Source organism: Kibdelosporangium persicum, assembly GCF_013280595.1.
Lineage (GTDB): Bacteria > Actinomycetota > Actinomycetes > Mycobacteriales > Pseudonocardiaceae > Kibdelosporangium > Kibdelosporangium persicum.
Genome location: NZ_JAAATY010000035.1, coordinates 1 through 103,202, shown reverse-complemented (window position 1 = coordinate 103,202; position 103,202 = coordinate 1). Strand labels below are relative to the sequence as shown.

Here is a 103,202-nt window from a genome sequence, read left to right as displayed (position 1 = left end):
ACGTGGCTTCGCTGGAGTTCACCCCACTCCGGGTGGTCCAAACGGGCCCACGCCAAGAACCCGGCACCGACTATCTGCACCTGCGCCGGTTCGAGGTCTACGACATCGCAGTGGCTCCAACCGGGGCCGCGGCCCAGTTCAAGCAGCGCCTGCTGGAGCTGGCCGAGGATCCGACGACTCACTTGATCGTCGGGGTGGGCGCGACGGACATCGAGTACGGCCGCTGCACGGCCGGACTGATCGGCGGTCAAGCCGCGTTTCTCATTGGCACCAAACGGCGCCACCCACCGATCCCGGCGGTGCGATAACGCATGCCGCGCCCGGCAGACTCCACACCCTGCCCGTCATCGCTCCGATCCCCGCGCTCGGCAACACCAGATCGTCGCGACTACCCACAATGGTGCACCCCGTACACGCGGCCATCGACGTGAGCGGACGTCGCCGCAGTGCGCGCTTGACGTTGCCTATGCCGGGACTGTCAAAGGTTGAAATTACAGTCCCGGGTCGCCCGACCGCGAGTGCCGCGCGTCGTCGGTGAGGACGGGCGCGCGGCACTGCGTCATCGTCGGCCTGGTGCCGTCACACGCGGATCCACTTCTGGTTGTCCTGGCCGTTGCAGGTCCACAGGATCAACCGCGTGCCGTTGGCGGTGGCCGCTCCGTCGGCGTCCAGGCACAGCCCGGCATGCACGTTGCGGATCGACCCGTCCGAACCCATCGTCCACTTCTGGTTGTCCTGACCGTTGCACGACCAGATCACCACGCTGGTGCCGTTGGTCGTGCCGCTGTTGTAGGCGTCCAGGCACCTGTCGCCGAACACCCGGAACTCGCCGCTCGGGGTGGTCGTCCACTGCTGGTTGGCGCCTGTGCCGCAATCCCACAGCAACACGGTCGTGCCCAGCGCGGTGGAGGCCTTTTCGACGTCCACGCACCGGTTGGACCCCACGCCGCGCAGCCGTGACGTGACGTCGCCGGACGAACCGCCGGACGAGAACTGCCACCAGTTCACGTTGAACAGGTAGCCGCTCCCACCGGTGTAGCGCAGGAACACGTCCTGGTTGCCGGAGGCGCCGCTGACGGGGCAGGTCACCGTTCGCCACGTCTGCCAGCCGCCGGTGCTGGGGACGGTGCACCGGCCCACGACCGTGCCGGTGACGCCGCCCAGGCGCACCTCGATCGTGCCGCCGGTGGTGGCGGAGGCGACGCGGGCGGTGAATGACGAGGCACCCGTGCCGAAGGCGACGTTGCGGACCTTGGTGTAGTCGCCGTTCTGGAGGGAGCCGATGTTCATGCCACCCTCGGAGGCGGGTTCGGTTTCGATGCCCGAGCCCCAGGCGATGGTCTCGGCCTCCTGGCGGACGTAGGGGTTGAGCGAGTCCGCCGGCGGAGGGCCGGCGCTGGTCATGGTCAACCTGGGAATGGTGCCGTCACCGTTGTAGGTGAACTTTTCGATCGCCACCGACCGGGTGTATCCGCCACCTCCGGGCAGGGCGCCGTTGTGGTAGAAGAAGTAGGTACCGCCCTTGAAGTCCACGATGCCCGGGTGGTTGGTGAAGCTGGAGCCCTGGGTCGGCATGACGGTGCCGCGATAGGTCCACGGCCCGGTGGGACTCGGGGCGGTGGAGTAGGCGATGAACTCCGAGCAGCATTGCGCCGCGAAGATCATGTAGTACAGGCCGTTGCGCTTGTAGACCCAGGGCGCTTCCTCGTACAGCGTCGGCCTGGTCGGGTGGCCGGTGCGGGTCCCGAAACCCGCGGTGGTGAGCGGGATCTTGGTGGGGCTGCCCGAGAAGGAGATCATGTCGGCGTTGAGCCGCACGTACCACAGGTTCGGGTTGCCCCAGTACAGGTAGGCCTGGCCGTCGTCGTCTATGAAGGCATGCGGGTCGATCTCGCCGTTCTCCACCAGCGGTCGCCCGATGGCGTCGCGGAACGGGCCGGTGGGGCTGTCCGAGACGCCCACGCCGATGGCCATCCCGCCACCGCGGCGGCGGACCGGGACGTACCAGTAGAACTTGCCGTTGCGGGCGATCGTGTGCCCCGCCCAGGCGTTGGCGTCCGCCCACGCGAAGGTGCCGAGGTTCATCGGCACGCCGTGGTCGGTCCAGTTCACCATGTCGGCGGAGGAGAACACTCGCCACTCGCGCATGGTGAACGTGGTCGAGCCGTCCTCGTCACGTCCGGTGTAGACGTACACTCGTCCGTTGTGGAGCATCGGTGCCGGGTCGGCGGTGTAGATGTGCTGGACGATGGGGTTGTCGGCCTTGGCTGTGGCCGGGAGCAGCGCCAGGGCGGAGATGATGCCCACGACCCAGGCGAGCAGGCGCCTTCGACGTTGCACGGTTGTCTCCTTCGATAGCGGGTTTCGGTGCCGCTCGGGCGTCGCGAGGCGCCGGCGTGGCACCGGTGATGTCGCGCAGGCCGTGGAGTCGACCTTCGGCTCGTCACCGCGTCACACGCGGTTCCACTTCTGCGTCACGTGCGAGCCCACCGCTGGTTGGCCTGCCCGTTGCAGGTCCACAGCCGCGCGGACGCGCCATTGGCGGTCGAACCGCCGGCGCCTTCCAGGCACAACCCCGACCGCCGTGACACCTGTCGGCTCGTCACCGCCACATCGGCCAGGTGTGAACGCTGACCAATGTTCACGCTCACATAATGACGGTCGAATCGACTCGAAACCAATGAGCCATCTGGAGTAAGTTTCGGCAGGACTCGTTGGCAGCAACGATCTTTCCCCCGCTAACACCGAGGTAGGGTCAAGTGAGCGTTCACATGATCGCGGCGAGCGACTGCTGGCGTCGCCGCCCTGGATCGCCACCTACAGCCGGCCCGGCGTCGCGGACCCCCAAGGGTTGTTCACGACCTCCGGCTCGCGCTCGACGCGGTGGACGCCGGGCACCGTGGTGAACAGTCCTCCCGCCGACACCCCCGTCGTGGTCGATCTTCCCGGCAGGAGAGGCCGCAGCACTGGCGAACACCTCATCGCCGCGCTGCACTGCCTCTACCGCCACGAAAGTCCCCAAACCACGACGCCTGCCCTCCGCCCGACGAGCCGTGGCCGACAACCGGCTCGCCGAGATCAACCACATCGCGGCGACCACCGGTAACGACCCGACGCTGGACACACTGATCGAACGCCCGGCCGAACAATGCCGCGGTCGGGCCGGGTCCGGGCTCGGCCACGTCCGAACCGAGCGACGTGCAGATGCCGCATCAGATGCGGAAACACCGGTGCGGCGCCGGCCTGACCGGGTCCGACCAACGTCACCAACGGCCAGCCGTTCCCGTCGGCCCGCCATGGGAACGATCGGTCGCGTGAGCAAGCGGCTCGCTTCGCAGATCCGGGTAGATCGACCATGTTCGGGACGGGTCCCCTGACGAACCGGAAGAGTGACGGCCCACCACCACGCGGGAGTTGAGGAGGTCGGATGGACCACGAAAGTCTGGCCGTTGTCTGCCGCGGGCCCTTCCCGGGTCCGTCGTCACACTCTCTCCTTGTCCGAACTAGACAGTCCACAACGGCCGGACTGAATGGCCGCTGTCGGACAGGCACGTCGAGAGGAAAGGTGTATCGGTGAAACGAATTCTGTCCGCCGCGCTGTGCGTGTGCGCGGCGATCAGCTCGGTGGCCCTCCTCGGCCCACCGGCAACGGCGGCGACACTACCCATCACTACGGCGACAGCCAGCTCCGACGACGGCAACGGGCCGGCCAACGCGATCGACGGCAACCTGTCCACCCGGTGGTCCGCAGCCGGCGACGGAGTCTGGATCCGCTTCGATCTCGGCTCGGTCACCACCGTCGATTCGGTATCACTGGCCTGGTACGACGGCGACAGCCGACGGGCGACGTTCGATGTCCAACTGTCCCAGGACGGCACGGCGTGGTCGACCGTGCTGTCTCGGGCAACCAGCAGCGGCACCACGCTCAGCCTCGAGAGGTACGACTTCGCCGACGGGCCGGCGCGGTATGTGCGGATCGTGGGGCACGGCAACTCGTCCCCCGACTCGGCCAAGTGGACGAGTATCACCGAGGTGACCGTGTCCGGATCGCCCAGTGTTCCGCCTCCACCCACGCAGACTCTCGGTGTCGGCGGTGTGGCGACTCCGGCCGGCGCCGTTCTGGTTCCGAGTCAGAACTCCAGGTACAAGATCACCTCCGGTGGCACGGCGGCCGCGCCCAAGGTCTACGACTGCCAGGGCAACACCATCCGCGGCGGCGTACTGATCGACGCCGACAACGTGGTGATACAGAACTGCCGGGTGAACGCCGAGCAGCAGTACGGCATCTACTCGGACAACAACACCAACGTCACCATCCAGAACAACGACATCAAGGGCGTCAAGGGCCCCGGGGACCTGAACGCCATCACGTTCTTCGGCAACGGTCACAAGATCCTCTACAACACGGCCATCAACTTCGTGACCGGCGACCCTGGCGACAGCCACACGGACTTCATCCAGACGTGGGTGTCCAACTCGCACCCCATCGCCAGTGACGACGTGCAGATCCGCTTCAACAAGGCCGTCGGACCGGCGAACCCGGACCGCGACAACAGCATCCCCAGCATCCACCAGTTCCTGATGGCCGAAGACTACGGCCGCGGCGGGAACTCAGGCGGCAACACCGACGGTATGCGGAACTGGATCGTCGCGGACAACGAGGTCGGCGACAGTTGGAACCAGGCCATCAAAGTGGACGGGCCGGACAACGTGTCGATCACCCGCAACAAGTTCGTGGGCTCCTCGACCAGGGTCATGGCGGTCACCTCGGCCTCGACCGGCGTGAAGTTCTACAGCGACAACCAGATCAGCCCGGACTACGGGTCGGTCGGCACGACGGTCACCGCGGGCCCGGGGCCTGCCTGACAGATCACGGCCAGGGTCGCGAGCCCTCGTCGGGAAGGCTGGTGAAGATCTTGGTGCGGGGCTGCCCGGGTGAAGGCCGGGCAGCCCCGCTCTGCGCCGCCGACAGCAAGGTTTCGTGTTTGGCCCACCGGCCGAAGAACACGTACCCGGTGTGACGCGGGTTGTCCAAAACGTACTCCCCTGCCGACCATCCGCCGGAGTTCCGGTCGACGGTGTCCAAAACGGACCCGGATTCCGGGTTTGCCTGCCGCTGTGAGTACGTTACCCGCGGCTCGGCTCTCCCCCGCCAGTTCCGCCAACCGGGTCAGGGTTTGGTTGAGTCGCCGGTCGTTTGTCGCAACATCCTCCGGCTGCCGCAGAAACTCCACTGTGGATATCGAATAGTTCGTCCACGGGGAAGTCGGTCGCCCCGCAGGGTGATGCCGCAGTCGCGGCATCACCTGGAATCCCGGCAACCGGCGCCGGGGATCGCCCCGACCGCCACGCCACACCAGCGGTGAACATCTTTTCCTGACCGCTTTCCCCCATGTCCACGTCGGCACGCAAAGAGTGGGCATGTGCGGGAACAACCGCCGTACCTGTACGGATGAACGGCGAGTCGCGCAAGGTGCCGGGGCGTTCGGATTTGTTCGAAGTCGTCCCGAACAATCTTCGTCTTGTGCCTGCTAGATCGTTGATGTTGTAATTCTTCAAGATTCACTGGGTGAATCGATAAACGCGACCCGAGGAGGTGAAACCATGATCACGACTTCGCTCGTCGACAGGCTGGCCGGCAACAACCTCCAGCAGCACATGTTCGCATCCCAGTCCACTGTGGCGCAGGAATGCGGAAAACTGGGTGCCACGTGTCTCTTCACGTTCGCATGCTGCGACGGCCTGTACTGCCGCCTTTACCACGAATGGGCACCGGACGGTCACTGCCGTGTCGGCTGACATTCCCGCGTGAACAGAACACTCATGTCGCCCGCTTCGAAGGACGCCGCGGTGACGTGATGAACGCGACCCGAGGAGGTGAAAGAATGATCGCGACTTCGCTCGTCGACAGGCTGGCCGGCAACAACCTCCAGCAGCACATGTTCGCATCCCAGTCCACTGTGGCGCAGGAATGCCAGAGGGAAGGCAGGGCGTGTCTCTTCACATACACGTGCTGCGACGGCCTGTACTGCCGCCTTTACCACGAATGGGAACCGGACGGCCACTGCCGGGTCGGCTGAGATATTCCTGTCTCGGTCGCCGCCGATAGCCCTTGACGGGCTGGCGGCACAGCCCACTTGATTTCGAAGCCGGGCCGGGCCGCTCAGTGAGCGGCGCGGCCCGGCCCCATCGATTCGAACACTGACGCTGCCCGATTCGAATTCGGATATGCGCGCAGGGGCGGGGGTTTCGGTAATGAGTAGGACGGCGGCCAAGGAAGCGCGTGAGTTCCTTGAGTCGGTACGGGATGGCGTGGGGGCGTACAAAATCGAATCGTGGCCACAGGTGTCACCGGGTCCCCGGGCGCGGCGGGTCGACGACGTTGTGACCTCGTTGCGAATAGAGCAGCGCAACAGCGTCGGGTTTCTGGATCCTGTCGAGGACGCGCTGTACGTGACGGCAGGGCTGCGCAGGATGGGTTTCCCGGCTTCGTTCCACATAGGCCGGGAGGTGGTGCCGGCGATGCCACCGGCAGGCTTCTACGCGTGGGTGGAGTGTGACGGCGAAGTCGTGAGTACGTCCCTTCCTGTCAAGGAGACCTATCTAGAGGTGTATCGGGCATGAACCGGGTGGAGATAACCAAGCGGCGAGTGCGGTCGAGTGGTCCGGGGGCGATGGTTCCCGGGCTTCGGATCACCAGCTCGAAACATTCGTTCGCCTTGGCGCTGGAGCTGCCCTCGACGCTGCCGGTGTACTACCGGATCGATCCTTCGGGGTTGTCGTGGGGCGAGGATCTGGCCGCTTTCGCCGATGGCGCAGCGGTTCCCGGTCCGCAGGCATGGGATTTGCTCGCTCAGGTGCACGGCACCATACCGGCGCCGGATGACGCGCTGGGTGTGCCTGGGGTTCAACGACTGACGCTCGGCACAGTGGTCCGGGTGGACGCCGCCGGGGTCCGGGTGGAGCGGCAGGCACCACCATCGGCCGGCGCCGGGAGGGAGCTGATCGGCGCGGTCGGCGCGGCGCTACCGGATCGAGAGTTCGGGATCGCCTACAGCGGCGGGCTTTCCTCGGCGTTCCTGGCAGTGGCGGCGTACCAGGCGGGTAAGCGGCCGGTACTGGTGCACGCGGATCTGGGCCCGGCCTTCGCACACTTGCCGGTGCCCGAGATACCCGGCCTGGAGCTGCGACGGGTGCCGATGGATGTCTCGGAGTTGCTGGACCATCACCTGATCGCCACCGACGTACCACGGCCCCCGACGCCGGATGTGGAGGTGCGCCGTCGCCTCGTGGCGGAGTTGTCCGTGGCGGTGAAGCTGCCGCTGGTAACCGGAGCACTGCTGGAAGACCTGGTCTCGATCCGGTTGCCCGAAGCCGAGATCAGTGACGAGCAGCTCCTCGGATGCGAGCCGTTCCACGTGGCCGGGACCCTGCCCACAGTGGCCGAGGCGCGCAAGGTCCTGGAGGAACAGACCGTGTACGCGCCCACGGCCGGCGCGCAGGAGCCCGGTGCCCGACAGCCACCGGCGCTGGCGAAAGTGAGCTTCGTACCTGGTTTGACCGAAGCGGGCCAGGAGGAATACAACACCGCACGACAGTTGCGCCTCCCGTTGTGGGAAGACCACCTTGAGTTCCTCCCGCGAGTGCTGGGCAAGGCCGACGCCGCCTTGGCCGAGCGCGGGGGAGCCGGCGCGGCGCTGCCGGCCCTCGATCCGCAGGTGCTCGCCGCGGTGGCCGCGTTCTCAGCCAACGACATCGGCCGGATCGAGCGGGGCGTGTTCCGGAACAACCTGCCGCTGTGGCAAGCGATCGAGGCGCACGGCGTCACCGGTGTCCGGCGGGCGGCGCCCGGTTACTGGCTGCGGCTTGCTGCCGCGGAACACCTGCTTGCACAGCGGGACAAACTGGCGGCGTATGTCGCTGATTCCCCCTTGGCAGAGGCAGGCCTGATCGACGCCGAGCAGGTCGCCGCGGCACTGCGCGACCCTCGGCAGATGAGCGAGCACGCCCTGGCCCTGCTGCGGTTGGTGTGGATCGACCACTGGATGCGAGGTCAAGCATGAGTAGGTGCGAACTGGCGCCCCAGGTGACCCTGACCCGGTTGCCGTACGGCGGCGCGGTCCTGGTGAACGGCGTGAACCTGGCGATCGCCGAATGCGACGAGCCGCAGACAGCGGCGATCGACGACTTGCTGGCCGGTGGCGCACCGGAAGGTCAGGTGGCCCAGGATCTGATCGCGGCCGGTTGGGTGGAGGTGCGCGATGCTGGCTGATGTGCTGGTGGCGATTCTCGCCGGGCCTCTCGTCGTCTCCGGTGTGGCGAAGTTGGCCGCGCCGGCCGGGAAACTGTCCTGGCCGATCCGCAGCGGGCTGCTGGCGGCGCCTCACGGTCCGCGGCTGATCGCCGTAGCCGAGTTGGTCGGCGCGGTGCTACTCGTCGTGGTGCCGGGTCGTTTTGCCGCGGTGGGCGGCCTGGTGGCGTATCTGGCGCTGACCGGCGTGGCCCAAGCACTGCGCGGCCAGAAGTGCGCCTGCTTCGGGCTGGCGCGGCTGGCCTCGGTAAGTCGCACCCACGTCCTGGTGAACGCCGCCGGCGCGCTGGTGGCAGTCATCGCTCTGCTGATGGGCCCCGGCGCCCAGATGGCGTTGCGCGCCGGGTTCGCGGTAGCGGCAACCGCCCTGATCACGGGTGTCGTCCTGGCGTTGGACCGCCGTGCCCGCGCGATCGAAGCAGCGAAGGAAGCACGGATCGTGGAACGCGCCGATGCGGTGTACACCGTGCAGCTCTACACCTCTGAATCCTGCCCGTCGTGCCGCGCCTTGAAGAAGCTTGTGGCGGGGATGGAACCGGCCCGCCGCGACGCGGTCGCCGAAACCGTGTTAGGACGCGACGACGCAGCACCCGGAGCGATGGCAGAGATGGGTGTGCCCTGCGCGCAGGGCCTTGACGCGGCGGGCAAACCCGTCGGCGAGCCGGTCTCCGGAATCGGATCGGTCAAGGCTTTGATCAACTCGATCGTGGTCACCGCACATGCTTGACAGCTGGCGGGACAGCTCGTCGAACGGCGCGTGGGCGCGGCTGACCGCCCCGGCCAGATGCTCGATCTCGCAGGCGAATCCCGCCGTCACGTACTGGCGCGAACTGCGGGTGGACCCGGATCTGGCCGGGCTCGCGGTAGACCGGGCATGGCTGACTTCCATCGAGATCCACCCGCACCGGACGTCGCCGGGCTGGGCTGTCCCCCTGACCGGCGTGCTGCCCGCGCGTCTGGCCTGGCACCCCGAACGGCCCCTCGTCGCAGGGTTGGTGATCAGGGACCGGCGTGCGCACCCGTGGGTGGCCGACTACGCCGCCCAGACCGTCACGGTGTTCGACCGGATCCGGGCCGCGACCTCCCACGCATGGCCACCCTGTACCTGGGTGGACGATTGCCTCGTCCTGCTCGTTCCGTCGCCGTCGGCGGCGAGAATCCCGTTGGTCCACGGCAATCCGGTGGTCCTGGAGGCAACCGGCCCGACCTACGTGAGTTTCCTGCCTGCCCTGCCCGAACTCGCCGGACTCATCGCTGCCCGGCCTACGGCGCTCGATCCGGTTACGGGCCGGGCGATCGAACTCACCGACCCGCTGGTGGTACGGCGTCTCGCTGCCATGGACGGCGAACTCTACCTGGAGTACGCCGAGGATGACCCAGCCTCCGAGGACGGGCTGTCCTGGTCCGGCCTGGCCGTATCGGTCGACGGCTCCGGCTCGCCTCGTCCAGTCGCGGAGGCTCCGCCCGAGCCGGCGGGACTGGCTGGGGCGCCCCCGGTTCCCGAACCCACCCACCCGACGGCGATCAGCATCGACACCGGGTACCACCAGGCCACGCTCACGCACCACCCCGGAGAACCGGCAACCGTGTTGTGGCTGCGCAACGCCCGGCCTGGTGACCGGGAAACGGTGCCCCCCTTGCTGGACACCGGGCACGCGGTCGCGAATCTGGACTTGCCTCTGCACTGGCCGACCGACGCCACAGTGGAATCTCTGCACCCGCAGATCATCGACACGGTGCGCGCCGCAATGACCACTGTGGACGGCCCGATGCTGGTGGGTGGGCACAGCTTCGGCGCCACCCTCGCCCTGTACGCCCTCGCCCACGTCCCTGAGCTGCGTGGAGCGATCGTGCACAGCGGCTGCTACAACCGCACCCTCACCCCGACCGGCTGGCAACACGAGAAACGCCACCTGTGGCAAGCCCCGGACATCTACCGGGCCTTCAGTGCCCTGGACTTCGCGCACAAGCTGGATCGGCCGGTGCTGTTGGCCCACGGCACCCACGACACCAATCCCGCCACCACGCCTGAACAATCCGTCGAACTCTACAAGGCCATCGTCGTCAACGGAGGCACCGCCCGCCTGCTCCTCCTCCCTGGCGCGGGCCACATCTTCTACTACGCCGAACATCTCGCATTCCTCAGCAACGAGCACCGCAACTGGATCGACCGATGGACCCAGTGAAGCCCAGGCTGACCGTCCGCGACATGTGCATGGCGGCCGTACACGCCGTACGCGCCTCCTGGACGGCCGACCGGCGCGGTGTCCTCACTGTGGTGGGGCTTCAACTGACCACCGCGGTCGGCCTGGCCGGTGCGCTGCTGTTGTTGCGGGGCATGGTGAACGACGTGATGACCTCCGTCGACGGGAGCGGCACCGGAGTCGACCTGGGGCGGCTGATCCCCGGCGTGATCGTGCTGGTCGCCCTCGGTGCGGCGGGTGGCATCCTGCAGATGCTCAGTGGGGTGCGCCAGCAGATCCTCACTGATCGGGTGGACCGGCACGTCATCTCACTGGTGCTGGGTACCGCCGCCCACACCGGGCTGCTGGAATTCGAGGACCCGGATTTCCACGACCGGTTACAGCGCGCGGTACACGCCTCGCGGCGCAACCCGGCCATGGTGGTCATGATGCTGGTCGAGATGCTGCAGGCGGCGTTGACCGTGCTGGCCATAGCGGGCGTGTTCATCACCATCGCCTGGTGGCTGCTCCCGTTGGCGACCCTCAGCGCGTTACCGCTGTTCAAGGCCGCCAAGGACCGACGCAACGCCGTGTACGCCATGCACCACTCCCTGGCTGAGAACCACCGTCGTCGCCAGTACCTGGAGCAGCTGCTCACCTGCCGGGACGAGGCCAAGGAGATCCGGGCCCTGAATCTGGGCGCCACCCTCCATGCTCGCTGGGACACCGAATACGCCCAGGAGCTGACCGGCATGACCCGTCTGATCCGCACTCATGCCGGACGGGAGATCCGCGCCAAACTCCTGTCCAGCGCCCTGATTCTCGGTGTCATCGCGTCGGTGTGGACGTTGGTGAACACCGGCATGGTGTCTCTCGCCGCCGCCTCCACAGGCCTGGCCGGACTCTGGTTGCTGTCGAGCCGCATAGGATCAGCCAGTCAAATGCTCAACAGCGTGGGCCAGACCCTCTACTTCTTCAAGGACCTGCACAACTTCGCTGCCGCAGGCGCCGAACCACCTCCCGCGCTCACCGAACCTGCGAGTCCTTTCAGGACGCTACGGGCGCGCGGCGTGACCTTCACGTACCCCGGCGCCGCCCGCCCCACGCTCCACGGCGTCGACATCTCGCTGCACCAAGGCGAGATCATCGCCCTCGTCGGAGCCAACGGCTCCGGGAAGACCACCCTCGCGAAGATTCTCGCCGGCTTGTACGCGCCCACTGGCGGGACGCTGGTCCGCGATGGCGACCCCGCCACCGACCTGTACCAACTGCGCCACGGCTGTGCCGTTGTGTTCCAGGACTTCGTCCGCTACAAGCTCACCGCCCACGACAACATCGCTTTCGGCCGCATCGACGACCAACCTGACGACAGCCGCATCGGACACGCCGCCGAAGCCGCTGGCGTATCCGCCCTTCTGGAAAGCCTCCCCAACGGCTACCACACCGTCCTCGGTCGCGAATTCACCGATGGAACCGACCTCTCCGGTGGCCAGTGGCAGAAACTGGCCATCGCCCGTGCCTTCTACCGCGACGCCCCGTTCGTCATCCTCGACGAGCCCACCGCCGCGCTGGACCCCCAGGCCGAGGCCGACCTCTTCGCCCGCATCCGTCATCTGTTCGCCGGCCGCACCGTCCTGCTCATCTCTCACCGCTTCTCCAGCGTCCGCAGCGCCGATCGCATCTACGTGCTCGATTCCGGCCGCGTCATCGAGCACGGTACCCACACCGAACTCATGCGTACCCAAGGCCGCTATGCCGAACTCTTCCTCACCCAAGCGGCGGGTTATCTCGACGCCGCACCAGCCTGAGTTCGTTCGTGTCTGTCCATTCCGGTCTCAAAGGAGCTGACCATGTCACATCAGTTCGGCCGACGGCGGCTGCTGCACATGTCCGCGGGTGTAGTCGGCCTCACCGGGCTGACCGCCCTTCCGGCTGCCGCCGACAGCGAACACCAGAAGTTTCCGCATGTTCCCGGAATGCACGGCGACCGTCGCGCCAACGAGATGTGGTACTGGTTCGACGACATGACGCTTTACCACCGGATCCAGGAAGTGACTGACGCCTTCGCCGCCATGCGGGACAAGCTGGGTGAGAACTACGTCAAAGGGGTTTACGACACCTGGCTCGAGATGTGCACGTCGCCCGGCTATCCGCGGAATTTCGCCGCGTTCGTCGCCCCGGTGCGCCGGCCGCTGCGCGTTCTTTCACAAGTCCAGCTGGGCATCCTGGACACCTACTACCGGCCGGGCGACCCGAGGCTCACCGCCGCCTTCAGCGATTTCGGCCAGGGTGTGCTGTACGACCCGCGCCGAGCCGAGTTCCGGGCCGAGGTGCACATGATGGCCGGCGGCGAGAATGCTTACGGGTACCACATCTGGCATGCTTTCCTTCGTGCGATGATGTTCCTCGACATCGACCGCGTGCGGTGGGCTCGGATCAGCCCGCTGATCGGATTCGCCTGGGCCCTCCAGTCGACGGCCAAGCCCAAAGAACGAGAGATCAATCCCCCGCTACCCGGCGGAACCGTGCGCAGGATGGCGAGTTCATGGTTGTCACGCACACCACGACAGCTGGACCAGTCCTTCCTGTCATGGCCCTATCCGGAAGGATCGGCCTGACCTGTGCTGATCACGCACCGGCGGGCGTCACTCAATGCCTGGCCAGGCCCGGCACCCACGGGCGGAGGTGGCCCGCTGCTATCGCGGGCCGCCGCGCTGTCACCTCGGCGAGAAGCACATCTACGGGTTCGCCAGGAGAACTGTCAGCATTTCAGGCGGATGACCTCGGGCGTGGGCGGGACGAGCTTGCGGTGTAGCGCGGCGGCCTCGGCCTCAGTGAGGTGTCCCAGCTCAAGCAGCAGGTTGATCGACTGGTCCCAGTACTGACGGGCGAGCCGGTCATGGCCGAGGGCGTGGTGTGCCTGGCCGAGGCCCCAGTGCTGCTCGGCCTCGTGGTACCGGTCGGCGTACCGGACGAAGATCTTCAACGCTCGTTCGTGCAGTTCGAGCGACTCGCCAGGACGCCCGGAGCGCTGGTACGCCCAGCCGAGGTTGGCCATCGCGAACGCCTCACCGTGTTCGCTGCCGGCCTGCCGGTACAACTCGACACTCTGCTTGTGCCACACGATCGCCGCCTCGAACTCCCGCTTGGCCTGGTGCACCAGACCGAGGGTGTTCACGATCGACGCCTCCCCCAGCCGGTAGTCCGCCTCCTGGCTGGCGGCGAGCCCTTCCTGCAGGCAGGTCAAAGCGTCCTCGTACCGGCCCTGCTGATGATGGGCGATGCCGATGCCGGTCAGGCAGCCCGCCTGGCCGGTCCGATCGCCCAGTTCCCGCCAGATGTCCAGCGCGGCCTTGTTCCGTTCGATCGCCTCCTCCGTCCGGCCGGCCTCGCTGTACACGGTGCCGAGGTCTTCCAGAGCCTGGGCTTCGGCGCGGCGGTCACCGATCCGGGCGGCGGCGCCGGCGGCCAGCAGGTTGAGCTCGATCTGAGTGCTCGACATCCCCAGGTTGGCCAGTGGCCGGTAAAGCACGGCGACCAGCATGGTCACCAGATCCGGCGCCGGGCTGGGCGCGTGCACGGCGTTACGGGCAAGCACAAGCAGGTTCCCGCGCTCCTGGGTCAACCAGCGCACCGCGTCGGCCCGGGTCCCGATCCACACCGTGTCCACCACGGATCGAGCGGGCAGCCGGCGCCGCTCCGTGGGGTGCAGCACCCGGGTGACCTGCTCGGCGGCGGACAGGTAGTGGGTCAGCAAGCGCGCCAACGCCGCATCCCGGTCCGGCTCCGGCAGATCCCTGGCGAACAGCCGCACGAGGTCGTGTATCCGGTACCGCCCCGGGCTGTCCTGAGTCAGCAGGTGGTCATCGAGCAGACCTTCCAGTATTTCCTCGGTTTCCGGCAACGGCATGCCCGCCAGCGCCGCCGCGGCCGGGACGTCCATGTCCTCGGGCAGGTGGGTTCCCAGCAACCGGAACAACCGCCGGGCCTGGGGCGTGAGGGCTTGGTACGACAGGGCGAAGACGCCTGTGACGGCGCGATCGGGACTGCTGGACAACCGCGCGGCGAGGGTGCGCGCCGACCACGCGGGCCTGGTGGCCAGGCGCCGCCCGGCGAGCGCGACAGCGAGCGGCAAGTATCCGCCCAGCTCGGCGATCCGCCGGACGCTGCCGGGATCCGCCTGGGCCTGCGGACCGGCGATCCGCGTCAGCAGGGCGGTCGCCTCGGCCGGGCTGAACGGGCCGAGTTCGATGTGCCGGGCACCGTCCAGCGCCGTGAGCGTGCGCCTGCTGGTGATGATCACCAGGCTGTTCGGGCTGCCCGGCAACAACGGCCGGACCTGTTCTTCGTCGAACGCGTTGTCCAACAGCACGAGCGCCCGCTGGCCGGCCAGCCGATCCCGGTAGAGCGCCGTCCTCGCCTCCATGTGATGCGGCACGCCATCGGCGGGAACCCCCAGCGCGAGCAGGAAACTCTCCAGCACGGCGGCGGGATCCGCCGGTTGCCTGCGCGGATCGAATCCGCACAGGTCCGTCCACAGCTGGACCTCGTCGAAGCACCCCGCACGGACCAGCTGGTGACCGGCCCGGATCGCCAGCCGCGTCTTGCCGACGCCCGCCATGCCCGCGATCGAGGTGAGCACCACCGCCGTACCCGCCGCCTTGCCCGCCTGGGCGACGAGGTACCGCAGCTCCCGTTCCCGGCCGACGAAGTCCTCGATGTCCATCGGCAACTGCCGGCACCCGCCATGCTCGTCGTTCTGCCACTTCGCGGCTTCAGGTTGCCGACCCGCGATTCGCCGCCGAGACTCGATCCACTCGCCCACCGCGGCCTGTTCCTCCCCGCACGCCCGGAGGAACGCGGCGATCAACCGCTCGCTGGGCAACGTGTCCCGGCTCAACATCGTGGCGAGAGTGCTCGACGGCAAGGTCTCGTTGTTCGCCGCGGCACGCCGCTGGATCTCGCGCAGGCTCAGCCCCGACCGGGCCCGGAGCCGGCGCAGCATCGCCACATACCCGGCCGGAGTCCGTGCCTCCTCCGGCTTCGGGCGTGAACCATCATCCCCCATCGAGGCACCCCTCCACCCAGATGTTCCAGCCGGTTACCGTGTCCGACCGATCTCGGACGTATCTGCAGTAATTCTTGTATTCCTGGTTTCCGGCGAGAGTGGATCCCGTATTCGCAGGTGGGGCCGGGTTCCGCGAGACACACCGGGCCGGCGACGGGCCGGTTCTTGCCGACGTCGTTGGCTTCCGTCGCGCAGGGCGAGACCCTGCCGGGCACTTCAGCGCTGGCGCGGTGGCTCACGACGATCCGCCTACCAGGCGGGCGCCACGCCGGTGATCGAGGGCCTGCCCAGTGGCTGGGCCACTGTGCTGGCCCGGGCGCCCACTACCGCGACGCATCGCCGTCCCGGGCCCGGGCGGGTGGGTTTCGGTGCTGCCGCTGGGCGTGCGGTCTTCGCGGGTGGATGCCGCGGCATCCGCCTGCCATCGCGGAACAGCTGTCGTCAGACGTCGAGGAACCGGAACACGGTAGTGCGCAGTTCTTCGCTGGTCAGCGCGCCGCGGTGGTCGCCGGGCACGCGCTGCAGAAGCGCGTGCGGCACGAGTGCCGCCAGCCGGTCGATCCCCTGCGACATCGGATCGTCCTCACCGGCGATGAACAGCGTCGGCACCCGCGGGACCCGGGCAGCCGGGTCGAACGGTTCCCGGGCCAGACCTTCGACGACCCGCAACAGCGAGTCCGCATCCTGATCGCGGACCATGCCGGTGATCGCGGTGGTGAGCGGGTCGGCAGGTGACGGTCCACCGCGGACGGCGGCTCGGGCGGCGGCGAGGTCGACCATGCCGAAGGGTTCCGTCGGGCTCATCCCACCGAGCACCAGCCTGCGCACCGGCACCGCCCGCGTGGCCGCGAGGTCCCACGCCAGACGGGCGCCGAGCGAGTAACCGACCAGGTCGATCCGGCTGGACGGCAGCCCGTCAGCCAGGCGCCGCACCAGGTTGCCGGTGGTGACGTCCGCTGTGGACTCGGCAGCGGGTCCGCCGGCATGCCCCGGCAGGTGGACGACGAACGTCTCCCGGCCCGCCTTGGCGAGCGGTTCGCTCCAGCGGTCGGCCGGCCAGTCGGCGGCGCCGCTGCTCGCGAAGCCGTGCACGAGCACGACGGGCGGTCCGGTGACCTGCGCGGCGGGCTGAGTGTGGGTGACGGGCAGAGCGGCGACGCTTTTCATTCTACAAGCGTAGACACAAACCCGAAGGTGGTCCAGACCCTGGGATCAGTCGGCGATCCGTTCCATCAGCGCGTCGATGTAGGCGCTGTAGCGGTCGATCAGCTTTCCCACGGGGTGCATCAGGCTGGCCACGTTGGCGCCGATGGCGACCGAGATGATCTCGTCCGCGAGCACGCCGACCGCGGGTGCGTCCGGCGACTCGCACTTGTCCCGCGCGGCCGCGATCCGCTGGCAGAGCTCGGCCCGCCAGCTCGTGAGGAGGTCACGGTACTGACGTGCCAGAGCGGGGTTGGCGACCGAGTGCTCCCACAGCACGAGCAGCACGCGCCCGGACTTGATCCGGTGCGGGTCCAGCGGCATGGCGGCCTCGACGAAACCGCGCAGTGCCTCGATCGGGCTGAGGCTCGGGTCCAGGCTGGACATGTGCTGCTCGGTCTCGTGCAGCACGCTCTGGAAGGTCGCCGCGATGATGGCGTCCTTGCTGTCGAAGTAGTGCTTGAGCGCGCCGTTGGCGAAACCGGCGGCGGTGACGATGCTGCGCATGGTGGCCGCCTCGAAACCGCCCTCGATGATCAGCTTCTTCGCGACCTCGACGATCTCCCGACGCCGCTGATCGTGGTCGATGATCTTCGGCATGACTACCGACTCTAGTCGCGCAGGCCGAGCCACGTGGCGCGGCGTTCGGCCTGGCGTTCCGGGTCGGCGACGGGTGAGGCGAGCCGGAGCCGTCGTGTGTACGGGTGTACCGGGTCCTGGGTGACCTGACGAGTGAGGCCGGTCTCCACGATCTCCCCCTGGTACATCACGGACACCCGGTGGCAGACACGACGCACGACACCGAGGTCATGCGAGACGAACAGGTACGACACGCCAGTCTCCCGCTGCAGGTCGACGAACAGGTCCAGGATGGTCGCCTGGGTGGTCAGGTCAAGCGCGCTCACCGGCTCGTCGCACACGACGAGCCTGGGGCGGCGGACCAGCGCCCGAGCGATGGCGATGCGTTGGCGTTGCCCGCCGGAGAACTCGCTCGGATACCGGTGCACGGCGTCAGCAGGCAAGCACACGCGGTCGAGCATGCCCGTGACGACGGCACGCGCCTGCACACGCGACGTTCCAGCCACCACCAACGGCTCGGCGAGCACCTCGCCGACGGTCATCGTGGGATCCAGGGAACCGTACGGGTCCTGGAACACGACCTGGATGTCGCTGGCCAGGCCCCGCCGGGCGCGGCCACGCGCATGCGTGATCTCCTTGCCGTCGAAGGTGATCCGGCCGGATGCCACCGCGGCGAGCCCGAGCACGGCCTTGCCCAGGGTCGACTTGCCCGAGCCGCTCTCCCCCACCAAGCCGACGCATTCGCCCGGTTTGACCGTGATCGATACCCCCTTCAGGGCACGGAACCGGGTCCGGCCGCGCAGCCGGTAGTCGACCACGAGGTTCTCCACCTCGAGCAGCGCGCTCATCGCGCACCCTCCTGAGCAGTACGTCGGTCCAGCCATGTCTCGTCCAGTTCGTCGCGGCCTTCGGCGTCGTCCAGCGAGGCGCTGATGAGTTCGGCGGTGTACGGATCAGCGGGCCTGCGGAAGATCTGTTCGACCGGGCCCGTCTCCACGACCCGGCCGTCCTTCATCACCACGACGCGGTCGCAGATGTCGGCGACGACACCGAAGTTGTGCGTCACGATGACCAGCGCCATGCCGTACTCACGTTGCAGTTCCCGGAGCAGCTCAAGGACTTCCGCCTGCACTGTGACATCCAGCGCGGTCGACGGCTCGTCGGCGACCAGCAGCGACGGCCGCCCGGCGACGGCCCCGGCGATGAGTACGCGCTGCGCCATGCCGCCGGAGATCTGGTGCGGATACGCCGCCAGCACCCGGTCCGGGTCCGTGATCCCCACCCGCACGAGGATGTCCCTGGCCCGTTGCCTGGCCTCGGCCTTCGACAGGCCGTGCACGTGCCTCAGCGGTTCGGCGAGTTGCCGTTCGATCGGGTAACACGGGTCCAGGTTGGTCATCGGCTCCTGCGGCACGTAGCCGATCGACCGGCCGAGCAGGGCGGCGCGCTCTTTCGGTGACCGGCGGCTGACCTCCTCGCCGCCGACCCAGATGCCGTCGGCGACCGCGGTGCCGCCCGGCGGAAGCAGGTCCAGGACCGAGAAGAGGGTCTGCGTCTTGCCCGACCCGGACTCGCCCACGATGCCGAGCACCTCGCCCGGTGCCGCGTCCAGGGACACGCCGCGGACCACCTTCTTCACCCCCGTCGGCGACGCGTATCCGACGCGGAGGTTCTCGATTCGCAGCGCGCAGTCCGCGGCCTGGTGCGCATGCGTGCCGCTTGACGTCCCAGCCTCGAGTGCCTGACGAACCCGGGCCACGCCGCGGCGGGTCGGCAGTTCGACGCGGACGCTGACCAGGTCGGCGAGCGTGGAGCCGATGAACGCGAGGGCAGCGATCGTGACTCCCAGCGCGATCGACGGCCACAGCAGGATCAGCGGGTACGTCAGCATGTTCTGGAAGCCGTCGTTCATCATCTGGCCCCAGCTCGGCGTGGACGCCGACCCGATGCCCAGGAACTGCAGCCCGGCCTGCATGCCGATGGCGATCCCAGCCGTCAAGGCCGTCTGCACGATGATCGGCGCGTACACCGCTCGCAGCATGTGCGTACGCAGAATGCGTGCGTTCGTCACGCCCGCGACTCGCGCGGCGTCGATGTACGGCTCCTTGCGCACGGCCAGCGCACGGGCCCGCGCGATCCGGTAGTAGCCGGGCGCGAGGAACACGCCCAAAGCCACCATCAGGACGGTGAAGTTCTGGCCGGTGCCCGCGGCGACCACCAGCAACACGATCATGCCCGGGACGGACTGCAACGCGTCACTGATCCACGAACAGATCCTGTCCGTGGCGCCACCGAAATAACCCGCACTCACGCCCGCCGGGACGCCGAGGACGAGACCGGCCACGCACGTGATCACCGCGCCGTACAACGTCGTCTGGGCGCCGGCCAGCAGGCGGCTGAGGATGTCGCGACCGGCGGAGTCACCGCCGAGCGGATGCCCGTTGCCGGGAGGAGCATGCGTGATGGCGAAGTCGACGAAGTTCGGGTCGTACGGCGCCAGCCACGAGGCGAGCGCCGCGACGGCCACCACGACCGCGAACACAGCGAGCGCGACAACCCCGAGGGGCCGGCGCAGGTAGCGCCGCCACAGCGGGATTCGTTTGACAGGCGCCAGAGTCGCGGGGAACGGGGCCGCGGTCATCGCTCACGCACCTTCGGATTGACCCACCCGAGCACGAGGTCGAGCAGGAAGTTGACGATGACGACGAACACCACGGTCACCGCGGTCAGGCCGAGCAGCACCGGAATGTCACCGATCTGCGACGCCGACTGGGTCAGGCTGCCGATGCCCGGCAGGTTGAACACGATCTCCACCACGATCGCGCCGCCGAGCAGCCCGACGAACATCAGCGCCAACGTGGTGAGCGCGGCAGGCGAGGCGTTGCGCAGCACATGCATGGTCACGCGTCGACGCGACAGGCCTCTGGCTCGGAGCGTACGGACGAAATCCTGGTTGGTGACCTGGAGGAACCCGTTGCGCAGTTGCTCGGCGACCATGACGATCGCGCCGAGCGCCAGCGATACCGACGGCAGCGTGATCGACCGCAGCCAGTCGCCGACCGAGCGGTCCGGGGAGACGTACCCGATCGCGGGGAACCACTTCAGCTGAATGGCGAACCACGTCACCAGCACCAGGCTGACCCAGAAGCCGGGCAACGCGAACAGCACCACGGACGCGAGCTTGAGCACGCGGTCCAGCGGGCCGCCGGGCCTCAGCCCGCACGCCACCCCCACGGCCAGGCCAAGAACCGCGGAGAGCACGGTCGCGACCATGACCACCGACAACGTCACCGGGACCCGCAAGGCGATCTGGTCGGCGACGGGCTGGAAGTTGCGCCACGAAGTGCCGAAGTCCCCGGTGACGGCGCGCGAGAACCACTGCCGGAACTGGGTGAGCACCGGCTGGTCGTAGCCGATCCTGGCACGGAGCGCGTCCTGCTGGGCGGGCGTCGCGTTGTTGCCCAGCAGTCCCGCGGTCGGGTCGCCGACCGCGAGGTGCGCGAGGAAGAAGGTCCCACTGGTGACGACCACGAGCAGCACGATCCCGGACACCAGGCGCTTGGCGATGAACCTCAGCATGTGCGTCCTCAGCAGACTCAGCCGCGCTGGATGAACCGCAGCGTCGGGAACATCATGCCGGTGACCGGGGTCACCGTGATCCCCTTGACGCTGAAGTAGATGTTGTCGGCCTGGTACCAGACATCCCACCAGGCCAGGTCGACGAGGGTGGCGTTGAGCCGCCTGAGCAGCTGGGTCTGCGCGGGTCCGGGCTCGGCGCGCTCTGCCTGCTCCACCAACGCCTTCACCTCGGGGAAAGCGTCGACCGACGGGTTCGGGTTGTACCACTGGGCCGAGGTGACCTGATCGGTCAGCGTGGCCATGTCGTTGCCGTCCATGGCGATCACCGCGAGGAACATCGGGTACGTCGGTGCGTTCTTCTGGTAGTCCGGCATGGCCATGTCCTGCCATTCCACCTTGATGCCCAGTTCGCCGAACGTCTGGTTCGCGGCGGGCTGCCACGCCTGGAAGATCGGCGACATGGGCATCCGCACGGTGAAACCGCCCGGGTATCCGGCGTCGGCGAGCAGCTGCTTCGCCTTGGCCATGTCGGTCTTGTACTTGCCGTTCATGGACTTGTCGTAGACCGGACTGTCCACAGGCCACAGTTGGTCGGTGACGGTCCCCGCGTCGTTGCCGACCGCCTTGAGGATGCCGGCGGCGTCGAACGCGAGGCTGATCGCCTGCCGGACGCGCTGGTCACCGAGCGCCTTGACCTGTTCGCCGGTCCGGTCGGCGAACTGGACGCCGACCCACGAGGCCGCCTTCTGCGCGATGTTCCAGCCGTTCTCGCGCGCCTTGGCTTTGTTGGCCGCGTTGGCGAACTGCACGTTGAGCTGGCCGGACAGCATGGCGTTGAAACTGGCGGTCTGGTCGGTGATCGGGAACAGCCGCACGGCCGGGAACGGATAGGTCGCGCTGTCCCAGTGGTTCTGCTTCTTGGTGAAGACGTACTGGGACTGCGGCGTGGACGCTGCCTTGTCGTAGGCGTAGGGCCCCGACCCGGCCGGGCCGTTGGCCAGTGCACCGGACTGGATGGCCGTGGGTGAGACCATCCAGCTGCGGCCAAGGCCCATGAAGTACAGCAACGAGTCATCCCGTTTGGACAGACGGATCTCCACCGTGCCCGGGTCTTTCGCCTCGATGCCGGCGACGTTGAGGTACGCCTGCCCGGACCGGACACCGGACTTGAGGTGCCGGAGGTTCGTGACCGCCGCGGCGGCGTCGAACTTCTGGCCGTCGTCGAACGTGACACCGTCCCGCAGCCGCATGGTGAGCGTCAGCCGATCCGCCGACCATTCCCAGGACGTGCTCAGCGCGGGCACCGGTTTGGCGTCCTTGTCCAGCGCGACCAGCGGGTCGTACACGGCGGACAGGTACGGGCCGTCGAAACCGATGTCGGCGTTGGCCGGGTCCCAGGACGTGACGTCCAGGAACACGCCTGCCTTCAGCTCGCCGGTGCCCGCACCCGCACCGGTGTCGCCACTGGAACTGGTGCATCCGGCCAGCACGGTGGCCACTGCCACCGCCGCCACCGCCGCTGTCAGAGTCCTCGTCATCGAGTCCCTCTCTCGGGAAAGCTGCATTGCCGGCGGGAGTCACGCACCGCCGCGGGCTGGTACTGGTGAGACCTGGCTCACTCTCGTGCGGGATAGTCTACGTCTGTCGGCAAAAAAATCAATGGGTCGCTGACCAGCTACAACGTGACCTCAGATCGCATCAGCGACGAGTACTCGCGGACTGCCCGGCAGTGCGAGCACATCACGTGGCCGCCAGCCCGCACTCGCCAGCCACGTACGCACGTCCGACTCCGGATAGACCACGGTGCCGTCGATGACGAAGTACTCCCCCGCGTGCAGCGCGTCGATCCGTCGCTGCCGTTCGTCGTCATCCAGGAAGAAGTCCAGCAAAAGCAGTGTCGCACCCGGACTCGCCGCGGCACGAGCACGCGCCAGGATCGCCTGGTTCCGTTCCGGGGTGAAGCGATGGATCACGTGGTTCACCATCACGATGTCGTGTTCACCACCGGGCTCGGCCGCCTCGGTGGCCGCGGGCTCGATCCGGGCCCGGCCACTGAATCCCGCCGCCGCCACCGCATCGGAGATCCCTTGGGTGGCTGCGGGTGCGAAGACGAACCGTACCGACAGGTCCGGGTTGGCCCGCATCGCGCCGACGGCGAACTCCGGCGACAGTCCGCCGAAGTCCAACATGGACCGGTACGGCGTGAAGTCGAACGCGCGGGCCAGCATCGCGGCGTGCAGCGCGTTGTAGCGCATCACCCCGGCCATGAACGTGGCCAACCGGCCGTCGTCCATCTGCAGGTCGCCAGGCTTGGTCGTGTCCACTGTGGTGTCGAACCGCAGCCAGTGGCCGTAGCTGATTTCGTTGAGGAACGTCAGAAAAGGCGCCAGATCGGTCGCTCCCCCACCACCGAGGTACTCCGCGGCGTCCGCGGCGAGGCTGTAGCGGCCGTCCGCGCGATCGAGCAGGCCCTGCGCGTTCATCGCGTCCGCCAGGACGCGGACCATCTGCCTGCCGACACCTGTGACGTCGGCGATTTCCGCGACCGTGCGTGGACCGTCCGCCAGCGCGCGGAAAAGTCCGATCCGGGACGCGGCGAACAGTTGCTTGGCACCCATGTAGCCGATGGCGATGTCCACGATGCGATCCGGGGTTGAGACGACCATCCCGACTCCTCTCCGATGTTTCTACGACTGTAGACAAAAAGCGGCGTGGTCACCAGGTGCCGTCGGCGGCAACGTCACGGTCGAGCCACAGTTCGCCGGTCAGCTCACGAATCCGTTCCGCACCAACCCGATCAAGCAACGCCACGGCGCCGGCGTTCTCCTCCAGCTGCGCGAGCCGTGACGCGCCCACCAACACATTGGCCGTCGCGGGATTCGCCAGGCAGAACGCGATCCCGAGCTGAGCCGGGGACGCGTCCAGCTCGCGAGCCACCCGTCGCACCCGCGGCCACGCGGCGACGATCCGCTGCCGGATCCCGCCGACATCCGCCCCGATCTTGCGGCCCGGGTGGAGATTGCCCACCAGCAGGCCACCTTCGAACACATCCGACGCCTGCAAGGCCAACTCGCCCGACTCGAACAGGGACGCGTAACAGGCGCCTTCAGCCATGGACCGGCGTGCGAGCCCGTACTTGAGCTGAGCGAACGTGGGCGGCACCAGGTCACGGCGGCGCGCGATGTCGATGGCCGCCCGCACGTCGGCGAACCGCCAGTTGTTGACACCCCACGTGCCGAACCGGCCTTCGGCGATCTGTTCGGCCACGTCCGTGACCACGCGTTCGACGTCAAGGCCGGCGAAGTAGTCACCGACGACGACCATGTCGGCACGGTCGACCCCGACGCGTTCGAGCGAGGTCGCCAATTGCCGGGCGAAACCCGTGCCGGGATAGTCCCAGAGCCACAGTTTGCCGCAGTAGAGCCAGTCTTGCCTGGCCAGACCGGCTTCGCGGACGGCCTTGCCGAAGATCAGATCGGTCCGGGAGTTCTCGGCGTGCGGGCCCATGTCGTAGTGGGCGACGTCGAAGAAGGCACAGCCGAGTTCGGCGGCGCGGGCGATCATGGCCACCGCCTCGTCGAACGCCATGCGATCCCAGGTGTTCCAAGATCCGAACGACAGCACGGGCACCTCACGTGTGCCCAGCCGGCGGTATCGCACTGCTTCCTCCCGCGCCGCCGAGGGTTTATTTTCTACGACCATAGACAATAAGCCCACTCCACGGAAGGGACGCCGATGACACGGACCGTGCTGGTGACCGGAGGAGCCGGCGGGATCGGCCGCGCGATCGCGACCGCCTTCGCCAAGACAGGTGACGACGTCGTCATCGCCGACATCGACGACGTCCAGGACGCGGCAGGCTCGCTCGGCGTGCGCGGCGTGACCATGGACATCACCGACGACACGTCGATCGGCCAGGCGCTCGACCAGGTCGGACCGGTTGACGTGCTGGTCAACAACGCGGGTCTGCTCAGCGTCCACGGCAGACTGCTGGAGCTACCCGCCTCGGACATGCGCCAGATCCTGCACACGAACGTCTACGGCACTTTCCTGATGATCCAACAGGTAGCCCGCAGGATGGTCGGACAAGGCCAGCCTGGCGTCATCGTCAACCTGTCGTCGATCGGCGGGCGGCAGCCGACCCCCGGGATGGGCGGCTACGAGAGCAGCAAGGCGGCCGTGGACGCATTGACGCGCTGGGCGGCGATCGAACTGGCTGAGCACGGAATCCGCGTCAACGCGGTGGCGCCCGGGCCGGTACTCACTCCGACGCTGGCCGCCGGGATGCCCGAGGGGTCCGCGGCCCGGCAGGCGTGGGTGAGCCGGATTCCGTTGCGCCAGCTGGCCTCGGTCGAGGATGTGGCCGCGGCCGTGATGTTCCTGGCAAGTGGGAACGCCGCCCACGTCACCGGCACAAGCCTGCCCGTGGACGGCGGACAACTGCTCACCTGACCAGCGCCTACCGCTCGTACACCACCCGCCCGCCCAGGACCGTGAGGTCGACGTCGACATCGGGCAGTTCGGCCGCGGTGACCGCCAAGGGATCCGCGGCCAGCACACACAGGTCGGCCACCATCCCCTCGGCGAGAGTGCCTTTCCATGTCTCCGCGCCGTCCTGGCGGGCCGGATGCACGGTGTAGCAACGAAGCAACGTCTCCATGCGGTCACGTGGGTTGTCAGCCGGGCCCATCCACTCATCGGCGGCGGCGATCTCGCGCCGCCAGTCCGGCGACAGGACTGGCGCGTCGGACGTCAGGCACAGCGGGATACCGATGTCCAGCACGTCCCGCAACGGCCACGTACTCTCCGCACGCTCCGCGCCCAGAACGGCACTGACCGCGTCGGAGGTCTGGACCGCGATCCCCGCCTGCGTCGACAGGCCGACACCCAGCCGAGCCATTCGCTTGAGCTGCATCGGGTTCACCATGTCGCCATGGATGACGTAGTGGCGCAAATCGACATCCCGCTCGGCACGGGCACGTTCCACCGCGTCGAGCACGAGATCGATCGCGCGGTCCCCCGTCGCGTGCACACCCACCTGAAGCCCGGCATGGTGAGCGGCCAGGATCATGGCGGTCAGGTTCTCTTCGCGTTCGGCGTCATCCTCGCCCGCGACGAGCAGTTCCGCACGCGACCCGTCGGCGTAGCAGTGGTGGGTGTAGGCCGAGCGCATGGGCGGAATGCCGTCGGCGAAGATCTTCACGCCCGCGAAGTTCAGGGTCTTCCGATCCGAGCCGGAACCGTCCACTCTGGTCAATCCCGCTCGCAGGTCCGCGAGAGTGCTCGGGCCGTCCAGTTCGCCGTACAGCCACAGGGCTGTGACACGAGCCCGTAACAGCCCTTCGGCGGCGAGGGCGCGATATTGCCGCACCACCGACATCCCGAAAGCACCGGTCGGGCCCTCGTCCTCACCGGGCCCGAGCCCCGGCTCGGTGTAGCTGGTGATTCCCAGCCGTGCCAGCAGGTCTCCAGCTCCGAGGATGGCGGCCCGGCGTTCCTCGGGCGAGCACAGTGGACGTCGCGGGTCCGGGTGGTCACCGAACAGGGTGTCCGGCCACAACGCGCCGAGCCAGGTGGCGTGCAGGTGGGCGTCGTTGATGCCCGGGATGACGGCTCGACCGGCGAGATCCACGATGTCGGTCCCCGGGCCGATCAGACCACGGATGTCCGCGTCCGCGCCGACGCGCAGGACACGTCCCGACCGGATGGCCAGCGCGGTCGCGGCGCCGGGCCCGGCGAGGGTGTGGACCGGTCCGCCACGCAGGACCAGATCCGCGACTGGTGTCGGCACAGGCGCTCCCAAAACGTTCTGAGGTCTCGACATTTTTGTCGACACACGTAGACTAACCCATCACGGTGACACCCCACTGAAACCCACTACGGCCTGGAAACCAGCGGAAGGAACCTGATGACCGTCCCGACCTCCACCCGCGCGGCGGTGCTGACCGAGCACGGCGAACCGTTGCGCCTGGCCGAACTCCCGCTGCCCGCCGAGATCGAACCCGGCGCCGCGCTGGTGCGCGTCTCGTGCGCCACGCTCTGCGGAACGGACGTGGAGATCTGGTCCGGCACGATGTCCTTCCCGGGCATGTTGCCGATGGTGCTGGGCCACGAGATGGTCGGCGAGGTCGTCGCGACCGGCCCGGACACCCGGGACGCGCTCGGCCGGGACATCCCGGTCGGCGCTCGGATCGGCTGGTCCGAATCGACGTGCGGCGAGTGCTACGGCTGTACGGTCCTCCGGGAACCTGTAGCGTGTTCTCGCCGTGGTTATGGCTTCCTGCAACGCTCTGACGTTCATCCGTTCGCCACCGCCGGTCTGTGCGAGTACGCGTACGTCGTGCCGAAGGCGGCGAAACTGCTGCTCCCCGACGAAGTGCCGGACACATGGGCGGCCATGGCGGGCTGCGCGGCCAAGACCGTGCTTCGGGCGTTCTCACGGGCTGGCGGAGTGACGCCAGGTTCCCGAGTGGTCGTCCAAGGTTCCGGCGCGCTCGGCCTGTTCGCGACCGCGGTCGCACGGATCTCCGGCGCCGGCACGGTGATCACGGTCGGCGCGCCGGCATCACGACTCGCCCTCGCGCCCCAGTTCGGCGCCGACGCCACAGTGGACATCGCAGACTGCGTCCAGCAGGTCCAGCAGCTCACCGACGGCCACGGCGGGGACCTGGTCATGGACTTCGCCGGTGCACCGTCCGTCGGCCATGAGGCCGTGCTGATGGCAGCCCAACGCGGGACCGTCGTGATTGTCGGCAGTACCGGTCCGAACGACGTGCCAGTGCCCCTCGGAACGCTGATGGGCAAGGAACTGACCGTCGTCGGGTCGCTCAACGGCGACATCGCCGACTATCACCAGGCGATCGAGTTCTTCCGCACGTTCGCCGAACGGATGCCGTGGGATTCGCTCTTCGGTGACCCCGTCGGCCTGTCGTCCGCGTCCGGGCGGATCACCGCCATGCACCGTCTTGACGAGGTCAAGGCCGTCATCGATCCCCGTCTCGCCTGATCTGGAGGAAGCCGGTGCCCGCACTGCCCCGCCGCCGCGTCGGAACGTCCGATGTGGAGGTCTCACTGTTGTCACTCGGTTCGTGGCACACGTACGACCGGATGGATTTCGCTGACGCCGTCACCATGATCCGCACAGCGGTCACCGCCGGTGTCAACTTGTTCGACGTCGGTGTGTACGGCATGCCCGGCAAGCCACCTGTGTTCACCGACGTGCTCTGGGGCGCGATCATGCGAGCCTCGGGCATCCCCCGTGACGAGTACCTCGTGTCGGCGAAGCTCTGGATCGAGGGCTTCGACGACGAACGGGGCTTCCGGCCGCAGCTGCGCAACGCCTTCCTGCGAGGCGGATTCGACCATGCCGACCTGGTGATCCTCGGCGACCTGCGGCGTGCCGACGTCGAGCTCGAGGACCTGGTCGACGACCTCAGCGGACTCCGGCGCGCCGGACTGATCCGGGCTTGGGGCGTCAACAACTGGTCCGCCGGGAACATCCGCAGGCTACAGCGGATCGCCGAAGAACGCGGCGTCGACGGTCCGCAGGTCGCTCAGCTGAAGTACAGCGTGGCGCGCCGGTCCATCGCGGACGGTGAGCCGTTCGGCCGCCTGTTCGCCGAAGGATTCACCATGCAGGCCTCGGACGTGCTCGAAGGCGGAATCCTCACCGGACGCACCGATCTGACCCGCGAGGTCGGCCGCGATCCCGGCGGCATACGAGAAGCCATCACCCGGTCCGCCGCCGGTCTCGTCGAGACCGCTGAGAAGCTCGGCACGAGCGCGGCGCGGCTGGCCGTCGCTTTCACCCTGACTCACCCGGCCAACGTCAGCACGCTGTTCGGCGCGACACGGCTGGCGCAGCTCGAGGACAACCTCGCCGCGGTCGAGCTGGTCGAGCAGGTCGGCGCGGACGAGCTGCGCGCGTTGGCCGAGCCGTTCTGGGCCGACCGCGGCGTGGTCGATCCGGAAGGGCCGTGACCTTCGTGAACGAGGAGCCTGTCATGACGTATCGCCCAGTCCCCTTCGACCCGGCCATCGAACCGGAGCTGGCCAGGCTGGTGCCGGAGGACTCCCCTGGGTACACGCCCGAGACACTGCCCGCGATGCGCCAGGCCATGGCCGCGATGGTCCGGCCTGCCGCGCAAGTGGTGGGCGACGCGCCGGTGGATCTCGTCGAGCGGACGGTCCCCGGCCCCGACGGCGCGCCCGATCTGGAGGTCACGATCCTCTCTCCGCGTGATCGGGACGGGTCGGTGCCCGCGCTGTACAACATCCACGGCGGCGGGATGATGGTCGGCCACCGTGACATGGACGTCCCGCGTCTGCTCGCCCTCGTGCTGGAACTGGGCGTGGTCGCGGTCAACGTCGAGTACCGGCTCGCACCCGAGCACCCACACCCCGCGCCGGTGGAGGACTGCTACGCCGGTCTGGTGTGGACAGTGAAGAACGCGGAGGAGCTGGGCATCGATCCGGATCGGGTCGTGGTCATGGGTGGCAGCGCGGGCGGTGGCCTGTCGGCGGGGGTGGCCCTGCTGGCCCGCGACCGGGGTGGGCCACGCCTGGCCGGACAGTTGTTGCTGTGCCCGATGATCGACGACAGGAACACCACGGTTGCGAGCCACCAGTACAGCGGGCTGGGCACGTGGTCACGTGAAGCGAACGTGGCCGGTTGGCGGTCGCTGCTCGGTGACGCGGCCGGAACGGACGAGGTTTCGCCGTACGCCGCGCCTGCCCGGGCCACCGACCTGTCCGAATTGCCGCCCGCGTTCATCGAAGTGGGCAGTGCGGAACCGTTCCGTGACGAGGACACCGAATACGCGCTGCGGATCTGGGCCACCGGCGGCCAAGCCGAACTGCACGTGTGGAGCGGCGCCTTTCACGGATTCGACATCTACGTCCCGGACTGGCCGATCAGCCAGGAGGCGCTGAGGACGCGCACCTCGTGGCTGCGCAGGACCCTGGGGCTGGGCCGATGACCCCGGTGCCCTATGACCCGGAGCTGGAGCCGGGTCTTGCCGCGTTCCTCGATCTGGTGGAGCGGATTCCGTTACGGGCGAACACGATCCTGGCCAACCGTGCGCACTTCGCGACCATCGTCCCGCCGATAGGGCAAATCGTGGGAGGCCGGGCCGTCGAGCTCGACGATCGCACGGTCCCGGGCCCGCCGGGCGCCCCGGATATTCAGCTGACGATCATCCGTCCTCGCGGCGGTGTCACCAACGCGCCGGTGTTGTACGGCATCCACGGCGGCGGAATGGTGCTCGGCAACCGGTTCTTCGGTGTCGACGGGCTGATCGACGACGTGCTGCGGTTCGGCGCGGTCGGTGTGTCGGTCGAATACCGGTTGGCGCCGGAGAATCCCGCGCCCGCCGCTGTCGAGGACTGCTACGCGGGCCTCGTGTGGGTCGTGGAGCACGCCGGCGAACTGGGCGCCGATCCTTCTCGTGTCGTGGTGACGGGGGCCAGTGCGGGCGGTGGTCTCTCGGCTGGTGTGGCACTGATGGCCCGCGACCGGGGTGGCCCGCGTATCGCGGGACAGATGTTGCTCTGCCCGATGATCGATGACCGCAACGACACGGCGTCGGCCCGGCAGTACGACGGGCTCGGCGCGTGGGACCGCAACAACAACGACACCGGCTGGAACGCCCTGCTGGGGCCGTTGCGCGGCACCGATGAGGCGTCGCCGTACGCGGTTCCGGCCCGTGCCGAGGATGTCTCCGGCTTGCCGCCCGCGTTCATCGACGTCGGCGCCGCGGAGATCTTCCGTGACGAGGCGTGCGAGTACGCGCTGCGCATCTGGGCCACCGGCGGGCAGGCCGAACTGCACGTGTGGGCGGGCGGATACCACGGGTTCGCGGGCTTCTCCCCCGGCGCCGAGGTCTCCCGCGCGGCCGTCGCGGCCCGGTTGTCGTGGCTGCGACGGATTCTGCGGGCCCCGTGAGACCGCGCCGGATCGCGGTCGTCCTCGGCCTGCTGGAGATCTTCGGGCCGATCTCGATGGATCTCTACCTGCCCGTGCTCCCCCAGCTCGCCGACGACCTCGGCGCGAGCGAAAGCCTCGCGCAGGCGACGATGTCGGTGTGCATGCTCGGCCTCGCCTTCGGCCAGCTGGTTCTCGGCCCGCTCAGCGACCGGTTCGGCCGACGGCCGCCGCTGCTCGCCGGAACCGGCTTGTTCGCGGTGCTGTCGCTGGTCTGTGCCGTGGCGCCGTCGATCGAACTGTTGCTGGCGGCCCGTTTGCTGCAAGGGCTGTGCGGCTCGGCGGGGATCGTGATCTCCCTGGCTGTCGCCCGTGACGTGGCCGAAGGAGCCGAGCTGGTACGGCTGCTGGCCATGCTCACCACAGTCGGCGCGCTCGCGCCGATCGTGGCGCCGGTCGTCGGTGGACAGCTCGCGACGGTGATGGGGTGGCGTGGCATCTTCGTCGTTCTGGCCGGAATCGGCGTGGCCTTGTTCCTCCTGGCGGTCACAGCCCTCCCGGAAACCCGGGCGTCCACTGCCCGTCGCCGTGCGAGTGAATTCGGCGCGGTGTTGCGGGACCCGTTGTTCCCCTGGTTCCTGCTCGTCAGCACGTGCGGTGGTGCCGCGTTCTTCACCTACCTCGCGTCGGTGAGCTTCGTCCTGCAGGACAACTTCTCGTTGTCACCGCGGGTTTTCAGCCTCTGCTTCGCCGCCAGCGCGGTCATGTCCGTCCTCGGCGCCCTGATCAACCGAGCCGTGGTTCGCCGGGCCGGACCGGCACGGATGTACACGATCGGTACCACCGCGACCGCGCTGGCAGCACTGGCAATGCTCATGGCGGTGTTGCTCGGCGCCGGGCTGGTCGGTGTGTTGATTCCCTTGGCGCTGCTGATGTTGGCGGCCGGGGGGACGCAGGCCAACGGATCGGCTCTCGCGCTGGCCGAGCACGGTGAACGCGCCGGGACAGCCGCCGCTTTACTGGGAACGTCGTCGTTCGCCCTCGGACCGCTTGTGGCACCGCTGGTGTCGTTGGGCGGAACCAGTCCGTTGTCGATGAGCCTCACGATCACCGTGGCATACGGCTGCGCCGCCGCGCTCGTGTGGCTGGCCGTGCTGCCGAGGTTGCGGGCCATTGTCGGGGCAGATCGTATCGCTTATCGTATACGACACTCCCGATGCTGTGAGGTGATCCCGTGCCCGCACCGACGACCCTGATCGCCCGGGACTTCACCGAGTTCCGCGCCGCGGTGTCCCAGTCCTTCGTGCCCCTGCACGTCACCGCGGGCGCCGGGGACGGCTTCCGCGGCCGCATCCGGTCGTCGTCGGCCGACGAGGTGCAGATCTCCGAGATCAGCGCGTCCGCGCACGCTGTCGAGCGCACGCCCGAGCTCATCGCACGCGGCGAGCGCCGCTACTACAAGCTCAGCCTGATCCTGGCAGGCACCGGGCTGCTGGTGCAGGACGACCGGCAGGCGGTACTGCGGCCCGGTGACGTCGCGTTGTACGACACGCACCGGCCGTATTCACTGCTGTTCGAAAAGGACTTCCGCTCCCTGGTGGTGATGTTCCCGCAACGGCTCATCGACCTGCCCGCCGAGCTCGTCGGACGCCTGACGGCAGTGCGCATGTCGGGCAAGCAGGGCGTCGGCAACGTTGTCGTGCCGTTCCTGGCCCAGCTCGGCAGCAATCTCGACCAGCTCAGCGGCCCGGCAGGCACCCGTCTCGCGCACAGCGCGGTCGATCTGCTCGGCACCTTGGTCGCCGCCGAACTGGACCTGGCACGTGCCAACGCCGACCCGCACCACGAGCTGATGCGCCGGATTCGCGCGCACATCGACGCGAACCTGCACTCCCCTGACCTGACCCCGTCCCGGATCGCCGCCGAGCACTTCATCTCGACCCGGCACCTGCACGGGCTGTTCCAGCAACAGGGCACCACGGTCGCCGGGTGGATCCGTACGCGGCGGCTTGAGCACTGTCGCCGTGACCTGCTCGACCCGGTGCACGCCGGCCGCCCGGTCGCGGCGATCGCTTCACGCTGGGGATTCGTCGACGCCGCGCACTTCAGCCGGGTGTTCAAGACGGCGTTCGGCCGTGCGCCGAGCGAGCTGCGACGCCAGTTGACCGAGAGCGACCGGTACTTGCCGCCCAGCGCGTGACTGCTCGTCGGGCGCCCGCGTCCGTCTGACGATGAGGCCATGCCCGACGCACCCTCTGACGGCTGGCGTACCTACGACGAGTTCGCTGCCGGGATCGCCACCTACCGCCTGCCCAACGCCGACCTCACTGGGCAGGACATCACCATCAGCCTGGACGACGGCGAGAAGCTCGCGTTGAGCTTCACGGACGCGCGGCGCGCGACGTGCAACGGTGTCGAGGATCCGTACGACGCTGTCGCCGTGCGCGACGACGTGTACTTCGTGAATCTGCCGCTCACCAGCGTCGAAGGCGAGGCGCTGACGGTCGTGTGGTCGACGACGACCCACCGCGCCCTCGCCGTCCGCTCGGTGATCGGCACCGAGGACGTCGAGGGTGTTCCCCGGGTTTCCCAGGCGTTCCGGTCCGGGACGACGGACGGGGGCGAGCCGTCCGGCGCCGTGCCCGGTCCTTCCCGTGACCTGATCGGCAAGCGCAACCTCTACCGCTACAGCCCTGACCACCTCTACGAACACATCTACGTGTCCTCGCAGCGATATGCCTGGCAGTGCCTCGAAGGTGTCCAGCGCGGGCATGGCGACATGGATCTGTCGACCGTGTGGAAGTTCCAGGACTCGTTGTACCTCTTCTGTTTCCGTGAGTTCCGGATCGCGGTGGCCAGTGTGTGGCTGCACGACCTCGGCTATGCGCTGCGCACGACCGGCGTGTTCCTCGGCATCACCGGCGACGGCCGGTCCGAGCATTCCCGCGCGGGCGGGCACGTCTACCCGCTCGGTTCGGTCGCCTATCCCGACGCCCAGCCCGTCTAAGGAGTTCCCAGTGTCCAACATGGACGTCATCCGCGCGCACTACGAAGCCAGCGACCGCGGCGACCTGCCCGGCATGCTCGCACCGCTCGGACCCGGTACGAAGTGGACGGAGGCCGCTGGTTTCCCGTACGCCGGAACGTACACCGGTCCCGGCGAGGTCCGGGAACACGTCTTCGAAGCGATCGCGAAGGACTGGGACGGCTACCGCTTCAGCCTCGGGGAACTGCTCGACGCCGGCGACACGGTCATCGGCGTCGGGACCTACACCGGGACCCACCGCGAAACCGGGAAGTCCTTCACCGCGCGCGTCGCGCACCTGTGGCGGTTCGACGCGGGCGCGGTCGTCGGTTTCGAGCAGATCGTCGACTCCGCGCTCGTAGTCGCCGCGACCACCTGACAGGAGCCGCCATGAGAAACATCCTGCCCGCCCTGGCGCTCGCCACTGCCACGGTCCTGACGGCCTGCGCCGGCGCTGAATCCGGCACAGGCGGCCCGATCGTGGTCGGCTCGGTCAACGCGCTGAGCGGCCCGGCCACCTTCCCGGAAGCCTCGCGGGCAGCCAAGGCCGTGTTCGAGGCGGCCAACGCGGCCGGAGGCGTCAACGGACGGAAGATCGAGTACAAGGCGATCGACGACAAGGGCGATCCGGCGGCAGCCGCGGCAGCCGCTCGCGAGGTGGTCGGCGGTGACGAGGCGGTCGCGCTTGTCGGCTCGTCCAGCCTGATCGAGTGCGAGATCAACTCGAAGTACTACGAGCAGCAGAAGATCCTGTCGATCCCGGGCATCGGCGTCGACCCGGCGTGCTTCACCAGCCCCAACATCGCGCCGGCCAACGTGGGCCCGTACCACGACATGACCCTCACCCTGCTCTACGGCTCGGAAGTGCTGAAGCTGACCGACATCTGCGCGCTGCTGGAGATCGCGGGCAACACGCTCCCGTCGTACCAGGCGGCGATCGACGAGTGGACGAAGATCACCGGGAAGAAGCTCAAGTACGTCGATTCCACCGTTCCCTACGGCGGCTCCGACTACACCTCGTACATCGTCAAGGCGCGCGCGGCGGGATGCAGGGCGATCACCGTCAACCCGGTGGAGCCGGACTCCATCGGCCAGCTCAAGGCCGCGGCGGCGCAGGGGTGGAACGACGTCACCTGGCTGCTGCTGACGAGCGTCTACAGCGAGAACTACGCCAAGGCGATCTCGAACGCGGGCGCCGGGGTGTACGTGCCCGCGGAGTTCTACCCGTTCACGGACGCGGACAGCCCGCAGAACAAGGAATGGCGGGATCTGATGATCAAGAACAACATCCCGCTGACCTCGTTCAGCCAGGGCGGTTACCTGGCGGCGAAGTACTTCCTGCAAGTCCTGCGGGGTATCCAGGGCGACATCACGCGTGAGTCGGTGACCAAGGCGCTGCGCGAGATGAAGCCGATCAGCGACCCGATGGTCGGCACGCCGTACGTGTTCGGTCCCGCCCAGACCCATCACGACAACACCGCGGGCTGGCCGGTCAAGCTCCTTTCGGGAACGAACAAGTGGGAGCTCGCCGCCCAGGACTGGCTGCGGATTCCGCGTTCGTGAATCCCGCCGCCCCGGGCGTACGGCATCCGGCGTCGCGCCGACGGATATTCGAACCAAAGTCCTAGGAGGACATCCATGCTGCAGGGCGCTCTCGCCGGTCTTGCCGCAGGCGGCCTGTACGCGGTGCTCGCGGTGTGCCTGACCCTGATGTCACGGCTGGTGCGTGTGATCAACTTCGCGCAGTCGGCCACCGGGATGTTCGGCTGCTACGTGGCGGTCTTCCTGGCCGTCCACTGGGGACTGCCCGAGTGGCTCGCCACGGTGACCGGAATCGTGCTCGGTGGAGTCCTCAGCGCCGTACTCGGCTGGATCATCTGCACGTGGCTCGCCGAGGCGGACACCGGGACGCGGTCGGCGGTCACCGTTGCCGTGCTCCTGTTGCTCATCTCGCTGGCATTCATCCTGTTCGGCAACAAACCGCAGCCGTTCCACCCGCTGCTGGCCGGACCCGCGTTCACGCTCGGCGGCGTGGTGATCAGCCAGGTCACCGTCGTCACCGTCACGCTCGCCGTGCTGGTGGCAGTGGGCTGTCGTACGGTGCTCGCCCGCTCCAGCCTCGGTGTCCGGCTGCGGGCGCTGTCGGAACGTCCCACGACCGCGGAACTGCTGGGCATCCCGGCCCGGCCACTGTCCGTCGGTGTCTGGACGGCCACTGGGGTGATCGCCACGCTCGCTGTGTCGATCGTGGCGCCGTCGCAGTCCAATGACCCGACATCACTGGCGATGCTGGTCGTCCCGGCCGCGGCGGCCGCGCTGCTCGGCGGGTTCCAGCGGCTCGATCTGGCCGTGGCAGGCGGGCTGGTGCTCGGCATGGCCCAGGGCGCGGCCGCCCAGTCCGACCACCTGTCGGTCCTGCGTCATTTCCTGCCTTTCCTGGTCATCGTCGTGGTGCTGGTGTGGACCCAACGCAAGGAGGTGTGGGATGCGGCTCGCTGAACTCGGGACGCCGGTTCTTGTCGCGGCGGCGGCGGTCGGCGCCGGCTACGCGCTGAGCGTGGGTCTCGCCGGGTACTTCGTCTATCTCGGGATGAGCGTTGTGGTCGCGGCGATCGCGCTGCTCGGGCTCGGGGTGGTGACCGGCACCGCGGGGATGATCTCGCTGTGCCAACTCACTTTCGCCGCCGTCGGCGCGTTCGTTGTGTCGGCCTGCAACGCCGCAGGTGTGCCCGGTGGTTTCGTGGTCTGGTTGCTGCTGGGTGGACTTGCCGCGGCGGCCGCCGGGGTGCTGGTCGGGCTGCCCGCGCTGCGGCTGCGTGGCATCACGCTCGCCGTTGTCACCCTCGGGCTCGCCGCGGCCGTCGACCTGGCGCTGGTGCAGATCCAGTTCCCAGGCGTGACCGAAGGGCTGCACGTGGAGCGGCCGGAGGCGTTCTCCGACGACCGCTCGTACTTCTTGTTCGCGGTGCTGGTGCTGGCCGGCTGTGGGCTGGTAGTGCACTTCCTGCGCCGCGGCCGGTGGGGCAGCAGCTGGCATCTGGTCGCGTTCTCCGAGCGTGGCACGGCCGCGGTCGGCGCCGGGGTACGGACGTCCAAACTGACGGCGTTCGCGGTCGCCGCGGCACTCGGCGGGATCAGCGGCGGGCTGCTGACCGGGCAGGTCGGGCTCGCGTTCCCGGCGAGCTTCACCGCGATCCAGTCCCTGGCCCTGTACGTGCTGGCGATCATGTCCGGCGCGCACCTGATCGACATGGCGGTGTTCGGCGCACTGCTCTGGGTCGCGGTACCGGAACTGCTCAAACGCTGGGGCGTGCCGCAGGACTGGGGGTTCGTGATCTTCGGCGTGCTCGGCGTGCAGGCACTGGCAGGCCGGGGCAATCTCGGTATGGCGTGGCGAAACCTCTGGTACCGCAGGCGGTCTCGCGACACCGCCGGAGTGGGCCGCGCGGCAGACGTAGCCGAAGTCTCGCCGCTCCCGCCCGGCGACCCGGTACTGGAAGTGCGCGGGGTGAGCGTCGCCTTCGGACACGTCACCGCTCTGTCCGAGGTGGACATCTCTGTGCCAGCGCACGGGATACTCGGCGTGATCGGGCCGAACGGCGCCGGGAAGTCCACCCTGGTCGACGTGATCAGCGGCTTCCTGCCGCAGGCCACCGGCAGTGTGCTGCTCGACGGGCGGCCGCTGACCGGTTCCCCGACCCGCCGGGCCCGCGCCGGGCTGCGACGAACGTTCCAGCAGGACCGCGTTCCGCCCGGCTTGACGGTGGCCGCGTACGTACGGTTCGTCGCCCGGCGCCGGCTCACCGGAGCCGAGATCGACGAAGCGCTGGCGTTCTTCGGCTGCCCGGCGGCGCGCACACCGTTGTCCCGAGTGGACGCCGGGGCACGGCGACTTGTCGAAGTAGTCGGCCACCTGCTCGCCCGTCCGCGCGTGTTACTGCTCGACGAACCAGCGGCCGGTCTGCCCCACGAGGAGCACGTGGCGTTCGGGCGACGGCTCCGGCAGGTACCCGCACGGTTCGGAGTGTCGGTGCTGCTCATCGAGCACGATCTCGACCTCGTACGGTCGGTGTGCGACACGCTGACCGTACTCGACTTCGGGCAGGTGCTGGCCAGCGGCCCGCAGGCCGACGTACTGGCCGACCCCGCCGTGCTGAAGGCCTACATGGGCGAAACGGAGATGCTGTGAGCGTGTTGCGGGTGGACGGCCTGACAGTCCGGCGCGGGGCGAGCCCGGTGATCCGGGACGTGGACCTCGCCATCGAACCGGGCCGGATCACCGCGCTGGTCGGGCCGAACGGCGCGGGCAAGACGAGCCTGCTGGAGGCCATCTCCGGAGTTGTGCCGCCCGCTACCGGAACCGTGCACATCGGCGACGCGAATGTCACCCGGTCCTCACGGGTGGCACGGTCGCGCCTGGGCCTGGCGCACATCGAGCAGGGCAGAGCGGTGTTCCCCGGCCTGACAGTGCTGGAGAACCTGCGGCTGACCGCTCGTACCCAGGCGGACGTCGACGGCGTGCTGGAACTCTTTCCCGCGCTGGAGAAACGGCTGCACTCTCCCGCCGCGCTGCTGTCCGGCGGAGAGCAGCAGATGGTGGTGCTGGGGCGGGCTTTCGCGGCACGTCCGGCGTTCCTGCTCATCGACGAGATGTCGCTGGGCCTGGCGCCGGTGGTGTTCACCCGGCTGTTGCCGGTCGTCAGCCGCTTCGCGGCGGAAGGCGCGGCGATTCTGCTGGTCGAGCAGTTCACGCACATGGCGCTGGCCGTGGCGCAGGAGGCCATGGTCGTCTCGTCGGGACGCGTCACGTACTCCGGTGACGCGCAGACACTTCTCGACTCCCCCGCCACCCTGCACAGCGCTTACCTGGGCGCGGATTGACTAGACCTGTCCTGGTCGTCACATCCCGGCACGTTCGAAGGCCAGCGTCGGCAGGTCGACCGCGTGCGCACCGCCGTCGGCGACCAGAACGGCGCCCGTGATGTACGAAGACTCCGATGAGCCCAGGAACCGCACTACCGAGGCGATCTCGTCCGGCTCTGCCGCGCGGCGGAGCGGGACCTCGGCGGTCACGCGGCGGTAGGCCTCATCGTGGCCGCCGGTGAAGCCCGCCGCCGCGGCGAACTGGTCCATCTCGGCGTCCGCCATCGGGGTGCGGACCCAGCCGGGACAGACGGCGTTCGCCCGCACGCCCTTGGGGCCGAAGTCGCGGGCGATCGAGCGGGTCAGGCCGATCAACGCGTGCTTGGCGACGGTGTATCCGGCGACGTTCGGCCCGGCGAACAGCCCGGCCAGTGACGACACGACTACGACCTGCCCGCCCGTTTCGATCAGCCGCGGCAAGGCCGCGCGGCAGAACACGAACGCGCTCGACAGGTTCGAGCGCAGGGCGAGCTCCCACTCGTCGTCGCCGGTGTCGACCACAGAGGACAGTCCGTGCCCGCCCGCGTTGGCGACCGCCACGTCCAACCGCCCGAACTGGTCGACGATTTCCGCGATCGCGTTCTCGGCGTCCGCACGTACGCTCGCGTCACAGGCGATGATGTGCGCACCGGTTTCGGCAGCCACCTTCTCCAGTGGTTCGCGGCGTCGCCCGAGCACCACCACCTGGGCGCCTTCGGTCGCATAACGGCGGGCGACCGCGGCCCCGATTCCGGTTCCACCACCGGTGACCGCCACCACTCTGTCCACTGTCGATCCTTTCCTAGGCGGGAAACGCCGAACGTGCCGACATGCCGAAGTCGGCGAGCACGGCCTGGCCGTTGATCGGCCGCGAGGCCGGGGAGGCGAGGAACAGCACCTGCCGGGCGACGTCGTCCGCCGCCTGCACCGGAAATCCCGGGGCGTCCAGGATGGAGCCGAGGTCGCCGCGTGCCATGGGCGTGTCGACGACCGAAGGACACACGCAGTTGACCCGCACGCCCGGCAGTTCCACCGCGAGAGCCCGGGTCAGTGCCACCACGGCACCTTTGGACGCGCAGTAAGGCACCATGCCCGGCGCCGCCGTGAACGCCGAGTCGCTGCCCAGCAGCACGACTGACGGGTCCTTGGCCAGCCACGGCAATGCGTGCTTGACCACCAGGATCTGCCCGGTGACGTTGACCGCGAGCACCGCGGCCACCTCGTCGGCCGACGTTTCGGCCAGTGGTCTGCCGACGGGGCCGGAGATCCCGGCACAGCCGACGACGACGTCGAGACCGCCGAAGTGCCGGGCGACGGCGGCGACGCCGTCCGCCAGGTCCGGCTCGTCGGTGACGTCCGCACGGACTGCGAAGACGTCACCGTCCAGTACCGGCGGGGTGTTCCGATCGACGAGCCCGACACGCGCCCCCTCGGCGAGGAACGCCCGGGCACAGGCCAGGCCGATGCCCGAAGCCGCGCCGGTGATCAGCACCGCCCGGCCCGCCAGGTCGATTCGCATGTGGTCCATCCTGTCCGGGCTGGCCCACCGTGTGGTTGGCCGCGAGCGCACCCTTGTTGTCCGCCGCCGCACGGACGGTTCCCGCGCCCGTGCGAACCGGCTGAGACTGACCGGGTGAGCACCCCGCACCCACTCGATCCCCTGACCACCGCGGAACTGTCCGCCGGGCGCGCGGTCCTCGCCGAGGCAGGTCTCGTCGGCGACACCATCCGGTTCCCGCAGGTGCTCCCGGTCGAGCCCGCCAAGGACGAGGTGCGCGCGGGCGATGCCGACCGGCGCATCCGCTACACGCTGCTGGACACCGCCACTGGCCGGGCAGGCGAGGCCGTCGTCTCGGTCTCCCGCCACGAACTGGTGTCCTGGGACGACTGGGCGGAAGCCGAAGGGCAGCCCGCGTACCTGTTCGAGGAGTACGACCTCGCCGAAAGGCTGACGAAGGCATCGGAACAGTGGCAGGCGGCGATGGCCCGGCGAGGTCTCGCCCACCGGATCGAGCACGCCTTCTGCGCACCACTGGCGCCCGGGTACTTCGGCCGCGCCGACGAGACCGGCCGCGTGATACGGTCGCTGACCTTCCTGCGCGAAGACGCCGACGACAGCCCGTGGGCGCACCCCGTCGAGGGCTTGATCACGCACATCGACCTCACCACGCGGGAAGTGCTGCGGGTCGAGGACGAGGGCGACGTGCCTGTCCCCGCCGAACACGGCCGCTACACCGGTGTCCCGGCGCGGACGTCGCTCAGGCCGATCGAGATCACCCAGCCCGACGGGCCGAGCTTCACCGTCGACGGGTCCGAGATCACCTGGGAGGGCTGGCGGTTGCGCGTCGGCTTCAACGCCCGCGAAGGCCTGACCCTGCACCAGGTGGGCTTCCAGGACCGTCCGGTGCTGTACCGGGCGTCGGTCGCGGAGATGGTGGTGCCCTACGGTGACATCGCGCCCGGCCGGTTCTGGATCAGCTACTTCGACGCGGGCGAGTACCAGTTCGGCAAGAACGGCAACAACCTGCGGCAGGGCTGCGACTGCCTGGGCGTGATCCACTACTTCCCGGCGTGGGTCGCCGACGACCACGGCGAGCCGGTCGAGATCCCGCAGGCGGTCTGCCTGCACGAGGAAGACGACGGCATCCTCTGGAAACACACCGACCTCGGTGGCCGGCCGGAGGTCCGCCGGTCGCGGCGGCTGGTCGTCTCGTCCATCTCCACCATCGGCAACTACGACTACGGCTTCTACTGGTACTTCTACCTCGACGGCACGATCGAGCTGGAGGCCAAGGCCACCGGTGTCGTGTTCTGCGGCGCCGGTGCCACCGGGCAGGCGCAGCCACACGCGACTGAGATCGCGCCCGGCCTGTTCGCGCCGGTGCACCAGCACCTGTTCTGTGCCCGGCTCGACGTCGAGGTGGACGGCGAGCGCAACAGCCTGTACGAAGTCGACGTCATCGGCGTGCCTACCGGCCCGGAGAACCCGTACGGCAACGCGTTCACCTGGCGCAGCACCCAGCTGCGGACCGAGCGCGAGGCGATGCGCCTGGCCGACCCGAGCCGAGCCCGGGTCTGGGAAATCCGCAGCGCGGACCGCGTCAACCGGCTTGGCAAGCCGACCGCGTACCAGTTGGTGCCGCGCCCGTCGGCAACGTTGATGGCCCAGCCCGAGGCCTCCGTGCACGGCCGGGCGGCCTTCGCGACCCGGCACCTGTGGGCGACGCGGTTTCACGAGGACGAGCGATATCCCGCCGGAGAACGGCCCAACGCCCACCCCGGCGGCGCGGGCCTGCCCGAGTGGACCGCCGCCGACCGCGACCTGACCGGCACCGACCTCGTGCTGTGGCACGTGTTCGGCCCGACCCACGTGCCCAGGCCCGAAGACTGGCCGGTGATGCCGGTCGACCGGTCGGGTTTCCTGTTGCGCCCGTACGGCTTCAGCGACCGCAACCCCGCCCTCGACCTGCCCGCCGGCCATCACTGCTGAGAAAGCGATGCCATGACTGCTCTTTCCGACACTTCCACGTGGCTCCCCCTCGACGGACTCGCGCCGGGATTCGATGCGAACAAGGCGCCCGTGGTCGGCGACCTGCACGGTCAGGTGTTCGTCCTGCACGACGACGCCAGCGGGCCGGATCGCACGGCCAGGTTCACCGGCACGCGCGTCGAATGGGACGGCGGGACCGATCCCTGTGAGACGTTCCTCGTCGACGACGACCTCTACTACGTCCAGTTCCACCCGGCGGCGGAACCTCGCCAGGCCATGTCGCTGATCCTCGACGTCCGTGATGGACGGGCGTTGATCATCACCACCAGGATCGGTGACAGCGGAACCCCGCGCGTCACTCAGGAGTTCCGGCCCGCCACGATCGACGGCGCCGCGCCGCGCGGCCAGGTGATGGCACCGACCACCGCCCTCATCGGCCGCCGGGCGTTGTGGGTGTACAGCGAACAACACGCCTACGAACACGTCTATCTGAGCTCGCACTGGTACACCTGGCAATGCCTGGCCGGTCCCGAGCGCGGGCTGGCCGACACCGACGAGAACTCGGTTTACCGGGTCCGGCCCGGAATCTACGTGTTCACGTGGCGCGAGAAGGTGATCCCGTGCGCGTCGGTGACGATCGCCGACCACCGTGACGCCCGCGCGCTTCGGTCCCACGGCGTCCTTTTCGGACTGGACGGCACCGGAGAGCACCCGGCGCACTTCACCTTCGGCGCCCACGGGCGGTTGCTGAGCACCACCGTCCACCCCGAAGACCTCGACCCGGCGAGCCATGGCCGCTGACCTCATCCTCACCAACGCCGTCGTGTACACGATGGACCCAGCGCGGCCGTGGGCGGCCAGCCTCGCCGTCACGGACGGGAAGATCGTCGACGACACCGGCCGTGGGCCGAACACCGAGATCATCGACCTTGACGGGGCGTTCGTCCTGCCCGGCTTGGTCGACGTGCACAACCACCATGCCATGGCAGGCCGCGCGGAGCTGTTCGAGCTCACCTTCGCCGTGGACGCGAGCTTCGAGGACATCCTCGACGCGGTCCGCGCGCGAGCCCGTGACCTTGGCCCTGACGAGTGGCTCGTCGGCGGCGCATGGGCGTCCACTTTGGTCGAGACACTGTCGCGGTCGTCCGCGCGACACGCGCTCGACGAGGCCGCGGGCGGGCGCCCGGTCGCGCTTGCCGACGACAGCAGGCACAACCGCTGGGTCAGCAGTCGTGCCTTGGAGCTGGCCGGGATCACCGCCGCGACCCCTGACCCGCCGGGCGGCGTGATCAGCCGTGACGACGGTGAACCCAGCGGCCTGCTCCTGGAAGCCGCGGGCGTCGCGGTCGAGCGGGCGGCCGGTGGGCTCACCGCGGACCAGCACCGCCGGGCTTCACGGCGCGCGATCGAGATCCTGCACGCCCACGGCGTCACCGCGTTCCAGGACGCCGGCGTGTCGGCCGACATCCTCGGTGCGCTGAAGTCCCTGGACGACGCGGGCGAGCTCAACGCCTGGGTGGTGTCGTCGCTGCTGGTCAACGACCCGATCTTCGGCTACGACCCGATCGGGGCGCCGCTGCTGGAGCTCGCTGGGAGGTACCGCACCGAGCACCACCGGCCGGATTTCGTGAAGATCTTCCTCGACGGTGTGCCACCGACCCGCACGGCCGCGTTCCTGGAGCCATACCTGCCCGACGAGGTCCACGGGACGTGCTTCCACGGCGCCACGACGATGTCCGGAGAGGAGCTGACCGGCTGGCTGCGTACCGCGGCCAAGGCGGGGTTCTCCGCGAAGGTGCACTGTACCGGCGACGCATCGGTGCGGCTGTTGCTCGACGCCGTCTCGACGATCCGGGCCGAGGGGTACACCGAGACCAGATTTCACGTGGCGCACGGCCAGTTCGTGCACCCGGACGACCTCCCGCGGTTCGCCGAGCTCGGGGTCGCCGCGGACATCTCGCCGTTCCTGTGGGTGCCCGGCGTCATCCCGGAGGCGATCGCCGGAGTGCTGCCCGCCGAGCGAGCCGCGCGGATGCAGCCGAACCGAGCGCTGCTCGACAGTGGAGCCCTGGTCGCTGGTGGTTCGGACTGGCCGGTCAGCGAGTCGCCGAACGCCTGGGAGGGCATCGCGGGTCTGGTCACGCGCCAGGACCCGTACGGCCGGCGGCCCGGCGCGCTCTGGCCCGCGCAGGCGATCACGTTGGCCGAGGCGATTGAGGTGTTCACCCTCGGCGGGGCTCGCGCGTGCGGACTCGACGACGTCACCGGGGCGTTGACGCCGGGCCGCTCGGCCGATTTCGTGGTGCTGGACCGGAATCCGTTCCGGACCGCGGACGTCGCCGGGACACAGGCCGTCGAAACGTGGTTCGCGGGGCGACGCGTGTTCCAGCGCTGACCGCTCAGCAGTCAAGGATGAAGGTGGCGGCCCGCTCGCCGATCAGCACCGCGGGCGCGTTGGTGTTCCCAGTCGTGACCTGGGGCAGCACCGACGCGTCCGCGATCCGCAGGCCGCTCAAACCGTGCACGGCCAGCGTGGGGTCCACAACGGACTGTTCGTCGACGCCCATCCGGCAGGTGCCGACCTGGTGGTGGTACGTGATGGCGGTGCGGCGCACGTACTCCCGCACGTCGTCGCGAGGCCCCGGGTACAGCTCCCGCGCGCCCCACGCCCGCGCCAACGCCGGGGCGCGGCCGATCTCGCGGCACTGTTCCACCGACGCCACCAGGCTCTCGAAGTCCGCGGGCTCGGCCAGGGCGGCGAGATCGATGAGCACTTCGTCGTCGGCCTCCGGCCCGGACAGCCGTAGACTGCCACGGCTACGCGGCGACACCATGCCCGCCATCAGCGAGAAACCGGTCTCCGGTCCGGTCATCCACGACTCGTACATCGGGACACTGAAACAGATCGGCTGTGTGTCAGGCACTGCGAGCCCCGGGTGGCTGCGCCAGAACAAGTGCGTCTGGGTCACCGAGCGACCCGGCGTGGGTGGCTCCACCTCACGGCGATCCGTCGCGAAGATCACCGGTGAGAGCAGGTGGTCGTGCAGGTTCTTCCCGACCCCGGGCAGATCGGCGACGACGTCGATGCCGAGCGCGGCCAGATCCGCGGCCGGGCCGACACCACTGCGCAACAGGATCGCGGGCGAAGCCAGCGCACCCGCCGCGAGCACGACTAAATCCGCGGACAAGTCCCGCACCTCACCGCCGACCGACACAGTCACCCCGGTGGCGCGCGTGCCGTCGAAGCGAATCCGATGGACCAATGCGCCCGTGTGGACGGTCATCCGGTCGGCAACCGGAAGTCCGTAGGCATGCCATGTGTCGCGACGGCGCCCGTCGCGCATCGTGATCCGCTGGACGGACACACCGTCGAGCGTTCCGCTGTTGTAGTCCGGGTTGACCGGCAGGCCGATCTGCACCGCCGCATCCACAATGGACTCCTGGATCGGGTGCAGCGGCTCGTTCGGCACGATGTCCAGCAGGTCCTTCTCGATCCGCTCGAACACCGGCCGGACGTCGGCCCAGGCCCAGCCGGGCAGCTGCCAGCCGTCGTAGTCGGCAGGTGCTCCCCGGACCCAGATCATCGCGTTGAGCGCATGGCAGCCGCCAAGCACCTTGCCCCGTGGCAGGTGCAGCCTGCGATTCGCCGCGTGCGGCTGAGGAACCGTGTAATAGTCCCAATCCTCGGGGCCGTGCCACAGCTCACCGGCACGCGACGGGTCGTGGATGGCGGGATTCGTGTCCTCGCCGCCCGCTTCGAGCAAGGTCACCGCCGCGCCCGCGTCCACCAGCCGCCGGGCGACCACCGAACCGGCCGAGCCCGCACCCACCACGATCACGTCCATGCGTCCAGCGTGGTCCGCGTCACGGGTGGCACGGCGAATCCCTTCGCCTCCAGTCAACCGGCATGCGGGAGCGGACAAGACCTCCGGCCGCCCGGCGGCCGATACTCGCCGCACCACAAGGCCAAGGAAGGATTCGCGATGGCGACACGCCTGTTCGTCGATGGACAGTGGACCGAGGCAGGTGGCGGTGCCCTCCCGACCCATGACCCGGCCACCGGCCAGGTGATCGAGGAGGTCGGCACGGCGTCCCAGGCCGACGTCGACGCCGCCGTCGCGGCTGCCCGCCGGGCCTTGTCCGTGCCCGAGTGGGCCGGGCTCCTGCCGGTCGAGCGCGCCGCGCTGCTGTTCCGGCTGGCCAGGCTCGTCGACGAGCACCACGAGGAGCTGGCCCTGCTGGAGACCCGCGACCAGGGCCAGCCGATCGGCGTGTCCCGGCAGGTGAGTGTCACGGGCGCGGCCGAGCACCTGAGGTACTTCGCGGGCTGGGTGACCAAGCTGCAGGGCACCACCAATCCGGTGTCCTTTCCGGACACCCTGCACTACACGCGCCGCGAGCCGGTCGGGGTGAACGCCCTGATCACGCCGTGGAACTTCCCGTTGATGATCCTCACCTGGAAGCTCGCTCCCGCGCTGGCGACCGGCAACACCGTGGTGATCAAGCCGAGCGAGGTCACGCCGCTGACCAGCATCCGGCTCGTCGAACTGGCACAGGAAGCCGGATTCCCTGCTGGTGTGGTCAATCTCGTCACCGGAGACGGCTCGGTCGGCGCCATGCTCAGCGCGCACCCGGACGTCGATCACGTTTCCTACACCGGGTCCACGGCGGTCGGGAAGCTGATCACCGCGGCCGGCGCGGCGTCCAACCTCAAGCGGCTCACTCTCGAACTGGGCGGGAAGGCGCCGAGCATCATCGCCGCCGACGCGGACATCGACGCGGCGGTGGCGGGCAATCTCGCCGGGGCGACGCTCAACACCGGTCAGGTTTGCGCGGCCTGCACGCGGTTCTACGTCGACCGCAAACGCGAACAGGAGTTCGTCGAGAAGATGGCGCGTGGCCTGGACAGCCTGCGGCTCGGGCCCGGCAGCGACGAAGCCACGCAACTGGGTCCGCTGGTGTCGCAGAAGCACCGTGAGTACGTCGACTCGTTGGTCACGACCGGCGAGGACGAGGGCGCCGAGTTGGTCACCGGTGGGCGTCCGGTCGACGGAGACGGCTTTTTCTACGCTCCGACGCTGTTCGCCGGTGTCACCGACGGTATGGCGATCATGCGCGAGGAGATCTTCGGCCCAGTTCTGGCCGTCACGTCCTACGACGACGAGGACGAGGTGCTCAGCCGCGCGAACGACACGGAGTACGGCCTGGCCGCGACGGTCTGGACCCACGACATCCGTACCGCGCAGCGTTACGCCGACGGGATCCGGGCAGGCGCGGTGTTCGTCAACATGCCTCCGATCCCCGACATGGCCGCGCCGTGGGGCGGCTACAAGGCTTCCGGCTGGGGCCGCGAGATGGGTCCCTGGGCGCTCGACGCCTACACCGAGATCAAGTCCGTGTGGATGCACTACGGCTACTGAGCGTCCACCCGCGCCAGATCGTATATTATTTGTGATATTTTGCCCGTCAGCAGGCAGGAACGGTGTATGACCAGCCCAGTCCCCTTCCCGGAGCGGCCCGGCAAGATCATCGCGCTGCACCTCAACTACCGCTCCCGCGCCGCACAGCGCGGCCGCGTTCCCGATCAGCCGTCGTACTTCCTCAAGCCGCCGACATCGGTCGCGGCGAGCGGCGCCGTGCTCGAACGCCCGGCGGGGACCGAACTGCTCGGGTTCGAAGGCGAGATCGCGCTCATCATCGGCAGGGCGGCCCGCCGCGTCACCCCGGCGGACGGCTGGTCGTACGTCGCCGGAGTCACGGCTGCCAACGACTTCGGCGTCTACGATCTTCGCTACGCCGACAAAGGCAGCAACCTGCGTTCGAAGGGCGGTGACGGGTTCACCCCGATCGGCCCCGAGGTGCTGCCCGCCGCTGACATCGATCCCGCCGCGCTACGGCTACGCACCTGGCTCAACGGCGAACTCGTCCAGCACGACACCACCGCTGATCTGCTGTTCGACTTCGGCAGGCTGGTCGCCGACCTGTCCCAGCTGATCACCCTCGAACCCGGTGACGTCATGCTGACCGGCACCCCGGCGGGCGCCTCGGTCGCCGGTCCCGGTGACGTGATCGAGGTCGAGGTCGACACCGAGGGGCGCACCACCGGCCGCTTGGTCACACCGATCACCCAAGGGACAGTCCCTTTCGGACCGTACGGGGCACTCCCCCGGGTGGACGACCAGCAACGCAGGGACGCGTACGGCAAGGCCGAGCCAGAGTTCACGCTGAACGCGTCACTACGGGAACGGATCGAATCCGTGGGTGTCGCGACGCTTTCCGCGCAGCTGCGCAAACGCGGGTACAACGCGGTGTCGATCGACGGCCTCACCTCGACCCGCCCCGGCGTCCGGCTCACCGGCCGCGCACGAACACTGCGCTACCTGCCGTACCGCGAAGACCTGTTCCGCGAACACGGAAGCGGGTACAACGCACAGAAGCTCGTGATCGACGCACTCGGTCCCGGCGATGTCCTGGTCATGGAGGCCCGTGGGGAACGCGGCACTGGGACGGTCGGCGACATCCTCGCGCTGCGCGCCCAGGTCCAGGGCGCGGCCGGGATCGTGACCGACGGCGGCGTCCGCGACCTCGCCGCCGTGTCCTCATTGGACATTCCGGTCTACCATACCGGGGCGCACCCTGCCGTTCTCGGCCGACGGCACGTGCCCTGGGACATCGACATCGCGATTTCCTGCGGCGGCGCCGCGGTATGCCCAGGTGACGTCATCGTAGGCGATGACGACGGTGTCCTGGTCATTCCGCCGCACCTGATCGAGGAAGTCGTCGGCGCGGCGATCGAACAGGAACGGCAGGAGACGTTCATCGCCGAACAGGTCGCCGCCGGCGAACGCGTCGAAGGGCTGTACCCCATGGACGAGTACTGGCGCGGGAGGTACGCCGAATGGCTCGCGAAGCGGTGAACAACAAGGCGGCGAACAACAAACCGGTGAACAACAAGGCGATGAGCAAGTCACGCATCGCCTACCACTGGATCAAGGTTAGGATCGCCGACGGCACCTTCTCCCCCGGCTACCGGCTCGTGCTCGGCAACCTCGCCCAGGAACTCGGTGTCAGCGTCGTCCCGGTCCGGGAAGCCGTGCGGCTGCTGGAGGCCGAAGGGCTGGTGACCTACGAGCGCAACGTCGGCGCGCACGTCGCGATGGTCGACAACAGCGAGTACCAGCACACGATGGAGACGCTGGCGTTGGTGGAAGGATACGCCGCCTCTCTCGCCGCGCCGTTGTTGTCTGCTGACGCGCTGGCCGAAGCACGCCGTCTGAACGACGAACTCGCCGACTGCCTCGGTGACTTCGAACCGGCGCGGTTCACCGCGCTCAACCACGATTTCCACAGCGTGCTGTTCCGGCCGTGCCCCAACCCGCAGGTGCTTGACCTCGTCCAGCGTTGCTGGAACCGGCTGAGCGGGCTGCGCACGTCGACGTTCAGCTTCGTCCCCGGCCGCGCCCGGCAATCCGTGGCCGAACACGAAACCATCCTCGACCTGCTCACGCGCGGCGCCCCCGCGGCCGAGATCGAACAGGCCGTGCGGGCCCACCGGCTGGCGACCTTGGCGGCGTTCCTCGACCACGAGGCTGCCCGCCACCACTGACCTGGAAGGAAACCCATGCGATTCCGGTCCGACCCCCACGCCATCCGCGGGTCGATCGCACCGCTGATGACGCCGTTCACCGCTGAGGGCGCGGTGGACCACGAAGGGCTCGTCAACCTGGTGCACTGGCAACTCGCGTCCGGCACTCACGGTATCTCGATCGGCGGCTCCACCGGCGAACCCGGCGCCCAGACCGTCGCCGAGCGCGCCGAGGCAATCCGCACGGTGGGCGCGGCGGTCGATGACCGGGTCCCCTTCGTCCCGGGCACCGGCACCGCGAAGCTTGACGAGACACTGGAACTGACCGCTGCCGCTCGTGACGCCGGCGCCGACGCGGTGCTGGTGATCACGCCTTACTACGCGCGGCCGACCCAGGAAGCTCTGTACGTCTGGTATCGCACGGTCGCGACAGAGTTCCCCGAGCTGCCGATCGTCGCCTACAACGTGCCCAGCCGCACCGCCGTCGACATCGCGCCGGAGACGGTCGCACGGCTGTTCCGTTCGTGCGACAACTTCGTCGGCATCAAGGAGACGACGAAGGACTTCGAGCACTTCTCCCGCGTGCTGCACCTGTGCGGGCGGGAACTGCTGGTGTGGTCCGGGATCGAGTTGCTGTGCCTGCCGCTGCTGGCTCTCGGCGGCGCTGGATTCGTCAGTGCGACGGCCAACATCGCGCCTGCCGCCTGCGCCGAGATGTACACCGCGTGGGAGTCGGGTGACCACGAGCGCGCCCGGGAGATCCACTACGGCCTGCATCCCCTGGCCGACCTGTTGTTCGTGGAGACCAACCCGGCGCCGGGCAAGTGGGTCCTGCGGCAGCGCGGGCTGATCGGGTCCGGGCACGTCCGGCCGCCGTTGATCCCGCCGACCGGACCCGGCCTCGCCCGGATCACCGAGCTGATGACCGAAGGCGCGAAGTACCTCAGCCCGGCCGAGGGCTTCACCGTGCGATCCACCGGGGAAGGAAAAGCATGACGACCCGTCACGTTCCGGACGGCCTGCCCGGACGGCTCCAGCACTACATCGGCGGTGAGCTCCTCGACAGTGTCTCGGGCAAGACCTTCGACGTGCTCGCCCCGGCGTCGAACGAGCCGTACGTCACCGCGGCGGCGGGACAGGCCGAGGACGTCGATCGCGCTGTCGCCGCCGCGCGCACCGCGTTCACCGACGGACCGTGGCCACACATGGTTCCGCGCGCCAGGGCCCGGGTGCTGAACAAGATCGCCGACGCGGTCGAGGCCCAGGACGCCAGGCTCGCCGAGCTGGAGACGTTCGACACCGGGCTGCCGATCACCCAGGCGCTCGGCCAGGCTCGGCGCGCCGCGGAGAACTTCCGGTTCTTCGCGGATCTGATCGTGGCGCAGGCCGATGACACCTACGAGGTGCCCGGCGGCCAGGTGAACTACGTGCACCGCAAGCCGGTCGGTGTCGCCGGGCTGATCACGCCGTGGAACACGCCGTTCATGCTGGAGAGCTGGAAGCTGGCACCGGCGCTGGCGTCCGGCTGCACAGTCGTGCTGAAGCCCGCCGAGTTCACGCCGCTGTCGGCGAGCCTGTGGGCGGGCATCTTCGCCGGCGCGGGCGTACCGGACGGGGTCTTCAACCTCGTCAACGGCTTCGGTGAGGAGGCAGGCGACGCGCTCGTCAAGCACCCGGACGTCCCGCTGATCTCGTTCACCGGTGAGACCACGACCGGGCAGACGATCTTCCGCAACTGCGCGGCCGGCCTCAAGGGAATGTCGATGGAGCTGGGCGGCAAGTCCCCGGTGATCGTGTTCGCCGACGCCGATCTGGACGCCGCGCTCGACTCGACACTGTTCGGCGTGTTCTCCCTCAACGGCGAACGTTGTACCGCGGGCAGCCGCATCCTCGTCGAGCGCCCGATCTACGACGAGTTCTGCGAGCGCTACGCGGAGCGGGCGCGCAACATCGTCGTCGGTGACCCCCACGACCCTGCCACCGAAGTCGGCGCCCTCGTGCACCCCGAGCACTACGAGAAGGTGATGAGTTACGTCGAGCTCGGCAAGTCCGAAGGCCGGCTGCTGGCCGGCGGCGGCCGTCCGCCCGGTCTGAGCACCGGAAACTACGTCGCCCCCACGGTTTTCGCCGACGTCGCCCCGGACGCCCGGATCTTCCAGGAGGAGATCTTCGGACCGGTGGTCTCGCTGACCCCGTTCGACACCGAGGCGGAGGCCTTGGCGCTGGCCAACAGCGTCAGGTACGGCCTGGCCGCCTACCTCTGGACGGCCAAGCTGGAGCGCGCCCACACCTTCGCGCAGTCGGTCGAGGCCGGGATGGTCTGGCTGAACTCGCACAACGTCCGGGACCTGCGCACGCCGTTCGGCGGGGTGAAGGCGTCCGGGCTCGGCAAGGAGGGCGGCTACCGCTCGCTCGACTTCTACACCCATCAGCAGGCGATCCACGTCACGCTCGGACCGGTGCACACGCCCCGGTTCGGAACCGTCCAGAAGGGACAGTCATGACCACGAGCCCGCCGGACGTCATCCGCTGCGCCTACGCCGAACTTGTCGTCACTGATCTGCCGGCCTCCCGTGACTTCTACGTCGGCGTGCTCGGGCTCGTGGTGACATACGAGGACGACGAAGCACTGTACCTGCGGGCGTTCGAGGAATACCTGCACCATTCACTGGTGCTGCGCAAGGGCGATCTGCCCGCGCTCGCCGTACTCGCCTACCGTGTCCGGTCGGCGGCGGACCTCGATCTCGCCGAAGCGTACTACGGAGAACTGGGCGTACGCGTGGAACGCCGTGCGGCGGGCGCCACCCGCGGCATTGGAGAGGCCGTACGCGTCGAGGACCCCCTCGGTTTCCCAGTCGAGTTCTTCCACGAGGCCGAGCACGTCGAGCGTTTCACCCAGCGCTACGACGTGCACGGTGCCGGAGCGCTGGCGCGGCTGGACCATTTCAACCTCGACACGCCTGACGTCCCGGCGGCACGGAAGTACTACGAGGGGCTTGGTTTCCGCGTGTCGGAGGACATCCAGGACGACGAAGGCACGGTGTACGCGGCCTGGATGTTCCGCAAGCCGACCGTCCACGACGTCGCCCTCACCGGCGGCGACGGGCCCCGGCTGCACCACATCGCGTTCGCGAGTCACGAGCGCCACCAGATCCTGCACATCTGCGATCACCTCGGCGCACTGCGGAAATCGGGCATGATCGAGCGTGGCCCGGGCCGGCACGGCGTCTCGAACGCGTTCTACCTCTACCTCCGCGATCCCGACGGACACCGCATCGAGCTCTACACCCACGACTACTACACCGGTGACCCGGACAACCCGGTGATCACCTGGGACGTCCACGACAACCAGCGCCGTGACTGGTGGGGCAATCCCGTGGTGCCAAGCTGGTACTCCGAGGCGTCGACCGTGCTCGACCTCGACGGGAAACCACAGCCCCTGATCGCACGCTCAGAGGCCCACGAAGCCGACGTCACGATCGGCGCGGACGGATTCTCCTACACAACGCGGCAGCAGAAGGAGTTCAAACTGGGCGAACAGGTCTGACCGACCGTCAGGACAACCCGAGCACAGCCACCGCGTTGTGCCCGGGAAGAGCGGGAAGGCCTGCGGCTACAACCGAACGATCCGTTCAAGTGCCAGTGCCTTCGCAGCACCGACATGTCCGAACCAGAGCGCGATGAACGATCTCTACCGCGTAAGCACCGACAATGCCGACCGTGTGGATAAGCCGTCACCTGAACGAGCAACCTTTCATTGATGACTGAAACTTTCAGTTCTGTGCTGCTGTGTCGTGTACGAGTCGATCCGATCCTCGCACGGCATTATTCGGGTCGCCTCCGGAGTGGGTAACTTTGAGCTGGAGCGACCACTGTACGACTCCGCAGAGCAGGATCGTGATCTCGGTCGTGAAGGGCTTCAAGTCCAGCTCGGTTGAGCGCATTCGCGCCAGTCGATGAGCGAATTGTGCCTGAGACTCGTGGTGAGCAATGCTGATAAACACGTGCGTCGAACACCGCAGAGCCAGGGTTTATAACGGTGTGGTGTCGGCTGTATCGCCGGGCGTGTTCGGAGCGATGAGCACCATTGTCGGTCAGAGAGGAAGGGACGGCTGTGGTGAACGACGGCGCTGCTCCGAATCCGCAGAGCACTGCGGTCGATCGGGCGGTAAGGCTTTTCGAGTTCCTCGCGCGAAGCCAACAGCTCAAGTCCAATCCGCCTCGCACGACCGACAGCTACGAGTCGGTGCTGTGGTTCGGGCAGTTGCCCGAGCACCCTGCGATTCGACCCGCGCACCACGAGGACGCGCCAGAGCCCGGCAGCGCCTTGCTCACTGTGGAGCGGGTCGCCTACCAGGATCCGCCCGAGCCTGACGCGGAGCTTCGGCTGTGGCTGGCTGGAATATGGGACGACCCGGACACCCCGCCGCGCCTGCGCGAGGAAATCGGTGAAGGAGAGCGGCGCACGGTGCTCATCGACGTGCCCGAGATCCGTGATGCCCATGCGGAGTGGATGGCTCGATGGTCGCTCTGGGCCGAGGGTGAACGGACAGATCGACCGGTTCGGAACGTCTACAATGACCTGTTCTCCGCTTACGTCGCCGCGTCGGGACACTCGGAGGAACTCGAACTGGTGGCTGGTGTCGGATGCCTGTCCTGGGCACCGGCTGCTCACCATGTCGTCCGGCGGCACCTCATCACCGTGCCCGCCGTGATCCACTTCGACGACGACACCGGACGGTTGTCCCTCCACCAGGCGGAGGTCGCGGACGGCTTGAACGTCGAGCTGGACATGCTCGACCCCGGTCGGGTGGCCAATCCGCAACACGTCGTGCAGATCAGGAACGAGGCCCGCGAGCTCGACGTCGCTGTTGTGCACCGCGACGTTGTGGGCGGTGTGGTGCGGCGACTGGTGCACGCCCTTGACGGCGACGCTGCCTACGTCGACGAGGACGACCCGCAGAAGCCAGTGGCGCACGCCGTGGCGGCGTTCGCGCCCGCAGTCATTCTGCGTAGGCGTTCCCGGCAAGGGATCGTCGACATCCTCGATTCGGTCGCAGTGCAGCTCGCCGAGTCCGGCGTCGTCCCGGATGGACTGCTCCCGCTCGTCGATCCCGACCATCGGCCGGCGGCTGAGCGCTCGCCCGAACCGGGCGCACTCGTTGAGGTGGACACCGATCCCTTTCTGCCTTTGCCGGTCAACGATCGGCAGCTGCGAGTCCTCGCGCAGGTCGACGCGAAGGCCCAGACCCTTGTTCAGGGCCCGCCCGGAACGGGTAAGACCCACACCGTCGCCGCTCTGCTGTCCCACCTGCTCGCGCAGGGCAAGCGGGTGCTGGTCACGGCGCACACCGATCGCGCCTTGAAAGAGGTACGGGCGAAACTGCCCGAATCCATCGCACCACTGGCCGTGTCGGTCGTCGGCTCCTCTCGTTCGGACCTGGCGGAGCTCAAGGTCGCCGTCGAGCGGATCAGCCACGTGGCCGGCGAGTATGACGCTGAGGTCGCGCGGCGGGCAGTCGAGGATCATCTCGCGGCGATCGAAGGTCTTCGCCGACGTCGCGCTGGGCTGTACCGCCGGCTAGTCGATGCACGCGGCGAAGAGGTAGCCGAGCACGAGATCGGCGGCTATCGCGGCACGCTCGCCGCCATCGCGCAGCGTGTGGAAGCGGAACAGGACCGCTTCGAGTGGATGACCGGCCTGACTGCTGTGACCGACGTCGGCCCCTCGCCGGTCCCGGCGAGCGACATAGTCGACTGGCATCGAAGCGTCGTGGACGAAGCTCTGAACGCTGACGAGTCCGAGTCGCGGCTCAGGCTGCTGTCTCTCGCGGATGTGCCTGAACCCAACGCGTTCGTCGCTCTGGTGACCGCGGAACGGCAGGCAATTTCCGCGGAAGAGGGACACGGCAGCCTCACACGGCACACGGCGTTCGATGCCGTCCGTCGCCTGGACCAGGCCACTCGAACTGTGCTGCGGCAGCGGCTCAACGGTTTCGCGCGGGAGGCCGAGGACTTGTCCCGGCGGCGCGAGGAGTGGATGAACGACGCACTGTCCGATGTGCTCGCCGGCCGTGCGGCCATCTGGCGGTCGCGCGGGGAGCAGGTCGCCCAGCTCATCGAGCGCGTGGGCCCGCTCGTCGACCGGCTCGGCCCGCTCACCGAGGTGCACGTCGGCAGCGCCGAAGTGGGCACGCTCGTTGCGCTGGCCGGTGCGCTTCGTGCGCACGTCGGCGATGGCGGCAGCCTCAAAACCAACCCGGACGGCTCGCCCAAGCTGGGTGCCTTCACTCCCAAGGCGGTGAAGCAGGCCCAGCCTTTGTTCCAGGCGGTGCGGGTCAACGGCGTTCCGCCCACCAGGGCCGACCAGCTCGACATGTTCATGACGTGGGCCGACGCCACCAGGACGCTGGGCGCGCTGGACAAGGCGTGGCCCGATTCAGTGCGCATTCCCGCAGAGGACACCCTGAGCGAACGGCTGCAGTGGCACGTGACCGAGCTCGCGCAACTGCGCCGTGTGCTGACGCTGGGGGAAGCCCTCGAAGCAGAGGAACGCGGCTTGGCAGGACTCGGACTCCCGCGTCCGAATTGGACTGACCTTGACGCCGTTCAGACCTATGCCCGGCTCGTTGACGCTGCTGCGGCTTCCGACGCACGCACCGCTGCTACCGCGCCGCTTCTGGAGGTCGCGCGGACCATTGCCGATGTGGCGCAGTGGGCGGATGCCGCACCGTGCGTGAAGCAGTTGATGCAAGCTGTCGAAGAGCGGGACCACGAGTCGTACGCGGCCGCCCACCAGAGGCTGGTGCGTCTGACTGAGGTCGCTCGGTTGGCGCGTCGGCGCGATGAGATCGCGGCGGCCCTGGTTCGCTTGCTACCCGGCGTGTATGAGGCCGTGTCCGCCGACCCACATGACCCCAGCTGGATGGAGAGGCTGGCCGATTGGGACGCGACGTGGGCGTGGACCGTGGCACGAGCATGGGTACGCGGGTACCGTGCCGAGGACGTCAACGCCCTCCAGTCTGACGTGCTGCGCACCGAGGAAGAGCTGCGCCGCCGGGTCGAACAGCTTGCGGCAGAACGGGCATGGGGACACGCCGTGGCACCCGAGCGGCTTTCCGGCAAGGCCCGTGCCGACCTGCTCCAGTACGCCCAGCTGGTCAAGCTGCTCGGCAAAGGGACCGGCATCTATGCCGACAAGCGCAGGGCCGACATCAAGGCGGCCATGGACCGCTGCCGCCCGACGGTCCCGGTGTGGATCATGCCCGTGTACCGGATCGCCGAGCAGTTGCGCGTCCAGCCGGACATGTTCGACGTCGTGGTGGTCGACGAGGCTTCGCAGGCGGGTCTGGAAGCGACGTTCCTGCAGTACCTCGCGCCCAAGATCGTGGTCATCGGCGACGACAAGCAGGTCTCGCCCACGGCCGTGGGTATTGACCAGCAGCAGTTGCGTGACCTCGCCGACCAGTACCTGTGGGACGACCCATACCGTGCGTCGTGGCAAGACCCTAAGCGCAGCCTGTTCGACGAGGCGAAGATGCGTTTCGAGGGTATGACCACGCTCATCGAGCACCGGCGCTGCGTGCCCGAGATCATCGGCTTCTCCAACCGGATCGCCTACGAGCCCGACGGCATCCGGCTGGTGCCCGTACGCCAGTACGGCGCGGACCGCCTGGAGCCGATCAAGCCGGTGTTCCTCGACAACGGCTACGAGCGCGGTGTGACCGACAAGGTCAACCCCGTGGAAGCGGACGCCATCGTCGAGCAAATCGAGAAGTGCATCACCGATCCCCGCTACGACGGCCTGACGTTCGGCGTCGTGTCGCTGCTCGGCCGGGCACAGGCCAAGGCGATCGAGAAGCGCCTGCTGGAGCGCATCCCGAAGGAGGAATGGAAAGCACGCGACCTGCGATGCGGCGACTCGGCCGACTTCCAGGGCTCCGAGCGCAACGTGATGTTCCTGTCCATGGTCAAGGCCGCGGAGCCCGGCAAGCGAATCGGCGCGCTGACCCAGGATCTGAACGTCCAACGCTTCAACGTGGCCGCGTCCCGCGCCAAGGACCAGATGTGGGTGTTCCACTCACTGCGCCTGTCCGACCTCGGAAACCCCGAGGACATGCGGTTCCAGTTGCTGGACTACTGCTATGCGGTGTCCGGGCACGTGGGGCACCAGGACGACGCCAGGCACACGGTTGTCCCCGAGGATCGGCGGGTGGAGCCGTTCGACTCGTTGTTCGAGCAGCGGGTGTTCAACAGACTCGTGGACCGCGGGTACAGCGTCATCCCCGAGTACCCGGCCGAGGGCTACCGGATCGACCTGGTGGTAGTGGGCGGCAAGACCAGGCTGGCGGTCGAGTGTGACGGCGACGCGTGGCACGGCCCGGAGGCCTACGAACGCGATCTCGCCCGGCAGCGTGACCTGGAACGGTGCGGCTGGCGGTTCTTCCGTATCCGCGAATCGGAGTTCTACGCCGACCGGCCCGCGGTCCTGGCCCGGCTGTGGACGGCGTTGCACGAATTGGACATCCACCCCTCCGGCTGGGTGCCCGACGCCGAGGTGCCGCGTCCGTCGCCGGCGATCGTTGAGCCCACGCAAGCGACGATCGAGCTTGAGCCGGCGACGTCCGAACCGGCTGCCGAGCGGATAACGCCAGAGCAGACCGTGCCCTCGCAGGTCGTGGTTGAGCCCGTCGTACCGGAGTCCGAGGCACCGGTTGCCGAAGCGGACGCGTCCCTGCCGTTTGTTGTGGCGCACGAAGACGAGTCACCGGCCTTGGTAGCCGAGGAGCGGATGCCACCCGCTTCGGACGCGGTGCTTGCGGAGTACCGGCAGTTCGACGGAACGGTGATCCAGGTTGCTGAAGCGTCACGGCGGGAGTTGCTCGAGGGCTTGATGCGCCTGGTCGAAGCTGAGGGACCCGTGTTGGGGAGCCGGCTGCACACCGCCTACGTCCGCGCTTCGGGCGCGATCAGAGTCACGAAGCCGATCGCGAGCGAGTTGAACAAGGCGATCGCGCAGGCAGTCCGGGAAGGACGGCTCGTTGAAGACAACCCGCTCGGTGAGAGCGGGGTCAAACCGCGCACCTACCGGCTGCCCGAACAACCGGAGGTGCGGACGCGCCACCTGGGACCGCGGTCCTTCGATGAAGTGCCTCCGAAGGAACTGGCGGCCCTGCTCGACCACGTCGCTGAACGGGACGGAAACACCGGCGTCGAGGCGTCGCAGCGCGCTGTGTTGGAACTGCTCGGCTTGAAACGGCTCACCGACAACGTCAAGAACCGCTTCGCCGCAGTCCAGAGCCTCCGATTCTGACGGCGTCAGCCGGAGCGTGCGGCAAGGACCACCAGTAGCGGGCATGGGGTGTTCATCCGCCCCGACCGAACCGTCACTGCGGGCCGGTCACGGCTCACTTGGTTCGTGCGGGTGGCGGTCCAGCGCGGGATGACGTTCGACGCAGAGACCGGTTGCGGCGCTACCTGGAGCACCGCGCCGACACAGGCACTGCTGTCCGGCGGCCGCAGTACGGCCAGGTCGGCCGTCCGGAACTGTTCTCCCGGCCGGCCACATGGCTTCAGGTCCCGTCCAGTTCCCTCCATTTGCGCATGAGCTGGGGGATCTCCTCGCGCAGGAAGGCGAAGAAGCGCTCGGTCTGTGCCAGGCGGGCGCCTACCTCGGTCCGGGTGCCGAAGATCTTCGTGCCTTCGTGGGCGACGTCTTCGAAGCGCCGGTACACGTTGTCGCTCGAGGTCAGCGCTTCGAACCAAGCCAGTTGGTGGACGCCGTAGTGGTCGCGGCGTTGGCCGGGGTCTCGTTCGCGGACCGCCATGCCGGTGCGCAGGAGGTAGTTGATGCCGCCGGAGATGGCTGACGGGCCGACGCCGAGCAGTTCGACGAGCTCGGCGGCGGTGCGCTTGCCGTTGGGGGACAGCAGGAGTGCGGAGAACACGCGGGCGGCCATGCGCGGGTAGCCGGAGTCGGACAGGACCACGGCGAACCGCTCGAGGAAGCGTCGCTCGTCGGAGTCCTGGTTGGTTCCGTCGTTCACGCCTGGTTCTCCCTCCATCTCGGGCAGAGAGCCTAGCGATCGCTCGCGCGGGCCCGCCGCTCACATCGTTCTTGAAGTTCACAAAATTCATGAACTATGTGTAGTGTACCCGTCATGACGAACACGATCTCGGTGTCCGGGCTGGTCAAGACATTTGGCCAGACCAGGGCGCTCGACGGTCTCGACCTGACCGTCCTGACCGGCGAGGTGCACGGTTTCCTCGGCCCGAACGGCGCGGGGAAGTCCACGACCATCCGAGTCCTGCTGGGTCAGTTGCGGGCGGACAGCGGTCAGGCCCGGCTGCTCGGTGGCGACCCATGGGCCGACGCGACGGAGTTGCACCGTCGGCTCGCCTACGTGCCCGGGGACGTGACACTGTGGCCGAACCTGACCGGCGGCGAGGTGATCGACCTGCTCGGCCGGATGCGTGGCGGGATCGACCAGCGGCGCAAAGCCGACCTGCTGGACCGGTTCGAACTGGACCCGCGCAAGAAAGGCGGCACCTACTCCAAGGGCAACCGGCAGAAGGTGGCCCTGGTCGCCGCGTTCGCGTCCAATGTGGAGCTGCTGGTCCTGGACGAGCCCACCTCAGGGCTGGATCCGTTGATGGAGGCGGTGTTCCAGGAGTGCGTCGCTGACGAGCGCCGCCGCGGGCGGACAGTGCTGCTGTCCAGCCACATCCTGTCCGAGGTCGAGGCGCTGTGCGACCGGGTCAGCATCATCCGGCGCGGCCGCACCGTGGAGTCCGGCACGCTCGCCGAGATGCGCCGACTCACCCGCACCACGGTCACGGCCGAGCTGACCGGGGCCATGCCAAGGCTCGGGGATGTGCCTGGGGTGCGTGTTCTCGAAGTGGATGGTCGCCGGGTGCGCTGCCAGGTCGACGGCGACGGGCTGGCCGAGCTGATGCGAGAGCTGGCCGCGGCCGGTGTCCAGAGCCTGGTCAGCCAGCCGCCCACGCTGGAGGAGATGTTCCTGCGCCACTACGGGGACGACCTGCGCGCCGAGCAGGAGGTGGCGGCCCGATGACCACGCTGACCGGCACCGGCGGGCTCGTCCGGTTGATCGTTCGCCGCGACCGGGTGCGGCTCCCGGCGTGGTTCGGCCTTGCCGCGTTGTTCGCGATCGGGGTGCTTGCGTCGGTGCAGGGCACCTATCCGACCGAGGCGGCCCGCCTCGAATTCCTCAGCACCACCAACGGCAACCCGGCGCAGCTGATGATGATCGGCCCGATCTTCGACCCCTCCGCCGCGGGGATCGGTGCCTGGCGGATCCGTGGGCAGGTCGCGCTGCTGCTGTCGCTGGCGAGCCTGCTGCTGATCGTCCGGCACACCAGGGCTGAGGAGGAGTCCGGCCGCAGCGAACTGCTCGGCTCGACCGTGGTGGGCAGACACGCCGCGCTGGCCGCGGCCCTGCTCGTGGCGTTCGCCGCAAACCTGGGCGCGGCCGTCCTGATGACGCTGGGCTTCGCCGCCCAGGGGCTGCCGATCGGCGGGTCGCTGACACTCGCCCTGTCGTTCGCCGCCGCCGGCTGTGTCGCCGCCGCGCTCGCCGCACTGGCGGCGCAACTCACCGCGAGTTCGCGGGCCGCCATCGGTCTCGCTGCCGCGGGCGTGGGTGTCTGCTACGCGATCCGGGCGATCGCCGACGCGGGCGAGACGTCATGGCTGCGGTGGCTGTCCCCCTTCGGCTGGACCCAAGAGATGCGTCCCTTCGCCGGCGACCAGTGGTGGCCGTTGGCGCTCGTCGCCGGACTGGTGGCGTTGCTCGTGGCCGCGGCCTACGCGATCTCCGCGCGCCGCGACCTCGGCGCCGGGATCTTGCCTGCCCGGCTCGGTCCGGCCACCGCGGCTCCCCGGCTGCGGTCCGCGTTGGCCCTGGCCTGGCGGTTGCACCGCGGCCTGCTGATCGCCTGGGCGGTCGCCGTCACCGCGTTCGGCGCTGTGCTCGGCACCACCGCCGACGCCATCACCGACCAAGTCGATGACAGCCAGGCACTGCGTGACTTGATGGCGCAGATAGGCGGCGGCGGTCGTCCGGTGGACAGCTTCTTCGCACTGATCATCTACCTGCTGAGCCAGGTGGTGACGATCTACGCGATCCAGGCGACCCTGCGGCTGCGGGCCGAGGAGCTGTCCACCCGGGCCGACACCGTCCTCAGTGGACCGGTCAGCCGGCTCCGTTGGGCGGGCGGGCATTTGTTCGTGGCCGCGGCGGGCACGGTCATTGTGCTGGCCGGCCTCGGTCTTGGCATGGGCCTGATCTACGGCCTGGCCACCGGCGACGTGGGTGCCGAGTTGCCGCGGCTGCTCGCCGCTGCCGTGGTCCGGGCGCCCTCGATCCTGGTACTGGCCGCCATCGCGGCGGCGTTGTACGGCATCGCACCCCGCTTCGCCGCGCCTGCTGCCTACGCCGTGCTCGGCCTGTGCTTCCTCCTCGAATTCGCTGTGGCCTACGGTGGCGCCAGCGAGAGTCTCATGTGGATTTCCCCGTTCGCGCAGACCCCGGCGCTGCCGAGCGCGGAGTTCGCCGTCGTCCCGTTGCTGTGGTTCGTCGTCGTCGTGGCCGGCCTGGTGACAGCCGGGATGGCTGGTCTCCGTCGCCGTGACCTCGGCTGAGGCGTCTACGACCGTTGGGTGGCGTTCTCGGTGTCGCCTCCGTGTAAGCGGTGGCTGTCGGCGCAATAGTTCCGAGATGGGTCTGGCTTGTTCCTCTGCGACCAGGGTCGAGGCGATCTCAGCAGAATGGGCACGAGGTCCGCGCTTCCCCGTTCGTCCCGGCGCCCGGACGGGGAAATCATCTCTGCAAGTGGCGGGAGGTCCTCAACTACTTGGTGACCTCCCGCCGAAACCGGTCGGCAAACCGTTGCGTCCGTACCATCTCACCTAACGGAACGCCACTAGCTCGTTCGGCCTCGACCGCGCGTTGGAGGGGGTGCAGCAGGTCCAGCACCAGTTGTTCGGAGGCCGCGGCGTCCCAGACGATGTTGAGGATCTTTTCACACTCCTGCTCGGCCGCCCTGGGACTGCGAGAGACCGGCCGCGTGCCGATCAAGCGCAGCTTGATCGCGGCCAGAAGGTGGTAGCGGGCCGGCGTCCAGTCGGTGGGAATGCGTCGGTTCCGGAACAACCACTCCAGGCGGTACGACGTGGCCGCGGCAGTGTAGTAGAGCCCTGGCGGCTGACCTTCGACGAAGAGTTCTTTGCCCCTGGCCGCGACGAGCGCCTTGTAGTGGCCCAGCTTGGCCGGCTCGTCCAGGAACATCGCCAGGTACGCGCGGGTCAGCTGGGCCCGGGTGATCACGCGGGTCTTCTCGACGTCCTTGCGTTCGCTGTACTGCTTGGTGCGGCGTTCGTAGTAGAGCCTGCGCTGCTCATCCTTGCCGTGCAGGAAATAGTCCTCCAGCAACCGATGGAAGTCCTCACGAACCGTGAGATCCTCTTCGCTGATCACGGTCTGCCGGTTGGTGGCGGCGACGATCCCGTTGATCACGTCCTCGTCCTGCGAGTGCACGATCCGGACGCTGACCTGGACGGCATTGGTGAGCAGTTCCCGCTGGTCGAACAGGACATGACAGGTCTGGCAGCCGTTCACAATTTGGAAGTCGTCCACATGAACCTCGTCGCCGATCACCGTGAGTGCCCGGCTGACGATCGTGATTCCGTTGTTCAGGACCGCGAACCGCTCGCGCCGCACTGGGTCCAGCAGCGTGTCCCGGATCTGCTTGTTGACCTCGTTGTACCCCTGGAAGTCACGGACGTTCTCGTAGAACAGGGCCTTGCGCAGTCGGTTGGTCTCGTCAGTGAGCACACACTCGACCAGGTCGCCGGCTGCCACCACACCCAACAGCGACTGCTCCACACCGGGCACCTTCGGCAGCGGAACCTTCTTCGGCATGGGGAACGTGGCGGCTGCCTTGGTGGTGGCCCGCCGATAGAGAGCCCGCAGGTCCGCGCTGGTCACACACTGGAACAGCACGGCGTCGAACCGGCCGAGCTCCATCAGGCTGTCCTCAGCCGAACGGGCTTTCGCCGCAACCATGTCCGCGACTTGATGTCCGGTCGTCACGTAATGCATGTGCAGTTGGGGCAGCGCACCGGACAGCTTGGCGATGTTGTCGTAGATGGCTTGGAGACCGTCACGGAAGTTGGTGACATCCTCGGAGGCGGCGTAGCGGACCTTGCCTGGCTGAACGACGTGACGCAGGTTCTCGGCCAGGTCGGAGACCACCTTGGTCTCGAATCCAGTGGTGGTCTTGGCCTGGACCACGACAATCCGGATGTCCAACTGGCGGGCGTCCGCCACCGCCTGCCGGACGTCCGCGGCGTCGTGCAGCAGTTCGCCGTTGACCAGAATTCCCACCGCGTCGATGCCCAGGTCGTTGCCACCGCCCGTGCGGAAGGCGTCCGGGTTGAACTCGTCCTCGTAGTACGAGTTGAGCACGCAGTACGCGGCGAACGCCTCGAAAGCCTCGCCCGGCGGCAGCTCGCCCAGGTTGTGTACCTTTTGGAACTCCTTGACCAAGCCCTGGATGACGAGGTCCACGGTGACTCCTTCAGCCGGTGGCACGTGCCCTGGACAGGACTTCCTCCGAGGTCAACGCACTCGACGGGTGGTGGCTCAGGCACATCGGCACGATGACCTTCTGGAAGGGACGTCCTTCGGCGACCACGTAGAACTCGCCAGCGTTGAGCCGGGAGATGTCCAGCACAGCACTCCCCTTGGCCGCCGCCATCTCCCTGGCTGCGGCCACCTGGACCGGGCTGTTGATGAAGCCGAAGTACTGCGTGGCCGCGTTGCCGACGATCCGGTTGTGGATGCCCTTCGGGGCCTGGGTGGCGAAGACCAGGCCCAGGCCGTACTTGCGGGCCTGAGACGCCAGGGCGAGCGTACTCGCGGTGCTGGCGGTCATCATCCCGGACGGCGCCAAGGTCTGGGCCTCGTCCATCACGAGCAGGCCGCCCAACGGCCGGTCACCGGCCGGGTTCTGTTTGATCCACGCGAACAGCGCCATCTGCAGCTGGTTGACGAAGTTCTGCCGCTGTTGGTCGGTCGGCAGGCCGATAAGGCTAATCACCGAGACGCGGGCGTGCTTGCCGGGTGGCGGAGTCAACAGGACACCCGGGTCCAGCGGCTCACCTGTACCTCCGAACAACGGGTCGTTGATCCTGGCGGCCATCAGGGTCTGAGCCATGTCGGCAGCCATGTCGTGGGCTTTGCTGAGTGTCGTTATGTCGTCGGGCAGGTCGGCGAGCAGGTTGAGAAACGCGTGTAGTCGGGTGCCTCCCTTGCGGGCGAACCATGCCAACGCCTCACGGAGGACCGCGCGTGCTCGTTCTGCTTTCGCTGTGGATCCGTCCGCCCGTGCCCGTGGCGCCAGGGCAGCGACCGCTGTGTCCAGCGCCAGCGAGAATTCGTCCGGATCACCCACGACCGCCGAGAGGTCCGGCAGGGGCTGGAAGGTCAACGGCCGGCCGGCCTCCCGGCGAGGCGTCCAGATAACGACGTCGGTGCCGTCCCGGTACTCCACTGACCTGGCCGCGTCCTCGTCCTGCCACCCGTCGGGAGCCTGCGGCCAGGCGTCGCCCAGCCGGGCAAGGTCGTTGTTGGGATCGAGCACGATGGATGACACGCCCCGTAGTGCACACTCCTCAACCAGCCTGCGGATAAGCACGGTCTTCCCAGACCCGGACCCGGCGAAGATCGCGGTGTGCTTGCGGAGCGACTCCAGGCCGACCATCAGCGGCCGGCCGGTGTCGACGCTGGTTCCCAGCGGGATCGTCGATCCCGTGTCGGTTGGCGGAGCGACCGAGTCCGGATCCATGTCCGGCCAGACCGCCTGCTGCGAGGGCTCTGGCACTACCGGCTCGGGCTGCTGTTGCGTCGAGAGATCGGGCTCGCCGAACACCTGCCTGAACAGGGTGGTCTGGCTGGCCGGCTTGTGCTGTTCCAACCAGACCCACAGATCCGCGCCCGGCTTCTCCCACATCCGTTCCAAAGCAGCGAAGACCCGGAGGTCCTCGGCGGATACCGGGTCGATGAGCACGCCGCCCGCGGACTTGAAGTTCGCCAGCATCCGTTTGGTTTTCGGCGTTCCCATTGACCAGCCGCCGGTGCGCAGCAGGTAGGCCCTGCGCTTGGGTACGTCCGGGTCAAGACCGGCGTTGATCTGCAACCGCTCGATACGGTTCTGCGCGTTCAGGTGGTTGGACGAGGAAATGGCCCGGAAGGACCAGTGCATCTGGTCGCCGGTCTGCTCGTCGACCATGTACCGCAACCGTGCGTGCAGCGATGGGTTGTCCCCCGGCGGCGGGTCGAGCGAGTACCGGTCGCGGTACTTGCCCTGTTCGTACATGTACGAGCGCAGCCCCGCGGCCAGCAACGCAGGCATCCGCTCGTCCTCAGTCCTCTGCTGAACGGCTGCCGTGGGATCGGCGTTGGCCAGCAGGTCGGCGTACGCTGCCGCCACAGTGTTCAGCGCGGGCGCCGGGGCACATACCCGCTCGGCGGGCGGCGGAGACTCCTCCAGCAGGTTGGTCAGCTCGCGGAAGACACCGGTGTCCAGGCAGGACCGAACGTGATCGTCGATCCGTTTGAACAACTCACGGGGCGTGAAGTGCGGGGCCGCGGCAAAAGCTGACGGCCGGACCGGCCAGGACGGGTACTCCGGGTCGAAATCGGCCTCGGCGAACAGCGAGCGAAACCGTGTCTCGACGAGCGCCTGCCCGACGGCGACGGATGGCACGTTGTTCAGCCTGGACTCCTGACGGAAACGTTCCTTCACCGTGATGTTGGTGTGGCTGCCTATCCGTTGCCAAACGTGGGGTTGGCAGGCCACCACGGTGACCGTGCGGTGGGTGGTCTGCCGCAGATCCATCAGCCCCACGCCGAGCCCCTCCAGCAGGTGGTCATCGGGTTGGCTGACAGGGCTCACCACACCCAGGTCCGTGGCCTGGGTCGACTGCGCCATCAGCGTGTCGATCTGGTCGACAGCGAGCAGGCTTGGCCCGGTCAGCGACAGCAGCCTGGATATCTCGCCGACCATCTGCTGTGCGGGCCTGGTGTCCGGCTGGATACCCCATTCGGCGCGCTCGCCGGGCTGGGTCTCACTACCGGACATGAGGTACGACTCGCCGATCTCACGAGCCATCGGGTCCGGCGCCACGAGCAGTGCCATGGCTTTCACGGTGTTCCGGCACTCGTGGCCCCAGAGCATGTCGTGATCATCCAGCGCGGCAGCAAGCTGAAAGAGACCCTGCCGGGTGGGCATCCGCTGGCCGGTGACCTGCTCGCGGATCTCGTCGGGCAGGTCGAGACAGTCGGCGAGCCGACGCAACACGACGGCCAACTGCCGTTCGCCGTCCGGGCCGGGACGGTACAGCCCGGTGCGCAGCGCGTGGGTGATGTTCTGCCAGAAGTCCTTGCCGTGCAACAGACTCACCAGGAAGAAGTAACCGCCGCGGCGCTGTACCTCGACTCGTATCACGCTCAGCATGTGGGTCTTTCCCGAGCCGTGCTGACCCGTGACGGCGACGCCGAGGGGGCTGGAACCATCGCTGGCCTCGGCATCTGCGAAAGCGTCCATGACTGTGCGCAGCGTGCGGTCATGAAGGCCGTCGACGTGCGCAGCGGGCGGTGCCCACACGTCCTCGGGTGTCGGGGCCCAGTTGATTCGCAGGCTCTCCAGTAAGCGGCGTTCGAGGTCGTCCATGGCAGCCTCACGTGACGTCGATCGACAGCACGTGCTTGTCCTCGCCGCCGAGCCGGATCGCGGCTGCCTGGTCGGCAACCGTCAGGACCTTCTGGTTCTCCTCGGGAATCAGTTGCGCCTGCGGATTCATGTTGAGCCGCACCAGGCCGGCGTCCAGCTCTCCGCGCGACAGGTGGGCGAGCTTCTCGCGCAGCCGTGTCAAACTGACCCACGCACGTGGCTGCGCGGCCAAAACACGATAGGCGGAACGTATCTCCTCGTCAATATCCGAATCTGCATAACCGCGGGTTTCCACCGAATCGGGCTGCGGTTTCTCGTTGAAGAGATCAGCGAGCTTCAGATCCCACCTGGTCAAATGTTCACCAAGCAGCCGTAGCACCCCGTAAAGCAAGCGATACCCCTTGTCCACGCGCCCCGACGGCTCCGCATCCAGTTCCTCCCGGCAGCGCCTCCAGCCCTCCTCGGTCAACGTGTGGACATAGGCGTTACGCAGCTGTCTTGCCTGATGGACGGTGATAAGGTCGAGTTCTTTCAGGCGCTCGCGAGTGCCCTTGTCGATTGTGAACCGGTATCTGTCCTTGATCTCCGTGTTCGACGCCTCGCCGACAAAGGTCATCAACGCGAGGAGAGCTGATCTTTCCGGGAGGGTGAGCGGGGGACCTTCATTCGTCATGTACGGATTCTCCGGCAGCCGCATGAAGAACAATTACATGGCGACACTACCGCTTCGGACATACCTCAGACGACCTTTCGCCCAGTCAGACCAACATCTGCCCACAAACTTTCATATGCGTCAGGCGTTCGTTGGGCGCGGACGACCTCTTCCGAGGACGCGACCGACTCCGCTGCCGAGCATGGCGCCGGGGTTTCATGCAGATCTGCTCGACCACTAGCTCGTCGTCTCATCGGTTTCCTCATACTCCGTTTCGTCGTCCCAGTCCACGGTTCGTCGATACTCGGGATGGTTGCGGTCCATCAGCGCTGCCAGGTGAACCGGTGCGGGGTAGCTGGTGCGCCCGTCCCAGGACACCGCGTGGTCGCACAGCCGCGCCGCCGCGACGGCGTAACGCAGCGGGTCCGAGTTCGCGCCGACGACCACGATCTCAGTGCTGGTGTGGGCATACCACGTGTGCCTGCCTGTTTCCGCGTCCGCGGACCACCGCCCGATGTCGAGTCCTGCCCGGCTGTGCCACCCGCCGCCGGCGAACGGGCGTGGGATGTTGGCCAAAATCCACGTGTTCGCGGAATCGGCGAGCTGGTACAGCGACCGCGTCGTCTTGCCGACACGCCAACCGTTCCCGGCCGCCGTGTCAGGGCTGCGCACTTCGACCGGACGTGGCAGGTCGCGTGTTCCCGAGGTCACTCGTACCACGGCCCGCGGGCGGTGTCCGAGAGCCGCGTCCCAGCCAGGCAGGGCTCGGCGATCACCGACGCGGCCCGCGGAGTCTGGTTCGAGATCAAGGTTCTTGTTGGCCAGCAGCGGCCACAACGACCGTGAGCTGTCACCGGAGACCATCAGTACGTACCCCGACCCGGTAGCCACGTGCGGGCGCAACTGGCCGAGAGCAGTGTCAATCGCCACTAGCAGGCTCTCGTCCTGGCGCTTGCCGCCAGGCAACGGTAGCGCGCGGAACGCGGTGTTCACGGTGAAGTAGTCCTGCCACCCGGTCCTCTTGCCGATCTTCGGATGCGGCGCGGACTGGTAGGCCAGGATTCGCCAATGCTCGCCGTCCGGGACCATGGCGACCAACGACCAACTCAGCTTCGGCTCACCCTTGATCCACGCCTCCCCACGCTGAGCCCGGACGTGCAGTCCGACGTACGCGACCGGCTCTGTCATCCCGAGGCTGCCCGAAGACAGCGCACTGGTCATTCTTGGGTGGACCAGACCAGCAGCTCGCAGCAGGTCGGCCACCGCGTTGTTGCCCGCGTGGTCCTTCGCGGGGTCCGCCACTGCCTTGGTCTCCGGTGCTGTCGCGAGGAACTGGGCCAGTGCGCCGCGCTCGGCGAGCAGCCGGTTGACCACAGGCTTCGCATCCCCCTCCGGCGTCCGGCCGTCGTACTCGGTCTCGCACAGCACCAGGACCCGCGTCCCGTCCGGCGCGGCGAGATGCCGGACCTGATCCAGCTCCCCCGGCCGCTGCCGGTGTTCACCGTGGGCCAGTAACCGCGCCGCGTGGTGGAACACGACCTCCACGTGCGCCCCGACCTGGACCAGAGTGTCCTCCTGGATGCCCTCTGCGAGGTCGGTCCGGGCGAAGTGATGAGCGAGCAGCCGCTGCACCCGGGCACGGGTGCGCTGAGTGCCATAAAGGACCAGGACACGTAGCCGCTCGCCGCCAGAGGCCTTGATGACCGCAGGCAATCCGCTCTCGTCGAGTAGATCGACGTCTCGGCCCGCCGCGACGATCCGCTTGGCCTGGACGGAGAACCGGTGTCCTTTCACCTCGCGGGCTGTCACGTTCGGCACTTCGAGCACTTCCGCGGCGTGGCGGCTCAGTTCGCGCACGGTGTACATGCCCACGCCGCGACCGACCGGAAATCGCACGGACTTGCGCACCAGCGCTCGCAATCGGCCTGGCGGCCCGGTGAGGTCAAGGTCACCTGGTTCGAGCAGGTTCTCCCCGCGGAGCCTGTGCGAAACCGACAGCGCGATACGGCTCGTCGTCTCGATCCTGCCAACGCGGTTCCGGCCTTCCACGGCAAGGCGGAGCAGCGGGTCCTCGTTGCGGCGCGGCGCCAGCCAGGCGGTGCGGGCACCGTTGAGCCACCGGCTCAACCGCGCCACCGACGGGTCGAGCACCACGACCGGAGTCCTCATGCCCGGCAGCGTCTTCATCAGCAGGCGGATCCGAAGCGCGGCGTAGCAGCGGTCGCCATCCGCCTTCCACACGCCGGACCACAACGCATCCGGGTCCCAGACCAGCAAGTTGCCGTCGGTATCGGCCCGCAGCGACACCTCACGACCATCGACCCGCCACACGTTGCCCGCCAGCTTGCGGGCGACCTGCCAAGTGGCGGCGTCGTAGACCCAGTTCGGCGCGTCGGGCTGATCACCGACATGGCGTACCTGGTCGGCGAGCGACACTCGCTCGCCGACCAGGTTGTCAGCGACCAGATCCGCCAACTCGCTCGCGTAGCCGAAGGTGATCTCCTCGTCGGGTACACCGAGCACGGCCTGCTCCCATAGCATCACGGCGTCACGGACGTCACGCCGGTCGAGGGGCTTGCTGGATACCAGCCGTCGCGGCGCCTCGTGCTTGCTGGCAGGAAACAGGTTCACGCAGGCGCCGCTGTAGGCGCGCAGTGCAGTCGCCAGACCCGAGTACGGGAGGTTGACGTTCCAGCGCACTCTTTCCCGGTAACGGCCGCGTAGCCGCATCCACACTTCGTCGACGCGGTCAGGGAGTTGATGGATGTGCGCTGACCCGTGCAGCACTTCCGTCAACGGGAAGGCCAGTAGGGGCAGTTCCTTGTTGCCGGCGGTCACCGGTCCTCCTCGTCGCCGATGCCCGCGAAGTCCAACCAGGACACGAGCGTCGAGCCGTAGATGCGGCGCAGTTCGCGTTGTTCGACAGGGCTGAGGTTCGCGTAGTAATAGCGGAGCAAGCCCGGGATGTCGGTGCCGTGCTTCGGATCATGGAACGCTCCGTCCGCCAGGAACAGCTGCACCGGAGTGCCACCTCGCCGCGCCCGGCCCGCCAACTGGATCATCTCGACGAGCATCCCGGCGACTGCCTCGGCCTTGAGCGCTCGGCTGAGCCTGCTGAAACGCGGGTCGCTGGTGAGGATGTGGAAGAGCCGGAAGAACGCGCGCTTGCGCTGCTCGACCCACACCGCCACCGGGTCAACGCTCGGCTCGTTCTTGCCCAGCGCGTACGCGTTGACGCTGGCGAACATCTCTGCGGAGTCGGTGACCTGGGCGGGCGGGCGCACGCAGACCCACACCGACGCCAGTGCCGAGCGCTGGTCGCCAGGCACCAGGATGTTGAGGCCTCGGGCCACCAGGCTCAGCGGCGCGATGCACACCTTGACCCCAGGGTGCTTGTGTGGCAGCGACTCCAGCTCGTCGATCGTCACCGTGACGACCTCGGCGGGCAGCACGACCGGTGACGGAGAGCCGTGCCGGGGGACAACAACCGCCACCCAGCCCGGGTCTGCTGTCCTGCTCGCGATTCCGGCCGCAAGCAGGACGGCGTGCCGATAGGAGTTGCCGACCAGCATGCACAGTTCGCGGTCCGGTTCGGTCGCTGCCAGCGTCCGCAGGTGCGCATCGATGTGCTGGTCCCACAGCGACGCGCCGAGCGCGCGGATCGCCGCGTCCTTCCCGGCTTCTGCCCGGCCGCCGATGTGGATGGTCTGGTACTGCTCATCCAGTGCCTCGCCTGCCCGCGTGGAGAACGTCCCTGGCTTGGCGTCGGTCATTGCATAGGTGACGCACGCCCGGATGTGCTCGCGCCCGGCGCCGGGGAAGTACGCGGTGGCCGACAGGCCCAGCACCACGCGTTCCACTCCAGCTGCGGCCAGTGCGACCGTGCCACCCAATTGGGCGACCGTGGTGTGCGGGTCGCCTCCGACGGCCTGTACGGACAGGGTCCCGCCAAGCCGGGGATCTTCGACTCTGTCGACGCGGAACCCGAACAGCAGATACCCCAGAGGGCCGTACGGGATCGCCTGATGCTGGGCCACGGTCCCCAACTGCTCGGCGAGCACACGCGCGGCCGGCATCTCCGTCCCCGGCGCGGCGACCGCGAAGGTGAGGCGGGTCAACGCCTGGTGCAGTGCGCCGAGCCATGTACGGACCAGCAGCGCGTTGACCACATCCCGACGGTCTTTCGCCTCTGCCACGTGCGGTTCGAGTACCTCATGGAGACGGTGCCGGACTTCCCGGATGTGGTCTTGGCCGCTGTCGTTGCTGACCGCCGACGCCAGAAGGTCGGCGACCTCGCGAAGCCACTCCGGCAGGTCCGCGCCACCGGTCCCGCCGATGTCCGGGAACAGCGCGTTGAACTGCTGGTAGACCTCGGCCGGCACCGCCACGTCCTGGGCGTTCTCAGTGCTGTCGTCGAGTTCGAATAGGTGCTTGAGCAGCATCCGGTCGCGGGAGCCAGGCAGGTGCCAGCCCGAGTCCGCGCTTCCGGAGGACGATTTGCGCGGACCATGAGCAGCCGGGCGTGCGTCCCCCAGCCACAGGTCGCCCTCCAGGACGTAGTTGAGGAACTGGTCGGCCAGGAACCGGGTGCGCGTCAGCGGCGGCACGACCGCGCGGTCCTCGGCCGGAAGCAGCATGGTCCGCTCGGTGTCCAACCGGACCAGGGGCAGCTCGGCCACCGTACCGCTGGCCGCGAGCTTGAGCTGGCGGGCGCCCGCGTCGAACATGTTGCTCTGCAGCAGGTCGACTTCGTCGGCCAGCAGCACCGCACACCGGCGCAGGAGAAACTCCTGGACCGGCAGCCGGTTCAGCTCGACCCCGTCGACCCGAACGGGCACCGGAACCGTGCCGTGGACGAGGTTGTGGTGGTTGGTGACGATGATGTCGGCGGCCGCCGCATCTCGCAGACCCTGGTGGCGGCCGCACACTCCCAGATACGGGCAGGCGTGCCGAGGCGCGGGCTGTCGCTTCTCCTCAACACCTGGCTGCTCAACCATGGGCCGCAATCCAGTGCACGGCTCGTCCGGGGCGACGGGTTGCGGCCCGTCGACCACCAACGCCGAGAGAGCACAGCCGTAGGCCAAAGTGTCGAACCTGGCCCACTGCCCTCGGTCGGCCGCCTGTGCCGCTTTCTCCGCAAGGCGCCTGGGTGAGACCAGCGCGGTGCAGCGACGGGGCAAGTCCAGAGTCTGCAGGTCGCTGGAGATCTTGTCGGCGGTCTCCATGGCTTCGTGGACGGTGCCGACCACGATCGCGACGGGGACACCAGATCGGGCCAGATGCAGTGCGAGCAGTCTGATGAGGACGGACTTGCCGACCCCGGTCGGAGCGTTGAGCAGGCGGATTCCGCCTGGCCGCAGCAGGAGCTCGTGCACCGGGACGTCATTGTCGGTGCGCAGTCCGGCGAACAACTCGTGGAGGACCCGGGCCTGCCATGGTCTCTCACCGCGGCGCGTTGCGATCTCGTCGGCCAGCCGCCGTAGCTCCTCCGGCTTGACGGTCACTTCCGCAACGGGAGGGGTGGTGTCGAGGACAATCGGGTCCACGACGCCACCCTTCACAGCGGGTGAAAGGTCCACAACGGACTGTCCACGCCACCCGAAGCTCCACCTGCCCGGCCCTGCGACGGGTAGTGGGCGCCTGCCCTGCACATACTTGACCTCGGCTTCGTCGAGCAGGCGCCTGACGAGGTCGAGCGGCCGCTGCCCGTGCCGGGCCACGACCGCCACGACCTCGTCGTCAGGCACGTCTTCGGGAACTCCGTACGGGCTGTCGGTGTCCGCGCGCAACGCACGGGCCATCTCAGTGAACCGGCGATGCGCCCCGATCTCGTTCGGCCGCACCCGCAGGAACCGGCCCACCAGCCGCCTAGTGGCCGCGGTTTGCTTGGCCCAGCCCCGCCACAGATCCAGCCTGCCCGCGGCGACCAGTGCCGCGGCGTCCAGCGGCACAGCTGTGCGGCCGTCGGGGTCGGGGAACCCGAAGAACTCCTCGGCGAGGGCACAGGCGATCTGGGTCGCGATTCCGGTGGGAGCGGTCGGGACAGTCACGCCATCACCGCCGCGATCTTGGTCAACTCGGCCATGAGGTCCTTGGCCGTCTCGACCCGGTACCCACGGCCGCCGATCATGTGCCGCAGCAATTCCAAACTCGAACGCTGGTGGTCCGGGACGACGATCATCAGATCCGGGGCAGCGGGACGGGCGCTGCGCAATGCCTCACCCAACGCGACCGGGGATGCCCACGCCTTGGCGTCCACTCGCCACACCTGCGCGCCAAACTCGATCTTGAGGTCGTAGCGGTCCTGGTGTGGCCACATCGTCACCTCCGCCCCAAGTCTCCGTGCATGATCACGCAGCCTGCACTCCAACAGACCTGGCAACGTCACATATCGCCAGACGATGCGGGACACCGCCATCGACTCCCTGGTGGCGGGCTGCGCCGCCACGGGCACAGCGCGCTCGCCCACGGGCCGCAGTTCTGGAGCACCGTCCGTACGGGCGTCGACCCGGCAGGTGTAGGCCACGCCGCGGCGAGCGTGCGCTTCGCACCGGACGTCCACGACCGGCCCGCTGCCGAGCACGCGCATCGGCCACCCGCAGTCCGGGCATTGGAAGAACCATCCACGCACCTGCTGCCACGACCAGCCTGCGACCGGTTCGTAGAACTGCGGCAACAGGGTGTCCCAGATGCGCCGCAAGGCACGGAGGTCGTCGACGGGCCGATCGACTAGCTGGGCGCGCAAATGCGCATATTGCGCCTCCGGGAGCCTGCGCAGCACTTCGTAGACCCGTCGCTCCTCCTGCTCCGCAGCGACCCGTTCCCATGGCCAGTGCTCTTCCAGCGCGGCGGAGGGCATCAGGAACTCTCTGCACAGATCCTCCGCCTCGTCGGTGAAGCGGCCCTGTTTGTCGAGCAGTTCCAGTCCTGCGATCCCAGTGGTGTCCACGTCGCGGGGCAGCAGGTTGCCCAACGGCCCGCGCAGTCCCGCGCGGAAGCGAGCCATGGGCGGAGCCTCGCCGATGGGGTGCGCGGCGGTGAGCACTCCAAGACAGCTCATCAGCGCGCGGGCACGCCGGTCCCCAGGCAAATCCGGGTCGCCGAGCACAGCCGCCGCGAGACAACACGCAGTAATGGCCTGAGCGCGCCGTTGGTCGTCCGCAGAACGGTCCAGCGGAACTGTTTCGTCCAGAGTTTCCATCACGAATGCAACCTTCCCAGGGACCTGTCGGTGAACAATGCCGACCGAGACGAATACGTGCCCCGGCCACCGAAAGAACGACAGCCGGTGCAACTGGGACCCTGCGGCACGCAGCAAACCACAGGTGTAACCGGTCGAGCAAATTCATTTGCCCTTGCCGATATCGTCAATTCTGTGACACATGTATGACACCGCTCCCCCGATGCCCGAGCACTGCGATTCATGTGTCTAATCTGTCGCCCACATCTCGCCGATCAGAAAGGAGCGGGCATGCGGCCGGAAGACGGCATCGGTGTCCCATTGACCCTTGTGGACAACAGTGGGCGGCGGATCGACACAGGGCCGGAGGAGGTGGTCTTCGGCGCCCTGCGTCTCAGTCGCTGGCACGTGCACCCCGTAGCCGGGGTGCACGCGGCGTTTCCCGGTAAGGCCGCACACCTTGTAAAGATCAACTACGACCTGCGCATCGACCCCGGTGCCCCGGTCATGCGCTGGTTCGAGATCGGCTTCCCGTTGGCAGACCGCGACTCAACGGTCGTCGCCGCGGTGCCCCGCGGAGCCACTGAACCCCAACCCGCCACTTCCTACGCGCTCAGCCGCAACCTGGAGTTCGTCCCGGTCGACAACAGCGCCGCTCTGGTCCACATCCCGCCGACCGACGGCCCGGTTCACGTTTACGGCGCCTCTGGCGACTCGATCCGGTGGCTGCACGTCGCTCCGGGCAGAACCGGGGTCCGTCCCGGCTCCTATTCGGCGTGGATCGTGCTGCTCACGCCCGGAGGGCGAACTGAGCAGAAATTCCGGCTGACCGCGCGCTTCGAACCGCGGCTCGCCGACGGAGACGACTTCCACCCAGTGCCGAAGTCGACGGAGTTCAGCATCTCGCTGACCGAGTCCACCCGATCACCTCTTGTCGAGGCCGAAAAGCGTGGCGGTTCGGGAGTCGGCCTTCCCCGACCATCACCCCGGGTCTTCATCTGCTATGCGCACGAGGACGAGACGCATAAGAAAAAGGTCCGGGATTTCGCCGACCTCCTGCGCGAAAGCGGCTTGGACCCAAGAATCGACAAAGACCAAGAGGGACCCCGCACGGAGTGGGACCACTGGGCACTGCGTGAGATCCGGGAAGCGGACTTCGTTGCCGTCATCGCCTCGCCGACGTGCAAGGCAGTCGGCGAAGGAACCTACGAGTCCACCGGTCACCCGGGCATCCGCAGTGAACTCGGGGTGATCAGAAACCTGCTTCAGAAGCACCCGGAATGGCGAAGCTACCTCCTTCCCATCGTCTTGCCGGGTTGTTCGACCGACGACATCCCGATGTTCCTGCACCCGGCCACCATGGACCACTACATCGTCGAGGCGCTTACCAGGACCGAGATCGAATACCTGCTCAAGACGATCCGGGCGACCCAGCCCTGGCAGGGGTGGGGTCAGCGGTGAGCGGCACCTTCCATGGACTCTTCATCGGAATCGACAACTACCATGACCCCGCCTTCCGGCGCCTGAACTTCGCGGGACGCGACGCGCGAGTGCTCCACGCGCTGTTCTCCGACAACGTGCGCGGTGACTGCGTTCTCGTCCAGAACGAAGAGGCCACCACGGCCAGAGTGACCGCCGAACTCGGCCGCATCGCCGAGACCAGCGGTGACGACGACTTCGTCGTCATCACCTTCTCCGGCCACGGGACGCCGTCGCGGGAACTGGCGACCCACGACGCTGTACCCGGGCGTTTCGCTGAGACGGCGCTGCCGCTGACCAAGTTGGTCGCACTGGTTCGGGCGATCCGCGCACGGCTGCTGGTCGTCGTACTCGACTGCTGCTTCTCCGGCGGCATGCTGGCGCGGACGTTCTTCGAGCCGGACGACGGCAGCACCGCCCGGTCGGACGAGACGGACGCCTGGGAGGTTGTGCGCTCGATCAGCGGTCAGGGACGGGTCTTCCTCGGTGCAGCCTCGGCAGACGAGGAGGCGTTCGAGTCACCGCGTTACCAGCACGGGATTCTGACCCACCACCTCATCCAGGGGTTGATGGGCGCCGACGACGTCCTGGACAACCGGGGCAAGGTGTGCCTGCCGTCGTTGGTGAAGCACGTACTGGATCGGGTCACCGCCGAGGAGACCGGGACGAGGCGCCGCAAGCAGCACCCCACTTTCGGGGGGACGATGAGCCTGACCCGCTTCCCGCCGCTGTCACCAGGCCCGAAGTACCAGGAGATCGGCGCCCACTTCCAGCCGCCTCCGGCCAACAAGGATCTGATGTCCCTTGTCGCCCACGGCGTCCCCTCGCCGGTGGCCGAGCTGTGGCGGGACCGAGTCGGCAAGCTCAACGACGTGCAGGTCGCCGCCGTCAATCGCGGCGGGCTGCTGAACGGCTGCGACGTCTTGGTCAGCGCGCCGACCGCGAGCGGAAAGACTCTTGTCGGTGAGATTGTCGCGCTGCACGCGGCTGCACACAACCGCAAGGCCGTGTTCCTGCTGCCGAGCCGCGCCTTGGTCAATGAACAGTACGAGAAATTCCAGAAGGCGTACGACCCGCTCGGGATCCGGGTGGTACGGGCAACCGGCGGACTGCGCGACCAGGTGAGTGACCTGATCACCGGCTCGTATCAGATCGCCGTGGTGACCTACGAGACCTTCATCGGTTTGCTGTCCGGGCTTCCCGGTTTGGTGGAACGCGCTGGGGTCCTGATCGTCGACGAGATCCAGTCCTTGCTGCTGCCGGACCGCGGGCCCCGGTTGGAACTGCTCTTCACCCGTTTGCGACGTGCGGTCCACCGGGGCTTGCCCACTCCGCAGCTCGTCGGGCTCTCGGCAGTGCTGGGCGACCCTGACAAACTAGCCGCCTGGCTCGGCGCAACCCTGGTGGAGTTCACCGATCGCGCCATCCCGCTCTCGGAAGGCGTCCTCAGCCCGGACGGCACCTACCTGTACCGGACCCACGGAGGCAAGGATGTGCAGGGGACGGAGGCTGAACAGCGGCTGCTCCCTCGTTCCGGGGTGACCGTCGGGGACGACCTTGTGGAGCGGCTGGTCCGCAAGTTGGTGGAGCAGGGAGACCGGGTCCTTGTGTTCCGCTCCAGCCGGGCAGGTACCCGTGCCTTCGCCCGGCGGCTCGCTGACCGTTTGGGCTTGCCTGCGGCCAAGTCTGTGCTCGGCGCCCTGCCCAAGGGAGATGTGTCCCGGGTGGGCGAGATGCTGCGCGACTGCCTCGGTGGCGGCGTGGCATTCCACAACACCGATCTCCGTGAGTCCGAGCAGCAGGCGGTCGTGCAGGGGTTTCGCAACGAAGCGGGAGAAATCCGGGTTGTGGTCGCCACAACGACCCTCGCCCAGGGAGTGAACCTCTCGGCGGACTCGGTCGTGGTGTGCGAGCTGGAACACCCCGGGCGATCGGGCAGGCCTTACACCTCCTCGGAGTACAAGAACATGGCAGGCCGGGCCGGGCGCGACACGGGCCGGGACGTCCCGGGGCGGGCGATCGTCGTATCCAACGGCGGTGTCGACGCCCAGCGGATCTGGCGCGACTACGTGAACGCCGGACCCGAACCCGCACGCTCCGCGCTGCTCGTCGCCGATCTCGACTGGGACAGTCTGGTCCTCACCGTGCTCAGGAGCCTCGCCGACGAACCCGAAGGCGCCGACGCTGCTGGGGCAACAGACTTTCTGAGCTGGACCTTCGGCGCCTTCCAGAGCCAGGCCGCCCGAACCGCCGCCCCCTTCCCACCCGACACGGTGCGGGCGGTGGTCGACTCGCTGCGCGAAGAGGGTTTCCTGACCACCGCCGACAATGGCCACCGGCTCACCTCGCTCGGCGAGATCGTGGTCCGCAGTGGCCTGAGTGTCGCGTCGGCCCGCGTGTTGGCCGCGACCCTCAGTGCGGTGGCGGACACCGAGTTGACCAGGATGACCCTGCTTGGCGCGGCGCAACTGGTCACCGAGGTCGACGACGTGCGCTTCGCCAAACCGTCCGCCAACTGGCACCGCGAATATGACGAGTTCGCCCGGCAACTGCCCCGGCAGCGGTGCGCACCCGCGGTGACAGCCGCACTGCTGGGCCCCCGCAGCCAGAACGGTTCCGGCGTCGGCCGGGTACGCCGCGCCCTCGCCTGTCAGATGTGGTCAACGGGCCAACCGATCTCCAAGATCGAGACCGCCCTGACCCTCCATCTGCGGCCGCAGGCGGGTATTCGGGACCCGGGCCCGATCGCGTATGCGGCGCAACGCACCGCCGACGTCATCCGGGCAGTCGTCGACATCGCCCGCCACCTGCACCCGGAAGCTGACCTCGACGACCTCGCCGAAGCCCTTCCCTGGCAACTCGCGCTAGGGATCATCAAAGGACTGGTCCCCATCGCCCGGCACGTGGACAACCCTGTCGAACGCGAGGTCTACCTGCGCCTTGACCAAGCAGCGCTCCGCGACCCCGCAGCCGTCGCCACCGCAGACGCAGCGCAGTTGCTTCACTGCACGAACGACGACGAGCCTTTGGCCGCCACCCTGCGTGCAGCGGCCAAAGCGGCGCTGGCCGAGGCGAACCAACCCGCTCTCGACGACCTGATGGATCTACCGGAGGACTGACCCGCGCCAGCAGCAGACCAGCGATCATCGCCTCCTGCGTCAGCGCATCGCGTCAGGAGCCATCAGTTTCCACGGCCGTCACCTCGTCGGCCGGCCAATGCGGCTGAACAAACGCTGTGAACAGCGTGGCTGGGTCGTACGGGCACCCGACCCGGCCGACGGCCATCTCCTCGTCCGGGAAGACATGCTCGCACCGCTGGACGAGCAGCGAACGCCAGCCGAACCGTTCCCAGCTGCAGAACGTCCGGCGCACGTATCGATCCGCGTCCACGGCGGCGTACGGCTCAAGGTCGAAATTCGAGCACTTCGCCGAGGCTATCGGTGAACCCGTTGGCTCACCCCGAGCCGGTCACGCCCAGCATGGCCAGCGAGTCGGCCGAGCGGGACCGGGGTTCGGCCGGCTGGGCGACCAGTCGCTGGCCTGGCGCACTGGTGATCGGGAAAACTTCCGTGCGCAGGCACAACTCGCCGACGGCGGGGTGGAAGAAGTGGCTGCCGTAGGCGATCGTGCCGCGGGGCTCACGTCCGGCCCACAGCCGGCGGAACTCCGGGCTGGCTATGGACAGTTCACCGATCAGTTCCCGCAGTCCGCGCTCGTCGGCCCCGGGGTGGGCGGTGGCCTGCCGCAGGTCCCGGATGGCGGCGCGGGCCGTGCTGGCCCAGTCGCGGAAGAACTCCCGGCCGGCGGGGTCGAGGAAGATCATGCGGAGCAGGTTGTCGCTGTGGACGAAACGGCTGTGCAGCGCGGCCGCGAGCGCGTTGCGGGCGAGGACGTCGTGGCTCCAGTCGAGGACGTAGGCGGGCGCCGAGGTCCAGTCGTTGAGCAGGGCCAGGACAGTGGAGCTGACCCGGCCGGCCTGCTCACGTGACCGCCGGCCGACGGTGGGCCGGGCCAGTCGGTGCAGTTCCGTCGAGCCGCTCTCGTCCAGGCACAGTGCCCGCTTCAAGCTCTCCACGGTCCGGCGGGTCGGACGTTCGTGCCCCTGTTCCAGCCGGGCGTAGTAGCCCGCGCTCAGTCCGGCCAGCCACGCGACCTCGTCGCGGCGCAGACCAGGGACTCGGCGGCGGCCGTCGACGCTCAGCCCGACCTGCTCCGGCCGCACCAGAGCACGGCGGGCGCGCAGGAACTCGCCCAGCGCGGTGTTGCGCTCACCGTCCATGCGGTCGAGGTTAGGAGACGTGACAGGCTTCCAGCCTGGCCGCGTCACACCCAGCCAACTGGTTAGGAATGCCGTCCGTGGGGCAACTTCACGACGTCGACGACGCACAGCGGAAGGAACGAGCGTGATCATCCGTACAGCCGGCGGGGGTGCGAAGTGAGTGGTACGCCTCTGGGCGACTTCCTGCGTGCCCGGCGCGAAGCGCTCCGGCCGCAGGACGTGGGACTGCCCGAGCAGGGCCGGCGCCGGGTCAAAGGCCTGCGTCGCGAGGAGGTCGCGGTTCTGGCAGGCATGAGCAGCGACTACTACATGCGCCTGGAGCAGGGCCGCGAGTCCAGCCCTTCGCCGCAGGTCGTCGATGCCGTGGCGCGAGCCCTGCGGCTTGACGCCGCGGCCACCGAGCACCTGTGGCTGCTGGTTCAGCCATCGGAGGCCAGGGTGTGGCGCCACACGGACGGCCTGCCGGTCAGTGCTCAACTGCTTCAACTGATGGACAGCTGGCCCACCTCGCCCGCCTTCGTGGTGGGGCCCGCACTGGACATCCTGGCGGGCAACCGGATGGCCGCCGCGCTGCATGAGGGCTTCGCCTCGGCGGACAACCTGGCCCGTATGGTGTTCCTGGACCCGGCCGGGCGGGAGTTCTACCAGGAATGGGAACGCGCGGCGCACTCGTGCGTGGCTGAGATCCGCGCCGCGTACGGACACGATCCCGACAGCACGCGCATCGCCGAGGTCGTAGCCGAACTGTCCGCCGGCAGCCCGGAGTTCGCCGAGCTGTGGACCCGCCACGAGGTGAAACCCAAGACCCAGGAGGGCAAACACCTGCGCCACCCGGATGTGGGTGACTTGCACATCCTCTTCTCCACGTTCACCGTCAACGGCGCTCCGCACCAGCAACTCGTCGTCTACCAGGCCGAGCCGGCGTCCCCGACCGCCCATGCCTTCGAGCGGCTGCGCGCCCGCGTGACGCTTTCCTAGGTACGCCACTCCCAGGAAACCTCCGGCCTTCTTCCGGCCCGTCCACCTCGGCAGACTCGGATTCGCCGGTGGCGAGACGGCCTCGCCACACAGGCAGGACAACCGGAAGGAGCGAGACAGTCGTGGCTACTTGGTTCATCACCGGAGCGTCCCGTGGGCTGGGTGCGGAGATCGCCCGTGCCGCGCTGCACGATGGCGACGATGTCGTTGTCGCCGTACGCAATCCGGATCGGGTGCCCGAGGACCTGAAGGCAGCGGCCAACACGCTGACCGTCGAGCTGGACGTCACCGACGCCGAGGCCGTTCCCGCCGCCGTACAGGCCGCCGCCGACCGGTTCGGCCGGATCGACGTGCTGGTCAACAACGCGGGCCGGGGCCTGCTCGGCGCGCTGGAGGAGATCACCGACGCCGAGGCGCGGTCGCTGTTCGACCTGAACGTCTTCGGCCTGATCACCATGACCCGCGCGGTGCTGCCCCTGATGCGTCGTCAGGGATCGGGCAAACTCGTCCACATCGGATCGCGCTCGGGCTTCGAGGGCGAACCGGGCGTGAGCATGTACAGCGCGTCGAAGTTCGCCGTGGCCGGGATCAGTGAGGCGTTGTCGGCAGAGCTGGCGCCGTTCGGCATCCAGTCCATGGTGGTGGAGCCGGGCGTGCTGCGCACCGACTTCCTCGACGCCAGCTCGCTTTCGCTTGCCGCCCAGCGCATCGCCGACTACGACGGCACACCCGCGCACGACACCCTCGACTGGGCCGGCACGGCCAACCACACCCAGCTCGGAGACCCGGTGAAGGCAGCCGCCCTGATCCGCGAGGTCACCAGCGGGGACAAGCTGCCCACCCACCTGTACCTCGGGCCCGACACCCTCGAGCGGCTGCGGGTCAAGATGGCACAGATCGAACAGGACCTGGCCCCGTGGCGCGACAAGTCCGCCGCCACCGCCTACCAGGACGCCGTCCAGGTCTGACCGCGCTTCGCCCGCCCGTTCCCGGGCACACGCTCACTCGCAGGAGGGATTCCAGAACATGTCCGCTCTGCTCACCGGCACGCCCTTGACCGGGCGCGTGGCCGTGATCTCCGGCGCCTCCAGCGGCATCGGCGCCGCCACGCGCCTGGCGCGACTCGGCGCGAAGGTCGCCGTTCTGGCTCGCCGCAAGGAAAAGCTCGACGCCCTGGTGGCTTCCATCAACGGCGGCGGCACCGCTGTCGCCGTTCCGGTCGACGTCACCGGCCGGGAGGCCGTACACGCCGCCGCGCGGCAGGTCGCAGACCAGCTGGGCACAGCGGACCTTGTGGTCAACAACGCCGGCGTCCAGCTCATCTCGCCCATCACCGACCTGCGCCAGGACGACTGGCAACGGCAGATCGACCTGAACATCACCGGGGTGATGAACGTCATCGGTGCCTTCGTACCGCATCTGACCGCCGCCGCGGCGGCGGGAAAACCGGCGGACCTGATCACCACGTCCTCGATCGCGGCCACCCGGATTCTGGAGAAGTTCTCGGTCTACTCCGGAACCAAGGCCTACATCAGCCATCTCACCCGGCTGTTGCGCGTGGAGCTCGGGCCGCAGAACGTCCGCGTGGCCACCATCGAGCCCGGCATGGTCGACACGGACCAGAACGACTTCCTGCGACAGAACCTGTTGCCAGACGGCCGCTACGACGAAGCGCGCGGCGACCGCCCGAGCGCCTACACCGGCCGCTACTGGGTCAACGGCACCCGCATCGACTACCTCGACGACCTCGGCTTCTGGGCGTACGGAGAGTTCCGCGACGGCGAACTACACCACGCCGGCTACCGACTCACCCGCCGCTGACCCAGTACGAGGTCAAGCAGCCCAAGAAGAACCAGCACGGTCCGTGAACCGCGCATCCTTCACCGACAGGACCAGAACCGTGATCAGAACCCTGCTCTCCCTCCTCGCGATAACCGGCACCCTGGCCGCCTGCGCCGACCACCGCCCTGCTGACAACGGCCGGAAAACCGGGCCATCACCCGCCAGCACACACCCGTACCTCGGCATGTGGGTCACCGCCGACGGCCGTATTCGCCAGGAACTCCTGCCCACCGGCCGATACGAGGAAGAACGTGACGGCCGCAAACGCGCCTACACCGGCCGCTACACCGTCACCGGCACCCACATCGACTACGTCGACGACCTGGGCTTCACCGCTACCGGTGACGTCCGCGACGGAGTCCTCTACCACGAACACCTCGTGCTCTACCGCGAGCGATAGCCGTCCGGGACTGTTCGCAGATCGGTGTTTCCGGCCCGGCACAACGGGTCTCAAATGGACATCCGCCCGGCGCATCCCAAGTACTGTCATTGGCGCCAGCGGTGTCCGCCCTGTTCTCCTGCACGAGCACCCAGGCCTGTTCCAGCAAGCACAGCGACCGACAGCTACCCGTCGACCGGACACGGTGGGTCGTAGGCGAACTGGGGAACGTACTGCTCCCACAACTCCGCGTCCAGAACCGCCCTCGTCGTGGAGCAGATGCGGTCCACGGCGTATGCGTGGTCCAAGTCCCACAAGCGAACGACTCCGTCGCCTGATCCCGTGGCCAGCTGGTGATCAACGGGGTCGAAGGCGACCTGGACGTCCGCTTCGCTCGTGGTGGTGAACGGGTCGCCGAGCGGATCTGGGCTGCTTGGCTCGCTCACGTCCCACAGGCGGATCGCCCCGTCGGCACTTCCGGTCGCGAGCGTGCGTCCGTCCGCGGTGAACGCCACCGATGTCACGGAGGCCTGGTGTCCTCCCAACGGTGTGCCGAGCCGTACGACGCGGTCCAAGTCCCGGACGTCCCACAACTGGACGGTCCTGTCGTCGGAAGCCGTCGCCAGCACGGCGCCGTCCGGGCTGAACGCCACCGACAGCACGCCGTCGGTGTGACCGCGGATCGTCTGCGCGCGTTCGGCTCCCGTAGGTGTGACACGCCAGAGCTGGACGGTCTTGTCCGCACTCGCCGTGGCGAGAAGACTTCCGTCCCCGCTGAACGCGATCTTCCGGACGTAGTCCGTGTGCCCGTCCAGGACGGGCTGGAGCGGTCGTGGGTTCGCCCGGTCGGACATGTCCCAGAGCACGGTCGAGTAGTCGTCGTTTCCCGTGGCGAGGAGGTCGCCCCCTGGGTGGAAGGCGACCGCGCCGCCATAGCGGATCTCCCCGGGGAGTGAACCCAGCGCCGCCGGGTGTCCCGGGCCGGCGACGTCCCACAGCCTCGTGGTCCGGTCGCCGGACACCGTCACCAAGGTGCGTCCGCGCAGGTCGATCGCGAGGTGGCTGACGTAACTGGTGTGGGCGGTGATCGGACCGCCGGACGGTTTCGGCAGCCGTGGGTCCGACATGTCCCACAACCTGACCGTCTTGTCGGACGAGCCGCTGGCCAGCACCCGGCCGTCGAGGCTGAACCCGAGTGCGTTCACGGCGGAGTGGTGCCCGACCAGCACACCCGGTGGCAACGACCACAACCGGACGGTGTTGTCGGCGGTGCCGGTGGCCAGCGACCGGCCGTCGGGGCTGAACCCGATCGAGAAGGCGCCACCGCCGTGTGCTGTGAGCGGCTGTCCGATCTGGCTCGCTTGCGTGGGTTCCGAGACGTTCCACAACCGCGCGTTGCCGTCCGACGCCACGCTGGCGAGCTGCCGCCCGTCGGGGCTGAAGACCACCTGCCACACTGACGCGGTGTGGCCCACGAGGGCTTGGCCGACTTCTTCAAGCGCCTGGTCGTTCCCCACCCGCCACAGCCGCACCACCTTGTCCCCGCCGCTGGCGACCAGGCGCCCGTCCGGGCTGAACGCGACGGAGTGAACCGTCGCGCTGTGGGCCTGGACCGCCCATCCGGGCGACACCGGCCGGCCCGGTTCGCCGAGGGTCCACGATCGCACTGTCCCGTCATTGCTCCCGGCGACGACCTTCGCGGAGTCGGGGCTGAAGGCCACCGTCCGCACCGGGCCCGAGGCTCCGGTGAGCGGTTCGCCGGCCGGTGCCGGGTTGCCGCGGTCGCGGACGTCCCACAGGCGGACTGTCGCGTCCTCGTTCGCGGCGGCGAAGGTGTTCCCGTCGGCGCTGAAAGCGACCTGGTAGATCGTGCCGCCCCGGCCGTCGACGGGTGCGCCGAGCGGCTCGGGGTTCCGGGGGTCGGAGACGTCCCACAGCCTCAGGGTCTCGTCGTCGCCCGCGGTGACCAGTGTGCGCCCGTCCGGGCTGAAAACCGCTGTCGACACCCAGCTGCTGTGGCCCGTGAGCGGCGCACCGAGCGGACGGGGGCGGCTCCTGTCCTGCACGTCCCATAACCGGACCGTGTGGTCCTGGCTCGCGGTCGCGAGCAGCCGGCCGTCGGGGCTGAACGAGGTCTGGTAGACGTCCCCGGTGTGGCCTTTCAGCGGTGTCGAGAGAGGGGTGTTCTGCCCGGCCACGAGCCTTGACCGGACCTGTTCGTCATCCGGGCGCAGGCGGTGGGCCACCAGGTCGAGCTGTGCGGCGAGCGAGGGGTCCGTTGCCCGCAGCCGGTCGGCCTCGGCGACGAGCTGGCGGAACTCGGCGTCGTTGCGCTGGTTGAAAGCCACGACCGCCGCGGTCGCCGCGATCAGCGCGAACACGCAGACAGCAGCCACCGCGGCGCGCACCCGCCACGTGTTCCTGAGCCGGTGCTTGGTCGACGCGGCCAGGAAGTCCCGGGCGGTGCGGGTGAGTTCCACCGATCCCGCCCACTGCACCGAGCTTTCCAGCCGTGCGCCCCGGTACAGCGATGACACGTCGCGTCCCTGGACGTCCCAGCTTCGCGCATCGCTCTCGATGCGCTGGCGTACCAGGTTGCCTTCCCTGTCCTGGTCGATCCACTCGCGCAGCCGTGGCCAGGCCCGGAGCAGCGCTTCGTGGGTGATCTCGACGGATCCCGAGTCCAGCGTGACGAGTCGCGAGCGTGTCAGGACCTCCAGGACACGTGTCGCCCGTTCCGGGGAGATCTCCACGAGTTCGTCCCTGGTGGCGCGTCTGCGGGTGTCATTGGTGTCCGAACCCACGTGCACCAACCGGAGGAGCACGGAGCGCGCCGCCGCGCGCTCGGTGTCGGCCAGTTCGGCCCAGGCCCGCTCCGCGGTCGTCGCGATCGCGCCCCGGATACCGCCGGTGGCGCGATATCCGGCGATGGTCAGTTTGCCGCCCTGTCTGCGTTGCCACGTGGCCAGCAGCGCGTGGGACAGCAAGGGCAACGCGCCCGCGGTGTAGGTGGCCTGGCGTCGTCCCCCGCTCACGCCGAGATCCTGGAGCAGGAGATCGACCAGGCCCTGCTCCATCTTCAGGCCGACCTTCCTGGCGGGCAGGGTGATCGCGTCACGCAGTTCCGACACCGTCATGGGCCCCAGCGCCATCGACCGGTTCTGCAGTGCTTCCGCGAGTTCGGGGTGGTCCAGGCAATGCTCGTAGAAGTCGGCGCGAACGCCCAGGACGACCAGCACGACGCCGCTCTCGGAGAGGGCGTGCAGCACCTGGACGAAGGTCCGCACCTCGTCCTCGTCATCGCACGCGGTGAAGACCTCCTCGAACTGGTCCATGATCAGCACCACCCGCGCGGCGCCTTCCCCCGCTCGCCGCACGTGTTCGACGGCCGCGGCGCGCACTGCCGAGGTGAGCCCGGCTTCGTGCGCCTCCGGGGAGACGACGCCCCGAAGTTCGGGGATCCGGCGAGTCAGCTCCGCCAGCGGCTCCGCGCCCGGCACCACGGTGGTGACATGCCAGTCGTCGGCCGCGGCGGAGGCCAGACCGGCTTGCAGCAACGAGGACTTGCCGACACCGGAGGCACCGATGACCATCACGATCCCGCCGGTGTCCGCGCCCTGCTCCAGCCGTGCCGTCAGTTCCGCCGTGGCCTTCCCCCTGCCGAAGAACCAGCCGGAATCCTCCGGCCGGAACGAAGCCAGACCGCGGTAGGGGCACAGTGGGTCTTCCGGCGTGTCCGACGACGAGCCGGTTTCGCGGTCCTGCGTCTTCGCCCGGCTCGACGCGGCCGCTTTCCACCAGTCTTCCCACGCGCGCATGTCGTACAAGCCGTCCACCGGAGGCTGCGGCGTGGCTGAGGAGGCTTTCCGGATCAACGGCACCAGCACGGCGGCCAGTTGTCGGAACCGAGCCGGAACATTGCGACCGCGCCGCCAATCGCTGATGCGCTGCGCGGGGACGACGACCGGCTGGAGCCGGTCGTCCGTCACGCGTGAACTCGCCGCCCAGTGCGCGACCCGACGCAGCGGTGGGTCACCGGCGATCGCCAGCAGAAGGGTGAACCGGTCGGTGAACAGCTCACGGGCCTCGCGGTCGTGTTCGGTCAACCCCCCCACCTCTCAACACTGCTGACCGGCCGGACCGGACAATCCACTTTACTGCCTGACCTGCGCTAATGCGCCGCAGGGTCCCTGCTCACCCGGATCCGCGTCGTAGCGTTCGCCCGTCCCGGTCCGGGGGTGGTCGGTCCGCAGGACCGACCACCGGTCGTCGCCATACGCGAGGTTCGTCGGGATTTCCAGACAGCTCTGAGGAGGACAGCAAGCGTGATCGGGAGCGTCGAGCCGTACGGGCTGCGGGGCGGGAAGCGGGGATCGGAGTGACCGGGACGCGACCGAAGCAGTCCGCTCGCCCGCACCGCCTCACACGCTCTCCCTGGAAGGAGGCCCCATGGCAGCCGAGTTGATCACAGCGGTGATCGTGGACGACCACGCGGTCATCGTGGCGGGCGTGCGGTACTGGTGTGAGCGGGCCGATCCGCCGATCCGTCTCGTCGACGCCGGGGCGCGGCTGGCCGACGTGTGGACCGGGCCGGGCGCCACCGCGGACGTGGTGATCTTCGACCTGGAGCTGGTGCCCGGGACGCCGGACTTCGGTGAGCTTCGCCGGCTGGTCGACAGTGGACGCCGGGTGGTCGTGTACTCGCCACGCGCCGACCATGCGACCGCGACGAAGTGCGTCGACCTCGGCGCACTCGCGTACCTGACCAAGCGTGAAGGTCCGGAGCACCTCGTGCCGGCGATCCGCGCGGCCGCGCGAGGCCTGCCATACACCGTTGCGCCACTGCCCGGCGCGGACGACGCACCCAGCAAGCCGCGCCTGTCCCCGCGCGAGGTGGAGGTCCTGCGTGCCTGGTTCGCCTCGACGTCCAAGGAACTCGTCGCCGCGAAGCTCCACATCACCGTCAAGACCGTCGACACGCACATCACCAGGGCACGGGTGAAGTACGCGACGGTCGGCCGTGCCGCCCGCACCAAGAGCGACCTCGTCACCCGAGCACTCGACGACGGTGTCATCACACTGACCGAGCTCAACCAGGCCGCACTGTGAGGCGGTCCGTCATCGCCGATGTCCGTAAGGCTCCGCCAGGCGAAGATCACCTACCGCCGGGCTTGCGCACGGGTACTGGCGCGAGTCCGGGTTTGCCCGTCCGGGCAGAATGCCCGGACGGAATTACTTTCTGGCACAAGGAACGTCGGGACACGCCGTTACAGTCACCCGATGCGCATCGGACTCGGCGTGGATGAGATGGGACCATCCCTGGAGACGGTCATCGACCAGATGCGCGCCGCGGCCACGGCCGGTCTTGCCGGAGTCTGGCTGGCGCAGCGCACCGGCCGGGACGCGCTGACCACACTGGCGGTCGCCGGAAGGCAAGTGCCCGGCATCGAGCTCGGTACCGCGGTGGTACCGACCTACCCCCGGCACCCGCTTGCCCCTGCGGCTGGCAGCAAGGTACCTCGTGTCGTCGCCGCCACAGTCGCCTGTGTCACGTCCCACGGGGACGATCGCCGGGCATGGGTCGCCGAGCACTTCGGGATGGTCGGACAGATGCCCAGCTACCGCGCCATGCTTGACCGAGGTCGCGCGTCCGGTCCCGAGGACGCGGTCCTCATCGGTGATGAAACCACTGTCGAGCACCAGATCAGCCAACTGTTCGACGCCGGCGCCACCGAACTCGTCGTGATGCCCCTCGGGCGGAAGAGGAACAGACCCGGACGATCGGGCTTCTGACCGAACTGGCTCGCTAGGTCGTGTTTCGAATGTCCCGGTCGATGAGAGTCGGGATCGGGGCGGTTCCTGGCGTCGCCGCGGGATCGCCGCGAATACTGGTTGTCTTTGGGCGGTCCCGCGGTGGCGTCAGGGGCCGCATCCGGCCCGGCTATCGCGATCGGGCATTTGAAACACGGCCTAGGCCCCAGTCGCGCCCCTCGCCGGGGTACGGGCTTCCTTGCCGCCACCCCGAGGCGTGCCGGACCGCGCGGCAGACAGCAGACCGCCGATTTGCTCGTGATCCATTTTTGCGGCATCTTTACGCGCGGTGCGCCGGGAAGTCTGGTCGGCACTCCGCTGCACGGTGGAGCGGAGTCGGGCGAGAGGAGACTTCTCCGTGGTGCTGGTGCTCGCGTTCGGCGTGGTGTTGCTCCTCAGCGTGTCCCTGTCCGGCGTCGCGGCCCGGACGATCCTGTCGACCGGCGCGTCAAGACCACGACAGCAAGTCAGCATGAGCGTCTCGACCGTCGTATCCTGCGGATGTGCAAGCGCGAAACATGGCCGAGGCCTACCCGGTCACCAGCTTGGACGCCGACGCGCTGGAGGCCGCCCGGCTGATGGGCGAGCACCGCATGCCCGGCCTGGTGGTGACGGACACCGACGGCAGGCCGCACTCAGTGCTCGGCGCGTCCCAGGTGGTGCGGTTCCTGGTGCCGAGCTATGTGCAGGACGACCCGGCGCTGGCCGGTGTGATCGACGAGCAGTTCGCCGACAAAGTGGCCACCAAACTGTCCGGGCACACCGTGCGGGAACTGCTGCCCAAGGACCGGCCGGAGCTGGCAGTCGCGGAGGCCGACGACACGATCATCGAAGTGGCAGCGGTGATGGCACGCATGCGCTGCCCGTTGGTCGCGGTCGTCGACAAGGGCGAGATCCTGGGGGTTGTCACCGCGTCCCGGTTGCTGGAGCTCGCTCTACCGCGCTGAGGAGTGACCGGTGATCGCCGTCGCGGTCGCCGTGTTCGTGGTGGCCTACATCCTCATCGCCACCGAGAAGGTCCATCGTCTGATGGCCGCGCTCGGCGGCGCCGCGGTGCTGCTGGCGCTCGGCGTCGTGGGCTCCGAGGACGCCTTCTACTCCCACGAGACCGGCATCGACTGGGACGTCATCTTCCTGCTGCTCGGCATGATGATCATCGTCGGTGTGCTGCGCAAGACCGGTGTCTTCGAATACGTCGCCATCTGGGCGGCCAAGCGGGCGGGTGGCTCGCCGCTGCGCGTGATGATCCTGCTGGTCCTGATCACCGCCATCGCCTCGGCGTTCCTGGACAACGTCACCACCGTACTGCTGATCGCGCCGGTCACCCTGTTGGTGTGCGAACGGCTCGGCATCAACCCGGTGCCGTTCCTCATCGCCGAGGTACTGGCGTCGAACATCGGCGGCGCGGCCACGTTGATCGGCGATCCGCCGAACATCATCATCGGCAGCCGGGCGGGCCTGTCGTTCAACGACTTCCTCGTGCACATGGCCCCGATCATCGTCGTCGAGCTGATCGTGTTCACACTGATCCTGCCGCTGTTGTTCCGTGGCTCGTTCACGGCTGACCCGGAACGCATCGAGGGTGTCATGGCGCTCAACGAGCGTGAGGCGATCCGGGACAAGCGGCTGCTGGTCAAGTGTGGTGTCGTGCTGCTGGCGGTGTTCGCGGGGTTCGTCGGGCACTCCGCGCTCCACATCGAACCGTCCATTGTGGCTCTTCTCGGCGCGGGCGTGCTCGTGCTGATCTCCGGCCTGCGACCGCGGGACTACATGGACGGCGTCGAATGGGAGACGCTGCTGTTCTTCGCAGGCCTGTTCATCATGGTCGGCGCACTGGTCAAAACAGGCGTCATCGGCGACCTCGCGACTGTGGCCACCGAAGCGACAGGCGGCGACGCTCTGCTGGCGGTCATGCTGATCCTTGGCGTCTCCGCGGTGCTGTCCGGCATCATCGACAACATTCCCTACGTGGCGACGATGAGTCCGCTTGTCCAACAACTGGCCGGCAGTGTCGCGGACCCCGCGCAGTCGCAGGCTCTGTGGTGGTCGCTCGCACTGGGAGCGGACCTCGGCGGCAACATGACCGCCGTCGGCGCCAGTGCCAACGTCGTCGTGCTCGGCATCGCCGCCAGAGCCGGCAGTCCCATCAGCTTCTGGGAATTCACCAAGAAAGGCGTGATCGTCACCTTGATCACCATCGTGATCGCGGCGCCCTATCTCTGGCTGCGTTACTTCGTATGGTGATGGTGAACCAGGTCAGGCCGGTAACTTCAGCACGCGATCACCGAGCACGGCGGCCGTCGTGATTCCGTTGCCCGGCGGGAAGCGATACGCTCGATGGACGGTCGTCGAAGCCCGCATGAGAATGGACACGCCATGTCCGAAATGATCTTCCCGCTCATCCTGATCGCGGCGTTCGTGCTGATCGCGTTGATGTTGCGGTTCCTGGAGCGAAAACGGCGTTGAGCGAAACCTCCTGCGTACTGATCAGATCGCACTGCTCCAACGAACGGTCCTCGTCGGCTGGCGCGGCGCCGGACACTCACCTTGCACGGGGACGACGGACTCGCGCGCCTCGTCAGTGCCGGATGGTCATCGTCGCCGAGCCCAGCGCCGCGAGTAGTTCTACGCCCCCTACGGCGATGAGTACGAAAGAGTTCCCATCGTGACGACCGTGATGATGGACGCGACCGCTGCAACTTGCGGCCTCATCCATCGACAACGACTGGACAAACACTCATGGCCGTTGACGACAAGGTCCTGGTCCCGTGCCTCGGTTGTGCCGTACGGCTCTTCCGGTGACGGTTCCTGTGGCCATGGTGCGGGCAAGGACGTCGAGATCATGGTGTTGCGGCGGGCTGCAGCGGCAACTCTGCGACGCCAGGGTGCCGTTCAGTTCCGATCGACGGGGCGCCACTCGCGGCGCTCCTGCACCGACGGTGCACTGGCAAGGCGAACGCATCGCGATCATGATCAACGACACGCTCGCCCGCCAGCGCACTCGGGATTATCAGTACGCGTTCAATGACCGATCGAATAAGTCCGTCCACGATGCCTGGACATGAACAGCCGCCAAGAACCGGCACATCGAGTCACGAGGGTCAGGCGTCAATGATGTACGTAAGGATGAGATCCGGGATCCGGCCGCCACCCACCCAACGGGTTTTCGTCACGAAGCCGCCGATCTCGACCAGCGCGGGCGCCTCGTAGCGATCCGCTGTCGTCTCGTCCATGCTCTTCACCTCCTTCCTCGTCAGCGAAGGGAACTGAAGCTCGATCTGCACGAGAGGGCCGCCAGCGCTAATCCCCAGCCAGCTTCCACTTCAGCGCGTCCCCAGGGGCAGGCTCTGTCGGGCTGGTAGGTGGCTGCTCTGTCGCCATGGCGTCCTCTTCCACCAGGCTGAGCAACTCGTCGACGTCGAGGTCATGGATGGTTGTGGCGAGTTCGCGTGCCACAGCCGTTGCCCGCGCCCCTCGCTCTGCGATCGGCCCTGCCTCAAGCCTGGTTCGGACGTCTTGCAACGCACGTTCGAACATCGCGAGCATGAGGTCCTTCGTCTCCGGCTCCTGGATGACGAACGACACGTGTGTGCTTGTCTCGTCGGTAGCGCGTGCGGTGTGTGCCACTCCCGGTGGCATGTAGAGCGCCTCGCCACGGCGGAGGGTGAGGTGCGTGACCTCGGTGCTTGGGCCGTCGCCGACAAGAGCGCCAGTGGCCCACCAGTTCGTCGGCGCGTTGCGTTCCACGTGCCACTCTTTCGAGCCGGCTGTCTGCACGGCGATCACGTGCTGGCCGTCTCGGTGCCAGGCGAGTCCTGGATTGTGCGCAGGTGTGTGGAACACCGTCACGTCGCACCGGGCGCGCAGCGCCGACGACAGGCGCGCGGCGATCTCACCGAGCGAGCCGATCCACCGGTGCGCCTGGTAGAGCATCACGGTGGCTCCGTCGGCTACCAGTGCCCTGGCCTTCGCTCCGTCCAACTGCCCGGCGTCCGGGTCCGCTGATGGCACCGCGCCGACGGTGACTGCCCGATCGGGGACCTGTTTGCCGTTGCGTGCGAAGGAAATGTACGGCGGCCGAAGTCCCTCCGTCGCCAGCAGTCGGTCGATCGCGATCTGCTCGACGGAGGCGAGCAAGGACGGTGCGACCGGTACCGGGGTCGTCCGGACTCCCCAGGCCGACTCGATGTTCGCGTTCTGCGTGGTGAGCAGATCGAACCCGTGTGACACAGTCATTGTGGTGCTCCTGTCACGATCTCGGCCGGATCACGACCATTCGGTGGAACTGGTCGACTTGCTCGGTGTCCTCGTCCACGGGTGTGCCGTCGACCTGGACCCAGGCGTGGGCCCGGAATGGTTCGGTCCGCACTCCCACGCACCATTCCGGCCAGGTGCCGCACAGGCGGCACAAAAGCGCGGTGGCGATCGACCGCTGCAGACACCACGGTCCAGTGCAGAGCACACTGGAGAACAGGACGGCGTTGCGCGCCTGGTGGGTTTCCCGGACCGTGCTCGCACGGGCACCCCGGCGCAGGACATTCAGCAGCGCGAACTGGCGCTCGGGTGACAGCTTCGCGATGACTAGGGCTAGCAGGACTGCGAGCCGCGCGAGCGGGCGCATCCACAGCGGTGGCGGAGCATCCGCTGTCTCGTTGACCATCGGCGCGCTCATCGAGCGATCAACTTCGCGGCTCGCAGTTGCCGGACCAGCTCAGTCACATCTGACAGGGCGTGGTCGGACGCGTCGGGGTACTTCTCCTGGAGCCGGCTCGCCGCCGACTCCACAGACTCCCCGCTCAGCAGCAGCCGGACCGTCTCCGATCCCGTGCCGTTGAGCTGCCAGTACCGTCCGGTCCGCTGGTGCAGGAACACCATCCCGTCCTCGGACTCGACCATCGTGACAAACGGGGACAGTGCTATACCTGGCATGAGAGACCTCCTGTTCGTTGGGTCATCGCAGCCGCAGGCCGGTCTCGGCAGGCAGCGACCGGAGCCATGCCTCGCAGGCCAGCGTGTTCTCCAACGGGCCGATGTTCGCGGGGTCCGGCATGATTCCCGAGAGCACGCGGCGGAAGCCTGCGGGATCGACCAGGCCCATCGCCACGAGATGCGATTCCTCGCACATCTGGCGCATCCGGTCGAGATGGCGCTTGCGGCCGGCGTAGGTGTCCACTGTGAAATGGCCCTTGGTGGTTCTATCGAGGATGTACTCGGGCACGATCCCGCGCATGGCGGCTGCGAGGAGCGGTTTCGTGCGGCCGACCACGTGCCGGTCCGCCAGCCGGACGGACAAGGCCGCTCGCACGACCTGGTCATCAAGGAACGGTGCTTCGAAACTCACCCCGGAACGCGCCCCGAGCGTGTTCGCGAACCGGACGATCGATCCGTTCACCAGGATGGAGCGCAATGTGTCGTGCTGGAACGGGACCGGTGAAAGGGGTTGGGGATTGGTCACCGCACAGCCGCAGAGCGTGTCCCGGACCAGTTCGGCGGCCTGTCGGGATGCCCATGCGGGCAGGTGTGGATCCGGTTCCCACCCCACCTGTGACTCGAAGTCGGGCGGGGACAGCAGCCCGTCAGCTGACCGGTGCAACCACTCGGCGTAGGGCGGAAAAGGACGGACCACGCGCAGTGTCGTTGTGAGGGACCAGCGTCGCATGGCGCGGATCGCACGGATTGAGCGCAGCGATCTGATCGGGTTCTGCTGGGCGAGCGCGTTCACGTACGTCGTTCCCGTGGCCGCGAGTTCGTCGCTACCGTGCCCTTGGATGTGGCTGGTTGCGCCGCGCGCGGCCACCAGCCGGGCGACATCGTCGACATAGGCCCGCATGGCGATGAACGGTGGCGGCTCGTCCACCTCGAGGTCGTCGCGATCCAGCGAGTCGTAATACAACACGGCGGTGTCCCTGTCGAGCACGACGTGTTCGGCATCGGGCAGGGCCGTTTCGGCTCGACTGGCGAAAGCCTCATCGGGATTCGTCGGATCCATGGGCTTGCGACGTACGGTCACCAGCCGACCGCCTTGCCCGGCGGCGATGAAGCAGAGGCTCGTCGAGTCCATCCCCCCGGAGAGGTCGGCACCGACGACCGGTGCGGTACCCGTTCGTGCCGCGACCGCTGCGACGAGCGCTTCCCGGAACCGGTGAGCAGCCTGCTCTATCGGGATATCCGGCTCCGGCGGGCTCCACCACCGCACCGGTTCGGCGGTTCCGTCCGGGCGTAGGCAGAGGTAGTGCCCGAAGGGAACGCAGTCGATCTCCCGCCACACACTGCGCTCGTTCAGCGGCCACGGTGGCACGTAGCAGAGCAGGTGCATCGCGACGTGCTCCTCGGCCAGGGTCAGCCTGCGCAGTTCGCGCAGCGGTGACACCCGGTTCGCCACCACCCTGATGCCGTGCACCGACGTGGCGAAGAGTTGCCGTGCGCCGGAGAGGCTGCCCTGAACCCTGACGACCCCGTCGATAGCGGCCACCAAGTGAAAGCACCCCGCTGTCCGCTCCACCAGCCGATCGAACTGCCGCAGATCACTGACCTTGCCGAGCTGCGCTGCAAGCTCCGGTTCGGTGGTGCGCGCGCAACCGAGCAGCGCGATCCTCGACGCACCGGTCTGGGCACCGATGACAACACCAGCGGGCCAACGGCCAGCCAGCCAAGGCCGACCGGAGTGGTGATATAGCGTGTTCTCCCGGTACCTCTCGGGGAGCCGGGCGTACACCTCGTCAGCGGCGGGGTGATCCGGCAGGACAACGAACTCCATTCTCAGGTCCCTACTGTGTCGGTGGTCTACGTTGCTGCCGTGTCAGTGCCGATCCGTGCCGCGGTCTGGTCGTCGGTGACCCGGGACAGCGCCACCGACGACCAGACCGCGCTCACGACATCAACCGCCGAATGTGCAGAAGAAGTCGGGGACCCAGCCGACGCAAACCCAGCGGGTCTTCTCGGAGAAGCCACCGATCTCGACCAGCGCCGGCGCTTCGTAGCGAACCTCTGTCGTCTCAACCATCTTTTTCACCTCCTTTCTCGTGTCAAGGTGGACCTACCAGTCGGATGGGTCGTGGCGCGGCCACTACACCCATCCCGCTCAGGGCACTGCCGACGATGGATTCAGCTCCAGCGGCGTATTCCGCGTGGTGTGCGGGATTCCTTCGAGGCAGCCGCGGCATGCGACCTCCGGCAGAAACGCGACGAGGCCAAGCGCCTGGCCCGCATCGCTCCGATCGGCCTTGGCATACCCGTCATCGCAGCACCGCGATGACCTCAGCTCCTGCTGGATCACGAACCGCATCGGTTAACACCCTGCTTCCGGCGTAAGCGGACATGACGAGACCGTGGCGGGGATTGACGGCGGGAACGCCGTTCGACGTGCAGCAGCTGTGAGCGCCGATCCTTTCTGACCTACCTGGCAGAAGAACCGGTGGCGGCTAAACCGGTTTGCCACACTTGGGATCGCGGTTCGCGTCACTGGTGCACAGTTTGACTTTCACCGATTTCTCCTGAGGAAAGATCCTGTCCTCGCCTGAGGCGCCTAATCCGCCGGTTACCTCAAAAATTTCGTACTCGTTGATGCTCGTCACGAGCCACGCCTCGACCCGCCGCCCGTCCTTCGCGGTGTCCTCCAGGTACAGGTGGATGTTCGCGTGGTACTGCTCGATGCAGATGTCGTACCGCATCAGGGCACCCGAGATCGTCGTGGTGCCCCATCGGCTACCTTGCCGGCAATCCTCGCTCGTGGATTCGTTGGTAACCGCCCCGGCGGACCCGGCGCCCACCAGCACAAGGCTGAGAGCACTGGCAGTCGTGACGATGGCTCGGACTGTTTTACGCATGGCTATACCTCACTTGGGGACTCAGCGTTGCGGGAAATAGCGGCGGGCGGTGCCCGCCGGAAGAGCTTGTATTCATCCGCGCAAGTCAGCGTGGCCGAGGCGTGATCGGAAGCAGTGTAGTTGTGCACTCCGACGCCGGTTGAGTGAAGCCGCGTACGAAAGGTGCAGTCGAACTTTCACTTGTGGTCGGGTTCTTTCGTTGGATGAGGGTTGTTCTCCAGCCAGTCGGCGCACCGTCGGAGGCAACGTCGTCACTGATCAAGCGCGCTGGTCAACGTTCGCCGCCGTTCCGGATGCGCCGCCATGTCTCAGGATCGACGATGCCATTGCCGAACCAGCCGCACTCGCGCTGTGCAAATCTCACGCATACCCGCCCCTCCACCGAAATGCCGTCGAGCGGGCCCGCTGTAGTAACCCCCCAGTCAAGCAGGCACTGAATCTCGCGGGCGACGCCCAAATCGCCATCCACTACGACGACGTTCCCGGCCCAACTGTAGTCCGCAGTCAACCCACGTAGTCGGCGGTCGTCCGCCACCAGACCAGGCACCGCGGCTGAACGCCGGAATCGATCATCGGATCACTGTGCGCAGCGTGGCCCTCAACCGCGGCTGACTCTACGGTCGTCGTCGCGCTGGCCACCGACGCGACGAGGCAAGCACGAGTCGCACCGCCTCACACTCCACTTCATGTCAGCTTCCTCCCCCATTGCCACTTCTGTGTGACGTCGATCCACATCGTTGACCTTCCCTCGGTGTGGACCAGTTGATTCCTTACTACAACGATTGTCGTGGCTGGCCGTGGTTGGAACGTGGCTATAACGTGGATGTGAATTCGGTGCCGCTGCTCCCCCGGATTCGCTTGCCGCTGGGGGCGTCACAGGTACGAGCTTCGCTTGCTGGGGAGGCAGTGTGGAGTTCTGGGTGTTGGGCCCGTTGGAGGTACGGGATCAGGGCCAGGTGGTAGATCTGGGCGCGCCGCGGGTCCGTCTGGTGTGTGGGCTTCTGCTGGCCCGACCGGGTGATCTGGTCGCGGTGGAGCAGTTCGTGGACGAGTTGTGGCCTGATCAGCCGCCGCCGGATGCTCGGGCGTTGGTGCGAGGCTATGTGTCGCGGTTGCGGCGGGCGTTGCGATCCGGCCCCAGTGGCGCAGACCGGGTGGTGACCCGAAAGCCCGGTTATCTGCTGCAGGTTGAGGATCAGGAGTTGGACGTGCAGCGGTTCGAGCGGCTGGTTGCCGAGGCACGGTCGGCTCGGCAGGCCGGGCAACCGCGCCGCAGTGCCGAGTTGTTCCGTCGGGCCCATCAACTGTGGCGAGGTAGTCCGTTCGCCGACGTGCCCCATGCGGCGAGCATTGCGGCCGTGTCGACGTGGCTGATCGAACATCGACTGACAACGCGGGAGGAGTGGTTCGACGTCGCGCTGGCGGCCGGTCAGGACGCGGAGGTCGTCACCGAGTTGACCGAGTTCGTCACGGCGCATCCGCTGCGGGAACGCTCGGCCAGTCAACTCATGCTGGCCCTGTATCGGTGCGGCCGGCAGGCCGAGGCCTTAGAGCAGTACCAGCGAACCCGACGCATCATGGCCGACGAGATCGGTGTCGAACCCGGTGCCAAGTTGCAACACCTGCACCAGCGAATCCTGAACGCCGACCCGACCCTGGCCAATCCCACCGACCCACCCGACGTGGTTGAAGCGGACGACGCGGCGGCCACTTCGACGAGCGCTCCGGCCACAACCTCTGCGTCGCTGGAAGGCGAGCATGAGAGCAGACCCGGTCGGCCGGCACGCGAGTCGACTGAAGTTGTCGCATGGCGGCAGCTACCGATGGATATCGCCGAATTCACCGGACGGCAGGCAGAGCTGGCGACGTTGCATGGACTGGCTGACGTCGGTGAGCCGGATCTGCCTACTGCGGTTGTCATATCCGCTATCGAGGGCATGGCAGGCGTGGGCAAGACGCGCCTGGCGGTTCATCTGGCACACCGGCTGATCAACCGGGGACGGTATGACGACGTTCAGTTGTGGACCGATCTGCGTGGGTTCGATGCCGACCACCCGCCTGCCGATCCAGCAGACGTACTGGAAAGCTTCCTGCGGCTGCTTGGTGTTCCGGGTGACCACATACCCCCCGATGTGGAGTCGCGGGCGGCGTTGTATCGCGATCGGCTCGCGGAAAAACGAGCGTTGATCTTGCTCGACAATGCGGTACGCGAAGAGCAGGTTCGTCCTCTGTTGCCAGGCCGGCCCGGCTGTTTCGTACTCATCACCAGCCGCCGAAGCCTATCCAGCCTGGATGGTGCGCACGCCATGCGCTTGGACGTCCTCTCCCCCGAGGAAGCGGTCCAACTCATGGCCCAGATCGCGACGGACGACAGAATCGCCACTCAGCGACACGCCGCAGCACGAGTGGCGAATCTGTGCGGGCACTTGCCGATCGCGCTGACCCTGGCCGCTCGTCGGCTGCGAACCCGACCGCGCTGGACGGTCTCCGACCTGGCCGACCGACTGGCGGGTGACGCCGACGGACTACAGAGTGTGTCGCCACAGACGCGTGGCCTCAACAGCACGTTCGACCTGTCATACCGCGCGATCTCGGCTGATCAGCAGCGCATGTTCCGGCTGCTGGGTCTCCACGTCGGCAACGACATCACCGCGGAGTCGGCGGCCGCGTTGGCCGGATGGACACGGCGGCAGGCGGAGGAAGTGCTGGAAGCGCTGTTGGACGAGCACCTACTCCAACAGGAAATTGTCGGCAGGTACCGGTTCCACGATCTGATCCGCCCCTATGCCCGCCACCTCGCCGATACTGAGGAGACCTCAGGCCAACGCGTGCAAGCGCTGCATCGACTTCTCACGTGGTACCTGCATGCCGCCGCGGCCGCTCATGATGTCTTCGACCCCCACCGAACCCGCATCACAGATCTGGAATTACTCCCGACCGAGTGCACCGTACCCAAGTTTCGTGATTACGAGCAGGCACTTGTCTGGTACGAGGCAGAGCGAGCGAACCTCGTCGCTGCAATCCGTGCCGCTCATCCACATGGGCTGCCAGAGGTGGCGTGGCAACTCGCCTGGGTGATGATGAGCTTCTTCTACCGTCGCAGCTACTGGGACGACTGGATCTCCAGCTACCACACAGGGCTGGCAGCGGCGCAGGCCGTCGGCAACCAGCACGGCGAGGCCACAATGTACAACGGTCTTGGTGTCGCGCACAGCGACCTAAGGCAGTACACCACCGCCATCGACTGCCACGAGCGTGCACAGATCATCTTCGAGAGCATCAACAACCAGCGCGGCCAAGCCTGGAACCTCAACAACCTCGGCGTCGTCTACGTTGACCTCCACCGCCTCGACGAGGCAGCCGACTGCTTCCAGCGCGCCCTGCCGATTTTCCGCAGCATCGGCGACACCCGAGGCGAGGGCATCTGCCTGAACAATCTCGGCGACACCACCCGCCGGCTCGGCGACACCGAAGCCGCCATTACCTATCTCACCGATGCGCTGGCCATCCAACAACGACGGGAAGACCACGGTGGCCTGCAATTCACACTCACCACGCTCGGTGATCTCCACCAGGACACACACCAGTACGACATCGCTCTCGAGTACTACAAGCGTGCCATGACCACCAGCCGGCAACTCGACGATCAACGCACCACCGCCCGCACCCTCACCAATCTGGCCAAAACCCACCGTGCCCTCGGAAACATCCCTGCCGCCATCGATCACTGGCGCCAGGCCCACACCATCTTCACCGACCTCAGCGACCCTCAAGCGGACGAAATCGCCGACGAACTCACCGAAGCCATCTGGTCGGAACGCTGACCATCGGTGAGTCAGGAGCCAAGGTTTCGTGCTGCTCGTCACTCTGGTTGATCTCGGGCCAGATCAGAACCGCAGTACCGACACGCGTGCGCCGGTCAGTTCGGTCACCTGAGTCCGGCCGATACGGAGACCATTGAGCACGCGGTCATGCGACCCGTTAATGCTGCTGAGTGATTGTCCGGCACGATCCGGTCAACAGGGGACGCTGCGCTCCCAGCGCACCTACGGTGTCTCGCCGGAGAGGTGCCTTACATGATGAACGGCCACGTTCCAACGGAGGAACCCGACCTGCGCAAGACCCCCAAGGCGACCACACCCGGAGAGGCCACGGCCTTTCGTGTACTGACCGTGGCCGCCACCGTTGGTGCGGCGCTCACGACCGTGCCGACGGCGGACACGGCCTCATCGGCGATCTACACGGTGAGAGTCGTGATCCTCGCCGTCATCAGCGCCGGGCTGGCTCCTCAACTGTTGGAAGTTGTGAAAAAGCTGCCGTACTGCCAGTTCGTGGTCGTGCTGATCGCGTTGGCGTTGGCGGCTGTGTTGTCAGCGCTGATCGTCCTAGACGAGTAAGTCCTAAGTCGGTGCGGTGTCTGGAGATGGACGAAGGGTGTTCAAGATCAGTTTGTGACGACCGACCTGAACACCCTTACGTCCGGTTCTCCAAGGAGTTCCGCAGCGTCGTCACAGACACCCTGCGCGACGGCGGCCTCCCGTCTGATGCTGTCGGCCGTCTCACCAAAGTACTTGAGAACTAGATGACTGATTCCGTGAAGATCACGTGAAGTGAGGCCGGGGCGCGGACATGAGAGGAGGGTGTTCAAGATCAATGTGTGACGAAAGAACTGAACACCCTCCTGACCGCACTCTACGTGCTGGTCGACGATCACGTGGTACCACCCCGCACCGGACGCGGCCGTCGGCCGTTGCTGTCCGACAGCGAGCTGATCACCTTGGCCGTGGCTCAGGTGCTGCTGCGGTACCCCAGCGAGCGGCGCTGGATCCGGCATATCCGTTCCAGCGCCGAGTGGCAGGTCATGTTCCCGTACCTGCCGGAGCAGTCCGGCTACCACAGGCGGCTCAAGAACGTCCATCCGTTGCTGTGCAAAGCGATTCTTGTCCTGGCGGCGTGCTGCCCGTCCTGGTTCGACGATGTGTGGATCGCCGACGCCACCCCTGTTCCGTGCGGCATGTCGCGCGAGACGGTGAAACGCTCGGACCTGGCCGGCTGGGCGAACTACGGCTACTGCGCCGCGCATTCCCGGTTCTACTGGGGCCTGAAGCTCTACCTGGTCTGCACGGGCGACGGGATGCCGATCATGTGGTGCCTGGCCAACCCGAAGCTCGG

83 protein-coding genes are annotated in these 103,202 nt (G+C 67.9%); 49 read left to right on the top strand and 34 right to left on the bottom strand.

Going from position 1 to position 103,202, the window contains the following annotated elements:
• A partial coding sequence (locus tag GC106_RS39770; RefSeq protein ID WP_217281533.1) for an SMODS-associated NUDIX domain-containing protein occupies positions 1-308 on the top strand: 308 nt, incomplete at its 5' end.
• Between the two features lie 271 nt (positions 309-579).
• Here GC106_RS39770 and GC106_RS39765 read toward each other — a convergent pair.
• The 3 genes from GC106_RS39765 to GC106_RS39755 all read right to left on the bottom strand — a co-directional run bounded on the left by GC106_RS39765 (position 580) and on the right by GC106_RS39755 (position 2,967).
• Complete coding sequence (locus GC106_RS39765; protein ID WP_173141283.1) at positions 580-2,340, bottom strand: family 43 glycosylhydrolase; 1,761 nt, start codon at positions 2,338-2,340, stop codon at positions 580-582.
• 134 nt (positions 2,341-2,474) lie between these two features.
• Positions 2,475-2,591, bottom strand: a complete 117-nt coding sequence (locus GC106_RS48415) for an RICIN domain-containing protein (protein ID WP_376777814.1) — start codon at positions 2,589-2,591, stop codon at positions 2,475-2,477.
• 226 nt (positions 2,592-2,817) lie between these two features.
• The gene (locus GC106_RS39755) at positions 2,818-2,967 is read right to left on the bottom strand and encodes a hypothetical protein (RefSeq protein WP_173141281.1); all 150 of its coding nucleotides are present in this window, start codon (positions 2,965-2,967) and stop codon (positions 2,818-2,820) included.
• Positions 2,968-3,573: 606 nt separating this feature from the next.
• Here GC106_RS39755 and GC106_RS39750 point away from each other — a divergent pair.
• The 10 genes from GC106_RS39750 (at position 3,574) to GC106_RS39705 (ending at position 13,112) form a co-directional block, all read left to right on the top strand.
• The gene (locus tag GC106_RS39750; protein WP_173141279.1) at positions 3,574-4,866 is read left to right on the top strand and encodes a discoidin domain-containing protein; all 1,293 of its coding nucleotides are present in this window, start codon (positions 3,574-3,576) and stop codon (positions 4,864-4,866) included.
• Between the two features lie 738 nt (positions 4,867-5,604).
• Positions 5,605-5,799, top strand: a complete 195-nt coding sequence (locus GC106_RS39745; RefSeq protein ID WP_173141277.1) for a hypothetical protein — start codon at positions 5,605-5,607, stop codon at positions 5,797-5,799.
• Positions 5,800-5,885: 86 nt separating this feature from the next.
• The gene (locus GC106_RS39740; RefSeq protein WP_173141275.1) at positions 5,886-6,080 is read left to right on the top strand and encodes a hypothetical protein; all 195 of its coding nucleotides are present in this window, start codon (positions 5,886-5,888) and stop codon (positions 6,078-6,080) included.
• A gap of 175 nt (positions 6,081-6,255) precedes the next feature.
• Positions 6,256-6,624 carry a lasso peptide biosynthesis protein gene (locus GC106_RS39735; RefSeq protein WP_246367886.1) on the top strand — a complete coding sequence of 123 codons (369 nt, stop codon included), beginning with the start codon at positions 6,256-6,258 and terminating at the stop codon, positions 6,622-6,624.
• Positions 6,621-8,063 carry a hypothetical protein gene (locus GC106_RS39730; protein WP_173141271.1) on the top strand — a complete coding sequence of 481 codons (1,443 nt, stop codon included), beginning with the start codon at positions 6,621-6,623 and terminating at the stop codon, positions 8,061-8,063. Before GC106_RS39735 ends, GC106_RS39730 begins: the two co-directional genes overlap by 4 nt.
• Positions 8,060-8,272 carry an actinodefensin-associated protein B gene (adfB, locus tag GC106_RS39725; protein WP_173141269.1) on the top strand — a complete coding sequence of 71 codons (213 nt, stop codon included), beginning with the start codon at positions 8,060-8,062 and terminating at the stop codon, positions 8,270-8,272. Before GC106_RS39730 ends, adfB begins: the two co-directional genes overlap by 4 nt.
• The gene (locus GC106_RS39720; RefSeq protein ID WP_173141267.1) at positions 8,262-9,038 is read left to right on the top strand and encodes a hypothetical protein; all 777 of its coding nucleotides are present in this window, start codon (positions 8,262-8,264) and stop codon (positions 9,036-9,038) included. Before adfB ends, GC106_RS39720 begins: the two co-directional genes overlap by 11 nt.
• Positions 9,031-10,497 carry an alpha/beta hydrolase family protein gene (locus tag GC106_RS39715; protein ID WP_173141265.1) on the top strand — a complete coding sequence of 489 codons (1,467 nt, stop codon included), beginning with the start codon at positions 9,031-9,033 and terminating at the stop codon, positions 10,495-10,497. Before GC106_RS39720 ends, GC106_RS39715 begins: the two co-directional genes overlap by 8 nt.
• On the top strand, positions 10,485-12,302 hold the full coding sequence (locus GC106_RS39710; RefSeq protein ID WP_173141264.1) for an ABC transporter ATP-binding protein: 1,818 nt from the start codon (positions 10,485-10,487) through the stop codon (positions 12,300-12,302). Before GC106_RS39715 ends, GC106_RS39710 begins: the two co-directional genes overlap by 13 nt.
• 42 nt (positions 12,303-12,344) lie before the next feature.
• Entirely contained in the window at positions 12,345-13,112 is a 768-nt protein-coding gene (locus GC106_RS39705) for a hypothetical protein (RefSeq protein WP_173141262.1), read from the top strand.
• A gap of 143 nt (positions 13,113-13,255) precedes the next feature.
• Here GC106_RS39705 and GC106_RS39700 read toward each other — a convergent pair whose 3' ends face one another.
• From GC106_RS39700 to GC106_RS39660, 9 genes are all read right to left on the bottom strand, one after another.
• Positions 13,256-15,562 (bottom strand): ATP-binding protein, encoded by a 2,307-nt coding sequence (locus tag GC106_RS39700; protein ID WP_173141260.1) that lies wholly within the window; start codon positions 15,560-15,562, stop codon positions 13,256-13,258.
• A 441-nt stretch (positions 15,563-16,003) separates the two neighbouring features.
• Complete coding sequence (locus GC106_RS39695) at positions 16,004-16,729, bottom strand: alpha/beta fold hydrolase (RefSeq protein WP_173141258.1); 726 nt, start codon at positions 16,727-16,729, stop codon at positions 16,004-16,006.
• A gap of 45 nt (positions 16,730-16,774) precedes the next feature.
• Positions 16,775-17,365 (bottom strand): TetR/AcrR family transcriptional regulator, encoded by a 591-nt coding sequence (locus tag GC106_RS39690; protein WP_173141256.1) that lies wholly within the window; start codon positions 17,363-17,365, stop codon positions 16,775-16,777.
• 11 nt (positions 17,366-17,376) lie between these two features.
• Positions 17,377-18,192, bottom strand: coding sequence for an ABC transporter ATP-binding protein (locus tag GC106_RS39685; protein ID WP_173141254.1), 816 nt, complete (start codon positions 18,190-18,192; stop codon positions 17,377-17,379).
• Complete coding sequence (locus tag GC106_RS39680; protein ID WP_173141252.1) at positions 18,189-19,985, bottom strand: dipeptide/oligopeptide/nickel ABC transporter permease/ATP-binding protein; 1,797 nt, start codon at positions 19,983-19,985, stop codon at positions 18,189-18,191. Before GC106_RS39680 ends, GC106_RS39685 begins: the two co-directional genes overlap by 4 nt.
• A complete protein-coding gene (locus tag GC106_RS39675) occupies positions 19,982-20,923 on the bottom strand; it encodes an ABC transporter permease (RefSeq protein ID WP_173141250.1) in 942 nt (313 codons plus the stop codon). Before GC106_RS39675 ends, GC106_RS39680 begins: the two co-directional genes overlap by 4 nt.
• A 17-nt stretch (positions 20,924-20,940) precedes the next feature.
• Entirely contained in the window at positions 20,941-22,461 is a 1,521-nt protein-coding gene (locus GC106_RS39670) for an ABC transporter substrate-binding protein (RefSeq protein WP_173141248.1), read from the bottom strand.
• Positions 22,462-22,611: 150 nt separating this feature from the next.
• Positions 22,612-23,589 (bottom strand): methyltransferase, encoded by a 978-nt coding sequence (locus tag GC106_RS39665; protein ID WP_173141246.1) that lies wholly within the window; start codon positions 23,587-23,589, stop codon positions 22,612-22,614.
• Between the two features lie 49 nt (positions 23,590-23,638).
• Positions 23,639-24,583 carry an aldo/keto reductase gene (locus GC106_RS39660; RefSeq protein WP_312873247.1) on the bottom strand — a complete coding sequence of 315 codons (945 nt, stop codon included), beginning with the start codon at positions 24,581-24,583 and terminating at the stop codon, positions 23,639-23,641.
• A gap of 75 nt (positions 24,584-24,658) precedes the next feature.
• On the opposite strand from GC106_RS39660, the gene GC106_RS39655 reads away from it, so the two are divergent.
• Positions 24,659-25,375, top strand: a complete 717-nt coding sequence (locus GC106_RS39655) for an SDR family NAD(P)-dependent oxidoreductase (RefSeq protein ID WP_173141242.1) — start codon at positions 24,659-24,661, stop codon at positions 25,373-25,375.
• Positions 25,376-25,382: 7 nt separating this feature from the next.
• Here the strand turns inward: GC106_RS39655 and GC106_RS39650 are convergent, their stop codons facing one another.
• Positions 25,383-26,714, bottom strand: a complete 1,332-nt coding sequence (locus GC106_RS39650) for an amidohydrolase (protein ID WP_312873246.1) — start codon at positions 26,712-26,714, stop codon at positions 25,383-25,385.
• Positions 26,715-26,831: 117 nt separating this feature from the next.
• Here GC106_RS39650 and GC106_RS39645 point away from each other — a divergent pair, with 117 nt between their 5' ends.
• The 12 genes from GC106_RS39645 to GC106_RS39590 all read left to right on the top strand — a co-directional run bounded on the left by GC106_RS39645 (position 26,832) and on the right by GC106_RS39590 (position 38,751).
• Complete coding sequence (locus GC106_RS39645; RefSeq protein WP_173141238.1) at positions 26,832-27,929, top strand: zinc-binding dehydrogenase; 1,098 nt, start codon at positions 26,832-26,834, stop codon at positions 27,927-27,929.
• Between the two features lie 14 nt (positions 27,930-27,943).
• Entirely contained in the window at positions 27,944-28,903 is a 960-nt protein-coding gene (locus GC106_RS39640; protein WP_173141236.1) for an aldo/keto reductase, read from the top strand.
• Positions 28,904-28,926: 23 nt separating this feature from the next.
• Positions 28,927-29,901: an alpha/beta hydrolase gene (locus GC106_RS39635; protein WP_173141234.1), complete on the top strand. Its 975-nt coding sequence runs from the start codon at positions 28,927-28,929 to the stop codon at positions 29,899-29,901.
• Positions 29,898-30,866 (top strand): alpha/beta hydrolase, encoded by a 969-nt coding sequence (locus tag GC106_RS39630; RefSeq protein ID WP_173141232.1) that lies wholly within the window; start codon positions 29,898-29,900, stop codon positions 30,864-30,866. Before GC106_RS39635 ends, GC106_RS39630 begins: the two co-directional genes overlap by 4 nt.
• Entirely contained in the window at positions 30,863-32,101 is a 1,239-nt protein-coding gene (locus GC106_RS39625) for a multidrug effflux MFS transporter (RefSeq protein WP_173141230.1), read from the top strand. The genes GC106_RS39630 and GC106_RS39625 overlap by 4 nt, the downstream gene beginning before the upstream one ends.
• Entirely contained in the window at positions 32,080-33,045 is a 966-nt protein-coding gene (locus tag GC106_RS39620) for an AraC-like ligand-binding domain-containing protein (RefSeq protein ID WP_173141228.1), read from the top strand. Before GC106_RS39625 ends, GC106_RS39620 begins: the two co-directional genes overlap by 22 nt.
• Before the next feature lie 39 nt (positions 33,046-33,084).
• Positions 33,085-33,852: a MoaF C-terminal domain-containing protein gene (locus GC106_RS39615; RefSeq protein ID WP_173141226.1), complete on the top strand. Its 768-nt coding sequence runs from the start codon at positions 33,085-33,087 to the stop codon at positions 33,850-33,852.
• Positions 33,853-33,862: 10 nt separating this feature from the next.
• Positions 33,863-34,249, top strand: a complete 387-nt coding sequence (locus GC106_RS39610; RefSeq protein WP_173141224.1) for a nuclear transport factor 2 family protein — start codon at positions 33,863-33,865, stop codon at positions 34,247-34,249.
• Between the two features lie 11 nt (positions 34,250-34,260).
• On the top strand, positions 34,261-35,433 hold the full coding sequence (locus GC106_RS39605) for an ABC transporter substrate-binding protein (RefSeq protein WP_173141222.1): 1,173 nt from the start codon (positions 34,261-34,263) through the stop codon (positions 35,431-35,433).
• A gap of 75 nt (positions 35,434-35,508) precedes the next feature.
• Complete coding sequence (locus GC106_RS39600; protein ID WP_173141220.1) at positions 35,509-36,369, top strand: branched-chain amino acid ABC transporter permease; 861 nt, start codon at positions 35,509-35,511, stop codon at positions 36,367-36,369.
• On the top strand, positions 36,356-38,059 hold the full coding sequence (locus GC106_RS39595) for a branched-chain amino acid ABC transporter ATP-binding protein/permease (RefSeq protein ID WP_173141219.1): 1,704 nt from the start codon (positions 36,356-36,358) through the stop codon (positions 38,057-38,059). The genes GC106_RS39600 and GC106_RS39595 overlap by 14 nt, the downstream gene beginning before the upstream one ends.
• Positions 38,056-38,751: an ABC transporter ATP-binding protein gene (locus GC106_RS39590; RefSeq protein ID WP_173141217.1), complete on the top strand. Its 696-nt coding sequence runs from the start codon at positions 38,056-38,058 to the stop codon at positions 38,749-38,751. The genes GC106_RS39595 and GC106_RS39590 overlap by 4 nt, the downstream gene beginning before the upstream one ends.
• Positions 38,752-38,769: 18 nt before the next feature.
• Here GC106_RS39590 and GC106_RS39585 read toward each other — a convergent pair whose 3' ends face one another.
• Together GC106_RS39585 and GC106_RS39580 are read right to left on the bottom strand one after the other, a co-directional pair.
• On the bottom strand, positions 38,770-39,561 hold the full coding sequence (locus tag GC106_RS39585; protein ID WP_173141215.1) for an SDR family NAD(P)-dependent oxidoreductase: 792 nt from the start codon (positions 39,559-39,561) through the stop codon (positions 38,770-38,772).
• A gap of 13 nt (positions 39,562-39,574) precedes the next feature.
• Entirely contained in the window at positions 39,575-40,291 is a 717-nt protein-coding gene (locus GC106_RS39580) for an SDR family NAD(P)-dependent oxidoreductase (RefSeq protein WP_173141213.1), read from the bottom strand.
• Between the two features lie 114 nt (positions 40,292-40,405).
• Between GC106_RS39580 and GC106_RS39575 the strand changes: the two genes are divergently transcribed.
• The 3 genes from GC106_RS39575 to GC106_RS39565 are packed head-to-tail and all read left to right on the top strand — an operon-like array spanning position 40,406 to position 44,657.
• Positions 40,406-42,262: a primary-amine oxidase gene (locus GC106_RS39575; protein WP_173141211.1), complete on the top strand. Its 1,857-nt coding sequence runs from the start codon at positions 40,406-40,408 to the stop codon at positions 42,260-42,262.
• 12 nt (positions 42,263-42,274) lie between these two features.
• Positions 42,275-43,063, top strand: a complete 789-nt coding sequence (locus GC106_RS39570) for a molybdenum cofactor biosynthesis F family protein (RefSeq protein ID WP_173141209.1) — start codon at positions 42,275-42,277, stop codon at positions 43,061-43,063.
• Positions 43,053-44,657 carry an amidohydrolase gene (locus GC106_RS39565; RefSeq protein ID WP_173141207.1) on the top strand — a complete coding sequence of 535 codons (1,605 nt, stop codon included), beginning with the start codon at positions 43,053-43,055 and terminating at the stop codon, positions 44,655-44,657. The genes GC106_RS39570 and GC106_RS39565 overlap by 11 nt, the downstream gene beginning before the upstream one ends.
• Before the next feature lie 4 nt (positions 44,658-44,661).
• Here the strand turns inward: GC106_RS39565 and GC106_RS39560 are convergent, their stop codons facing one another.
• Positions 44,662-46,107, bottom strand: a complete 1,446-nt coding sequence (locus GC106_RS39560; RefSeq protein WP_173141205.1) for a GMC family oxidoreductase — start codon at positions 46,105-46,107, stop codon at positions 44,662-44,664.
• Between the two features lie 138 nt (positions 46,108-46,245).
• Between GC106_RS39560 and GC106_RS39555 the strand changes: the two genes are divergently transcribed.
• From GC106_RS39555 to GC106_RS39525, 7 genes are all read left to right on the top strand, one after another.
• Positions 46,246-47,682: an aldehyde dehydrogenase family protein gene (locus GC106_RS39555; protein WP_173141203.1), complete on the top strand. Its 1,437-nt coding sequence runs from the start codon at positions 46,246-46,248 to the stop codon at positions 47,680-47,682.
• A gap of 66 nt (positions 47,683-47,748) precedes the next feature.
• The gene (locus GC106_RS39550) at positions 47,749-49,179 is read left to right on the top strand and encodes a fumarylacetoacetate hydrolase family protein (RefSeq protein ID WP_173141201.1); all 1,431 of its coding nucleotides are present in this window, start codon (positions 47,749-47,751) and stop codon (positions 49,177-49,179) included.
• Positions 49,161-49,868, top strand: coding sequence for a GntR family transcriptional regulator (locus GC106_RS39545; protein WP_173141199.1), 708 nt, complete (start codon positions 49,161-49,163; stop codon positions 49,866-49,868). The genes GC106_RS39550 and GC106_RS39545 overlap by 19 nt, the downstream gene beginning before the upstream one ends.
• 15 nt (positions 49,869-49,883) lie before the next feature.
• Positions 49,884-50,843 (top strand): 4-hydroxy-tetrahydrodipicolinate synthase, encoded by a 960-nt coding sequence (gene dapA / locus GC106_RS39540; protein WP_173141197.1) that lies wholly within the window; start codon positions 49,884-49,886, stop codon positions 50,841-50,843.
• Positions 50,840-52,351 carry a 5-carboxymethyl-2-hydroxymuconate semialdehyde dehydrogenase gene (hpaE, locus tag GC106_RS39535; RefSeq protein ID WP_173141195.1) on the top strand — a complete coding sequence of 504 codons (1,512 nt, stop codon included), beginning with the start codon at positions 50,840-50,842 and terminating at the stop codon, positions 52,349-52,351. The genes dapA and hpaE overlap by 4 nt, the downstream gene beginning before the upstream one ends.
• The gene (gene hpaD / locus GC106_RS39530) at positions 52,348-53,394 is read left to right on the top strand and encodes a 3,4-dihydroxyphenylacetate 2,3-dioxygenase (RefSeq protein WP_173141193.1); all 1,047 of its coding nucleotides are present in this window, start codon (positions 52,348-52,350) and stop codon (positions 53,392-53,394) included. The genes hpaE and hpaD overlap by 4 nt, the downstream gene beginning before the upstream one ends.
• 570 nt (positions 53,395-53,964) lie before the next feature.
• On the top strand, positions 53,965-59,160 hold the full coding sequence (locus GC106_RS39525) for a PDDEXK-like endonuclease domain-containing protein (protein ID WP_173141191.1): 5,196 nt from the start codon (positions 53,965-53,967) through the stop codon (positions 59,158-59,160).
• A 259-nt stretch (positions 59,161-59,419) separates the two neighbouring features.
• Here GC106_RS39525 and GC106_RS39520 read toward each other — a convergent pair whose 3' ends face one another.
• Complete coding sequence (locus GC106_RS39520; protein ID WP_312873244.1) at positions 59,420-59,893, bottom strand: GbsR/MarR family transcriptional regulator; 474 nt, start codon at positions 59,891-59,893, stop codon at positions 59,420-59,422.
• Positions 59,894-60,007: 114 nt separating this feature from the next.
• Here GC106_RS39520 and GC106_RS39515 point away from each other — a divergent pair, with 114 nt between their 5' ends.
• Positions 60,008-60,922 carry an ABC transporter ATP-binding protein gene (locus GC106_RS39515; protein ID WP_173141187.1) on the top strand — a complete coding sequence of 305 codons (915 nt, stop codon included), beginning with the start codon at positions 60,008-60,010 and terminating at the stop codon, positions 60,920-60,922.
• The gene (locus GC106_RS39510; RefSeq protein ID WP_173141185.1) at positions 60,919-62,511 is read left to right on the top strand and encodes an ABC transporter permease; all 1,593 of its coding nucleotides are present in this window, start codon (positions 60,919-60,921) and stop codon (positions 62,509-62,511) included. Before GC106_RS39515 ends, GC106_RS39510 begins: the two co-directional genes overlap by 4 nt.
• A 208-nt stretch (positions 62,512-62,719) precedes the next feature.
• On the opposite strand, the gene GC106_RS39505 is transcribed toward GC106_RS39510, so the two are convergent.
• From GC106_RS39505 to GC106_RS39480, 6 genes are all read right to left on the bottom strand, one after another.
• Positions 62,720-64,438, bottom strand: a complete 1,719-nt coding sequence (locus GC106_RS39505; protein WP_173141184.1) for an AIPR family protein — start codon at positions 64,436-64,438, stop codon at positions 62,720-62,722.
• 10 nt (positions 64,439-64,448) lie between these two features.
• Positions 64,449-67,604 (bottom strand): helicase HerA domain-containing protein, encoded by a 3,156-nt coding sequence (locus tag GC106_RS39500; RefSeq protein ID WP_173141182.1) that lies wholly within the window; start codon positions 67,602-67,604, stop codon positions 64,449-64,451.
• Positions 67,605-67,611: 7 nt separating this feature from the next.
• Positions 67,612-68,301, bottom strand: coding sequence for a hypothetical protein (locus tag GC106_RS39495; protein ID WP_173141179.1), 690 nt, complete (start codon positions 68,299-68,301; stop codon positions 67,612-67,614).
• A 192-nt stretch (positions 68,302-68,493) separates the two neighbouring features.
• Positions 68,494-71,094: an RNaseH domain-containing protein gene (locus GC106_RS39490; RefSeq protein ID WP_173141177.1), complete on the bottom strand. Its 2,601-nt coding sequence runs from the start codon at positions 71,092-71,094 to the stop codon at positions 68,494-68,496.
• The gene (locus tag GC106_RS39485; RefSeq protein WP_217281531.1) at positions 71,091-74,306 is read right to left on the bottom strand and encodes a hypothetical protein; all 3,216 of its coding nucleotides are present in this window, start codon (positions 74,304-74,306) and stop codon (positions 71,091-71,093) included. The genes GC106_RS39490 and GC106_RS39485 overlap by 4 nt, the downstream gene beginning before the upstream one ends.
• Positions 74,303-75,457 carry a restriction endonuclease-related protein gene (locus GC106_RS39480; protein ID WP_217281536.1) on the bottom strand — a complete coding sequence of 385 codons (1,155 nt, stop codon included), beginning with the start codon at positions 75,455-75,457 and terminating at the stop codon, positions 74,303-74,305. The genes GC106_RS39485 and GC106_RS39480 overlap by 4 nt, the downstream gene beginning before the upstream one ends.
• Before the next feature lie 270 nt (positions 75,458-75,727).
• On the opposite strand from GC106_RS39480, the gene GC106_RS39475 reads away from it, so the two are divergent.
• Positions 75,728-76,897 carry an SEFIR domain-containing protein gene (locus GC106_RS39475; protein ID WP_173141175.1) on the top strand — a complete coding sequence of 390 codons (1,170 nt, stop codon included), beginning with the start codon at positions 75,728-75,730 and terminating at the stop codon, positions 76,895-76,897.
• Positions 76,894-80,034, top strand: coding sequence for a DEAD/DEAH box helicase (locus tag GC106_RS39470; RefSeq protein WP_173141173.1), 3,141 nt, complete (start codon positions 76,894-76,896; stop codon positions 80,032-80,034). Before GC106_RS39475 ends, GC106_RS39470 begins: the two co-directional genes overlap by 4 nt.
• A gap of 52 nt (positions 80,035-80,086) precedes the next feature.
• Here GC106_RS39470 and GC106_RS39465 read toward each other — a convergent pair whose 3' ends face one another.
• A complete protein-coding gene (locus tag GC106_RS39465; protein ID WP_173141171.1) occupies positions 80,087-80,305 on the bottom strand; it encodes a hypothetical protein in 219 nt (72 codons plus the stop codon).
• A 64-nt stretch (positions 80,306-80,369) separates the two neighbouring features.
• Positions 80,370-81,194, bottom strand: a complete 825-nt coding sequence (locus tag GC106_RS39460; protein WP_173141169.1) for a helix-turn-helix domain-containing protein — start codon at positions 81,192-81,194, stop codon at positions 80,370-80,372.
• A 156-nt stretch (positions 81,195-81,350) separates the two neighbouring features.
• On the opposite strand from GC106_RS39460, the gene GC106_RS39455 reads away from it, so the two are divergent.
• From GC106_RS39455 to GC106_RS39435, 4 genes are all read left to right on the top strand, one after another.
• Entirely contained in the window at positions 81,351-82,172 is an 822-nt protein-coding gene (locus GC106_RS39455; protein ID WP_312873242.1) for a helix-turn-helix transcriptional regulator, read from the top strand.
• A 122-nt stretch (positions 82,173-82,294) separates the two neighbouring features.
• Positions 82,295-83,140, top strand: a complete 846-nt coding sequence (locus tag GC106_RS39450) for an SDR family NAD(P)-dependent oxidoreductase (protein ID WP_173141167.1) — start codon at positions 82,295-82,297, stop codon at positions 83,138-83,140.
• A 58-nt stretch (positions 83,141-83,198) separates the two neighbouring features.
• Entirely contained in the window at positions 83,199-83,993 is a 795-nt protein-coding gene (locus GC106_RS39445; protein ID WP_217281530.1) for an SDR family NAD(P)-dependent oxidoreductase, read from the top strand.
• Positions 83,994-84,114: 121 nt separating this feature from the next.
• Positions 84,115-84,414, top strand: a complete 300-nt coding sequence (locus GC106_RS39435) for an Atu4866 domain-containing protein (protein ID WP_376777813.1) — start codon at positions 84,115-84,117, stop codon at positions 84,412-84,414.
• Positions 84,415-84,578: 164 nt separating this feature from the next.
• On the opposite strand, the gene GC106_RS39430 is transcribed toward GC106_RS39435, so the two are convergent.
• The gene (locus GC106_RS39430; RefSeq protein WP_173141165.1) at positions 84,579-88,499 is read right to left on the bottom strand and encodes an nSTAND1 domain-containing NTPase; all 3,921 of its coding nucleotides are present in this window, start codon (positions 88,497-88,499) and stop codon (positions 84,579-84,581) included.
• A gap of 343 nt (positions 88,500-88,842) precedes the next feature.
• Between GC106_RS39430 and GC106_RS39425 the strand changes: the two genes are divergently transcribed.
• The 4 genes from GC106_RS39425 (at position 88,843) to GC106_RS39410 (ending at position 92,448) form a co-directional block, all read left to right on the top strand.
• Complete coding sequence (locus GC106_RS39425; protein ID WP_173141163.1) at positions 88,843-89,502, top strand: response regulator transcription factor; 660 nt, start codon at positions 88,843-88,845, stop codon at positions 89,500-89,502.
• 171 nt (positions 89,503-89,673) lie between these two features.
• Positions 89,674-90,186: an LLM class flavin-dependent oxidoreductase gene (locus tag GC106_RS39420; protein ID WP_217281529.1), complete on the top strand. Its 513-nt coding sequence runs from the start codon at positions 89,674-89,676 to the stop codon at positions 90,184-90,186.
• A 521-nt stretch (positions 90,187-90,707) separates the two neighbouring features.
• Positions 90,708-91,151, top strand: a complete 444-nt coding sequence (locus GC106_RS39415) for a CBS domain-containing protein (protein WP_173141161.1) — start codon at positions 90,708-90,710, stop codon at positions 91,149-91,151.
• A 10-nt stretch (positions 91,152-91,161) separates the two neighbouring features.
• A complete protein-coding gene (locus tag GC106_RS39410) occupies positions 91,162-92,448 on the top strand; it encodes an ArsB/NhaD family transporter (RefSeq protein ID WP_173141159.1) in 1,287 nt (428 codons plus the stop codon).
• A gap of 857 nt (positions 92,449-93,305) precedes the next feature.
• Here the strand turns inward: GC106_RS39410 and GC106_RS39405 are convergent.
• The 8 genes from GC106_RS39405 to GC106_RS39370 form a co-directional block, all read right to left on the bottom strand.
• Positions 93,306-93,437 carry a lasso RiPP family leader peptide-containing protein gene (locus GC106_RS39405; RefSeq protein WP_173141157.1) on the bottom strand — a complete coding sequence of 44 codons (132 nt, stop codon included), beginning with the start codon at positions 93,435-93,437 and terminating at the stop codon, positions 93,306-93,308.
• Positions 93,438-93,504: 67 nt separating this feature from the next.
• A complete protein-coding gene (locus tag GC106_RS39400) occupies positions 93,505-94,440 on the bottom strand; it encodes a JmjC domain-containing protein (protein WP_173141155.1) in 936 nt (311 codons plus the stop codon).
• A 13-nt stretch (positions 94,441-94,453) separates the two neighbouring features.
• Entirely contained in the window at positions 94,454-94,876 is a 423-nt protein-coding gene (locus GC106_RS39395) for a lasso peptide biosynthesis B2 protein (protein WP_246367884.1), read from the bottom strand.
• Entirely contained in the window at positions 94,873-95,133 is a 261-nt protein-coding gene (locus GC106_RS39390; RefSeq protein ID WP_173141153.1) for a lasso peptide biosynthesis PqqD family chaperone, read from the bottom strand. Before GC106_RS39390 ends, GC106_RS39395 begins: the two co-directional genes overlap by 4 nt.
• Positions 95,134-95,155: 22 nt before the next feature.
• Positions 95,156-96,961, bottom strand: a complete 1,806-nt coding sequence (locus GC106_RS39385; RefSeq protein ID WP_173141151.1) for an asparagine synthase-related protein — start codon at positions 96,959-96,961, stop codon at positions 95,156-95,158.
• Positions 96,962-97,081: 120 nt separating this feature from the next.
• Positions 97,082-97,207 (bottom strand): lasso RiPP family leader peptide-containing protein, encoded by a 126-nt coding sequence (locus tag GC106_RS39380; protein WP_173141149.1) that lies wholly within the window; start codon positions 97,205-97,207, stop codon positions 97,082-97,084.
• Between the two features lie 78 nt (positions 97,208-97,285).
• Positions 97,286-97,489, bottom strand: a complete 204-nt coding sequence (locus GC106_RS39375) for a hypothetical protein (RefSeq protein WP_173141147.1) — start codon at positions 97,487-97,489, stop codon at positions 97,286-97,288.
• A gap of 136 nt (positions 97,490-97,625) precedes the next feature.
• A complete protein-coding gene (locus GC106_RS39370; RefSeq protein ID WP_173141145.1) occupies positions 97,626-98,030 on the bottom strand; it encodes a hypothetical protein in 405 nt (134 codons plus the stop codon).
• A gap of 908 nt (positions 98,031-98,938) precedes the next feature.
• Between GC106_RS39370 and GC106_RS39365 the strand changes: the two genes are divergently transcribed.
• The 3 genes from GC106_RS39365 to GC106_RS48405 form a co-directional block, all read left to right on the top strand.
• Positions 98,939-101,854, top strand: coding sequence for an AfsR/SARP family transcriptional regulator (locus tag GC106_RS39365; protein ID WP_173141143.1), 2,916 nt, complete (start codon positions 98,939-98,941; stop codon positions 101,852-101,854).
• Positions 101,855-102,106: 252 nt separating this feature from the next.
• Entirely contained in the window at positions 102,107-102,427 is a 321-nt protein-coding gene (locus GC106_RS39360; protein ID WP_173141141.1) for a hypothetical protein, read from the top strand.
• Positions 102,428-102,687: 260 nt separating this feature from the next.
• On the top strand, positions 102,688-103,202 hold a 515-nt coding region (locus tag GC106_RS48405; RefSeq protein ID WP_512698689.1), incomplete at its 3' end, for a transposase family protein.

What these genes read in the sequence shown, in the direction of transcription:
- GC106_RS39605 (WP_173141222.1), top strand. Translation starts at nt 34,261, where the DNA reads ATGAGAAACATCCTGCCCGCCCTGGCGCTCGCCACTGCCACGGTCCTG.
- GC106_RS39690 (WP_173141256.1), bottom strand. Translation starts at nt 17,365, where the DNA reads ATGCCGAAGATCATCGACCACGATCAGCGGCGTCGGGAGATCGTCGAG.
- GC106_RS39655 (WP_173141242.1), top strand. Translation starts at nt 24,659, where the DNA reads ATGACACGGACCGTGCTGGTGACCGGAGGAGCCGGCGGGATCGGCCGC.
- GC106_RS39710 (WP_173141264.1), top strand. Translation starts at nt 10,485, where the DNA reads ATGGACCCAGTGAAGCCCAGGCTGACCGTCCGCGACATGTGCATGGCG.
- GC106_RS39695 (WP_173141258.1), bottom strand. Translation starts at nt 16,729, where the DNA reads ATGAAAAGCGTCGCCGCTCTGCCCGTCACCCACACTCAGCCCGCCGCG.
- GC106_RS39445 (WP_217281530.1), top strand. Translation starts at nt 83,199, where the DNA reads ATGTCCGCTCTGCTCACCGGCACGCCCTTGACCGGGCGCGTGGCCGTG.
- GC106_RS39400 (WP_173141155.1), bottom strand. Translation starts at nt 94,440, where the DNA reads ATGACTGTGTCACACGGGTTCGATCTGCTCACCACGCAGAACGCGAAC.
- GC106_RS39630 (WP_173141232.1), top strand. Translation starts at nt 29,898, where the DNA reads ATGACCCCGGTGCCCTATGACCCGGAGCTGGAGCCGGGTCTTGCCGCG.
- GC106_RS39405 (WP_173141157.1), bottom strand. Translation starts at nt 93,437, where the DNA reads ATGGACGAGACGACAGCGGATCGCTACGAGGCGCCCGCGCTGGTCGAG.
- dapA (WP_173141197.1), top strand. Translation starts at nt 49,884, where the DNA reads ATGCGATTCCGGTCCGACCCCCACGCCATCCGCGGGTCGATCGCACCG.
- GC106_RS39685 (WP_173141254.1), bottom strand. Translation starts at nt 18,192, where the DNA reads ATGAGCGCGCTGCTCGAGGTGGAGAACCTCGTGGTCGACTACCGGCTG.
- GC106_RS39545 (WP_173141199.1), top strand. Translation starts at nt 49,161, where the DNA reads ATGGCTCGCGAAGCGGTGAACAACAAGGCGGCGAACAACAAACCGGTG.
- GC106_RS39570 (WP_173141209.1), top strand. Translation starts at nt 42,275, where the DNA reads ATGACTGCTCTTTCCGACACTTCCACGTGGCTCCCCCTCGACGGACTC.
- GC106_RS39700 (WP_173141260.1), bottom strand. Translation starts at nt 15,562, where the DNA reads ATGGGGGATGATGGTTCACGCCCGAAGCCGGAGGAGGCACGGACTCCG.
- hpaE (WP_173141195.1), top strand. Translation starts at nt 50,840, where the DNA reads ATGACGACCCGTCACGTTCCGGACGGCCTGCCCGGACGGCTCCAGCAC.
- GC106_RS39680 (WP_173141252.1), bottom strand. Translation starts at nt 19,985, where the DNA reads ATGACCGCGGCCCCGTTCCCCGCGACTCTGGCGCCTGTCAAACGAATC.
- GC106_RS39745 (WP_173141277.1), top strand. Translation starts at nt 5,605, where the DNA reads ATGATCACGACTTCGCTCGTCGACAGGCTGGCCGGCAACAACCTCCAG.
- GC106_RS39715 (WP_173141265.1), top strand. Translation starts at nt 9,031, where the DNA reads ATGCTTGACAGCTGGCGGGACAGCTCGTCGAACGGCGCGTGGGCGCGG.
- GC106_RS39515 (WP_173141187.1), top strand. Translation starts at nt 60,008, where the DNA reads ATGACGAACACGATCTCGGTGTCCGGGCTGGTCAAGACATTTGGCCAG.
- GC106_RS39495 (WP_173141179.1), bottom strand. Translation starts at nt 68,301, where the DNA reads ATGCGGCTGCCGGAGAATCCGTACATGACGAATGAAGGTCCCCCGCTC.
- GC106_RS39720 (WP_173141267.1), top strand. Translation starts at nt 8,262, where the DNA reads ATGCTGGCTGATGTGCTGGTGGCGATTCTCGCCGGGCCTCTCGTCGTC.
- GC106_RS39500 (WP_173141182.1), bottom strand. Translation starts at nt 67,604, where the DNA reads ATGGACGACCTCGAACGCCGCTTACTGGAGAGCCTGCGAATCAACTGG.
- GC106_RS39565 (WP_173141207.1), top strand. Translation starts at nt 43,053, where the DNA reads ATGGCCGCTGACCTCATCCTCACCAACGCCGTCGTGTACACGATGGAC.
- GC106_RS39675 (WP_173141250.1), bottom strand. Translation starts at nt 20,923, where the DNA reads ATGCTGAGGTTCATCGCCAAGCGCCTGGTGTCCGGGATCGTGCTGCTC.
- GC106_RS39555 (WP_173141203.1), top strand. Translation starts at nt 46,246, where the DNA reads ATGGCGACACGCCTGTTCGTCGATGGACAGTGGACCGAGGCAGGTGGC.
- GC106_RS39665 (WP_173141246.1), bottom strand. Translation starts at nt 23,589, where the DNA reads ATGGTCGTCTCAACCCCGGATCGCATCGTGGACATCGCCATCGGCTAC.
- GC106_RS39580 (WP_173141213.1), bottom strand. Translation starts at nt 40,291, where the DNA reads ATGCGAATCGACCTGGCGGGCCGGGCGGTGCTGATCACCGGCGCGGCT.
- GC106_RS39395 (WP_246367884.1), bottom strand. Translation starts at nt 94,876, where the DNA reads ATGAGCGCGCCGATGGTCAACGAGACAGCGGATGCTCCGCCACCGCTG.
- GC106_RS39600 (WP_173141220.1), top strand. Translation starts at nt 35,509, where the DNA reads ATGCTGCAGGGCGCTCTCGCCGGTCTTGCCGCAGGCGGCCTGTACGCG.
- GC106_RS39635 (WP_173141234.1), top strand. Translation starts at nt 28,927, where the DNA reads ATGACGTATCGCCCAGTCCCCTTCGACCCGGCCATCGAACCGGAGCTG.
- GC106_RS39740 (WP_173141275.1), top strand. Translation starts at nt 5,886, where the DNA reads ATGATCGCGACTTCGCTCGTCGACAGGCTGGCCGGCAACAACCTCCAG.
- GC106_RS39560 (WP_173141205.1), bottom strand. Translation starts at nt 46,107, where the DNA reads ATGGACGTGATCGTGGTGGGTGCGGGCTCGGCCGGTTCGGTGGTCGCC.
- GC106_RS39380 (WP_173141149.1), bottom strand. Translation starts at nt 97,207, where the DNA reads ATGGTTGAGACGACAGAGGTTCGCTACGAAGCGCCGGCGCTGGTCGAG.
- GC106_RS39420 (WP_217281529.1), top strand. Translation starts at nt 89,674, where the DNA reads ATGCGCATCGGACTCGGCGTGGATGAGATGGGACCATCCCTGGAGACG.
- GC106_RS39730 (WP_173141271.1), top strand. Translation starts at nt 6,621, where the DNA reads ATGAACCGGGTGGAGATAACCAAGCGGCGAGTGCGGTCGAGTGGTCCG.
- GC106_RS39510 (WP_173141185.1), top strand. Translation starts at nt 60,919, where the DNA reads ATGACCACGCTGACCGGCACCGGCGGGCTCGTCCGGTTGATCGTTCGC.
- GC106_RS39390 (WP_173141153.1), bottom strand. Translation starts at nt 95,133, where the DNA reads ATGCCAGGTATAGCACTGTCCCCGTTTGTCACGATGGTCGAGTCCGAG.
- GC106_RS39735 (WP_246367886.1), top strand. Translation starts at nt 6,256, where the DNA reads ATGAGTAGGACGGCGGCCAAGGAAGCGCGTGAGTTCCTTGAGTCGGTA.
- GC106_RS39705 (WP_173141262.1), top strand. Translation starts at nt 12,345, where the DNA reads ATGTCACATCAGTTCGGCCGACGGCGGCTGCTGCACATGTCCGCGGGT.
- GC106_RS39615 (WP_173141226.1), top strand. Translation starts at nt 33,085, where the DNA reads ATGCCCGACGCACCCTCTGACGGCTGGCGTACCTACGACGAGTTCGCT.
- GC106_RS39475 (WP_173141175.1), top strand. Translation starts at nt 75,728, where the DNA reads ATGCGGCCGGAAGACGGCATCGGTGTCCCATTGACCCTTGTGGACAAC.
- GC106_RS39480 (WP_217281536.1), bottom strand. Translation starts at nt 75,457, where the DNA reads ATGGAAACTCTGGACGAAACAGTTCCGCTGGACCGTTCTGCGGACGAC.
- GC106_RS39460 (WP_173141169.1), bottom strand. Translation starts at nt 81,194, where the DNA reads ATGGACGGTGAGCGCAACACCGCGCTGGGCGAGTTCCTGCGCGCCCGC.
- hpaD (WP_173141193.1), top strand. Translation starts at nt 52,348, where the DNA reads ATGACCACGAGCCCGCCGGACGTCATCCGCTGCGCCTACGCCGAACTT.
- GC106_RS39670 (WP_173141248.1), bottom strand. Translation starts at nt 22,461, where the DNA reads ATGACGAGGACTCTGACAGCGGCGGTGGCGGCGGTGGCAGTGGCCACC.
- GC106_RS39550 (WP_173141201.1), top strand. Translation starts at nt 47,749, where the DNA reads ATGACCAGCCCAGTCCCCTTCCCGGAGCGGCCCGGCAAGATCATCGCG.
- GC106_RS39385 (WP_173141151.1), bottom strand. Translation starts at nt 96,961, where the DNA reads ATGGAGTTCGTTGTCCTGCCGGATCACCCCGCCGCTGACGAGGTGTAC.
- GC106_RS39375 (WP_173141147.1), bottom strand. Translation starts at nt 97,489, where the DNA reads ATGCGGTTCGTGATCCAGCAGGAGCTGAGGTCATCGCGGTGCTGCGAT.
- GC106_RS39360 (WP_173141141.1), top strand. Translation starts at nt 102,107, where the DNA reads ATGATGAACGGCCACGTTCCAACGGAGGAACCCGACCTGCGCAAGACC.
- GC106_RS39645 (WP_173141238.1), top strand. Translation starts at nt 26,832, where the DNA reads ATGACCGTCCCGACCTCCACCCGCGCGGCGGTGCTGACCGAGCACGGC.
- GC106_RS39370 (WP_173141145.1), bottom strand. Translation starts at nt 98,030, where the DNA reads ATGCGTAAAACAGTCCGAGCCATCGTCACGACTGCCAGTGCTCTCAGC.
- adfB (WP_173141269.1), top strand. Translation starts at nt 8,060, where the DNA reads ATGAGTAGGTGCGAACTGGCGCCCCAGGTGACCCTGACCCGGTTGCCG.
- GC106_RS39425 (WP_173141163.1), top strand. Translation starts at nt 88,843, where the DNA reads ATGGCAGCCGAGTTGATCACAGCGGTGATCGTGGACGACCACGCGGTC.
- GC106_RS39595 (WP_173141219.1), top strand. Translation starts at nt 36,356, where the DNA reads ATGCGGCTCGCTGAACTCGGGACGCCGGTTCTTGTCGCGGCGGCGGCG.